This is a genomic window from Mobiluncus curtisii subsp. curtisii ATCC 35241 (assembly GCF_000146285.1).
Taxonomy (GTDB): domain Bacteria; phylum Actinomycetota; class Actinomycetes; order Actinomycetales; family Actinomycetaceae; genus Mobiluncus; species Mobiluncus curtisii.
Window position 1 is genome coordinate 785,271 of record NZ_GL385912.1, and the last position, 115,343, is coordinate 900,613.

Annotated in this window: 95 protein-coding genes and 1 pseudogene; 31 read left to right on the top strand and 65 right to left on the bottom strand. The window is 57.7% G+C overall.

From position 1 onward, the window contains the following. Positions 1-227: 227 nt before the first annotated feature. From HMPREF0574_RS03530 to HMPREF0574_RS03550, 5 genes are all read right to left on the bottom strand, one after another. The gene (locus HMPREF0574_RS03530; RefSeq protein WP_004007313.1) at positions 228-2,417 is read right to left on the bottom strand and encodes a cell wall-binding repeat-containing protein; all 2,190 of its coding nucleotides are present in this window, start codon (positions 2,415-2,417) and stop codon (positions 228-230) included. A 462-nt stretch (positions 2,418-2,879) separates the two neighbouring features. Beyond that, complete coding sequence (locus tag HMPREF0574_RS03535) at positions 2,880-3,779, bottom strand: endonuclease domain-containing protein (protein WP_236585828.1); 900 nt, start codon at positions 3,777-3,779, stop codon at positions 2,880-2,882. 279 nt (positions 3,780-4,058) lie between these two features. Then, positions 4,059-6,281: a 1,4-alpha-glucan branching protein GlgB gene (gene glgB, locus HMPREF0574_RS03540; protein WP_004007316.1), complete on the bottom strand. Its 2,223-nt coding sequence runs from the start codon at positions 6,279-6,281 to the stop codon at positions 4,059-4,061. Between the two features lie 40 nt (positions 6,282-6,321). After that, positions 6,322-8,811 carry a maltotransferase domain-containing protein gene (locus HMPREF0574_RS03545; RefSeq protein WP_004007317.1) on the bottom strand — a complete coding sequence of 830 codons (2,490 nt, stop codon included), beginning with the start codon at positions 8,809-8,811 and terminating at the stop codon, positions 6,322-6,324. A gap of 158 nt (positions 8,812-8,969) precedes the next feature. Next, positions 8,970-9,716 carry a VIT1/CCC1 transporter family protein gene (locus HMPREF0574_RS03550; protein ID WP_004007319.1) on the bottom strand — a complete coding sequence of 249 codons (747 nt, stop codon included), beginning with the start codon at positions 9,714-9,716 and terminating at the stop codon, positions 8,970-8,972. Between the two features lie 146 nt (positions 9,717-9,862). Between HMPREF0574_RS03550 and HMPREF0574_RS03555 the strand changes: the two genes are divergently transcribed. Further along, on the top strand, positions 9,863-10,114 hold the full coding sequence (locus tag HMPREF0574_RS03555) for a hypothetical protein (protein ID WP_036324879.1): 252 nt from the start codon (positions 9,863-9,865) through the stop codon (positions 10,112-10,114). Positions 10,115-10,203: 89 nt separating this feature from the next. Then, positions 10,204-11,151: a tetratricopeptide repeat protein gene (locus HMPREF0574_RS03560; protein ID WP_004007321.1), complete on the top strand. Its 948-nt coding sequence runs from the start codon at positions 10,204-10,206 to the stop codon at positions 11,149-11,151. Here HMPREF0574_RS03560 and HMPREF0574_RS03565 read toward each other — a convergent pair. The 3 genes from HMPREF0574_RS03565 to HMPREF0574_RS03575 all read right to left on the bottom strand — a co-directional run bounded on the left by HMPREF0574_RS03565 (position 11,135) and on the right by HMPREF0574_RS03575 (position 16,247). Then, positions 11,135-11,875, bottom strand: a complete 741-nt coding sequence (locus HMPREF0574_RS03565) for a TetR/AcrR family transcriptional regulator (RefSeq protein WP_004007322.1) — start codon at positions 11,873-11,875, stop codon at positions 11,135-11,137. The genes HMPREF0574_RS03560 and HMPREF0574_RS03565 overlap by 17 nt on opposite strands. Before the next feature lie 311 nt (positions 11,876-12,186). After that, positions 12,187-14,808, bottom strand: coding sequence for an alpha-glucan family phosphorylase (glgP, locus tag HMPREF0574_RS03570; protein WP_201625882.1), 2,622 nt, complete (start codon positions 14,806-14,808; stop codon positions 12,187-12,189). Positions 14,809-14,915: 107 nt separating this feature from the next. Then, positions 14,916-16,247, bottom strand: coding sequence for a DivIVA domain-containing protein (locus HMPREF0574_RS03575; RefSeq protein ID WP_004007325.1), 1,332 nt, complete (start codon positions 16,245-16,247; stop codon positions 14,916-14,918). 202 nt (positions 16,248-16,449) lie between these two features. On the opposite strand from HMPREF0574_RS03575, the gene HMPREF0574_RS03580 reads away from it, so the two are divergent. Both HMPREF0574_RS03580 and HMPREF0574_RS03585 read left to right on the top strand, forming a co-directional pair. After that, positions 16,450-17,436, top strand: a complete 987-nt coding sequence (locus HMPREF0574_RS03580; RefSeq protein ID WP_004007326.1) for a hypothetical protein — start codon at positions 16,450-16,452, stop codon at positions 17,434-17,436. Beyond that, entirely contained in the window at positions 17,426-18,412 is a 987-nt protein-coding gene (locus HMPREF0574_RS03585; RefSeq protein ID WP_004007327.1) for a hypothetical protein, read from the top strand. The genes HMPREF0574_RS03580 and HMPREF0574_RS03585 overlap by 11 nt, the downstream gene beginning before the upstream one ends. A gap of 98 nt (positions 18,413-18,510) precedes the next feature. Here HMPREF0574_RS03585 and HMPREF0574_RS03590 read toward each other — a convergent pair whose 3' ends face one another. Continuing rightward, the gene (locus tag HMPREF0574_RS03590) at positions 18,511-19,287 is read right to left on the bottom strand and encodes an alpha/beta fold hydrolase (protein WP_004007328.1); all 777 of its coding nucleotides are present in this window, start codon (positions 19,285-19,287) and stop codon (positions 18,511-18,513) included. Positions 19,288-19,463: 176 nt separating this feature from the next. Here HMPREF0574_RS03590 and HMPREF0574_RS03595 point away from each other — a divergent pair, with 176 nt between their 5' ends. Next, complete coding sequence (locus tag HMPREF0574_RS03595; RefSeq protein ID WP_004007329.1) at positions 19,464-20,750, top strand: N-acetylglucosamine-6-phosphate deacetylase; 1,287 nt, start codon at positions 19,464-19,466, stop codon at positions 20,748-20,750. 11 nt (positions 20,751-20,761) lie between these two features. Beyond that, positions 20,762-21,064, top strand: a complete 303-nt coding sequence (locus tag HMPREF0574_RS09420; RefSeq protein ID WP_004007330.1) for a hypothetical protein — start codon at positions 20,762-20,764, stop codon at positions 21,062-21,064. 128 nt (positions 21,065-21,192) lie between these two features. On the opposite strand, the gene nucS is transcribed toward HMPREF0574_RS09420, so the two are convergent. The 22 genes and pseudogenes from nucS to HMPREF0574_RS03710 form a co-directional block, all read right to left on the bottom strand. Then, positions 21,193-21,885 (bottom strand): endonuclease NucS, encoded by a 693-nt coding sequence (gene nucS / locus HMPREF0574_RS03600; RefSeq protein ID WP_004007331.1) that lies wholly within the window; start codon positions 21,883-21,885, stop codon positions 21,193-21,195. 36 nt (positions 21,886-21,921) lie between these two features. After that, positions 21,922-22,359 carry a DUF2550 domain-containing protein gene (locus HMPREF0574_RS03605; RefSeq protein ID WP_236585827.1) on the bottom strand — a complete coding sequence of 146 codons (438 nt, stop codon included), beginning with the start codon at positions 22,357-22,359 and terminating at the stop codon, positions 21,922-21,924. 180 nt (positions 22,360-22,539) lie between these two features. Continuing rightward, positions 22,540-22,848 (bottom strand): F0F1 ATP synthase subunit epsilon, encoded by a 309-nt coding sequence (locus HMPREF0574_RS03610; protein ID WP_004007333.1) that lies wholly within the window; start codon positions 22,846-22,848, stop codon positions 22,540-22,542. A gap of 6 nt (positions 22,849-22,854) precedes the next feature. Next, on the bottom strand, positions 22,855-24,300 hold the full coding sequence (atpD, locus tag HMPREF0574_RS03615) for a F0F1 ATP synthase subunit beta (protein ID WP_004007334.1): 1,446 nt from the start codon (positions 24,298-24,300) through the stop codon (positions 22,855-22,857). A gap of 33 nt (positions 24,301-24,333) precedes the next feature. Next, positions 24,334-25,266: a F0F1 ATP synthase subunit gamma gene (locus tag HMPREF0574_RS03620; RefSeq protein WP_004007335.1), complete on the bottom strand. Its 933-nt coding sequence runs from the start codon at positions 25,264-25,266 to the stop codon at positions 24,334-24,336. Positions 25,267-25,336: 70 nt separating this feature from the next. Further along, positions 25,337-26,959: a F0F1 ATP synthase subunit alpha gene (gene atpA / locus HMPREF0574_RS03625; protein WP_036324882.1), complete on the bottom strand. Its 1,623-nt coding sequence runs from the start codon at positions 26,957-26,959 to the stop codon at positions 25,337-25,339. Between the two features lie 62 nt (positions 26,960-27,021). Next, positions 27,022-27,843: a F0F1 ATP synthase subunit delta gene (locus HMPREF0574_RS03630; protein WP_115255766.1), complete on the bottom strand. Its 822-nt coding sequence runs from the start codon at positions 27,841-27,843 to the stop codon at positions 27,022-27,024. A gap of 24 nt (positions 27,844-27,867) precedes the next feature. Further along, on the bottom strand, positions 27,868-28,416 hold the full coding sequence (locus tag HMPREF0574_RS03635; protein WP_004007338.1) for a F0F1 ATP synthase subunit B: 549 nt from the start codon (positions 28,414-28,416) through the stop codon (positions 27,868-27,870). 9 nt (positions 28,417-28,425) lie between these two features. Beyond that, the gene (gene atpE, locus HMPREF0574_RS03640; protein ID WP_004007339.1) at positions 28,426-28,641 is read right to left on the bottom strand and encodes an ATP synthase F0 subunit C; all 216 of its coding nucleotides are present in this window, start codon (positions 28,639-28,641) and stop codon (positions 28,426-28,428) included. A 61-nt stretch (positions 28,642-28,702) separates the two neighbouring features. Continuing rightward, positions 28,703-29,527, bottom strand: coding sequence for a F0F1 ATP synthase subunit A (gene atpB / locus HMPREF0574_RS03645; protein ID WP_004007340.1), 825 nt, complete (start codon positions 29,525-29,527; stop codon positions 28,703-28,705). A gap of 109 nt (positions 29,528-29,636) precedes the next feature. Continuing rightward, positions 29,637-30,140 carry a Cg1360 family ATP-synthase-associated protein gene (locus HMPREF0574_RS03650; RefSeq protein WP_004007341.1) on the bottom strand — a complete coding sequence of 168 codons (504 nt, stop codon included), beginning with the start codon at positions 30,138-30,140 and terminating at the stop codon, positions 29,637-29,639. Next, a complete protein-coding gene (locus HMPREF0574_RS03655; protein WP_004007342.1) occupies positions 30,137-31,321 on the bottom strand; it encodes an MraY family glycosyltransferase in 1,185 nt (394 codons plus the stop codon). Before HMPREF0574_RS03655 ends, HMPREF0574_RS03650 begins: the two co-directional genes overlap by 4 nt. A 130-nt stretch (positions 31,322-31,451) precedes the next feature. After that, on the bottom strand, positions 31,452-32,099 hold the full coding sequence (locus tag HMPREF0574_RS03660) for an L-threonylcarbamoyladenylate synthase (protein ID WP_004007343.1): 648 nt from the start codon (positions 32,097-32,099) through the stop codon (positions 31,452-31,454). Positions 32,100-32,278: 179 nt separating this feature from the next. Then, positions 32,279-32,767, bottom strand: coding sequence for a response regulator (locus tag HMPREF0574_RS03665; RefSeq protein ID WP_004007344.1), 489 nt, complete (start codon positions 32,765-32,767; stop codon positions 32,279-32,281). A 126-nt stretch (positions 32,768-32,893) separates the two neighbouring features. Then, a complete protein-coding gene (locus HMPREF0574_RS03670; protein WP_004007345.1) occupies positions 32,894-34,432 on the bottom strand; it encodes an ATP-binding protein in 1,539 nt (512 codons plus the stop codon). 84 nt (positions 34,433-34,516) lie between these two features. Next, positions 34,517-35,887, bottom strand: coding sequence for an ABC transporter permease (locus HMPREF0574_RS03675; protein WP_004007346.1), 1,371 nt, complete (start codon positions 35,885-35,887; stop codon positions 34,517-34,519). Next, positions 35,884-36,690 carry an ABC transporter ATP-binding protein gene (locus tag HMPREF0574_RS03680; RefSeq protein WP_004007347.1) on the bottom strand — a complete coding sequence of 269 codons (807 nt, stop codon included), beginning with the start codon at positions 36,688-36,690 and terminating at the stop codon, positions 35,884-35,886. Before HMPREF0574_RS03680 ends, HMPREF0574_RS03675 begins: the two co-directional genes overlap by 4 nt. Next, entirely contained in the window at positions 36,687-38,774 is a 2,088-nt protein-coding gene (locus HMPREF0574_RS03685; RefSeq protein ID WP_004007348.1) for an efflux RND transporter periplasmic adaptor subunit, read from the bottom strand. The genes HMPREF0574_RS03680 and HMPREF0574_RS03685 overlap by 4 nt, the downstream gene beginning before the upstream one ends. Before the next feature lie 230 nt (positions 38,775-39,004). Further along, positions 39,005-39,877, bottom strand: coding sequence for a N5-glutamine methyltransferase family protein (locus HMPREF0574_RS03690; protein ID WP_004007350.1), 873 nt, complete (start codon positions 39,875-39,877; stop codon positions 39,005-39,007). A gap of 126 nt (positions 39,878-40,003) precedes the next feature. Then, on the bottom strand, positions 40,004-41,107 hold the full coding sequence (gene prfA, locus HMPREF0574_RS03695; RefSeq protein WP_004007351.1) for a peptide chain release factor 1: 1,104 nt from the start codon (positions 41,105-41,107) through the stop codon (positions 40,004-40,006). A 195-nt stretch (positions 41,108-41,302) separates the two neighbouring features. Further along, positions 41,303-41,503 (bottom strand): annotated as a pseudogene (gene rpmE / locus HMPREF0574_RS03700) (50S ribosomal protein L31); the annotation flags it as partial. Positions 41,504-42,193: 690 nt separating this feature from the next. Beyond that, positions 42,194-42,889, bottom strand: a complete 696-nt coding sequence (locus HMPREF0574_RS03710) for a hypothetical protein (RefSeq protein ID WP_004007354.1) — start codon at positions 42,887-42,889, stop codon at positions 42,194-42,196. Positions 42,890-43,180: 291 nt separating this feature from the next. Here HMPREF0574_RS03710 and HMPREF0574_RS03715 point away from each other — a divergent pair, with 291 nt between their 5' ends. Together HMPREF0574_RS03715 and HMPREF0574_RS03720 are read left to right on the top strand one after the other, a co-directional pair. Continuing rightward, positions 43,181-44,659, top strand: a complete 1,479-nt coding sequence (locus HMPREF0574_RS03715; protein ID WP_236585826.1) for a L,D-transpeptidase — start codon at positions 43,181-43,183, stop codon at positions 44,657-44,659. 20 nt (positions 44,660-44,679) lie between these two features. Beyond that, positions 44,680-45,669, top strand: a complete 990-nt coding sequence (locus HMPREF0574_RS03720) for a L,D-transpeptidase (protein ID WP_004007356.1) — start codon at positions 44,680-44,682, stop codon at positions 45,667-45,669. Positions 45,670-45,682: 13 nt separating this feature from the next. Here HMPREF0574_RS03720 and HMPREF0574_RS03725 read toward each other — a convergent pair whose 3' ends face one another. Further along, complete coding sequence (locus tag HMPREF0574_RS03725; RefSeq protein WP_370446373.1) at positions 45,683-46,564, bottom strand: stage II sporulation protein M; 882 nt, start codon at positions 46,562-46,564, stop codon at positions 45,683-45,685. Between the two features lie 120 nt (positions 46,565-46,684). On the opposite strand from HMPREF0574_RS03725, the gene HMPREF0574_RS03730 reads away from it, so the two are divergent. Next, the gene (locus tag HMPREF0574_RS03730; RefSeq protein WP_004007358.1) at positions 46,685-47,542 is read left to right on the top strand and encodes an RDD family protein; all 858 of its coding nucleotides are present in this window, start codon (positions 46,685-46,687) and stop codon (positions 47,540-47,542) included. A 28-nt stretch (positions 47,543-47,570) separates the two neighbouring features. Here the strand turns inward: HMPREF0574_RS03730 and HMPREF0574_RS03735 are convergent, their stop codons facing one another. The 4 genes from HMPREF0574_RS03735 to manA form a co-directional block, all read right to left on the bottom strand. Further along, complete coding sequence (locus HMPREF0574_RS03735; protein ID WP_004007359.1) at positions 47,571-49,232, bottom strand: DUF5719 family protein; 1,662 nt, start codon at positions 49,230-49,232, stop codon at positions 47,571-47,573. Further along, positions 49,229-52,561, bottom strand: a complete 3,333-nt coding sequence (locus tag HMPREF0574_RS03740; RefSeq protein WP_004007360.1) for a glycosyltransferase family 2 protein — start codon at positions 52,559-52,561, stop codon at positions 49,229-49,231. The genes HMPREF0574_RS03735 and HMPREF0574_RS03740 overlap by 4 nt, the downstream gene beginning before the upstream one ends. Positions 52,562-52,591: 30 nt before the next feature. Next, the gene (locus HMPREF0574_RS03745) at positions 52,592-52,885 is read right to left on the bottom strand and encodes a WhiB family transcriptional regulator (RefSeq protein WP_004007361.1); all 294 of its coding nucleotides are present in this window, start codon (positions 52,883-52,885) and stop codon (positions 52,592-52,594) included. 257 nt (positions 52,886-53,142) lie between these two features. Next, a complete protein-coding gene (manA, locus tag HMPREF0574_RS03750; RefSeq protein ID WP_004007362.1) occupies positions 53,143-54,354 on the bottom strand; it encodes a mannose-6-phosphate isomerase, class I in 1,212 nt (403 codons plus the stop codon). 96 nt (positions 54,355-54,450) lie between these two features. On the opposite strand from manA, the gene rfbA reads away from it, so the two are divergent. Further along, complete coding sequence (gene rfbA, locus HMPREF0574_RS03755) at positions 54,451-55,314, top strand: glucose-1-phosphate thymidylyltransferase RfbA (protein ID WP_004007363.1); 864 nt, start codon at positions 54,451-54,453, stop codon at positions 55,312-55,314. A 32-nt stretch (positions 55,315-55,346) separates the two neighbouring features. On the opposite strand, the gene rfbD is transcribed toward rfbA, so the two are convergent. After that, positions 55,347-56,210, bottom strand: coding sequence for a dTDP-4-dehydrorhamnose reductase (gene rfbD, locus HMPREF0574_RS03760; RefSeq protein ID WP_004007364.1), 864 nt, complete (start codon positions 56,208-56,210; stop codon positions 55,347-55,349). Positions 56,211-56,340: 130 nt separating this feature from the next. On the opposite strand from rfbD, the gene HMPREF0574_RS03765 reads away from it, so the two are divergent. Then, the gene (locus tag HMPREF0574_RS03765) at positions 56,341-57,387 is read left to right on the top strand and encodes a glycosyltransferase (protein WP_236585825.1); all 1,047 of its coding nucleotides are present in this window, start codon (positions 56,341-56,343) and stop codon (positions 57,385-57,387) included. Here HMPREF0574_RS03765 and HMPREF0574_RS03770 read toward each other — a convergent pair. The 9 genes from HMPREF0574_RS03770 to HMPREF0574_RS03810 all read right to left on the bottom strand — a co-directional run bounded on the left by HMPREF0574_RS03770 (position 57,355) and on the right by HMPREF0574_RS03810 (position 68,941). After that, entirely contained in the window at positions 57,355-58,629 is a 1,275-nt protein-coding gene (locus HMPREF0574_RS03770; protein WP_236585824.1) for a lipopolysaccharide biosynthesis protein, read from the bottom strand. The genes HMPREF0574_RS03765 and HMPREF0574_RS03770 overlap by 33 nt on opposite strands. Positions 58,630-58,631: 2 nt before the next feature. Beyond that, entirely contained in the window at positions 58,632-59,726 is a 1,095-nt protein-coding gene (locus HMPREF0574_RS03775) for a glycosyltransferase (RefSeq protein WP_004007367.1), read from the bottom strand. After that, the gene (locus HMPREF0574_RS03780; protein WP_004007368.1) at positions 59,719-61,446 is read right to left on the bottom strand and encodes a DUF2142 domain-containing protein; all 1,728 of its coding nucleotides are present in this window, start codon (positions 61,444-61,446) and stop codon (positions 59,719-59,721) included. The genes HMPREF0574_RS03775 and HMPREF0574_RS03780 overlap by 8 nt, the downstream gene beginning before the upstream one ends. Further along, a complete protein-coding gene (locus tag HMPREF0574_RS03785) occupies positions 61,443-62,528 on the bottom strand; it encodes a UDP-N-acetylglucosamine 2-epimerase (RefSeq protein ID WP_004007369.1) in 1,086 nt (361 codons plus the stop codon). The genes HMPREF0574_RS03780 and HMPREF0574_RS03785 overlap by 4 nt, the downstream gene beginning before the upstream one ends. After that, positions 62,525-62,959: a DUF2304 domain-containing protein gene (locus tag HMPREF0574_RS03790; protein ID WP_004007370.1), complete on the bottom strand. Its 435-nt coding sequence runs from the start codon at positions 62,957-62,959 to the stop codon at positions 62,525-62,527. The genes HMPREF0574_RS03785 and HMPREF0574_RS03790 overlap by 4 nt, the downstream gene beginning before the upstream one ends. Further along, positions 62,959-63,720, bottom strand: coding sequence for a glycosyltransferase family 2 protein (locus HMPREF0574_RS03795; protein WP_004007371.1), 762 nt, complete (start codon positions 63,718-63,720; stop codon positions 62,959-62,961). The genes HMPREF0574_RS03790 and HMPREF0574_RS03795 overlap by 1 nt, the downstream gene beginning before the upstream one ends. 30 nt (positions 63,721-63,750) lie before the next feature. After that, entirely contained in the window at positions 63,751-64,743 is a 993-nt protein-coding gene (gene rfbB / locus HMPREF0574_RS03800; protein WP_004007372.1) for a dTDP-glucose 4,6-dehydratase, read from the bottom strand. A gap of 78 nt (positions 64,744-64,821) precedes the next feature. Continuing rightward, the gene (locus HMPREF0574_RS03805) at positions 64,822-66,390 is read right to left on the bottom strand and encodes a DUF2142 domain-containing protein (protein ID WP_004007373.1); all 1,569 of its coding nucleotides are present in this window, start codon (positions 66,388-66,390) and stop codon (positions 64,822-64,824) included. Positions 66,391-66,586: 196 nt separating this feature from the next. After that, the gene (locus tag HMPREF0574_RS03810) at positions 66,587-68,941 is read right to left on the bottom strand and encodes a cell wall-binding repeat-containing protein (protein WP_004007374.1); all 2,355 of its coding nucleotides are present in this window, start codon (positions 68,939-68,941) and stop codon (positions 66,587-66,589) included. Positions 68,942-69,139: 198 nt separating this feature from the next. Between HMPREF0574_RS03810 and HMPREF0574_RS03815 the strand changes: the two genes are divergently transcribed. The 4 genes from HMPREF0574_RS03815 to HMPREF0574_RS03830 all read left to right on the top strand — a co-directional run bounded on the left by HMPREF0574_RS03815 (position 69,140) and on the right by HMPREF0574_RS03830 (position 74,506). After that, complete coding sequence (locus HMPREF0574_RS03815) at positions 69,140-70,000, top strand: ABC transporter permease (RefSeq protein ID WP_004007375.1); 861 nt, start codon at positions 69,140-69,142, stop codon at positions 69,998-70,000. Then, positions 69,997-71,241 (top strand): ABC transporter ATP-binding protein, encoded by a 1,245-nt coding sequence (locus HMPREF0574_RS03820; protein WP_004007376.1) that lies wholly within the window; start codon positions 69,997-69,999, stop codon positions 71,239-71,241. Before HMPREF0574_RS03815 ends, HMPREF0574_RS03820 begins: the two co-directional genes overlap by 4 nt. Further along, on the top strand, positions 71,238-72,308 hold the full coding sequence (locus HMPREF0574_RS03825; protein ID WP_004007377.1) for a rhamnan synthesis F family protein: 1,071 nt from the start codon (positions 71,238-71,240) through the stop codon (positions 72,306-72,308). Before HMPREF0574_RS03820 ends, HMPREF0574_RS03825 begins: the two co-directional genes overlap by 4 nt. A 68-nt stretch (positions 72,309-72,376) precedes the next feature. After that, positions 72,377-74,506, top strand: coding sequence for a glycoside hydrolase family 99-like domain-containing protein (locus HMPREF0574_RS03830; protein WP_236585823.1), 2,130 nt, complete (start codon positions 72,377-72,379; stop codon positions 74,504-74,506). Between the two features lie 105 nt (positions 74,507-74,611). On the opposite strand, the gene HMPREF0574_RS03835 is transcribed toward HMPREF0574_RS03830, so the two are convergent. The 3 genes from HMPREF0574_RS03835 to HMPREF0574_RS03845 form a co-directional block, all read right to left on the bottom strand. Beyond that, complete coding sequence (locus HMPREF0574_RS03835) at positions 74,612-75,229, bottom strand: dTDP-4-dehydrorhamnose 3,5-epimerase family protein (protein ID WP_004007379.1); 618 nt, start codon at positions 75,227-75,229, stop codon at positions 74,612-74,614. Between the two features lie 85 nt (positions 75,230-75,314). Further along, positions 75,315-76,484, bottom strand: a complete 1,170-nt coding sequence (locus HMPREF0574_RS03840) for a glycosyltransferase family 4 protein (RefSeq protein WP_236585822.1) — start codon at positions 76,482-76,484, stop codon at positions 75,315-75,317. Positions 76,485-76,575: 91 nt separating this feature from the next. After that, positions 76,576-78,729: a DUF6541 family protein gene (locus HMPREF0574_RS03845; protein ID WP_004007381.1), complete on the bottom strand. Its 2,154-nt coding sequence runs from the start codon at positions 78,727-78,729 to the stop codon at positions 76,576-76,578. Between the two features lie 121 nt (positions 78,730-78,850). On the opposite strand from HMPREF0574_RS03845, the gene wecC reads away from it, so the two are divergent. From wecC to HMPREF0574_RS03870, 5 genes are all read left to right on the top strand, one after another. After that, complete coding sequence (gene wecC / locus HMPREF0574_RS03850) at positions 78,851-80,083, top strand: UDP-N-acetyl-D-mannosamine dehydrogenase (protein WP_004007382.1); 1,233 nt, start codon at positions 78,851-78,853, stop codon at positions 80,081-80,083. A gap of 121 nt (positions 80,084-80,204) precedes the next feature. After that, positions 80,205-81,338, top strand: a complete 1,134-nt coding sequence (gene wecB / locus HMPREF0574_RS03855) for a non-hydrolyzing UDP-N-acetylglucosamine 2-epimerase (protein ID WP_004007383.1) — start codon at positions 80,205-80,207, stop codon at positions 81,336-81,338. 38 nt (positions 81,339-81,376) lie between these two features. Further along, positions 81,377-82,498, top strand: coding sequence for a glycosyltransferase family protein (locus HMPREF0574_RS03860; RefSeq protein ID WP_036325057.1), 1,122 nt, complete (start codon positions 81,377-81,379; stop codon positions 82,496-82,498). Positions 82,499-82,517: 19 nt separating this feature from the next. After that, positions 82,518-83,834, top strand: a complete 1,317-nt coding sequence (locus HMPREF0574_RS03865; protein WP_004007385.1) for a lipopolysaccharide biosynthesis protein — start codon at positions 82,518-82,520, stop codon at positions 83,832-83,834. Further along, positions 83,821-84,882 (top strand): glycosyltransferase, encoded by a 1,062-nt coding sequence (locus HMPREF0574_RS03870; protein ID WP_169303842.1) that lies wholly within the window; start codon positions 83,821-83,823, stop codon positions 84,880-84,882. Before HMPREF0574_RS03865 ends, HMPREF0574_RS03870 begins: the two co-directional genes overlap by 14 nt. Before the next feature lie 58 nt (positions 84,883-84,940). On the opposite strand, the gene HMPREF0574_RS03875 is transcribed toward HMPREF0574_RS03870, so the two are convergent. Further along, positions 84,941-86,023 (bottom strand): glycosyltransferase family 4 protein, encoded by a 1,083-nt coding sequence (locus HMPREF0574_RS03875; RefSeq protein ID WP_004007387.1) that lies wholly within the window; start codon positions 86,021-86,023, stop codon positions 84,941-84,943. 144 nt (positions 86,024-86,167) lie between these two features. On the opposite strand from HMPREF0574_RS03875, the gene HMPREF0574_RS03880 reads away from it, so the two are divergent. After that, positions 86,168-87,160, top strand: coding sequence for a glycosyltransferase family protein (locus HMPREF0574_RS03880; RefSeq protein ID WP_004007388.1), 993 nt, complete (start codon positions 86,168-86,170; stop codon positions 87,158-87,160). 40 nt (positions 87,161-87,200) lie between these two features. Here the strand turns inward: HMPREF0574_RS03880 and HMPREF0574_RS03885 are convergent, their stop codons facing one another. The 7 genes from HMPREF0574_RS03885 to HMPREF0574_RS03915 all read right to left on the bottom strand — a co-directional run bounded on the left by HMPREF0574_RS03885 (position 87,201) and on the right by HMPREF0574_RS03915 (position 96,750). Then, positions 87,201-88,565 (bottom strand): nucleotide sugar dehydrogenase, encoded by a 1,365-nt coding sequence (locus HMPREF0574_RS03885; RefSeq protein WP_004007389.1) that lies wholly within the window; start codon positions 88,563-88,565, stop codon positions 87,201-87,203. 168 nt (positions 88,566-88,733) lie between these two features. After that, complete coding sequence (gene wecB, locus HMPREF0574_RS03890; protein ID WP_004007390.1) at positions 88,734-89,810, bottom strand: non-hydrolyzing UDP-N-acetylglucosamine 2-epimerase; 1,077 nt, start codon at positions 89,808-89,810, stop codon at positions 88,734-88,736. A 76-nt stretch (positions 89,811-89,886) separates the two neighbouring features. Continuing rightward, on the bottom strand, positions 89,887-91,089 hold the full coding sequence (locus tag HMPREF0574_RS03895) for a glycosyltransferase (RefSeq protein ID WP_236585820.1): 1,203 nt from the start codon (positions 91,087-91,089) through the stop codon (positions 89,887-89,889). 179 nt (positions 91,090-91,268) lie between these two features. Then, positions 91,269-92,255 carry a Gfo/Idh/MocA family protein gene (locus tag HMPREF0574_RS03900; protein ID WP_004007392.1) on the bottom strand — a complete coding sequence of 329 codons (987 nt, stop codon included), beginning with the start codon at positions 92,253-92,255 and terminating at the stop codon, positions 91,269-91,271. A 266-nt stretch (positions 92,256-92,521) separates the two neighbouring features. Then, positions 92,522-93,622 (bottom strand): DegT/DnrJ/EryC1/StrS family aminotransferase, encoded by a 1,101-nt coding sequence (locus HMPREF0574_RS03905; protein ID WP_004007393.1) that lies wholly within the window; start codon positions 93,620-93,622, stop codon positions 92,522-92,524. A gap of 32 nt (positions 93,623-93,654) precedes the next feature. Then, a complete protein-coding gene (locus HMPREF0574_RS03910; protein ID WP_004007394.1) occupies positions 93,655-94,287 on the bottom strand; it encodes an acyltransferase in 633 nt (210 codons plus the stop codon). Positions 94,288-94,431: 144 nt separating this feature from the next. Then, a complete protein-coding gene (locus tag HMPREF0574_RS03915; RefSeq protein ID WP_004007395.1) occupies positions 94,432-96,750 on the bottom strand; it encodes a cell wall-binding repeat-containing protein in 2,319 nt (772 codons plus the stop codon). Positions 96,751-96,970: 220 nt separating this feature from the next. On the opposite strand from HMPREF0574_RS03915, the gene HMPREF0574_RS03920 reads away from it, so the two are divergent. Together HMPREF0574_RS03920 and HMPREF0574_RS03925 are read left to right on the top strand one after the other, a co-directional pair. After that, positions 96,971-97,705 carry a glycosyltransferase family 2 protein gene (locus HMPREF0574_RS03920; protein ID WP_004007397.1) on the top strand — a complete coding sequence of 245 codons (735 nt, stop codon included), beginning with the start codon at positions 96,971-96,973 and terminating at the stop codon, positions 97,703-97,705. Between the two features lies 1 nt (position 97,706). Next, positions 97,707-98,159, top strand: coding sequence for a DUF2304 domain-containing protein (locus HMPREF0574_RS03925; RefSeq protein ID WP_004007398.1), 453 nt, complete (start codon positions 97,707-97,709; stop codon positions 98,157-98,159). On the opposite strand, the gene HMPREF0574_RS03930 is transcribed toward HMPREF0574_RS03925, so the two are convergent. Next, positions 98,113-99,039 (bottom strand): glycosyltransferase family 2 protein, encoded by a 927-nt coding sequence (locus HMPREF0574_RS03930; protein WP_004007399.1) that lies wholly within the window; start codon positions 99,037-99,039, stop codon positions 98,113-98,115. The genes HMPREF0574_RS03925 and HMPREF0574_RS03930 overlap by 47 nt on opposite strands. Positions 99,040-99,135: 96 nt before the next feature. Here HMPREF0574_RS03930 and HMPREF0574_RS03935 point away from each other — a divergent pair, with 96 nt between their 5' ends. The 4 genes from HMPREF0574_RS03935 to HMPREF0574_RS03950 all read left to right on the top strand — a co-directional run bounded on the left by HMPREF0574_RS03935 (position 99,136) and on the right by HMPREF0574_RS03950 (position 104,019). Next, positions 99,136-100,593: an LCP family protein gene (locus tag HMPREF0574_RS03935; protein WP_004007400.1), complete on the top strand. Its 1,458-nt coding sequence runs from the start codon at positions 99,136-99,138 to the stop codon at positions 100,591-100,593. After that, positions 100,590-101,921, top strand: coding sequence for an LCP family protein (locus HMPREF0574_RS03940; RefSeq protein WP_004007401.1), 1,332 nt, complete (start codon positions 100,590-100,592; stop codon positions 101,919-101,921). Before HMPREF0574_RS03935 ends, HMPREF0574_RS03940 begins: the two co-directional genes overlap by 4 nt. Before the next feature lie 408 nt (positions 101,922-102,329). Then, complete coding sequence (purE, locus tag HMPREF0574_RS03945) at positions 102,330-102,863, top strand: 5-(carboxyamino)imidazole ribonucleotide mutase (protein ID WP_004007402.1); 534 nt, start codon at positions 102,330-102,332, stop codon at positions 102,861-102,863. A 1-nt stretch (position 102,864) separates the two neighbouring features. Further along, the gene (locus HMPREF0574_RS03950) at positions 102,865-104,019 is read left to right on the top strand and encodes a 5-(carboxyamino)imidazole ribonucleotide synthase (protein WP_004007403.1); all 1,155 of its coding nucleotides are present in this window, start codon (positions 102,865-102,867) and stop codon (positions 104,017-104,019) included. Between the two features lie 74 nt (positions 104,020-104,093). Here the strand turns inward: HMPREF0574_RS03950 and HMPREF0574_RS03955 are convergent, their stop codons facing one another. From HMPREF0574_RS03955 to HMPREF0574_RS03970, 4 genes are all read right to left on the bottom strand, one after another. Next, positions 104,094-104,933, bottom strand: coding sequence for a hypothetical protein (locus HMPREF0574_RS03955; RefSeq protein ID WP_004007404.1), 840 nt, complete (start codon positions 104,931-104,933; stop codon positions 104,094-104,096). After that, the gene (locus HMPREF0574_RS03960; protein WP_004007405.1) at positions 104,923-105,657 is read right to left on the bottom strand and encodes an ABC transporter ATP-binding protein; all 735 of its coding nucleotides are present in this window, start codon (positions 105,655-105,657) and stop codon (positions 104,923-104,925) included. The genes HMPREF0574_RS03955 and HMPREF0574_RS03960 overlap by 11 nt, the downstream gene beginning before the upstream one ends. Further along, positions 105,650-106,012, bottom strand: a complete 363-nt coding sequence (locus HMPREF0574_RS03965) for a GntR family transcriptional regulator (protein WP_004007406.1) — start codon at positions 106,010-106,012, stop codon at positions 105,650-105,652. Before HMPREF0574_RS03965 ends, HMPREF0574_RS03960 begins: the two co-directional genes overlap by 8 nt. 116 nt (positions 106,013-106,128) lie before the next feature. Further along, positions 106,129-106,803 (bottom strand): Maf family protein, encoded by a 675-nt coding sequence (locus HMPREF0574_RS03970; protein WP_004007407.1) that lies wholly within the window; start codon positions 106,801-106,803, stop codon positions 106,129-106,131. Positions 106,804-107,126: 323 nt separating this feature from the next. On the opposite strand from HMPREF0574_RS03970, the gene HMPREF0574_RS03975 reads away from it, so the two are divergent. The 4 genes from HMPREF0574_RS03975 to brnQ all read left to right on the top strand — a co-directional run bounded on the left by HMPREF0574_RS03975 (position 107,127) and on the right by brnQ (position 112,105). Continuing rightward, a complete protein-coding gene (locus HMPREF0574_RS03975; RefSeq protein ID WP_004007408.1) occupies positions 107,127-107,804 on the top strand; it encodes a response regulator transcription factor in 678 nt (225 codons plus the stop codon). A 3-nt stretch (positions 107,805-107,807) separates the two neighbouring features. Further along, on the top strand, positions 107,808-109,127 hold the full coding sequence (locus tag HMPREF0574_RS03980) for a HAMP domain-containing sensor histidine kinase (protein WP_004007409.1): 1,320 nt from the start codon (positions 107,808-107,810) through the stop codon (positions 109,125-109,127). Positions 109,128-109,189: 62 nt separating this feature from the next. Continuing rightward, on the top strand, positions 109,190-110,374 hold the full coding sequence (locus HMPREF0574_RS03985; RefSeq protein WP_004007410.1) for a site-specific DNA-methyltransferase: 1,185 nt from the start codon (positions 109,190-109,192) through the stop codon (positions 110,372-110,374). A 282-nt stretch (positions 110,375-110,656) separates the two neighbouring features. Continuing rightward, positions 110,657-112,105, top strand: coding sequence for a branched-chain amino acid transport system II carrier protein (gene brnQ, locus HMPREF0574_RS03990; protein WP_004007411.1), 1,449 nt, complete (start codon positions 110,657-110,659; stop codon positions 112,103-112,105). 72 nt (positions 112,106-112,177) lie between these two features. Here brnQ and HMPREF0574_RS03995 read toward each other — a convergent pair whose 3' ends face one another. From HMPREF0574_RS03995 to rplJ, 3 genes are all read right to left on the bottom strand, one after another. Further along, entirely contained in the window at positions 112,178-113,872 is a 1,695-nt protein-coding gene (locus HMPREF0574_RS03995; protein ID WP_004007412.1) for a methyl-accepting chemotaxis protein, read from the bottom strand. 218 nt (positions 113,873-114,090) lie between these two features. After that, complete coding sequence (gene rplL, locus HMPREF0574_RS04000) at positions 114,091-114,480, bottom strand: 50S ribosomal protein L7/L12 (RefSeq protein ID WP_004007413.1); 390 nt, start codon at positions 114,478-114,480, stop codon at positions 114,091-114,093. A gap of 107 nt (positions 114,481-114,587) precedes the next feature. Further along, positions 114,588-115,109 (bottom strand): 50S ribosomal protein L10, encoded by a 522-nt coding sequence (gene rplJ / locus HMPREF0574_RS04005; RefSeq protein ID WP_004007414.1) that lies wholly within the window; start codon positions 115,107-115,109, stop codon positions 114,588-114,590. Between the last annotated feature and the right edge of the window lie 234 nt (positions 115,110-115,343).

Sequence of the window (115,343 nt, forward strand, 5' to 3'; positions counted from 1 at the left end):
TGACCAGCCCGGCAAAGAGTTTTTACAGCCCTAGACGACCGGAAAAGCTAAATACGTGGTAGCGGGTGACCCAGCCAGACCACTGTTTTATTGGTCATGCGCGTGTGCGGGCTGTTCACGGGTCAAGGCGCGGTTCTACAAACAACTGTGCCCCAGGACCGTGAGGTCCCGGAGCACAGCGTTTATCTAGTTTTCAGTCAGTATTCAGAACGAATCCTGGTTTGAGACTACTTGACCTCGGTCCAAGTGGAGTAGGTCTCGGTAATGACCTCGCCAGAAGAGTTCTTAGCGGTAACCTTCACACGGACATAGGAAGTCGGGCTAGGAACAGCAGCGAAGATAATCTTGACCTTGCCATCCTGGTCTACAGTAGTGGTAGCAGACTGCACGGTAGCACCACCCAAAGTGCTGGTAGCAGCCAGCAAATCACCGGTGCCGGCATTGCCGGTACGACCGTACCACTCGATGCTCAGGGTAGAACCGTTAGGCATATCCTTCGTGGTGACAGCAATCTCAGCTACCTTGGTGGCAGATGTATCCCAGGTTCCGAAAGAAACCTTGCCGGAAGCAGCGGTGGCCGGGGCGAGCTTCTCCAGCTCGGCAGCACCGTTCTCGTCAGAGATAACACCAGTACCACCAATGAAAGTCACGTTCTTACGCACGTAATCCACGGCCTTGTCCCAAGCCAGAGCCTGCTCACCAGTCACGGAAGGAACAGAATCCTTGTTGACCAACAACACCGGGCCAGGACGTTTCGAGTTATCAATGTAACCAGCGACAGCCGCGTCAGCGAAAGACATGCCGTTAGCAAAGTAGATACGAGTCGGATCAGACTTTTCGCCCTTCTCACCATAAACGTGATTAGCAATCTTTACAGCAGTCTCGAAACGATCCGCACCACCAAGACGATTCACGTTGTAGTTCACAGCGCCACCATGAATCAGCTTGTCCAGAGCCTCAGAAGCCTTAGTCTTAGCCTTAATCGCAGCAGTATTAGCCTTACCAGCAGCAGCCGCATCAGCCTGCAACTTAGCAACCTGAGCCTTCAAAGCAGAATCCAACACTTTAGTCTGACCAGCGATGTCGGTCTTCAAATTAGCAGGATCCAAACCGATAGAAGTCACGAACTCCATACCAGTAGTCTTAGCAGTCACATCCGGGAACACATTCTGAACATCAGTCAAAGTAGGAACAGAACCCAAGCCCTTCTTGCCGTTAGTACCGTCGTTGATGACCTCATCCAACAAAGCATCAGCACTAGCGTTGATAATACCGGTAGCGGCGACCAGCTTGCCCTTCAAGGTGCCAGCTGTGACGTCAGTCTTAGCGTCATCAGCGACCTCCTGAGCGGCCGCGACAGCCTTGGTGGTACCCAGGTAGGCGGTGGCTTCAGCGCCGGACTCGAGCTTCTCCGTCGGGGAAGCATCAGCAATCGCGTTAGCGTAAGTCTCTTTCGTCGCCTGACCATTAGCATCATTCTTCAAATACCATGATTTGCCATTGACGTTGGGGTTGGCGGCTAGGGCAGCGTCGACCTTCGGCCAGGTCGCAGCAATCTTAGCTTTCGTAGTGGGGGTAGCACTGAGAGCGTCAGTGAACTGGTCCTGGGTTGCGCCGTTGACCTTGACCCAGCCATTCACAGCCAAATCAGCCTTAGCGGAAGCCTCGACAGCAGCCTTGTTATCCTCCAAGAAAGAATCAATCAGAATGGTCTGAGACACAGCCGCACTCTTCAAGACCGCATCAGACACAGCACCAGTACCACCCAAAGCGTACAGGGAAGCGCCACCACCAATCTTGTTCAAAGCCTTAGCAGTAGCAGCCGGCAGTTTGTCAGCACCATCAGTCAGCAAAATCACACCATCTTTCAGCTGACCGCCAACCAAGGCATCAACCAAAGTCTGGCCATTAGCCAAGTACACACGATTCACCGACACGCCCTGCTTCTTAGCAGCCTCCGCAATCTTAGCGGCAGTCTCGAAACGATCCGCACCAGCGATACGCTCAGTCGTGGCGGTACCAGCCACAGCCTTCAAAGCCTCATCAGACACGGCACCGGTACCACCCAAAGCGATAACCTTGCCAGCATTGAGCTTCTTAATCGCGTCAGCAACCTTAGACTGCACTGCCTTATCGCCGTTCACCAGCAACATCGGGCCATTCTTCAACACGCCACCAGCGATAGCATCCACCAAGGAAGCACCGTTAGAAACGTAAACCGTAGCAGCGGACGGATTCTCACCATTCTTGTCAGCCCAGCCCTTCAAGGCAACCTGAATAGCGGTATCGTAACGATCCGGACCCGCCCAACGATTAGCCGAAATATCAGCCGGAGCAGCCATCGCGGGAGCGACGCCCATGCCAGCAACCAGCGCCAACGAAGCAGCACCAATCACAAACTTCTTCTTCAAATTCATCTTCAAATAAACCCTTCTTCTGGGTAATAAAGGGTGGAATTTTTTAAACCACCCAGGTGATCCAGGACGGAAGCACCCAGGAAAAGTTTACACCACCCAAGTGTTCTGTCAATACTGCGAAAGACCCAGAGTCGCGAATTCTCGCGGTTTATAGGACCTCACGCTTCCGAGGACTTCCCCGGAACCAAGGAACCCAGCGCACCCCGTGGCTATCAGCTTAAAGGGACACAGGAACCTTGCTAACAACCTCTATATGTAAAGGCTCGAGACATTCTTACACAACACCGAGAAATATAGGTGTGATTTAGGTCACAGCTAGACCTAGAGCGGTTGTCTCTCCGACACGAACGACCGATTTCAACGCACTCCCACCCAGAACCTCGGGCAGCAAATGACCATTACCTGCGGCTTTACCGACAGCCCGGCGTACAATCACCCGTTTTCCCCGGCGAAATCGGTCGTTCATGCACCGCACCGGACCAGATAGCGCTGTATCGGGTCTAAGAATCGACCGCTTATCACATCGTTATACGTAAAACGCATGGTGTCGAAACCACGCAGCAACGCTTCACGAGATCGAGCGCGATCCTTATCAAACTCAGCACGACCGCAGTGATATTCATAGCCATCAAATTCCACGATGAGATTACCGATTAAAAAATCCACCTCACCTATACCTTTTAAAGTCACCCCGGTTTTAACTTCCGCGTAGAGCTGCTCTCGGAGCTGTAAACGCCCCACAGTTTCCAGTGGCGACCGGGCTGCCGCATCGCAATCCTCTAGGGCTGCCTGAATCGCTGAGCGGCGAAGGTGAGCGACGGCATTATCCAGTATTTCTCGATTTACCAGGCGTTTGTTTAAAACTGAATCCAGTATCACCACTCTCTCCATGTGGGTGTGCACACACTGCAAGGCTCGAAGAGTCGCGTTCAGCGGGCTGGCTAAATACGGACTGGAATAGCAATCATCTGCGTAAGCATAACCTTGACAGCCTCCTGGGAAGGTCTGCCGGAATCCACTTTTCGCGGAATGCAACCATTTCTCGCGATGCAACAGGAACTTGCCGGAATGGCGACTGTGATAGTCCTTGCTCACCGCCAAGTGAATACGTTCGGGGTTCTTCCAAAGAGCTACCCCCATCATCTCTAATGCGCTCACACAAGTCAGACAGCCTCGGTGAACGAAGGCAGCGACCACCCGAGAATCAACAGAGGGTAGAAATAGTGTGCTGCGTCCTTGACGCAATACCAGTTCCGACTCTAAGGCACGTCTGACTTTCTGCCTGCTGGTGGCTTTGATTGCTGCTCCCATAGTGGCTACCCCACCCTGGTCTTCCAGATACTCCTGCACAGTGTCATTCATGCATTTGATGATGTTATACATCTTTAGCTTATGCAAGCTTTGATTTGTCACTTGTGGATAACTCGTATTTTGGACAGATTATTGCTTGCACGAACGACCGATTTCAACGCACCCCCGACCAGAACTTCGAGTAGCAAATGACCATCACCTGCGGCTTTACCTACACCCCGGCGTACATACACCCGAATTCCCCGGCGAAATCGGTCACTCGTGCACCTGCCTCATTGACTATGGCGCAAAATCCCAGGAGCGCCCTCTGGGGCGCGCGCTGCAACGCCCCTAACGCGGGCGGTACGGGTTGTCCTCGGCGGGGCGCAAAATCACGACACCCAGCGGGGGAATCCGCAAAGATACCGAGCAGGGGCGGTTATTCCACGGAATCTCCTCAGCGGTGACCTGACCCAGGTTACCCACGCCGGAGCCGCCGTAAACTTCAGCGTCCGTGTTTAGCACCTCGTCCCACTGACCAGCGAACGGCAGTCCGACCCGGAACGGATCATGAGGATTGCCACTAAAGTTCGCCACCACTGCCAGCAAGTGACCCGATTCAATCCCTAAAGGATCCGATTCCGCCACGGACCGGCGCAGATACGTAATCAAGTTATGGTCAGCATCGCTGGGCTCAATCCACTCAAACCCGCGATAGTCATCACACCACAGCGCCGGGTTGGACGCATACAGGTGGTTCAAATCGGTGACCAGTTGACGAATCCCCTGATGCTCGGGAATGTCCAGGTGCCACCAATCCAAGGATGCCCCCGAATTCCATTCCGCGCCCTGACCAAACTCGGAGCCCATGAAGATGAGCTGCTTGCCCGGATGCGTCCACTGGTAAGCAAATAGCAGGCGCAATCCTGCCAACTGGCGCCAATAATCGCCGGGCATCTTGGACAGCAACGAGCCTTTGCCGTGCACGACCTCATCGTGGGACAGCGGCAGCACAAAGTTCTCTGAAAAGGCGTAGACCAGGCTAAACGTCAGCTCGTTGTGATGCCACTTGCGGTTGACCGGGTCCTCTGCCAAGTAGCGCAAGGTGTCATTCATCCAGCCCATGTTCCACTTGAAACCAAAACCCAGCCCCCCCTCGGAAGTCGGTTGGGTGACGCCGGGCCAGGCGGTCGATTCTTCGGCAATCATGACCGTGCCGGGGCAGACCCGGTAGCAGGTCGCGGTGACTTCTTGCAGCAGGGCGATAGCCTCGAGGTTTTCCCGTCCACCGTACTGGTTCGGGTGCCACTGACCTTCTTTACGGGAATAATCCAGATAGAGCATCGACGCCACCGCGTCCACCCGCAGACCGTCAATGTGGAACTCTTCCATCCAGTACAGGGCGTTAGCGACCAGGAAGTTCTTCACTTCACGCCGACCGTAGTTGAATACCAATGTCCCCCAGTCCGGGTGCTGACCGCGCTGCGGATCGGGGTCCTCGTACAGAGCCGTGCCATCGAACCCCGCCAGCGCCCAGTCATCCTTGGGGAAATGCGCCGGAACCCAGTCCAAAATCACCCCAATCCCGTTTTGGTGCAACGCATCCACCAGGTAACGGAAGTCGTCAGGCGTCCCAAACCGGGCGGTCGGAGCATAGTATGACGTGCATTGATACCCCCAAGACGGCCCGTAGGGGTGTTCCGCCACGGGCATGAACTCCACGTGGGTGAAACCCATTTCCTTAACGTAAGGCACCAGGTGTTCCGCCAGGTCACGGTAGCCATAGCCTTCTCTCCACGAGCCGATATGGCATTCGTAGATGCTCATAGGCTGGGTATGAATCGGATGGGTGTCCACGTTCGTGGCGCGCTGTTCCATCCACTCCGCATCGTTCCAAGTGTGGAACTGGTCAGTGACCACCGAGGCGGTGGCGGGAGGAATCTCCGTAGCGCGCGCCATCGGGTCAGCCTTTTGACGCCAGTTCCCGTCGGGACCTTTAATGTCGTACTTGTAGCGCGCGCCTATCTCGACACCGGGAATGAACAGCTCCCATACCCCGGATGCCCCGAGGCTGCGCATCGCGCACCCCGACCCGTCCCAAAAGTTGAAGTCCCCCACGACCTTTACGGCTTGTGCGTTCGGCGCCCACACCGCGAAAGCCACGCCTTTCACGACCCCCAGCGGACCCTGGTACTCCTTTAAATGAGCACCCAAAACGTCCCACAGACGCTCGTGACGCCCTTCTGAAATCAGGTAAGTGTCCATTTCACCCAAGGTCGGCAGGAAACGGTAGGGGTCGTCCCCCAAGACTTCCTGATCACCGTAGGTGACTTTCACCCGGTAGTCCTCGACTTCGGCGTGCGGGATGACTGCCACCCACACCCCGTCCTGTTCATGTTCCGCGGGGAAGTCACCGTGTTCGGTGACGATGGTGACGCTTTGCGCCATGTGACGCACGGTGCGGATGGTGACATCCTCGCCGTCCGAGTGTGGTCCCAGCACCGAGTGCGGAGAGTAGTAGTTCGCGTAGGCGACCTGGTTCAAAAGTTCCGGGGAAACGGTGATTTTAGCCATGAGGTAATTCTGTCACATTTTGCTGTGCTAGTGTTTGGGTTCACTGTGGAATGGGGCTGAAACTGAAAATATGACCGGGACCGGTAGAGGGATTGAGCTGCACAAAATTATCCGTCCCCCAGGTATATTCACCGCCAGTCAGCTCATCATGCACCACAAACAAGCGTTGCCCCTCACCGGGCGCGGCGACCTCCGGGAACTCCTCCGGGCGCAACCCTAGTGACGGCAAATCCAGGTGCACCCAGCCGGACTGAGTGTGATGCGGATCCAGGTTCACGACGACCAGCACCGTGTCCGCCCGACCGGTCGGGGAATGCGCCGCGTCAATATGCTTGGAAAAAGCAATGATGGCGTCGTTCTCGATAGCGTGGAACTTGATGTTACGCAGCTGCAACAGTGCGGGATGCGCGGAGCGAGCCGCGTTCAAGGTGCGCAACAGGGAGGCGATGCCGTACTTGTCACGCGCCGCCCAGTCATAGACTTTCACCTCATATTTCGGGTTGTCGATGGATTCCTCGACGCCCGGACGCTGCACATGCTCGCAAAACTCGTAGCTGCCCCCGAGGATTCCCCAGGTCGGAGCGGCGGTGGCAGCCAGCAGCGCACGCGCTTTAAACGCTCCCACCCCAGCCGTCATATAGTCGGTCAAAATGTCCGGGGTCATGGGGAACAGCGCCGGGCGCAGCACGTGCGCCGTTTCATAAGCCAGTTCCTCGAAGTACTCGGTCAGCTCCGCCTTTGTGTTGCGCCACGTAAAGTACGTGTAAGACAGGTGGAACCCCGCTTTTGCCAGCCCGCGCATCATCGCCGGAGCGGTGAACGCCTCCGCGAGCATCACCACTTCGGGGTGGGTTTGGTGCAAGTCAGCCGCCAAGCGCTGCCAGAACCGCACCGGCTTAGTGTGTGGATTATCCATGCGGAAAATCGTGACCCCATGGTCAATCCAAAACTCGATTACCCGCCGGATTTCGGCATACAGCCCGTCCGGGTCATTATCAAAGTTCAGCGGATAAATGTCTTGGTATTTCTTGGGGGGATTTTCGGCGTAAGCAATCGAGCCGTCAGCCCGAGCCGAAAACCATTCGGGGTGAGCCTTTACCCACGGGTGGTCCGGAGAGCACTGCAGGGCAAAATCCAGCGCAACCTCCAGGTGGTTGCGCTGCGCCTCCGCGACAAACTCGTCAAACGCCGCAATTCCGCCCAAAGCCGGGTCGACCGCATCATGGCCCCCATGCTCGTTACCAATCGCCCACGGCGAGCCGGGATCGTGAGGTCCTGCCACCAGGGCGTTGTTGCGTCCCTTACGGAAAGCGTGCCCAATCGGGTGGATGGGCGTGAGATAGATAACATCAAAACCGTCGGCAGCCACCTCGGGCAAGATTTCCGCTGCCGTGCGCAAGGTCCCCGGCACAATTCGACCATCCGACCCGTAATATGCCCCGATGGAGCGCGGGAAGATTTCGTACCACGCTCCTGCCACGGAACGTGCCCGGTCCACCCGCAGCGGGCACAGTTTCGTGCGCGTCGCCAAATCCCGCAGCGGATTCTCTGCAAAAATGTTCGCGACCAGCTCGTTTGTGGCAGCCGAGAGACGCACCTGGGGGCGACGCTTTTGCTCACGCAAGCCCGCAATCGCGCCTTGCAGCACTGCCACGTCAGCCGGGGGCAGTGGTTCAGCGGGAGACGCGGTGTCACGAGCCGAACCGTGGGCGGGTTTCGCTTCGCCGGCAATCGCGCGTTCCAGCAGGCGGGCGCCTTCCTCCAGGGTCAGCTCCACGTCAATGCCCGCCGGAATTTTCACATTGGCGTCATGCACCCAGGTTCCATAAGCGTCAATCCACGACTCGACCGCGAAAGCGTAACGTCCCACGGTGTCGGGCTGGAGCCAAGCTTCAAATTGGTTTTCACCAGCGCCGATTTCATACATACGAGCGCGATCCACGATTTCCCAAGCGGTTGGGTCGTCCGGGTCAGGAGCGCCCGCGGGGCTGCCCGCCGGCGCATAAAGGTCATAGCCCTCTTCGCCGCGGCGTTTCGGATCAACGGGGCGCAACAGTACCGCGTCGGCGCCAAAGAGGGAATGCCCGTCTACAAACACGGTGGCGTGGACCGGGAACAGCTCACCGACCGCGGCTTTTGCCGGGAACAGCCCGTCCTCTACGGTGGGACGCAGCTCAGTGACGCTGATACGGTTTAGTTCCGCGTCAGCAGGCAGGTGGTAAAGGTTTGCGGAGGGTGCCGGAACCGCCGGGGTCGGGGTTGCGGTTTTTGCCGCAGTGGATTTTTCAGCGGTGGACTTTGCCGCCGCGGATTTTGCCGTCGCAGTCGGGGTTGATTTTGTGTTACGTCCCGCGGATTTTGCTGCCGGCTTGGCAGTGGTGGGGCGAGATTTGCGGGCGGCAGCCGGTTTACTGGGCTGGCTGGACGGGGGCTTTGCCGACGGCTTCGTCGACGGACGAGTGTTAGAAGTGGAATGGCGCCCCGGTTTCTTGGCGTCAGAATTGCCCGCAGAATTCGTCGTCTCGCTCACATCTGAAATTCTAAAGCAAAACCTGGGAAATTATGGTCGCTCCAGCAGGGGTACACGCGGCTTCCGGAAAGCCGGAGGCAGCGTCGATGCCCAACCAGCACACCCCCGCCGCGAGAAACTGAGACCACCCGGAAACCCGGCGCAACGCCCTTGTGAACCTAAACAGCAGCCCCCACGAAATGACCGACTCCGCCGGTGACAATCATCGCCAGGGCACCCCCGACCATGACCCGAATCACCGCCCGCAGCCGCGGAGCCTCGCCGCGCCATGCCGAAAGCCAGCCGACCAGCGCTAATGCCAGCATCACCAGGATGAAGGTGGCTTCGATTTTCCACGGACCATTGAGCAACAGAATCGCCAGTAGTGGTACCAGCGCGCCGACCATAAAGGAAACCGCCGAGGAAAAAGCCGCCGCCCAGGGCGAAGTGAATTCCTCAGAACTCAAGCCGTAATGGGCTTGGACGTGAGCCTCGACCGGATCGTGGGCAGAATACTCCTGAGCGACCAGGGTTGCGGTGGCGCGGGATAAACCCTTTTCGATGTAGTTTTCCACCAGACCCTGAAATTCCCGGTCCGGGTCCTGGGCAATCAGACGGCGTTCCTTTGCCACCACGGCTTTTTCCGTGTCGCGCTGGGTGGACACCGAGACGTATTCGCCTGCCGCCATCGACAATGCCCCCGCGACCACCGCCGCAATGCCAGCAGTCGCAATCGCCATCGTGTTTTCCGGGTTCGCTGCCGCCACACCCACGACCACGCCCGCGGTCGAGATAATACCGTCATTAGCTCCCAAGACTGCAGCTCGCAGCCGATTGAGACGCGAGGAAGTCACTGCCGACTGGTCGTGTTTTTCATCCACTTCGCACGACTGTTCGCTACGTTTGTGCGCCAAATGATTACTCATGATGCGTCACCCCCGTATCTCCGTCCAGTACTGTTTATCCGATTTCAAATTACGGGGGTTTTGGCGTTATTTCAACGAACCTAAGGCTTTCCTTGGTTAGGTGGGGCTACGCCGGGAGGGGTGGCACGCGGGGATTGGAGCGCCTGGTGAGGCGAGCAGAGCCAGGAGACAGCGCGAACAAATACGAGCACGGCGAGCGTGGCGGGCAAGGCGAGCAAGGCGAACGGGACGAACGTGGCGAACAAGGCGAACGGGACGGGCGGGACGATAACGTCAAGGGCGGAACCTCACTTGTGAAAAAATCTGGCGTTTCGAAGCGCATTTGCGGAAATCCAGCCAGCTGGAGTCAATACCCGGACAGTTTTAAGCGCTCCGCGATTTTCCCCGCTTGGACTTGATACCGTCGAGGCTTAACGGGTTAAATATCAACTAGACTGACTTGATTGATTGGTCACGCGGTCCGATTTAGGAAAGATGAGGCACAGACATGAACGTTCCCGCAGAACTGCACGATATTCCCGCTGGTCAAGATGGCGAAGCTGGTTCGGGCGGTTCCGGCACGCCGCAAACAATTCCGGGGCCGCTGGTGCGTGATGTCACTGATGAAACATTTTCCCAGCTGCTAGAGCTTTCCAAGACAGTTCCGTTCCTTTTGGACATGTGGGCGCCCTGGTGCGCTCCGTGCCGTCAGCTGGGACCCATTCTGGAAAAGGCGGTACAGCAGGCAGGCGGGCGCGTCGCTTTGGCAAAGGTCAACGTTGACGAAAGCCCCGCCATTGGTCAGGCATTCCGGGTGCAGAGCATTCCCGCCGTATTCTTGCTGATGAACGGGCAGCCCGCACCGTTGTTTAACGGCGCCTTGCCCGCTTCGTCCGTGCAGGAAGTCATCAACAAGGTCATTGCGTTGGCGCAAAAGGAAGGTGTCACGGGTCGCGTTGAGATTGACGGAGCCGAGACGGCTGGGCAAGCCGGCGCCAACGGAGTCACCGGGACTGCCACCCCGGCTCCGGACGCGCCGTCCGCGATGCCTGAGGAAATTGAAACCGCGCTGAAACTTCAAGCCCAGGGCGACTATGACCAGGCGATCGAGACGTTAGAGACTTATTTGAAAGCCAACCCCGGTGAATCTAGCAAGGTGAATCCGCTGCTGGCAAAAGTGCGGTTGCAAGCCCGCTCGGCAGAAGCCAAGCCTGCCACCGAGACAGCTGGTTCGACCGCAACCGGCGAAGTAGCAGCACAGCTTGAAGCCGCGGATGCCCAGATGAATGCGGGAGATGCCGCCGGGGCACTGTCCCGCTTGCTCGCAGTCGTGGCAGAAACCAGCGGCGAAGATCGCGACGCGGCACGAGCGCGATTGGTCGAGTACTTCGCGATTCTGGGCGATAATCCGCTGGTCCCGCAGATACGTTCGAAGCTGGCTACTTTGCTTTACTAGCCTTTTTTGCCGCGGGCTTGGCAGCAGCAGTCTTTCGCGAAGTTCGGCTCGCGGGCTTAGCAGCTGACTTAGCGGCAGGTTTCCGAGCAGGTTTAGTCGCTGGCTTAGCCGCCGGTTTGGCTGCGGGTTTAGCCGCAGATTTCCTGGTGTGAGACGTTTTTCCGGATGACCCGCTAGCTGCGGCAATAGCATTCGTGACCTCTGCCGACATAGTGCGCAAGCCCCGGGAAAGCGCTCCGGCATCATCAAAACCTGCTGCCAGCGTGAGCGTACCTTCCACCCCGGACAAGGTGCGTTCCGACAGTGAAGCCGCCAAGCCACGATCCACACCGAGGCTGAGCAGCGCTTTCGTCAGCGCGGCACGCCATGTGTTGAAATGCGCCTGCACTTCCGGCGCAAAATCACGAGCAGCAGCGTCATGAACAAGTTTGCCCCAAATGCTCTGTTTCTCGCCGTGGTCAAAAAACGCCAAGATTCCGGTGAACATCCCGGTGACATCCCCCGCTTCTAGCGGTGCCACCACGGCGGCTTGAAAGTCATGTTCCACTGCCACCAGGACTTCCCGCATCATCTGTGCTTTACCATCAGGAAACAGGTGATAGAGCGAGCCGCGTCCCAATCCGGTCGTTGCTGAAATCTCTGCCATGCCCGCACCGGTATAACCTCGCGCCTGAAACAGAGCCGCCAGTTTTCCTACTATCTCCACGCGATTTGGTTTCCCCACCGCCGGTCCTTTCCGTGAGCCAATCTATCTAATCGACAGTATGGCGAATTTTTGACCGTTCGTTCCATTGACGCGCCGGCTTGCCCAGTTTTCGCGAAAAATCCCTCGGCATCGGGGGTGTGCGGAGATTATAAGGTGGTATTTGGGCAGTAGCTGCCATTATTGGCAGCTACTGCCCTATTTTCACCTTATATTCACACCCCAGCGAGTATCCCCCAACAAACAGCGACTCGAACGCCCGCAGGCATAGAAAAGCCCGGTCGGCTGGGTTTCCCCAGCCGACCGGGCAAAATGCGGTCAATCTCGCAAGTTTAGTTACCGAAATAGAAGTGCGTCTCCGGATTATCGGCGGCGCGCTCCGCATTGGTCACCAGACCCAGCTCGGTGTAGCCCGCCATCAAGGGATGGGTCGGCACCACACGAACCTGGTATCCCAGCGGACCGGCATTGTTCAATCGAGTCTCCAGGCGGTAAGAAACCACACCGTTTTCAGCATGTTCTGCCTGCATCGCCAAGACCTCAAAACCGGACAGGTCATCGTTAGATGTCACACGCCCCAGCAACAACTGCACCTCCACGTCTTCAGGATGCAGATGCCCCAGTTGCACGTCAGCAAAGAACGAGGCGCTGTCCCCCACGGTGGCGACATCGCCGACCTTGGCGTCAACGTGTTTCACCGCGACCTGGTTCCAGCCCGAACGCACCCGCGCCTTGTAGGCTGCCAAATCGCGAGCTGCCTGGTGACCCGTGCCGTTCAGCACTCGACTGGACGCAGCAACCGGAGTGTAGAGGTTTTCCACATACTCGCTGACCATTCGCTGCGCCTGTACGCGCGGTCCCAAAGTCGCCAACGTGTGACGTATCATTTCCATCCAGTTGCGCGGAATCCCGTTTTCGTCTCGATCGTAGAAGCGCGGGGCGACCGTGTTCTCAATGAGGTTGTACAGACCTTCGGCCTCGATAGCGTCACGGCGCTCCGGGTCATCGACTCCGTCAGCAGTGGGGATGGCCCAGCCATTGCGACCGTCATACATTTCGTCCCACCAGCCGTCCAAGATGGACAGGTTCAAAGCACCGTTGATAGCGCACTTCATGCCGGAAGTCCCGGAGGCTTCCAGCGGGCGCAGCGGATTGTTGAGCCACACGTCCACGCCGGGCATCAGGGTTTGTGCCATGTCCATGTCATAGTTGGGCAGGAAAGCGATGCGGTCACGCACGTCGTACTGGTCAGCGAAAGCCACCAGACGCTGAATCAAGCTGACGCCCTGTTCGTCGTCCGGGTGGGATTTCCCTGCCACGATGATCTGTACCGGGCACTCTTTATTCGTCAAAATGGACGCCAAGCGTTCCGGATTGTTAATCATCAACGTCAGACGCTTGTAAGTCGGTACGCGACGAGCAAAACCAATGGTCAAGACGTCAGGATCGAGAATTCGGTTCGTCCAATCCAGCTCAGCAGGGGATGCCCCGCGTTCCAGCCAAGACTCACGCACCCGCCGACGCGCATCCAGCACCAGCTGTTCACGCAGTTCACGGCGCAAATTCCAGAGTTCCTCATCGCTGACGCCGCCTTCCTCCGGAGGACGCGCCCAGCGGTAGGTATTGACGTGTTCGCCGGGTTCCTGGTGCTTGCGCGCCAGCTGCGCCAAGCGACCATCGGTCCAGGTCGGACCGTGTACCCCGTTGGTGATAGAGGTGATGGGCACCTCTGAAACATCAAAACCGGGCCACAGCTGGTGGAACATGCTGCGTGAGACTTTGCCGTGCAGCTGCGCGACACCGTTTGCCATGCGCGCCATACGCAAGCCCAAAACCGCCATATTGAACACGTTGGGATCCCCGCCCTCGTACGTTTCCGCACCCAGAGCCAGCAGCTGATCGGTGGTCACGCCGGGAATCTCAATCGGCGCCAAGTAGCGTTGTACCAGGGACCGGTCAAAACGGTCGATACCGGCAGGAACCGGCGTATGGGTGGTGAACAGTGTGCCGGAACGTACCCCTTCAATAGCCGTGCCGAAATCGAGATGTTCCTCGCCGGTCATCAGCTCGCGGATACGTTCCACCGCCATGAATCCGGCGTGACCTTCGTTGCAGTGATACACCTCGGGAGTCGGCGCGCCGGTCAAACGGCTGTAGGTGCGCAGGGCTTTCACGCCACCCACGCCCAGCAGCAGTTCCTGTTCCATGCGGTGATCTTTCGACCCGCCATACAGACGGTCTGTAACCAGGCGGGCAGCCTCGTCATTCTTGACCACGTCAGAGTCCATCATCAGCAGGGCGATACGACCCACTTTCGCGACCCACACTTGTGCATACAAAGTACGGTGATCGGGCAGAGGCACGTCCACCAGCGCGGGGGTGCCGTCGTTTTCACGTAGCAGAGTCAGCGGCATGTTATCCGGGTCAATAACCGGGTAGGATTCACGCTGCCAGCCTTCGCGAGTCAGGGACTGGCGGAAGTAGCCCGCCTGGTACAGCAGACCCACGCCGATAATCGGGACGCCCAAGTCAGAAGCAGACTTCAAATGGTCGCCTGCCAGGATCCCCAGACCGCCGGAATACTGAGGCAACACAGCCGTTACCCCGAACTCGGCTGAGAAATACCCAATCGCGCTGGGCTTGTCAGCATTGTTGAACTCGGACTGGAACCATTGCGGCTTTTCCAGGTAATCACTCAAGTCGCGTTCCAATTCCGCGGCTCGGTTTACAACGTCCGGGTTTGCGGATAATTCGTCCAGCTTTTGCACTGAAATCGAACCAAGGAAAGCCGCCGGATCGTGACCGACTTCCTCCCAGACTTGCGGATCTAAGGACGCGAAGAAATCGCGGGAAGGCCGGTTCCAAGACCAGCGCAGATTTTGAGCCAAATTTCCAATTGGCTTCAAATTTTCGGGAAGAACGGATCGGACAGTAAATCTTCGTATAGCTTTCACAGTCCAATTCTACTGTGGGAGTCACCTATTTGCGAAAATCTTAACTCAAAATATAGTTTTGGCGACCCCTAAGGGCCGCCAAAACTTGGGGGTGTCATGAAAAAAGATTATTCGCTGGCTTCTTCCGGCAGAGCGTAAGCGTCCACGTCGGCGGGCAACTCGACCGGTTCGCGCGTCTCTTCTTCCTCTTCCAGAGCCTGCAAGCCAGAGATGGCATCGGCGGCGCGAGACCCCAACAGACCACGCATTTCGTCGAGGTAGGCGGCCACAGATTCGCGCTGACGTTCCAGCTTTTCGACCGTGCGCTGCGCGGCGGCACGCTCGGCTTGGGCTTCGGCACGAGCCGCTTCGCGCAACTGCTGCGCTTCGACTTCCGCGGCCGAGATGGTCGCTTCGGCAGTGCGGCGGGCGTCCTCTTGACGGCGACGCACCACAGCATCGGTATCGGTCAGCAGGCGCTCGGCACGCTGCAACGTCTCACCGAGGTGCTTCTCAGCGTCAGCAACCTGAGCCTTCGCGGTGGCGACCATCGCGGAGGTTTCGGCACGAGCCTGTTCGTGAGCCTGTGCATCGGCTTCACGAGCGGCGGCACGAGCGGAGGCAATCTCAGTTTCGGTGTCTTGACGAGCCTGTTCGGACTCGGCGCGCAGACGCTCGGCTTCGGCACGAGCGTTAGAGATAATCTTGTCGGCTTCGGCGCGGGTTTCCGCGAGCAGCTTTTCTGCCATCTGCTGAGCCTGTTCACGCACCTGGGTGGCTTCAGCAGTAGCGGTCTCGCGCAGCTCTTGAATCTCCGTCGCGGCTTCGTTGCGCAGGGCGGTGGTTTCCTGTTCAGCCTTTACCCGAGCCTCGACGTAATCTTTTTCGGCCTGGGCGCGCTGCAACTCGGTTTCACGGTCAGCCGTGGCCCGCAGGTCGTTGACCTGGGTGTTCACCTCGGCGCGCAAGGAGGCGGCTTCACGTTCCGCCGCGGCGACCAGTTCATCAGCGCGGTGCTGGGCGTTGGTAAGCACGGTTTCCGCTTCGGTTTCTGCCTGGGTGGTGCGTTCCTCAGCTTCACGGCGAGCCTCAGCCAGCATCGAAGCCGCTTCGGCTTCGGCGCGCTGGGTCAGGCGCTGCGTGTTAGAGCGGGTCTTTTCCAACAGGGATTCCGCGTCAGCATTCGCCTTATTGATGACGGTAGTGGACTGTTCCTCAGCCGACCGCAGCAGTTGTTCGATGCGCTCACCCAGACCGGTATAGCTGGACTTGTCGCTTTCCTTTAGACGACGCTGAGCTTCACCCAAATCCCCAGCCAGGGTGGCGTTACGCGCGTCGAGGGTTTCGACCTCACGGCGAGCCTCAGCCAAAGCCGTCATTAAAGTTTGAATCTGCAGGTCAACCTGAACGCGGTCGTATCCGCGCATCACGATTGGAAAATCTGTCTGCTCTTCGGTCACTTGTGAGTCCTCCTAAAGACGTCAACCAACGGGCAAATTAACCTGCCCCGCCAAACTTAGTATAACGATACCCTAAGTCTATAACGAAACAACCCCTGATTAACTATTTACACGAACCTTTATGACATGGCTAAGTCGCTGTGCGTCGCCATTCTCGGTAAAGTTAAATGGTAGCCCGGTTTCAAATTTTTCGAGGAGACTCATGTCATCGAATCGCACTGCCCGTTATCTCAGCATTGCCCTGCTGTTTCTCTCGCTTTTGGTGGCTTTCGCCGGGATCTCTCGCCTGACTTTCCTGCGCCCCAGCGCGAATGTGGCGTTTCAGAGTGAACCGACTCGGGCAGCAGTCGTCCTGACGGGGAAAAATTTGCTGGAATCTACGGGAGATAAAGTCACGATTCGTGCCACCGGTCCCGCAAAACAAGAAGTCTTTTTAGGAATCGCCCTGACTGCCGACGCCCAGGCTTTCGCCAAGTCCGTCGACCACTTAGAACTCACCGATTTCAAAGCCGATAACCAACTGGCTTCCCGAAGCATTAAAGCGAAAAAAACTGATTCTGCTCCTGGCGAACAAACTTTGCCCGATGGCTTTCAACAATTAGCTACCCCCGCACAAAGCGACACCGCAGACCTAACATCCTTAGACATTTGGAAACAAAGCGCTCGCGGCACCGGGAAAGCCTCCCTGACCTGGCAGCTCAGCGATAACCGCTGGAGCGCGGTGGCTTTTTTGGTGAATCCTCCTGACAAACCAGACAAATCCGACAAATCTAGCAAAGCTGCCCACACCCCCAAAGCGGCAGGACCGCAGCTGGAGCTGAAGTGGAAACTGAAGCACGAACCCTCCAGTTTCTGGGGAATTCTGCTGGTCATTGTGGGAATTATCGGCGCGGGAGCCATCGGAACTTTCCTGACGCTGCTGGTGCTGTCCGAACGACGTTCGCGCGCCAAACGCTTAGATACTTTGGAAAAGGATCAGGCACGCCAGATTGCCAGTCAGGTCACTTCCGCGGTCACCGGCGACGCCCCCACAGATACCGGCGTGATTCCGGCAGTCCATCCCACCCGGCGTTCCCTGCGGATGGCGGAAGAAGCCGAAAATCGAACTCGGCGTGCCAAAAAAACGCGGCGTCGCGCGGAAAAAGAGGAACCGAAAGACGCCGAGACGGAGGACACTCATGAAGAATAAACTGACCGCCCTGCTGACCGCTGGTGCAACCGCGCTCGCCCTGACCGCTTGTTCCTACACCCCCACCCTGGTGACCTCCCCGAAAGCCGGCAATGAGCCGCCCGCCTTGGACCAGCAGCGCATCACAAAAATCACCACGGAGGCAAACGCCGCCGCCACCGCCGCAGACGGCGCAAAAGACCAACAGCAACTCACCAGCCGCTTCGTCAACCCGGCTCTGCGGATGCGCAACGGGGAATACATGATGACCAACGCGACCCGCGGCGCGAACCTGGGGTCACTCCCCCTGGCAAATCCCCAGGTCGCAGTGGTGCAGCAGGATTCAGACTGGCCGCGTTACGCCTTTACAGTTTCGCCCTCAGCGGAGGGACAGCCCCTGTACGTGTTCGGTCTGGTCCAATCCTCACCGCGCACTAACTACGCCGTGTGGGGCTACACAAAGCTGTTTCCCAAAGCGAGTTTCCCCGCGACATTCAAGCCTGAAGTCGGCTCGCCACGCCCCGCGGCGAAATCCAAAGATTTTGCGATGGCGCCCGGAACCTTGGCGCGGACTTACGCCGGCTACCTGAACGACCCCAACAGCACCAAAGACGTTTTTGACACCGAAAATGATTCTTTCGCGGCAACTTTCGCCAAACGACGCGCGGACTATGCCACTATCTCTCAGCAAAACCGCGGTTTGGAATTCAGCATGGCCGCCCGACCTGCCACCGACGGATTCATCTCGCTGGGCACCACGGACGGTGGAGCCCTGGTCATGGCAACTCTCAACTACGACTTGACCATGAAATCCCCACGGAAACTCCAGCTTTCTGCCCTAGCTCAGGCCTACACCGGAAAAACGACCGCTGCTTCGACCCTAACTGAGACGCACACGGTGGTGGCGCTGTTTAACCTGCCAAACAAAGCCAGCCAGAACCAGAAAGTTACGGTCTTGGGCGCCTCCGATGCCGTCACGGCGATGACCGCGGACTAAGGCGTCGCGCTAGCCTTTCAGGGTAGGTTCCCAAGCAGCCTTCACCAGGGCGTTCGTTCACAAGGGCGGTGCCGCGGGCGGGTGCGTTTGGGGACGGTTTACATGCACTGGGGATAGAGCGCCATCAAACGACGTGAGACGGCGCCAGGATTTTCAATCGGCACCAGGTGTGAAGTCTCGTGGACTTCGACGACTTCCGTGCGGGCAGCCTGTGCCGTCGCGGCGGCGCACTCCGGGGAAATGACCGGGTCTTCCTCGCCGCGCATGACCAAGACCGGCTTGTCAAAACTTTCCAACAGCGCAATCCGATCCGGACGGGCCGCCATCGCCCGCTGTGCCCAAGAAATTCCCTCGTTAGAGGCTTCCTCAGACCACTGCACTGCCTGGGAGATGACTTCGGGACGCGACCGGCGAGTCGAAGCGGTGAACTGAGATTCAATCTGGGGGGTCAGCAGGCTCGCGCGGTCCCCTGCCAGCATGGTGATGAGGTTTTCAAAACGATCGGCTTTTTCACTGACTGTATCCGCGTCTGCCCGCGTACCAATCAGACCCAGACCAGCCACCACGTCAGGGTGGCGCTCCAAAATTGCCAAAGCCACACAGCCCCCCAGCGAATTGCCCACCGGAATGATGCGCTCGATGCCGAACTTGCCCAAGTTTGCCACGATTTCATCCGCAAATACATCCAGCGAGGGGGTGTCCATCATCGGAGGAGTTTGACCAAATCCGGGCGCGTCCACCATCAGCAGCGGCACCCCACCCAAACGATCCGCAGTCGGCAGCCACATCTGGTGATCCATCGGGAAAGCGTGCAGCAGCACCACCGTCGGACCAATCGGTCCGGGGATAATGTCGCGGGCAATCATGTTCAACATGGTTTTATCTTAAAGGATTTCCTCTGATACCGGGTAAACCCGAATGGTTTTGCCCCACCTGCCAACTCCGCCAACAGCAACCCACCGGCACTCACCGGAGTCGCTCCCGCTGGCGACAGACAGGACACGGGGTCACATATTACTTTGAAACAACGCAAAAATGCGATAATCGGAACATGAGTGAACCTTTTGCAGTACGCGGACGCATCGTCACGCCGTCTTCCATAATTGTTGATGGAGCCGTCATCGTCGACGGGGAATCTATAGTGTGGATGGGAGAAGCGCCCCAGGCGCAAGCAGCAGGTTACGGTGCTGAGGTGGTGGCAGCGCCTTCCCCAACAGACGGACGCTACATATTGCCCGGACTGGTCGATACGCACTGCCACGGAGGTGGCGGCAGCGCCTTTCCTACTGCCACCACGGTCGAAGCCATGATGACTGCCGTGTGGGAACATCGGGTTCACGGCACCACCACCCTGGTTGGTTCACTCTCTACGGCCTCCCCGGAAGACCTGCGTCGCCAGGGACAGATGCTGGCAGACCTGTGTGACGCCGGGGAACTGGACGGAATCCACTTTGAAGGTCCGTTCCTCGCCTCGGGACGGCTGGGCGTGACCGGGATGTTGCCCGGAGACTCCCCCGCCGATGCCATTCCGGGGGAAGGGCTCACCGCCCAGGAACGCGAGGACCGGGCTCGTGCCGTCCTCGGTTCGCAAGATTTCGCGCAAGTACAGCCACCAAACCCCGCGCTGACCCGTGAGCTGATGATTACCACCCGCGGACACACGGTGTCGATGACGCTGGCACCCGAAGGCAAACGCGCCATCGGTTCCGGCTCAGTGGCAGAAGTTTTAATCGAAAATGGGGCGGTCCCCGCTTTTGGACACACGGTCGCCTCGGCTGAGTTTATCCGCGGGGCTGCGGCGTGGACCCGAGAAAAGCTGGGGCTGACTCCCGCGGAAAAACTGCGCTGTCCTCGCTACGTAGTCACGCACTTCTTTAATGGGATGCAGCCTTTCCATCATCGCCATCCCGGTCCGGTGTTGGAGCTGCTGGCAGATGCCGCCGGAGGGGGCTGCATTCTGGAGCTGATTGCGGACGGGCAACACGTCGATCCCAGCGCCGTACGCAATGTGTTTGAGCTGGTCGGACGCGATTCGGTGGTGTTTGTCAGCAACGCTACCGCCGACACCGGCATGCCCTTTAGCGAACCAGACTCCGCCGAGGGCGAGCCCAACCTGCACTTGGTAGACATCGTGCGCCGGGCGTGGAAAGGCGCGGGAATCCCGCTGACCGACGCGGTGTACTGTGCTTCCGTGCAGGGAGCCCGCATTTTGGGACAGACCAACATCGGTGAAATTACCCCTGGTAAACGCGCGGATTTGCTGGTCACGGACGAGAACCTCTATCCGCTGGCAGTGTATCGTCGCGGCGCACTGGTGGCTTCCGTACCAAAGAACTAATCGGATCAGCAGTGCCCAGTCAGCGAAAATCCAAACGTCGCGGTCAGCCCTATCGTCCCTTGGACATGCAGCGTCTCGCCAGTGTCCCCCGAGTCGTGACGCGTGCCGGGCAGGAATACCACGTCCAGCGTCTCAGTGGCAGTGCCGGTCAGAAGTCATACGTCTGCCCCGGTTGTGGGCACCCGGTCGACGCCACTAGTCCGCACATTGTGGCGTGGCCGCTGACCGCTCCTTTTGGGGTGGACACGGGTGTGGGGGCGCGCCGCCACTGGCACACTTACTGTTGGGGCTCCGGCACCACCGGGGGATATTGAAGCCCCCGTGGCGCCGACACTCCGGTCAGGCTCGTGCAATCACGTCGTCCTCTGGCACAAGTGGGGGGCGTCGCGAATTGCGGGAATCTTTCGGGGGGCGGCAGCATCAGAGGCAGGTTCCCCAAGGTTTAAAACAGCCGATTCTCGGCATCAAAATCCAAGCCGCGCATGTCATCGTAATCCAGCAAGACGCAGCGAATCCCCCGGTCTGTAGCCAGCGTACGCGCCTGAGGTTTAATCTCTTGGGCAGCAAAAATCCCGGTAATTCCCTCCAGGTCAGCCTGTCGCCCCAGCAAATCCAGGTAGCGAGTCAACTGTTCCACCCCATCAATTTCGCCGCGACGTTTCACCTCTACCGCCACCGGACGCCCTTGTGCATCACGAACCAGCAGGTCAACCGGACCAATAGGAGTCGGCCATTCCCGGCGCACCAAAGTCCAGCCCTCGCCCAACCGCACCGCGACCTGTTCTGCCAGCAGCTTTTGCAGATGCGCCTCGACCCCGTCCTTTTCCAGCCCCGGATCGACCCCCAAATCGCAGACGATGTCTTGATACACCGTCGAGATATTAATCAGCAGGGCGTCCGCGGATTTGGCTTGCACCCGCCACGTCTGCGGACCCTGCGGGGAATCGGGGTCTTCCAGCTCAATGTGCAGCTGGCAGGGTGGACTCATCCAATTCAGGGGCTTGTAAGAACCGCCGTCGCTGTGAATCAACACAGAACCGTCGGCTTTGACCATCAACAGGCGTTTCGCCGCTGCCAAATGCGCGTCCAAACGCCCCGAGTAATTGACTTCACAATCCGCTATGACCAGGCGCATACAGCAAGCCTAACCGAAGCGCGCGAACCAGGAAACTCAGTAAACCATCTGGGTGCGCGGCGGAGCAGATTCTTTCCAGCTAACCAAGCCGGAATAATCATGTTCATTCATCGCCAGCCAAAAATCGTCCGGCTCGGAAAATCCCTGACGCGGCGCGCGGCAATGCAAAATAGCCAGGGCAAAGTCTGACCCCGGCTCTGTGTCTATCGCTGCTTCTAAAATCTCAAAATCCGCGCGTTCCCAACGGCGATTTGAGCCCCAACGCAGGGAAATAACCCGATACCACTTCAGGAAATCCTCGGAATAATGGCACACCCCAGCCCGCCACGGATCACCGGCATGAGCCCGCCACGCCACATTAAAAGAGCCATTATTTTGAGCTTTAAAACGCAAGCGCGCCAGGAAATAAATCGCCAGCGCGCATATCAGGAACAGCATCAGGAGCAGTCCAGTCAGCATAAAACTGGTCGACATACCCATGAGCTCCTCCTCACATTAAGTGCCAAAACATCCAAACCTAATCAGGTCAATTTGCAAATGGCGGGCGTCTCGAAAGACGAACCCGCCACTGCCATCTCCGAGAAATCCCCGGAGAAAGCGAATAGCCTTATGGGACATCATATCCCAATCAGACTCATTCGTGTAAGTTGTGCATTATCCTGCCATTGCAGGGGTCGATTCCGCAGAGCTGTCAGCCAAGTTGCGTTCCAGCACCACGGTTACGGTGTCATTATCCACCGAGGCAAACCCAGCTTCGACCGGGAATTCATGCGAACCCGCTTTTCCGGTCGAGCCCGGTGCGTCCACGCGTACCTGACCTGCCCGCAGCACGACCAACAGCGGCTGGTGACCTGGCAAAACCCCCAGGTCACCGTCTGCGGCAGGCATGATGACCTGGGACGCTTCTCCCTGATACAGGGTGCGCGAGCGGTCTACCACCGCCACTTTCAGCGTGTCTGCCATGGTTTATCACATATCCTTTTGCAGTTTCGCCCAGGCCGCTTCGAGATCCTCGATGCCACCAATGTTAAAGAACGCCTGTTCCGGAATATGGTCATACTTGCCTTCGCAAATCCGCTTGAACGCCTCGATGGTCTCGCTCATCGGCACGGTCGAGCCGGGCACGCCGGTGAACTTTTCTGCCATGTAGGTGTTCTGGGACAAGAACTGCTCGATGCGTCGTGCGCGCGCCACAGTGACCTTGTCCTCTTCGGAGAGTTCGTCCACACCGAGGATAGCGATAATGTCTTGCAGTTCCTTGTTCTTTTGCAGAATCTGTTTGACCTGGGTCGCGACCTCGTAGTGTTCCTTGCCGACATAGCGCGGATCAAGGATACGCGAGGTCGACGCCAGCGGGTCCACCGCCGGGTACAGACCACGCGACGCGATGTCACGAGACAGGTTCGTGGTCGCGTCCAGGTGCGCGAACGTGGTCGCCGGGGCCGGGTCGGTGTAGTCGTCAGCCGGCACGTAGATGGCCTGCAGCGAGGTAATCGAGTGACCTCCCGCAGAGGTAATGCGCTCTTGGAGCTGACCCATTTCGTCTGCCAGGTTCGGCTGGTAGCCCACGGCGGAAGGCATCCGACCCAGCAGAGTAGATACCTCGGAACCGGCCTGGGTGAAACGGAAAATGTTGTCGATAAACAGCAGCACGTCCTGGTTTTGCACGTCACGGAAGTACTCCGCCATCGTCAAGCCAGACAGTGCCACGCGCAGACGCGTCCCCGGCGGCTCGTCCATCTGACCGAACACCATCGCGGTCTTGTCCAAGACGCCCGCGTCAGCCATCTCGTGAATCAAGTCGTTACCCTCACGAGTACGCTCGCCCACGCCGGCGAACACGGACACACCGCCGTGATCCTGAGCCACACGCTGAATCATCTCTTGAATCAACACGGTCTTGCCCACGCCAGCGCCACCGAACAGACCAATCTTGCCACCCTGCACGTATGGGGTCAGCAGGTCGATTACCTTAATGCCGGTCTCGAACATTTGAGTCTTGGACTCCAACTTGTCGAAAGCCGGAGGGGTGCGGTGGATGGACCAGCGATCCTTGACCTCCAGGGTTTCGCCTTCTTTCAGGTTCAAGCATTCGCCAATCACGTTAAAGACGTGCCCCTTGGTGATGTCGCCCACCGGCACCGAAATCGGAGCGCCGGTATCCACGACCTTGGCTCCACGCACCAAACCGTCAGTAGGCTTCAGGGCGATGGAGCGGACGATGTTATCGCCCAAGTGCTGAGCCACCTCCATCGTCATGGTCTGGGTCTGTCCAGCTTCGGTGCTGCCCATGCCCGTGTACTCCACAGTCAAAGCGTTGTACATCTCAGGCAGTTGATCCGGGGGGAACTCCACGTCCACGACCGGGCCAATAACCCGGGAGATACGACCGGTTCCTGGGGTTTTCTCACTCATTTTCGTTTCCTCTAATCGGCGTTTGGTAATCGGTTATTTCTTAGAATCTTGGAGCGCATCAGCACCGGACACAATTTCCGTAATCTCGGTGGTGATGTCGGCCTGACGGGCCTTGTTCATGTCCAAAGTCAAGGTGTTAATCAGGTTGGATGCGTTATCGGTCGCGGCGTGCATAGCGTTTTGACGGCTGGCAAGCTCAGCAGCAGCAGCGTGCAGCAAGGCGGTACGAATCCGCGATTCTACATACAGCGGCATGACCGTCTCGAGGACTTCCTCGGCGCTGGGCTCAAAGTCATACAGGGGCATGACGGATTTGTCGGTCCCCTCGCCCAACCCCATGCCATCAATCTGGATAGCTTCGTCGGGGTCGATGACCTTAATCGGCAGCATCTTGCGCACCTGAGGCACTTGGGAAACCATCGAACGGAACTTGGTGTACACCATGTACAGCTCGGACACGCCACCCGCCTCGGGCGACTTGAGGAACGCCGCCAGAAGCGTCTTGGCGATTTCCATCGTCCGTTCCTCCGTCGGCTTGTCCGAGTCCCCGGTCCATGCCCGGCGCACTTCCATGCCACGGAAGTTGAAGTAGGACAAGCCGCGGCGACCCGAGACATAGATCACCGGGTCTTTGCCTTCCTCACGCAAACGCTCCAACAGGCGCTCCGTCTCCCGCAGGATAGACGCGGAATAAGCCCCTGCCATGCCACGGTCGGAAGTGACCGCTAGAACTGCCACCCGATTGGTGTCGGTGCGTTCGGTAATCAGCGGATGATCGAGTTTGGCGTGGGCAGACACCGCCGCGACTGCTGCTGCGATAGCCGAGTCATAAGTGGTAATTGATTCCGCCCCGGCACGAGCCTTGCCGACACGGGAGGCGGCAATCATCTCCATAGCCCGGAAAATCTTTTGCAGAGTCTCAGTAGACCTGATTCTCTGCTTGAGAGCCCTTTGCGAACCTGACACTTTGCCCTTCCCTTACGTTCTGTTCGGTTACTTCGTTGCTAATCTAGTTGCTCCCGTAGGAACATCCCTATTAGCGCTTGGCAACTATCTGTTCCTCGGATTGCTCTGCCTCAGCATCGCCTGCAGCGGCATCCAAGTCCGCCTGGGGAACCAGGTCGTAAGACTTGCGGAAATCCTTGACGGCAGTTTCCAAACGCGCCACCAGTTCATCCGGCCACGCACCCTTTTCCCGAATTTCAGCCAGGATGGTGCCTTCGTTACGCAGGTAATCCAACCAGTCCTTTTCGAACTGAAGCACCTTGTCGGTAGCGATGTCGTCCAGGTAACCGTTGGTGCCCGCCCAGATAGAGCAGACCTGTTCCTCGACGGGATAAGGCGTGTACTGGGGCTGCTTGAGCAGCTCCATCAGCCGCTCACCGCGGGTCAGCTGCTTGCGAGTCGTGGCGTCCAAGTCAGAAGCCAGCATGGCGAAAGCCGCCATCGAACGGTACTGCGCCAAGGTCAGCTTCAAGGTACCAGCGACCTTTTTCATAGCCTTAATCTGGGCGTCGCCACCCACACGGGACACCGAGATACCTACGTCCACCGCTGGACGCTGGTTCGCGTTGAACAGGTCGGACTGGAGGAAAATCTGACCGTCGGTGATGGAAATCACGTTGGTCGGAATGTAAGCGGACACGTCGTTCGCCTTCGTTTCGATAATCGGCAGACCGGTCATCGAACCGCCACCCAACTCGTCGGACAGCTTCGCACAGCGTTCCAGCAAACGAGAGTGCAAGTAGAACACGTCACCGGGGTAAGCCTCGCGCCCCGGCGGACGGCGCAGCAACAGCGACACCGCACGGTAGGCCTCAGCTTGCTTGGACAGGTCATCAAACACAATCAACACGTGCTTGCCCTGGTACATCCAATGCTGACCGATAGCCGAACCGGTGTAGGGAGCCAGGTACTTGAAACCTGCCGCATCCGAAGCGGGAGATGCCACGATGGTGGTGTACTCCATCGCCCCAGCGTCTTCCAGCGCGCCCTTGACAGAAGCAATCGTGGAGCCTTTTTGACCGACCGCCACGTAGATGCAACGCACCTGCTTGTTGGGGTCGCCCGACTTCCAGTTATCGCGCTGGTTCAAAATCGTGTCGATGGCGATGGCGGTCTTGCCGGTCTGGCGGTCGCCAATAATCAACTCACGCTGCCCACGCCCAATCGGAATCATGGAGTCGATGGCTTTCAGACCGGTCTGGAGCGGCTCAAACACGGAACGGCGCATCATCACGCCGGGAGCCTGCAATTCCAGCGCACGGCGCTCACCCAAGTCCTTGATTTCACCCAGACCATCAATCGGGTTGCCCAGCGGGTCAACCACGCGACCCAGGTAACCATCACCCACCGGCACGGAGAGCACGTCACCCGTACGGTAGACTTCTTGACCTTCCTCAATCCCCGTGAAATCACCCAGGACGATAGCGCCAATCTCGCGTTCGTCCAGGTTCATTGCCAGACCCAGGGTGCCGTCTTGGAAGCGCAGCAGCTCGTTGGCCATAGTGCCGGGCAAGCCCTCGATGTGGGCAATGCCGTCAGCAGTTTCGGTCACGTAGCCGATTTCCTCCGCAGTTGCGGCAGATGGTTCATACGCATCCACAAACTTGTCCAGGGCGTTCTTAATGTCCTGGGGACTTATTGATAGCTCAGCCATCAGCATTCCTTCTGTTGTCGTTCCATAGGGCGTAGCCCTATCGGTCATATTTTCGTTTCGTTCTAGCTTGCCAGCTTGCGCCGGAACTGCTCGGCGCGAGACTTGACCGCGCCATCCATCACCGTGTCACCCTGCACAATCTTGATGCCACCCACCAGCTTCGGGTCTACCACTACGTTGACCTCGACCTGTTCGCCGGTACGAGTGGACAGCAACTGAATGAGCCGGGACTTTTGGGTGTCGCTCAACGGCGTAGCGGTGTAAACCGTCGCTATCCCCCGCTGCCGCAACCGCGCTGCCGAATCCAGCAAAGCCCGCAGGTCAGCAGTGAGCCGACCGGGAGCCGCTTTGGCAATCACCGCGTTTACCAGGCGTAATGCCAGAGGCTTGACCCCCTCACCGACCAGAGAGTTGAAAGTCTCCAGACGCTGATCCAGGGAAGCGCGATGATTGTCAGTCAAGAAGTTACGCAAATCACGGTTCTGGGATACCACCTGGCTCATCGCAAAGATGTCGCGTTCGACATCTTCAAGCTGACCATCATCCTGGGCAGTTTTCAGCAACACGTGGTTTGCCAGCAACCGGCAGGCCTCTTGCAAGTCAAGCTCGCTGGACCAGCGTCCAGCAGCGAGTGCCAGCACTCCTTCCAGAGCCGGGTCCGAAAGTTTCGAACCCAAGATGGTGCGAGCCAGTTCTTGCTTGTCAGCAGCGGTACGCGCCGGGTCAGACAGGTTACGTACCAGGCGGATATTGTTTTCCAGCAGTTCAGACAGGGCAAAGTATTCCTCGGCGACCGCGGGACCAGTCTTGGTCGTGGCTTTTCCCAAGGTCTTATCGACAGCCATGACCATAGCGGCCAAGGTCCTTACCGACGAGGCTCTCATTGACTTCCCTTACTTTCTCTATCTTTAAGCCACCGGCTGAGCTTCGAGTTCGTCGAGGAAACGATCCACGACGCGAGAGCTCAGGGCTTCATCCTTCAGCTGTTCGCCCACAATCTTTTCCGCGAGCTGGGTAGCCAAATCGCCCACATCCTGACGCAGGGAGGCTTCCGCTGCCGCCCGCTCAGCAGCAATCTGGCGCTGAGCTTGCTCGATGATGCGCTTGGCTTCTTGATCAGCACGTTCCGTAGCACGGGACACGATGTCCTCCGCTTGCGCATTGGCTTTGTTGCGAATCTGGGCGGCTTCTTCCTTTGCGTCACGCAGTTCGGATTCAATCCGCTGCGCCGCAGCTGCCGAGTCCGCCTGTGCCTTTGCCGTAGCGTCCAAACCCTCTTGGAGCTTGTCAGCGCGTTCCTGCACCAGCCCGTCGTACTTCGGCAGAGCGACCTTCACAACCACCACCAAGATGACCAGGAAGATAATTGCCGACCAAACGATGTCGTAAGTCTCTGGCAGCATAGGGTTCGGGGTATCGCCCGCCTTAGCTACTAGTGATACCAAAGTGCCTAACATACGTGCTCCTTACCGGAACAGGAAGCCCGTTACCAAACCAATCAAAGCCAAGGCTTCGACGAAGGCGATACCGATGAACATGTTAGTGGTGAGCTTTCCGGACAGTTCCGGCTGGCGGGCAATAGCGTCCTGAGTGTGACCAATCAGAATGCCCAAGCCAATGCCAGGTCCAATGGCGGCCAGACCATAGCCGATGGTTGCGAGAACAAGTGCACTTCCAGTCATGTTTTCTTTCCTTATTTGTTGTTATTCTCATGCCGGTTGGCGTGAGAAGCCTATTGTTTTTCTAATGTGCGTGTACGGAGAGGTTCACATACACCGCGGTCAGAATCGCGAAAATGTACGCCTGTAGGAAAGCCACCAGGATTTCAAACAGGGTAAACGCGAAAGCTGCCGCAAAAGTCAGAATCCCTATCGGGGATAGCGCCGAGAGATGCGCAAAGAGGAAATAGTTCGTGGCGCTCAGAGTCAAAGCTAGCAAGAAGTGACCGGCAATCATGTTTGCCAACAAACGGACGAACAGAGTAAACGGGCGAATGATAAAGGTGGAAATCGCCTCAATTGGGGTCAGCAGGAGATACAGCGGCCACGGTACGCCCGGCGGGAATAGCGAGGACTTAAAGAAATGACCCACACCGGTCTCGCGAATTCCGGCATAAATGAAAACAAACCAGGCAAACACTGCCAACAGCAGCGGAAAGCCCGGTTTTGCGGAACCCGCCAGGTTAAAGCCAGGAATAATACCCGAAATGTTCATGAACAGCACCGAGAAGAATACGGTCGTGATAATCGGGGTGTATTTACGCCCGATTTCCTTACCGATGACTTCCTCAGCAATGCTCTCTTGGCAGAATTTAAAGCCAAACTCCAGCATGTACTGGGCACGTCCCGGAATGAGCTTGGCTCGCGTGGCATACAGCACCAGGCACAACACCAGCAGCAGGGTCATGATGAGACGAATCATCATGACGCGGTCAATAGTAAAAGGCGTTCCGGCGAAAGCAACTACCGGGGGGAACAAGTCCATAATGGTGGGGGCATGGAACGAGTCATCTGTAGTGGGAACCAAATTCGGCACCAATGCCGACATGAGCGTCAACTGCACTCCCATTGTTCTCCTTTGAGTCCTAATTCACGAGTTCGCCTAATAACGTTACCACGAAAATCAGCCGTGATTAACCCACCTCTTAACAAGATGTGGCGAAAAACACACTTTTGTTCTATCGAGATGGGTTTTCCTCGACCGTTTCAGATTGTGACGAGGTCACGACCGAGTCCAACAGGGGCACCCGCGCTTTGGTCAGCGCCACCGGGAAGACGATGGCTTGCACCAAAATCATTGCTAGCAGGGTGAAAAAGATGGTTTCAGCATCCAGCCCCGGCAATTTCCGCGCCACCCCCACAGCCACCAAAATGACAACTACTTTTAAGACGAAATCTCCGCCCATGCCTGCCATCATCAAGTCGGGATGATTCAGCGTAAACAGGTGTGTGGCAAACGTCACCGCCACCAGACCCGCGCCTACGACGGCACATAAACCAATGGAACGCAGCCCCGCCGCCCCCACCAGCCGCGCGGCTAAGCCCGCCGCGACCAGCAACACTGCCACCACCGCTAGGGAAATCGCAAGCAATGAAAACTTCACTGCCCGGCGCGTTCCCGCCCCCACCGAAGCCGCGTGAAAAGCGTCCGTTGGTACTGACAAAGGAGTCGTTTCGTTCACGACTTTACGCTATCAGAAAGGGCGGAGTCATGGTACAGGGCGTGTTCCGGACCGTGGGGCTGACGATATTTCGGGTTGAACCAGCGGTGTACGCCTTCGCGCCAAGCGGGCAGAATCTCAATTGTCGCCACCATCGACAGCAAGGACGCCACCAACATGACCACCAACACGTAGCGCATCCGGAGCAGAGTCAGAGACGCTGCCCCCAGGGAAAACACTGCCGTCCACAGATACATGACCAGCACGGCGCGCACTCGCGAGCGCCCGGCGTGGGAGAGGCGATGGTGCAGGTGACCAGCATCGGCTTGGAAGGGCGACTGGTGATGATACAGCCGCCGTATCACTGCGGTGACCATATCAATTATCGGGATTGCCAACACTGCCAGGGGCAAAACTATGGGCAGGAAGGACGGAAAAGCCTGGCGGAAATAAACTACTGCCGGGTCAATCTGACCGGTGACAATGATGGCAGAAGCCACGGTCAGTAAGCCCAGCAGCATCGCGCCGGTATCGCCCATAAATATGGAGGCGGGGGAAAAGTTGTGCGCCAAAAATCCCAGGCAGATTCCTGCCAGCGCCGCTGCCACCGTCGAAGCCAAAGAGGCATACGACGCAGCACCGAGCGTGCGCGTCAAAGTATAGGAATAGATGAACAAGCCGGTGGCGCTAATTGCCATCATGCCGGAGGCTAAGCCGTCCAAGCCATCTACGAAGTTCACTGCGTTGATTGCAGCCACCACTACCAGCACTGTGACCAGCAGAGACAATCGGGACGAACCAATCGTCAAGCCAAAAATCGGGAAAGACGTCAGCTGGATGCCCAACCAGGACATCAATCCTGCCACCAGGATTTGCCCTGCCAGCTTCGTGTACCAATCCAAATCCCAGATGTCGTCGATGACACCCAAAATCACAATCAGGACGACTCCCACTGCCAAACCTTTGATGTTATGAAAGCTAGCTGCGTCTGCCAAGAATGGAGTATGCGAAGCGATAGCTAACGCCGTGAGGAAACCCGCGCCCATGGCTACACCGCCCAGACGCGGGGTGGGAAATTCGTGGACGTCACGTTCCCGCACCGGCGCTAAAGTCCCGGTAGCCAGGGCAAACTGGCGTACCAGCGGAACCGTCAGGTACGTCACCGCGACCGCAACCAGGAATATCAACAGGTAAAACTTCATACGGGCTTTAGTTTAGCGGGTTAGTGGCGCGGGATTCGTGTTTGTTTTAAATAAAAGGTGGGATATGGGCTGCAGCTGCCATTATTGGCAGCTACTGCCCATATCCCACTATATAAACGCAGGGGAGCCATCAGACCAGGGCGGCGAGGATGTCAGACAGCGGAATATCGCCCTGACGCAGCAAGCGCGGGGAATCCTGTGTCAAACGGACAATGGTGGATGGATGCCCAGAGGGAGACACGCCAGCATCCACGTAAACGCTGACCCGTTCCCCAAAATAGTTCGTGGCGGCGGCAATATCGGTAGCGGGAGGTCGCGTATGCAGGTTGGCAGACGTAACCGCCAGCGGACCGGTATAACGCAGTATTTCGAGGGCACGAGGGTGGTCGGGCTGGCGCAACGCAATCGTCCCGTGAGTCTGACCCAGGTCCCAGCCCAAAGCTGGGTTGGCAGTCACGATTATGGTCAAAGCACCGGGCCAAAAGCGCTCTGCGAGCAAGCGGGCGGCGCGCCGCTGACTCGCGCTAGCCTGCGGTTCCGGCGCCATTAAATCCTCCAGTGCTGCCGGACCGGAAACCAACACCGGCGGAGGAAAATCCTCGCCCCGACCTTTGGCATTTTGCAAACGCGACACCGCCACGGGCGCGAACGGCACCGAAGCTATTCCATAAACCGTATCGGTCGGCATGACCAGCAGCTCGTCACGTTTCACCGCTGCGTCAATCACTGCCAAGTCAGTCTGGGTAATGGGACCGGTCAGAGCATCAATTATTTTCATAGAGCCGATTTTAGTCCCCCGGTCGACCAAGCTGACACCACCGGAACAGACACTCCCACCACCCTTGTGACCGAGGCACCAAAACAAATACCCGGAGCAGCTCCGCAGTAGCGCGCAATAAGCCAAAGCGCCCGAAGCGCTAACCTATTGCGCTGTCACCCCACGTGCTCAGCAATCGGCTATTCCGGGCGGTTGAGCCATTTGGTTAACTCCGTTGCCCGCGCCGACTCCAGGGCTGAGAGATAGGGCACCGGATCAATGCCCGCCAACTCTACGTAATCAGTCAACATGGTGCGCACCACGTCTTGCAGCTCCTCGGGTTTCCACGGTTTCGCCACGTACTGATCGAGCCCAGCTTCGTTCACCGCGCGCACGGTGTCAGCCAGGTCAGCCTGACCGGTCACCAGGACTTTGCGAGTCAACTGGGTGCGTTCGTCAGACATCATCTGGCCCATGAACTCGATACCGGTCGTGCCGGGCAACCGATGATCGCACAGCGCCAACGCCAGGGCATCACCATCGTCAGAGATTTCGTCGATAACCTCCCAGGCATCGGGCACATCCTCCGCCGGCTCAATGCGTAAAGTGTCCGCAAATCCCAGCAGGTCACGAGTCACGGCGGCACGAACTTCCGGTTCGTCTTCAAGAATTAGGATGGCGAGTTTCATGGTTTCTCCTTCATTGGGGATGCTCCTATTCTTTCATCCCGTCGTGAAGTTTGGACAAATTTGCCCTAAACGTCAGAAAACGAGCACTGACGAGCCACGCAAACCTGCCCGACTTGGCTGGTGAATCTAAAGCGAGACGGGAGTCCCCGCGATTGGCAATTCCACGGTGGCCAGGGTGCCCCTCGTGTGGGAGACGTTTTCCAGGCGGATGGTCCCGCCGTGATTTTCCACAATCGAGCGGCACAACCCCAGACCGATGCCCATTCCAAACCGCACTTCGCCGCCCTTGGTGGAAAAATGCGGCTCAAAAATGTGTTCGATGACGTCAGCCGCGATACCCGATCCGGTGTCGCGGAAGGTCACGACGATTTGGTCGCCGCGGGCTCTGGTCGCGATGGTCAGCTGACCAATCATTCCCGCCAGTTCGTCTCGATTGGTGGGGCGCTTGCCGACCGCGTCGCTGGCGGCTGAAGCCTCGCCGGACATGGCCTCTACCGCGTTCGTAATCAGGTTCGTCCACACTTCGTCGAGCTGACCGGGATGGCAAGAAATCCGCGGCAGGTCGCCATAGTCCACGCTGAGGTCGATTTTGTCTAAGCGATGCGACAACAGGCGCAGCGTGTCCTGCAGCCCGGAGTTGATGTCGACGTTTTGTACCGGATCCCCATCGGGACGGGCATAAGAGCGCAGCGAGGCGACCAGGTCAATGATGCGTCCCGAGGCGGTACGCAGGTTGCGCAGACTGGTGCCGATGGCAGCCGCTTGTTCCAAAGCTCCCAGATCCGCGTCCGGGTCGGCCTGCAGGTCTCTGGCGAGGTTGCGCGCCAAGTCGGTGCTGTAGACTCCCGCCACGGACAGGCGTTCCACCAGGCTCGCGTCTCCGAGGATTGCCAACAGCTCGCGTTTTCGCGCCCGCGTTTCCTTGGTGGACAAGAACGGGGCATCCTCCGCATTTTCCAGGGACTCCAGAGCCAAGTCGCGCCAAGTCGAGTCCGGGCAGGTCGACAGCAACATGCGTATATCCTCATGAATGTAATCTGCGGCGCGGCGAATCGCTGCCACCGGATTATTGAGTTCGTGCGCCACTCCCGCCGCCAACTCGCCCAGTGAGGCAAACCGGGCTTGGGCAGCCATTTCCTCCCTGGTTTCGCGGAGTATTTCCAGGGCTTTTGCCAAATTTGCCCGCTGCACTGCCAGTTGGTCTGCCAGCACTGCCGACTCAATGTGGAGGTTTTCTGCCCGCCGCAACCGGCGGTCATAAGTGCGCATAAACAGGGCTGCCACCAGCAGCGACACTCGTGAGTCCCCAGCGATAATCATGTTCATTTCATCGAGAGTCAGTTCGATTCCCACGACTTCTTCGGTCACCACGGCGGTAAAGAACGCGCCGATTTCTTCCCCGGAGGATAGCATCCCGATGATACGTCCGGTCGAAGCGTGGTGCATCAGTAAGTCCCCGCTCGCCGAGGAACGTTCCAGCGCGATACTGCCCGATAGCGCCAGGATAATGCTGCGAACTGGCTGACCTTCCTCAGTCAGATGCGCCCCCACCGGGAACGTAATCCGCTCCTGGGGTCCCAAGATAGTCTCGGCACGACGCACAATCTCGGCGATGATTTCTTCATCGTCCTGTTCGAGGTCAAACACAAAGCGTCTTTCGTACATGCCACTATCATGCCGGAATTTTTCCCGCACACAGGTAGGTTTACGAGCCGAGGATTGTTTTGGATCAGGTCGACGAGACTCCGACTACTCGTAACGCAGCGCCTCGATAGGGTCGAGTTTGGCAGCTTTGGACGCTGGATAGTAACCGAAGAAAATCCCGATACCAAGCGAGAACGCCAGCGAGAACAGCACTCCACCCAGGGGTGGAATCGCGGGATTACCCATCGCGTTAGCTCCCAAATATCCCGCGAGACCACCAAACGCCACTCCGAGAAGACCTCCCAACAGACACACCATCATGGCTTCAACCAGGAACTGTAGCCGGATATTCCACTGGGTCGCCCCCAGGGCTTTGCGAATGCCTATCTCCCTGGTACGTTCAGTGACCGACACCAGCATGATGTTCATCACCCCAATACCGCCGACCAGCAAACTCAGACCCGCAATCACCGACAGCCCCATAGCGATAGTGGAAAAGACGTTCTTAACCTGGTCCATCATTGAATCCATAGAATCAATTTGCACTCCATACTCGGAGTCAGCCCAGGTTTTATCCAAGAACTCCTGCAAATCGTGTTTCAAAGCCTTCGCATCAGTACCGGGAACCGGGCGCACGGTCGCCCAGTTAAAACCGGGTTCTTTGGTGCCGGTAACTTCCTCTTCCAGGGTGTAGGGGATATAAAAGGTCGTTCCACTCGACCCTCCGCCCCCGCCGAGGAGGGCAGCGGCAGCCCCTTTCATTTGTACCTGCCGGACGACCCCGATGACTTGGAAAGTCGTTTGGGACTCGTCGCTGTCGAACTCGAAACTCTGACCCACGGCGTTTTGCGCCGCTCCCCCGAACAGTTTTTTCGCTATTTCGTCAGTGACGACTGCCACCGTGTCCGCACTGTCCACTTCGCTGTCTTCAAAACCGCGACCGGCGACCAGTTCCATGTTTGACCCGATGAGGAAATCTTGGTTGGTGGTTTGCACATCCGCGTCCACGTCTCCGCCTGTGCCCGTAGCGGTGCCGTAGCCACCCGCCCCTTGCACGCTGATACCTTTGATTTGGTCGGAAAACTCCTCACGGATCTGGTCCAGGATTTCCGGAGTCAGATATTGGTCGTCGCCGTCGCTATCCGCACCAGCCGAGCTGGTACCGTCATTCCCGGACATGTCCTCATCCTCTTCATCAGGCTCTGCGGGCATGCTGCCGTCATCTTCCGTACCAGGCGAATCTTCGTGAGATTTATTCTTGGCGATGTTTTCTTTGGTATCCACCGAGAGGTACATATCCTGCCCTCCCAGAGAACCCAACGAGTCCGTCACCGCGCTGGTCACCCCGCGAGAGATAGTGAGAATCGCCACCACGGAAGCAATCCCGATGATGATACCCAGCAGAGTCAGAATGGCTCGCATCTTGTTCGCCCACAGTCCCGCCAGGGCCAGGCGCACGTTTTCTCCGAAAGTCATTGAGCGCCTCCTTTGGTCGACACACCCTCGCCCAGCACGCCGTCCACCATGGTAAAGATGCGCTGAGTTTGCTCGGCAAGCTCGGGGTTGTGGGTAATCAACACGATGGTTTTACCCTGCTCGCGGTGCAGCCGGTGGAACAGGTCCATGACCATCAAACCTGTGGCGGTGTCCAAAGCACCGGTCGGCTCATCTGCCAAAATAATGTCCGGGTCATTGGCCATCGCGCGCGCAATCGCCACCCGCTGCTTTTGCCCGCCGGACAACTCGCTGGGCTGATGGTGAATCCGTTCGCTCATGCCGACCAGTTCCAACAGTTTCAGCGCCCGTTCACGCCGCTGAGCACGCCCTACTCCGGCATACATCATGGGCAGTTCTACGTTCTTTAACGCATCGGTACGTCCCACCAGGTTAAAGTTTTGAAACACGAACCCGATGGAAAGCGAGCGTATCAACGCGGCTTCGTTATCGTCAGCTTCGGAAATATCCACGTCTCCCAACAGGTAACGGCCCGAAGTGGGTCGATCCAGCAGTCCGATAATGTTCATCAGGGTGGACTTGCCCGAACCGGAGGACCCCACGATGGACACAAACTCTCCCGGATAAATTGCCAGGTTTACACCCTTCAACACAGTTAGCTCGTGGTCGGTACCCAGAAAGAACCCCTTGTAAATGTCGCTCAACTGGATGACCGGCTGCGGTGCTACCGCCCCCGACTGACCGCCACCCTGCGGAGCGAGCGCGGGAGGGGACGCTGGTGCAATAACCTGACCCTCAGCATGACCTACCGGCAGGCTCATCATCCCATCGCTCCATCTGTCTGCTCCATTGTCTGTGGAGTGTCGACATAGTGACCAGTCTCTCCAATCAAGTCGAGATAGTTCATGGCGTTATCCAGCACGGATGTGCCGTCTTTGATGCCTTTACCCTTGATCGCTGCCATGCCGTTGCCTTCCACCAGGACTTCCACCTGGACTTCACGAATCTTCGGCTGTTCCGAGTCAGGGTTTTCGACCACCAGCACAGACTTTGGACCATCATCAGCAGACATCCCCGGTCCCGTCATTCCTCCGGAAACGGAACCCTCGGGAGAGTGCGAGTCCTGACCGTCTACCGGGGTGGCAGAATCAATGAGGGCACCTTTTGGCACGGTCAAAGCGTTCTTTTGCCCGGCGATAATCGCCTTAACCTTGGCAGTAGAACCCAGGCGCAAGCCCTGTAAATCGCCCGTCACCGTAATCTGCACCGGGAACATAACCGAGGTATTTCCACTCCCGCTCCCGCTGTTAACACCCTGGTCAGCACCCGGACCGGACGGCGCAGCGGTCTGGTCGACGGCTGCCGGAGAGATAAATGCCACGGTCCCCGTGAATTCCTTGTCTCCGGTGGCGGGGGTGGTAAAAGTGACCTGGTTACCCACGTTGAGCTTGGCGACCCCAGATTCTTTAATCTGGGTTTCAATGACCATATTTTGATCGTCTTCCACCGTCATCAGGGAGCCTTCCGGCGCGGCACCGACCTTGGCAGTTACGGAGGTCACAATGCCTGCCATCGGGGACGTCACGTGCGCCGAGCTAATGTCTGCCCGCAGCTTTTGGATGGCGCTCTGACCTTCTGCCATACCCGAGCCGGCAGTGGCTTGTGCCGCCCGCAATGCCCGCAGATTTGAGTTCACTTCCTGGGCGGCATGGATTTTGGCAGAGTCCAGGGCGACTTTGGCGTCAGAGACGCCGGTTTGCGCCTTGGCTACCGCATCGCCCGCATCGGCGATTTGGGAGTCAATCTGGCGCAGCGCAGCGCGGAATTGGCGCCGTGCCATGCCCAAGTTTTCGCTAGCGTGATTGGCGGCTTGCTTGGCTTGAGCCTGCTGGGACCACGCGTTCTTGACAGCTTTCTCGGTAGCATCGGCGTTTTGATCCTTAGCGTTGACCTCCGACATCAGTTCAGCGATGCGTTGCTTGGTCGCCTCGATTAGCTCGGCGAGCTTATTCGGATCAGCTTTCAGTGTCGGGTCCTTCTTAATTCGCTCTAGTTCTTTCCTCGCCAGTGCTAAATCGTCCTTAGCGGAGTCCCTTTCAATAGCCGCAATATCGCGCTGTGTTTTCGCATCTGCCACCGCGGCTCCCGCCCGGTTCGCTTCCATTCTGGCGTTTTCAGCTTCTTGATTGGCAGAACGCAAAGCATTTTCCTGGTCCAGCAAAGCTTGCAGAGTGCGGTTATCCTTTTCCTGCTTCATCTGGTCATAAGCGCGGGATGCTTTCACATATTCGTTCTGCGCTTCGTGCAGGGCGGTCTGTGCCCCGCGAATATCCTGGTTCAAGCCCTGATCCAAGGCACTTTTGGCGTTTTGGTAATTTTGCGCAGCCTCATCAATGCTGTTTTGCTGGGTGACGCGACTCTCGTTCAGCTGGGACTGCTGACTGGACAGCTGGGACATGGCCTCAGAGCTGTCCAGCTGCGCTAAAAACTGCCCCCGGCTCACGCGATCCCCTGGCTTTACGTTCAGTGTCTGCACTTTCGAGTTCAACGACGAAAACAGGGTCATGCTCTTGGCGCTTTTCAGCGTGCCGGTCATGCTGAGGCTCTTGGTCACGTCGTCTTTCGTAACGGTAGCGACGTCCCCGCGATAAACGGCAGTCGGGTCGTACTTGGGCGCCCCTATCCCCAGCAACGGCGGAACGACCAGCCCGGCGACAACCAAGACTGCCACCACGCTCACCCCGATAATGATTTTCTTTTTCTTGCTCGATTTTTTCTTGCCGAATTTCAGCTTTTTCTTGTCCTTGAGCAGGGATTTCGAGGACTTTGCCGAACCCTCTCCCGCCACGGCAGTGACAGAGGTGACAGTCGGGTCATCGACGGGAGTGATCACAGGTTCGTCGCTCACAATAACTCCTTATTATCAAAAACGCTTTTGAAAAACTATAAACTCCGGGGGACGATTTCGTCCTGTCAAAAGCGTCGTTACCAGGAAAATCAGTCCGAAGTAGGAGACTTTACCAGTGCCCGGATACGCCGCTCTCAACCCTCAGGAGGAGACAGTCCCAGATTATCCCGGCTCCCCGTCAGCTTGCAATCAGGGATATCCCTGATTTAACCCTGACCAGCCCTCAGCCTTCACGCCATAGCTTGCAAGAAACGAGGGCGTCCTGCCAGGTCACACCGGGTTTGCGCGCCCCTGAGTCCGAGTGCTTCGGCAGCTTTCACCAAGGCTTCACCTTGCGACTCGGCGTGTTCCATCACGATGGTGGCTCCCGGCAGTGCGACCGCGGCGGCGGCAGCCAAAAATGCCCGCGGGCGTTCCAAACCGTCAGTGCCCCCGCCATAGAGTGCCAACTGCGGGTCTTGGGCGGCTTCGGGTTGCGTGACCGGGTCGACCACGTAGGGCGGGTTAGTGGCGATAACGTGGAATTGTGGTGGGATTTCGGCACACACAAGGGCGTTGCGCAGCGTTTGCGGGTCGGTAGCGTCAGCGTGTAGGACTCGCGCCGCCACTCCGGTAAACCGGGCGTTTTCCGCCGTCAATTCCACCGCCGCTTCTGACACATCCACGCTGGTCAGCACCGACTGGGGGACCTCGGAAGCAATAGACAATCCCAGAGCCCCCGAACCGCAGCCGAGGTCCAGCACCCGCGGAGCGACCCCTTGCCGCACCCAATCCGCCGCCGCGTCGATGGCCCCTTGTGCGACCCACTCCGTCTCGGGACGCACCACAAACACTCCGGGGCGGGCGCGCAGAGTCAGGTGGCGAAAGTACATTATCCCCATAACGTGCTGCAACGGGACTCTGGTGGCGCGCTGTCCGACCAGCTCAAAGAACCGTTGCCAGGTAGCCCCGTCCAGGCGCTCGCCGTAGCCGGGTCGGTGACCCAAGACGTGCTCCAGCAGTAGGCGCGCTTCACCGGGAGCATTGTTGATTCCGGCCTCGCTCAACACGAAAGCCGCGTCATTGAGCGCCGACCGCGCTGCCGCTTGCTGGGGTATCTGCATCGAATTCCTTCCGCCGTCTGGGAAATACACACCTATGCGGCGAATCCACGGGCGTCAAACCTGCTGTTTCGCCTGGATTGCCAGGTCTGACAGACCGGCGCTATGGGGAGGTTTGAGCCGGGGTGGTTAGTGGGCGGACTTGCCCACTGCCGCCAGGCGGGCGGCTTCGTCGGCATCAATAGCGGATTGGATGACCGGAGCCAGGTCGCCGTTGAGCACCTGGTCCAGGTTGTAAGCCTTGTAGCCGGTGCGGTGGTCAGCGATGCGGTTTTCCGGGAAGTTGTAGGTGCGGATTCGCTCGGAGCGGTCCACGGTGCGGACCTGGGAGGCGCGCGCCTCAGCCGCTTCAGCCTCGCGCTTCTCTGCCTCCAACTGCATCAGGCGGGAACGCAGCACCCGCATCCCCGCTTCTTTGTTTTGCAGCTGGGACTTTTCGTTTTGCATCGACACCACGATTCCGGTGGGCAGGTGGGTGATGCGCACCGCCGAGTCGGTGGTGTTCACGGACTGACCCCCCGGTCCTGAGGAACGGTACACGTCAATGCGCAGGTCATTAGGGTCAATCTCGATGTCTCCGGTTTCCTCAGCCTCCGGCATGACCAGCACGCCTGCTGCCGAAGTGTGGATGCGCCCCTGGGACTCGGTGACCGGCACGCGCTGGACCCGGTGCACCCCGCCCTCGTACTTCAGGTGTGCCCACACGCCTTCCTCCGGGGAGGGGTTGCCTTTCGCTTTGAACGCAATCGAAGCGTCTTTGACTCCACCAAGGTCGGATTCAGTCAAGCCCAGCACCTGTACCGCCCAGCCCATCTTTTCGGCGTAATGCTGGTACATCCGCATCAAATCACCAGCAAACAGGGCAGATTCCTCGCCGCCCTCACCGGCTTTGATTTCCATAATCACGTCACGGGCATCGTCAGGATCCCGCGGGGTCAGAGCCTCAATCAAATCAGCGTTGGCTTGCTCAAAAGCGGCTTCAAGACCGGGGATTTCCGCCGCAAAGTCCGGGTCCTCGCCTGCCATTTCGCGCCCGGCTTCCAAGTCGTCACGCGCCTGCAACCAGCTCTGCACCACGGTGTTGACACGGCTCAGTTCCGCGTAACGGCGACCGACCTTGCGGGCATGAGCCTGGTTGGAGTGCAGGTCCGGGTCGCTCATCTGCACCTCAAGCTGGTGATACTCCTCCAGCAGGGCTTCCACACCGGCAAATTCTTCAGGAAAGTCGCTCATTTCGGACCTTTCAGTTCGCTTTCAAAATCGAGGTGAGTACGGGGAAAATACCAGGGAAGTCCCTGGCAAATAAAAGACACCGGTCGGTAAAATGTACCGACCGGTGTCAAAGTTTTGCTATTCCGCTGCAGCGGCAGAAGCCTTTGCGGCGTCTTTCTTAGCTTTATCTGCAGCTTTCTTCTTGGCATCGTTAAACTTGGCGTAGCGAGCCTCGAAGCGAGCCACACGACCACCGGTGTCAAGAATCTTTTGCTTGCCGGTATAGAACGGGTGGCAAGCCGAGCACACATCCACACGCATCTGACCGGAAGTCAGGGTGGAGTGAGTGGTAAAGCTGTTTCCGCAGGTGCAGGTGACCTCGGTCAATACGTATTCGGGGTGGATTCCCTGTTTCATGATTACTCCTTGGGTATAAAGGCTCCGGGTCCCGCGGCGGAGGCTTAGGGTGAACCGGAAAAACCAAGGGTCTATTATGCCACAATCCACAAAGTCACACCAACTAGCGCTACCGAGACTGTGCAGCAACACCCGCTGGTTAGCCAGAATCCCTAGATAGCGTCGTTGACCGTAATTGCAGGAACACGTCGGACAGTAAGCCAATAGTGAGCCATTTGGGTCAGGAAAACCACGACAGCAAGCAGTGTGATTACCCATCCAGTGAACATCTCTAGGTTTGTCCCTGCCGAACAGAGAAGGCAAATGAATCCGATCCATTTGCCCAGTTGATCACGAAAACGCACTAACATCACCAGTAGCAGGACAAAAGCTGCCAATAAACTGCTGAGAGTAACTACTGTAGCCGGTAGAAACTCTATGTCAGGACGTATTTGAAAATGTGTCAGCATGATTCCGCAAGCAATCAGATAAAGTCCTACCATTGCCGTGAGTACAAATACCGGAACTGCACCCCGAAAGGGTGAAGACGGAACACGCCACGCAAAGGGCAAAACCAAAAGTATTCCTAGCAAATACACTAGGGAAACCCCTGAATGTGCGAAAACTGAGGGCAGTGAAGCGTTCGAGAAGAACGGGGTGGGAATGACACTGCAAACGATTAGCGCCAATCCAACCAGAGCAAAAGCAGTCCTAGCGCGCATAATGACTCGTTTCTGCGTGTACCGTATCAACTATGCAGCCTCGCAAATCATGCGAAAAACCAGCTGAATAACTGCCGTTGGGATTAGAAGTAGCCGAATTGCTCATGTTGTAGGTTTTACCCCTGCAGGTAACAAAGTCAGTTTTAAAATCCGCGACTGCACTAATTCGCGCGTTCCTACCAACAGTGTCTCCAATCGAGGTAAAACGTGCATTATTCACAACATGGTTCCAGGATAATGGCGCGGTTGCGTTGGCGTATCCGGGAGCACTGAAATAACTCATACTCCCGTTCCAGCACATCAAGCTGTTCATTTTCAGACTTGAAATAACTAAGCCAACGGGATCCTTCAAATAATGGTTGGTGTAGAGCGTCTTACACTGGTAGCCCGACCGGGTACTGCTGGTCAGCTGCGTCTTAGCGGGTAGGTTTTCAAAGCTGCTGGTAAAGTTCGAAACCCTGCAAGAAGCATCAATATCATATGCGAGCTTTACGACTCTGTCATTTCTATCGTTTCGAACCACCTCATTGACACGGAAAGACTCGCAATTACCCTCGTTCCAAATTTTCAGAGTTGCTCCTGTGAGGGAATCCGTGACCTCGCGGTACTCAGCGGCTTGTGCTGGCAAAGTGGCTGCTAAGCCCAAAGCTAAAATGCTCACCACTCCATAAATCAGGGATTTCATAAAATTTCCCCCTAAACGTTGAATGGCTTAAAAACGCGCTGAACGAGACACGCCGCCGACCTCCTGCGCTATTTCATTGTAGCGCGATTCTCCGTTGAAAACTAGGGTTAATTATTTGATTAAGTATGCCCAGCGACCATCCACTTACAGTCAGTCAGATGACAGACTGTAAGTGATCCCAGTGAAATAAATAGCGCAGATCATCCACTTGAAACGTCAAAGTGCTCAGACAATCATTCACTTGGGGAACAACAGGTTTCAGCTATGATTAACGAGGATGGAGAGGTGGCAATGACAGCAGACAATTTGAACCCCACTTTAGAGATTCGTGGTGTTGTCAAGCAAAAACGTCGCTGGCCTGTGATTACCAGCATCACCGTGGGGGTTCTCGCCCTTGCCCTGGCAGGTGGCAGCTGGGCGTATGCCACGCACTATGCAAACTTGGTCCTGCCCCACACGATGCTGGGAAAGCATGATGTCGGAGGCCAGACCCCCAACGCATTGAAACGTAGCTTGACCGACAACTGCCAAAATCTGCGCGTCACCTTTAGCGGAGACATTCCCCAAAAATCCTTGAGTCTGGGACAGATGGGTTTGGACTGCGACGTTCCCGGCACCGCCGCTGTCGTGATGAAAGCCAACCACAACCTGGGCGAAGTCTTGGCGTCCACCGTCAAAGAACGCCAGGTCACCCCCCTTTTCACCCTTGATAAAGTCGTCGCCACCCAGGCCGCTCGTGCCCTGACCGCTGGACGACCCGACACCGTCGCTGACCCGCATCTGGGATTTAACAGTGAACGCGGCACTTTTGAGGTGCAGGCGGGCAGCGCTGGGCAAGGCGTCGACCCGAAAATCGTCATCGCCGCCGCTCAAAAAACCTGGAAGACCCAGATGAAACAAACCCTCAAGGTGAAACTGACCAAAGTTTCCCCCATCGCCCCGGATGCACAGCTGAAAACTTGGGCAAAGACCGGAAACGAACTGATTGCCCCGAAAGTAAACCTGATTGGTCGCAAAGTCGGGCATGTCATTCCCCCGGCAGACAAAGCCCAATGGGTCGAAGTCACCGAGAACGGACCGGTCATCAGCGAAAAGAAAGTGCTGGATTGGCTAAAAACGTTTACCGACGAAAAAATCGACGTGAACCATGGTCCCGGCGAACGCACCATGACGAAAGATGGCTACCTGTTGACCCTGACCAAAATGGCTCTGGACTCCAAGAAAGTCTCGAACAATGAGACCATCGCCGCCGAAATCACCGCCGCCCTGAAAGCCGGACAAAACTATCGCGGCGTTTTTGAAATGGCAGTCCAGGAAGGCAAATTTCACGACACGGTCGTGGACGAAAACCTGCCCCGCCCGCCCTACAAAGCCAAGCCGGGGGAAAAGTTCATCAGTATCGACCTGACCAACCACACCGTAGCGGCTTGGGAAGGCGACAAAGTTGTGTGGGGACCCGTCGAAGCAGTCCACGGATCGCTGCCATCCCCGACCTATCCCGGAATTTTTCACGTCCAAACCAAACTGGTGAACGCCCACATGAAAAACGATAACGCCTGGGACGGCGCTTATGACACGTGGAGCCCCTGGACCATGTATTATCACGGCGACTACGCCGTACACGGCACCAATACTCGCTGGAATTGGGTGCAGACGAACTACGGTGGGTCACACGGCTGCGTAAACTTAAAGCCCGCCAATGCCAAAGAGCTGTTCAACTGGGCTCGAGTGGGAACTCCGGTGGTCATCCACAGGGCTGGGGTCCTCTAGGTATTCGAAAGGTTCCATGGATGCCCTTCCCGTATCATCCGACGCATTTGACGCCGCAGCATCGGCGTGGGTCGCTCACATCCCACCCCGGCTCACTCGCGCTCGGGGCAGCGTTGCTGCTGGTGTTCGGAGCGAGCTGGCTGACATTTAGCCACCCGCCGGTGTGGAGCCCGGAGCAGTCTGCCCAAATCAGCGCTGCGCGCCAGGCAGCATGTCAGCGCAGCGTCACTTTGCGTCTGGGGAGCAAAAGCTTTTTAGCTAAGCCCGACCAGGTTTGCTCCTGGCTGCAGCCGGTACCGCAACCCACCAAACAGCTCAGTCCTCAGCCGCTGCCCAAGCCCCAGTTCAACGTCAACGCGATTACTCAATGGGTACACTCCTGCACCTCCCAAGTCGAAAAAACCGCCGTAAACGGAAAACGACAGGTGGACAGTGCGGGTCGCCTGGTGAGCCTGCTGAAAGATCCGGTCAATGGGGCGACGGTAGACCACCCGAACAGCCTGGTTACCCAGATTAAAACAGCCCTGCACAGCAGCACCGGCAACGTGAAAGTCGCCGGAAAGCTGTCTCCCCGCCACGCCGGTTTCGATGACACCGTGGTGGCAGATCCGCCGCTGACCTACCACCCCCAACCCAATGAGAAATGGGTTGACGTCAACCTGACCACCCACACTTTGGCAGCCTACGAAGGCGATAAGCTGGTCATGGGACCAGTCCCGGTCGTTCACGGACACCGGCTCGCCCCCACCGTGCAGGGCGTGTTCAAGATTTATTCACGAGTTCCGTTCCAAGACATGACCGGGATCGGGTTTGACGGACCGTATTCCGAGCCGGCGAACTATATCCAGTATTTTCACAAGGGGTTCGCCCTCCACCCCGCACCGTGGCGCACCAGTTTCGTCTATACTCCCGATACCGGTTCGCACGGCTGCGTCAATATGCGTCCCGACGATGCCAAGTGGATGTGGGATTGGGCGGACACCAACACCACGGTGGTGACGCACCCGTAAGTCCGCCGGTCCGCTACGCGACGTAACCAGCAGCTGATTCGTCCAAATCCCCAGTCAAACCGGCGCGCTGCGCGCGTCGACCGAAAACCACAATCCACGCCACGAGGACCGCATAAACCACCAATGCCACCGCTATCTTTACCGGTGTCAACAATGCAGACGGCGTCAAGAACGCTTCTTCTAGCCCCGAAATCCCCAGCAGGATAATCAGCCCGGCTGCCACCGGTCCGAACTGGCGACCTGCCCGCGCCAAGGACACCATGCGTGGATCCTCACCGGGCACAAACAACGCCCAAAACAGCCGCAGCGCCGCGGCGCAAGACAACACGATACAAGACAGTTCCAGCAACCCGTGAGGGGTGATAAGCCCGAAGAAAATCCCCAAATCACCGTACTTTGCCATGATGGCTCCTGCCACCCCCACATTGGCGAAGTTCATCAACAACTGGTAGACCGGATAGGCACCGGTAAAGAACATAGCCACCATCATCACGGCAATCGTCGCGTTATTGGTCCACACTTGGGCAGCAAAATCCGGGGCAGGATAGTTTGAATAATAGGCTTTGAAAGAATCTTCGGCATATTGGCGCATCTCAATCTCGGTTTGCTGCGCCAGCAGAATCTCGGGATGGGTATAGATCCAAAAGCCCGTAAACACCGCGGTAATCAGCGATAACGCCAGCAGCGCCAGGAAAACCGGTCCAATTCGATACAGCGCCAGGGGCAGAGTCACGGTAAAGAACCCGCCCACGGACTCCCGAAACGTCCGGCGCGTCCCCCCGATACGCCCTCGTGCCGTGGACACCAGATTCGTCAAATCCAACACGACATCCGGGTCAGTCGGTACGGAAGTGATAGTCGCCAAATCCGCACTAGCGCGGTGATATAGCCCCATCAGTTCGTCGATTTCTGCCCCGCTCAGACGGGGTTTGCGGTTTAACGCCGCCAGGCGTTTCCAGTCCTCAGTCCGCCCTGCGGTATACGCATCGATGTCCATGCTGCTAATTTATACTCAATGGAACAATTTAGCGGAACGAAAATCCGACCCGACGTGGTCATCACCGGTGAAGCCATCGCCCTGCTGGTGCAGCCGGCGTCACTATTTTTGCGCGTCGCGGCAGCTATTGTCGATGCCATCGTCGTGATTTTAGGGATGATTATTACTTACGAAATCCTGTTCCTGATTATGGAGCTGCGCGGTGACGGCGACGAGATTCCATTTTTTTCCAACGAGGCACAAGTCGCCGCGTTCATCTCGATAGTCACGGCGGTATGGCTGTTTTTGGTGCCGATGCTGGTTGAGACGCTGACCCGCGGCAAATCGCTGGGACGTTTCATCGTGGGGACGCGCATAGTTCGTGATGACGGAGGTCCCATCACTTTGCGCCATGCTTTCGTGCGCACCCTGATTGGCTTGGGCGAGCTATGGATGACGATGGGTGCCGGGGCGATTATTGCGGCATGGACGAACCGGAGAGGCAAACGCATCGGGGATATTTTCGCCGGAACTTACGCCGTTTCCGAGGCGTCCGGAGTGACCCGTAGACCGCTGCTGATGGCTCCGGAGCTGGCAGATTGGGCAGGGGACGCCAACGTCGGAGAGCTTGACGGGGTCACCACCGTAGCAGCACGCCGGTTTTTGCAAAGCGCCACCAAGATGGACCCAATCCACCGTCAGCGCACCGCCCAAGCGCTCGCCACCGCCCTGGTGAACAGGGTGTATCCACCACCGCCCCCCGGAACTGACCCAGAGCGCTTCATCGCCGCGGTCCTGGTGCTGCGCCGGGACGCCGAGTATCGCACGAACGCTGCGATTCAGGCACGTTTGGAACAGAGACTTTCCGCGGTGTCTGGCTCGCGATACGGGATTTAGCGTCTCGCCCTCGCTTTTAAACCACTGCTCAGCTGGTGAGATGGACATAGATTTGGCTGGACACAGCCAGGTCGGGAATCGGCTCTAGGGCATCAATCCCATCACCGTCACCCAAGTTCGTGGTGACCAGCTGGGTTACATACAAATCCGGGGCTTCTACCAGCTGCGGAGTTTCTTCCTTGAGGGGCATCACCGCCGTGGTCATCGCGTTGACGACATGGGTGGTTTCCGCAATCCGATATTCCTGAGGTTTGTTGGTGAGATTTGTGACCAGCAGCTGCCGCTGGGTTGCGGCGGGTCCCATCACCACTCCTCCGCCGGTAGACAGCGCGGGCAGCCACGCCACATCGCGCACAAATTTGTCCGGGTCCGTGGGAGAAACCGAGCCTTGCCGATAGATGACCGCTCCTGCCACCACGGGCTGAGTGGCGTTGACAACCACCGCATAGTTGCCCGGCTGCAAGCCACCCAGCGTGAAATCCAGCACCGCGCCGGGATCCAAATCCAGGTCTTTGCCTCCCGGCAGCGGGAAACGACCGTTTTCGTTGACGACTTCAATGCTGGCTCGTGCCGTATCCGCACCAGGATTTAACAGGCGCACCGCGCCAAGACTCCCGTCCATCGCCACGCCCGGAATGACCTGGGTGGTGTGCGGCAGGGTCGAGGCGTGTACCAGGGAGACTCCCCCCGCCGTCAAGCCCAGCAAACTGTGCGTCTGCAGTGAAGACGCCAGACCGGCTCCGTTTGCGGTGACTCGCACCACCAGACGCTGGCTCCCTCCCACCTGGGATTCCAGGGGAATGGCTTGCAGCTGATGTGCAGGCACGTTGATTTTGTCCCCGCGGGGAAAATCGAGTTTCCCGGTGTCTCCCCAGACTTCGACCTTGGCATCCACCGGATTGGCGGAGGGGTTCATCAGCTGCAACACGCTCGATTCCCCGACCTCGCTCGAACCGCCGACCAGCCAGGATTCCAACTGTGCCGGTTGACAGGACGCACTGGCCAAACCACGATAGTCACCCGAAGACACCGACTGTTCGATGTCAGCCGCCGCCAGGGCAACTTTGCCATCCCACGGTTGCGCCGTGAGGAAACCGCTGACCGGAGTGGAAAAACTGCCGTACAGCATCGCCGATTTCGGGGTCAGCACGAGGTCGTTGCGGGGATTCTCCGGGGGCGGGGCGACTTCTTCGGGGTCATTTTTTGAGGCGTGCGCGGTCCCGGCATGATGCGACTTAGTTTGGTTCGGGGTCGTTTCTGCCGGAGTCGGAGTGGCGGGCTGCGGGGCGCGTCCCAGCGAGCCCAGGGGCTGGTAGACAGCCTTTTCCGGAACCCTATCAGTGCGAGCCAAAACGGTGGAGGTCATCGACCCCGCGATTTTGGGCGGGGTCAACGGCTTGCCCTCCCCATCGACCGCTGCCGGATTCACCGTAGGCGGCACCTGAGGACAAGCCAAGGTAATCTGACCGGGAGGAACCGGGACCGGCTCGCCATAGTGCGGCTTCTGAGCAGCTGCCGGTCGAGTCAAACCAATGGCGACCACCAGCCCGGCCACGGTCACGACCAGCAGGGTGGCGAGGAACCAACGTACCCGCTCCCACCGGCTGACCGTCGCGTAACGGGAGTCCGCCGATTTCACTTCTGGGGACTCCGCCTCTGGCAGCGTATCCTCAACCGTTTCGAGTTTCACAATCTCACCTCCGACACCCGACGCAGCGGTAGGGCTGCTGCCAGGGCAATCAGCAGGGACACCAGCAGCACCGCACCCCACAGCTGGTGGGGAAGATAAGCGTAGGTGATGGTCACGGTGCCGGAGCTGGGGGGCAGCTGATAGAGCGCATTCCACTGACCCGTTTCTACCGGGTCGATAATTTTGCCGTTAAACCGCACGGTAAAGCTGCTATCAGCACGTTCGCTCAACGCCAGCAGGCGTCCCGCCGGTCCCTCCGGGACACGAGCTTTCCCGCCACGCACGTTGAGAGCCTGCGCCTTGACTTCACCAGTCGGCCAGGACGGGTGTCCCCCCTTCCACTGGGCAGGAGCAATCCGAGCCAGGCTCGCCGTGGCGGAATCAGCCAGACGCCACACCGTGCCAGCCTCCGTGGTGGTAATCCGTTCCAGTGGCGCTGCCGAATCCAACGTGTTGACCAGGGCAGTGGTCGCGGCATCACGACTGGGGGGCACGATAATGAAGTTCACGTTCAACTGGGCGAGCTGTTCGCCCAGCTTCGGAGTGGAACCCCCCAGCACCGCTGCCACCGTGGTCTGTAGCACCGCGTCAGCCGCATCGGGGGTACGGGACCCGGTCACGTTACGGTAATTTTTTAGTTTCAGATAGGGGGAAGCTTCAAAAGTCGTGTCTCGCCAGTCCCGCCACAGACTCGCCGTCACCAGGGTGGATTGGTGCGGGGCGCTGGCGACCTCCAGGTTCAGCGCCCGCAGGTGGCGCGGGGAAGACTGCCCTTGCGCGACCGTAGCGGGAAGGCTCGCCTCCCGGAACGTTTTCAGGGCGTTAAAGCCGGAATCGGCAGGAGCCGCAAACTGGTTTACCAACACCGGGGTGGCACCCAAGACCGGAATCAACAGCGCGGCTGCCACCACGGCTTTAGCGCTGCGATTGCTCCAGTTGGCAATCTCTACCGGCATTGTCAGCTCGAGACGCCCCATCGAGAACAGGGCGGACGTAATCAATCCCGCGTGAAACACCGCCAGCCCCGGTCCGCCCCACGCGCATACGGCGTCAGCTCCCGAAACGGAAACCGGGGTGGAACTCGCCAGCCACGCCGTCACCACGCCCCCCAGCGCAAACAGCAGACTCCAGTGCGCCCCGGTGGAACGACCCGGAATAATCACCCCCACCACCACGGTGAGCAGCAACAACCCCATGGGCAGGAAAGCGAGAATTTGCCAGCCCGGCAGGGCAATGGGCAGGGCTGTCGCCGCCACATCAAGCGGCCACGCCGTGAGCAAATCCCACCAGTTCGGCATAGAGACGGGCAGCGGCACCGACAGACTGGACAGCCACAGCGACCATTGGGCAGGCGAACTCACCGTGCGCATCGCTGTGGGCAAAGCCAGCAGCACCGCGGGAGACAACACGATCAGAGCATGAACGGCTTTCAGCCGTAAACGGGCAGGAATGCGGCTAAAAGTAGAAGCTCTCGTCTCCGCTTGCGCACCGACATAAAGCGGGTTAGCGACTCCTTTCAGCATCGCCAGCCCCACCAGCAGCACCACGGGAATGACCATAATCACGGACGCACTCACTGTCAGGAACCCGGTGAGGGCAGCAATACCAACCTGAATAATCGCGGCAGAATGCACGCTGACGGTGACCGGTTCGATTTCTCCCATCACGGTGCGAGTCACGGGCATCCCCGTGCCCCGCGCTAGTGAACCAACGAAAAGGGGCACGCTCACTGCCAAAATCCACACCGGCAACTGCCCCAGACCCATACTGACCAGCAGGTTCGGACTGAGAATCCAGGACAAGGCAGCGAGGGCACGCAACGTGCGAGAGTCCGTGAGGACTCCGCTAGCCCACCACGCGCTCAGCCAGGCGAGAGGCAGGGTCGCAAACAACAGGACTGCCAGCACCACCGCCCCTTTTATTCCGACCAGACCGGCAACCTGTCCCAGGCTCGCCACTTCCAGCCCTAGGGGATCCGTTGCCCCGACTGTTGAGCCATAGCCCAAACCGGCAGGAATCCACCCGGAAATCAGGTCATTCCAAAAGTCCCGGTTGCTGGCCGGCAGGTTCGCCAATGCTCCCCCAGACACGCCGCCGATGGCAAAGCGCCAGCCCACCAGTGCTACCAGAATCAGAGCGGCAGCGACGCTCCACACGAGGGTGCGATCCAAGGATTTTTCGGTATAAAAATTACGTCGTGCGACCCCGTCCGGAATCTGGGGACGGCGCTGATCCTTCGCGACGCGCCGGGCAGTCGTTTTGGCTTGGCGGATTTGGGACGACTTCGCTTGGAGGGGTCGCAGGGTGCGGGGGCTAATCTTGCTTTGTCGTGCCCGTCGCAATCGGGATTGCCACGCTGCAAAAGGTCGGAACACCGTTACCAGGGTGGATTTTAGTTCTCCTGCCGCCAGTTTTGGCTCTTTCGTGATGATTCGCCAGAGCACCCGCAGTGCGCCGAGTACCAAAACTGCCAGGGGGAGGAAGATAAACTGCCACCAGGGCGCTGCCACCATCCAGTTGTGCAGCTGGGCGGTGCGCCGGGCAGCAAAGGAACGCTTCGGATTCGGTTCCAGCTTGCCGTTGGCATCCGCATCGCGCCCGGTGGGGTCAAAGCTGCGGGCAGAACGCGCGGGACGTCCTCCATCGGGACCGCGCAGCCCAAAGTAGCCTGCCATCTTGTGATAAACCACGGCGTGCGGCGCCACCATGACCCGATACCCCGCCAGGCGAACCCGCCGGGAAAACTCCAGACCATCACCGAAAGGTCCTAAGTGCGGGTCGAAACCGTCCAGACGGCGAAATGTGTCCCAGTCCACCAGCATTCCCGCCGTGCCCACTGCCAGCACGTCTCCGCGACCGTCGTATTGACCCTGATCGACTTCGCCGGTGTCCATTTCTTGCAGACGGCGCCCGGAGCGAGTCGCGTGGATGCCGACCTCGACGATTTGATTGGCTTTGTCCCACAGTCGCTGTTTCGCCCCCACCACTTTGATGGCAGAGTCAGATTCCAGGACTTTCAGCTGTTCAGCCAGGCAGGTGGGAGCGGGGGCGGAGTCATCGTGCAAAATCCACAGGGCGTGGGGTTGTCCCGGCGGGGGCGTCGGAAAATCGGGTTGCGCGGTAGCTTGCCGCAGCGCTTCGCCCAAGTTGGGGACTCCCGGCGTTTTCAGGACTTTTGTGCCGGAACGATGCGCGACCCCGGAGCTGGAAACGTCGATGACGAACACGTCGCGCGGCGCCAAGGTTTGTCGCGAAACCGCCAAAAGGGTCGCTGCCAAATAGGGCGTCTCCCCAGAAGTGACGATAAGGGCGGTAACTGCAGTGCGCACAGAGTTAAGGATATTACTTCCCTATTGGAGTCAGGACACGCGACGCTTCAAACGACGGCGTTCCCGCTCAGACAAGCCACCCCAGATCCCAAAGCGCTCGTCGTTTTCCAGCGCATATTGCAGGCATTCAGCCTTTACTGGGCAGCAGGAGCAGACGTTCTTCGCTTCCCGTGTCGAACCGCCCTTTTCCGGGAAAAAGGCTTCTGGATCGGTTTGAGCACACAGCGCCTGAGCTTGCCAAGCGAGTGGTCCGTTGAGAATTTCGTCAATCTCTGGGGCTGTATCAGCGAAATCGAGATCGCCTTCACCAAACAGATTCCACAAGGACCCTTCACCTCATTCGCTCGGACAACTTCTGTAGACTCGGCACCGCGTCTCAGAGGGGCCAAGAACCGTTACCTCTAAGTTACACGCGTGTGATTCCAGAGTTCAAGTGGGTTCAGGCTCAGAGTTTGGCTCCAGCACGCGAAAATCCACCAACCGCACAGCTTGAGCGCAAATGTGAGATATATCACATACGCTCGACACGCCCCTGGAACGTTTGCCACAAAAGCAGGTTTGAGAATAATTACCTACTCGTCTCAAGGAATATCGGTCTGGAGCACTACCCCAGTTCCAGCAGCATAGACCGGAACCTTATCTGCCCGGACAAACACAACCTCTCCCGGGTGCAACACCAGACCGGCAGTCGCCCCATCACGCATGGTCGGAGTACCTTCCAAACACAGAATCAGGCGCCCCCCGTGACCGGGCAACGCCAATTCCCGCCCGTCCAGGCGGGTCACCGAAAACTCGAAATCATCCACCGGAGCATAGAACACCTGAGTCGACTCCGTCACCCACTCGGGAGCGATGCGCACCGGCGGGGCAGCGACATAATCCAGACAGTTCAACAGCTCCTGACAATCCACGTGCTTTTCAGTCAGCCCTGCCCGCAACACATTGTCCGAACTGGCCATCACTTCCACCCCCAGCCCGGACAGATAGGCGTGAATCCCACCGGGGGGCGTAAACAGCACCTCTCCCGGTCGCAACGTCACCGGGTTCAGCATCGCTGCCACGATTGCCCCCGCATCCCCCGGATAGGAACGTGCCAAACCCATCACGGTCCGGTCCACGCGCACGGACGGCGAGGTTCCCGCCTGCAGACGATCCGTCATCGCCGCCACCGTGGCCTCGACCTGCGCCGCTTGTGGGGTCGTATGGGGAGACAAGAGTCGATCCACCACCGTGCGGATGCCTTGGGGGGACGTATTGACCCGCAGCATGGACACGATTTGCACCGCTAGCTCGGTGTCTAAGTCAGCAAAAATCTCGATAATGCGCCGAGGTGCCCGAAACCCTGCCAGCGCCTCGAACTTCGTAATCGCATAGATGAGTTCGGGTTTATAGTTGGGGTCTTTGTACAGCCGCTGCGGAGAATCCAGCGGGATTCCCGCCAAATCCTCAGCTTTGTAGCGTGCCTCGGCACGGGATTTGTCCGGATGGACCTGCAGGGACAACGGGCGTTTCGGGGCGATGAACTTCATCAGGTAGGGCAGGCGCGGTCCGAAACGCTCCACCACCGAAGCCCCCAACGTACCGACCGGATCAGCCGCAATCCAGTCCTCCAGGGTCAAAGGGTCCTCCTCTACCTGACCGGACTCATCAAGCAAAACCGAAGGCGATAGCTGGTGAGCACCGAACCACACTTCTGCCAGCGTCTGACCGGGCGTACCAATGCCAAAGCGCTCCTGAATAGCACTATCTGACCCCCAAGCGTAGCGTTTCTCAATCCCTCCGATGCGTTCCACGGTGTTTCCCCTTTCACTGGTCTGGGATTAATTTTAGGGAGGTTTTCGCCGTTCATAAGTCATTTCGGGAGGCTTTTGGTTGATAGGCTTAGTTTCATGCGTGGAATTATTTTGGCCGGCGGATCCGGCACTCGTTTGCATCCCATCACTCTGGGCACTTCGAAACAGCTGGTGCCGGTCTATGACAAGCCGATGGTGTATTACCCTTTGACGACTTTGATTCTGGCAGGAATTCAAGACGTCCTGGTCATTACCACCCCGCACGATGCCCCGTCTTTCCATCGTCTGCTCGGTGACGGTTCTCAGTTTGGGATTCACCTGGAATATCAGGTGCAAGAGGTGCCCAATGGGCTGGCTCAAGCGTTCGTGTTGGGGGCGGATTTCATCGGTTCGCAAGAAGCCGCCCTGGTGCTGGGGGACAACATTTTCTATGGTCCGGGCATGGGCGACCAGCTGCAACGCTTCAAGGGGATTGACGGCGGGGCTGTATTTGCCTACCACGTCCACAACCCCAAGGCTTACGGGGTGGTGGAGTTCGACGAAAACTTCCGCGCGATTTCTATTGAAGAAAAACCCGCGCAGCCCAAGTCAAACTATGCGGTGCCGGGGCTGTATTTCTATGACAACGACGTGGTGGAGATCGCTCGGAACCTACAGCCCAGCGCCCGCGGGGAATACGAGATTACAGACGTCAATAGGGTGTACCTCGAAGCCGGAAAACTGCAGGTCGAGGTCCTGCCGCGCGGCACGGCTTGGCTGGACACCGGGACTTTTGACTCCCTGGCGGACGCAACCGCATTCGTGCGAACCGTGGAAAAGCGGCAAGACCTGAAAGTGGGCTGTCCCGAAGAAGCCGCATGGCGCCGCGGATTTTTGAGCGACGCGGAGCTGGTCAAACGCGCCGAGCCGCTGCGGAAATCCGGCTACGGGGATTACCTGCTGGGGCTGCTGGAGGCATAGTGCCCCCGCGTTGACGCCCCGCAACGCGGGGTTCAATCCAAGTAATCAGCCAAAATCTCTTTAGCTGCTACTTCCCAGCGTTCCTCCCAGGGACCGATTGGCTCCAATCCCAGGTCACGGATAGTTTTGTGCGCCAAAACGGAGAAAGCCGGGCGCGGGGCCGGGCGCGGGAAATCAGCGGTGGTGACCGGCGCGACCATCGACGGATCCTTGCCCAGGGAACGTACGATAGCCTGCGTGAAACCATGCCAGTTCGTCTTGCCCTGAGCTGTCCCGTGATAAATTCCGCTGGGCGCTTTCGCTGAAATCAGGCGCCAAATCAAATCTGCGAGGTCACGAGTCCAGGTCGGTTGGCCATACTGATCTGCCACCACTGTCAGTCGGTCATGTTCCCCCGCTAAACGCGCCATCGTCTTGGGGAAACAATTGCCCTTGGCGCCATACAGCCAGGCAGTACGCACAATCAGGTAATCCTCGCTGAGGGAACGCAGCGCCCATTCTCCCGCCAGCTTGGTCCGTCCATAGGCTCCTGCCGGTTTCGGTAGAGCGTACTCTTCGCAAGGCGTCTCTCGGTCTGCCGGTTCATCAAACACATAGTCGGTAGAAATATGCACCAGGCGTGCCCCGATTTCCCGGCACTGCGCCGCCAGATACTGCACCGCGGTCGCGTTGATATCAAAGGCCGCGCGTTCTTGTTCCTCAGCCTTATCAACCGCGGTAAAAGCGGCGGTGTTAACCACCACGTCAGCCTCCACCACGTGTTCTTTGACGGAAGACTGCACCGTCAAGTCGATTTCCGGACGGTCATAAGTGCGCACGTCCTCCCCCTGGGATTGCAACATCTCGACCAAATCCTGACCGAGCATTCCGTTTGCTCCCACAACTATCCACCGCATTTTGTTTCCCTTCCATTGATTCGCCTGAGTATCAGGACTGTTTTGGGACGCTTTCGCGAGCCAAACCTACCGGGTCTTGTTCCGTGTTCATCATACCCGGCTTTTTCGGCGGGCTTTTATAATGGTAGAGATGAGTACCCAGATTTGGCGCCGCGACCTCACCCCGCTCCCTTCCCACCCGACCTTGGGGGTGGCCATGACGACCTGTAACGGTTCCCGTTTTGTCGCCACGCAGGTACGCTCCATTTTGAATCAAAAACTTCCTATCGACGAGCTCACCATCGGGGACGACGATTCTGGTGACAACACCGTAGAGATTGTGCAGAGCCTGGTGGATGATTTTAATCGTCAACATCCCGCCCATCCGATTCGTCTCAACTGGCGCTTACACCGTCCCCGGATAGGAATTCGCGACAACTTTTCTGACGCAATCAGTGCCACCACGACTGATGTCGTGTTTCTCTCCGATCAGGACGATGAATGGGGTCCCGAAAAGACCACGGTACTAACCGCCGCTTTGCGCGACGCGGAGCTGGTGCATTCCGATGCGGTCTTGACCGGCTCCGACGGACGACCCCTGGGGAATCCGCAACGTCCCAAGACCCTGTTGCACGAACTAAAAGCCTCGCCGTCAGAACTGCAGCACTTGACCGAGGGAGATGCGTTTTCCGTACTTTTGAAACGTAATCTCATCACCGGGGCAACGGTGGCGCTGCGGGGAGAATTCGCCCGCGAAAATATGCCGACCCCACCGGGGCTGCTGCATGATGAATGGTTGGCAATGATGGCGGCATTAGACGGACGGTTACGCCTGGTGCAGACTTCTGTGCAACGCCCACTAACGTACTACCGCCAACACGGAGGGAACGCAGTCGGGGCTCGCAAGATTACCTTGCGAGACCGTTGGAAACAGCTCACCGCGGGAAATGAATCGGATAACCAGCGTCGACTGACCCGCGCGTGTTCCTTGGCTCAAGCTGCCGACACACGTCAGCTGGGCACGCCCTCGCAACGCCACGACCTGGTGAAAGCATTGGCGCACCAACAAAGCCGCAGTGACCTGCCCCACCATCGGTTAGCCCGGATTCCCGGCATCACTGCTGAAGCCATCCGGGGCAACTACAGCCGGTACTCTCGCGGCTGGCTAACCATGATTCGCGACCTGCTCTCTGCCTAGACGCCCCAGCGCGAAGCGAAGCAACAAAGCAGAGAGAAGGTATCCCAGCAGCGAAGCCGCCACGAAACCGGCAGTGCCTCGAGAAAGCGCCACACCGGGAGTCACCCACAGTGCCGCTACGGTTCCAGCCAAGGTCACTGCCCAGGTCAGCACGGCATAGAGATATTTTTGTAATGAAACAAAAACTGCGGCTTGGAGCAAAGCTGCCCCCAAGACCACCGTCGCCGCGAGGATGACCGCCACCAGCCAGCCGGGAGCCACGTAAGCGGGACCGAACAACAGGGCTACTGCCCACGGACCCAACCACCAGCCCAGAGCAAAACTTGTGAGGGCTACCGACACGGTCGCGAAAAAGACCTTTCCCAGCAGGGTATAGAGTTCTGCAGCGCGCCCCGCCGCGAGTATCCGGGTAGTTTCAGGAATTACCAGCGCTTGGATCGGGGACAGCAGCACCAGCGGGATACGGCACAGCGTCACCACTGCAAAAAATACGGCAAGACCGCGTGAGCTGCCTAGTAAGCCGGTCACCAAAGCCGGGTACCCGGTCAAAATAGCAGCCAAAAGGGCGTTTGCCGCCCCCAATGTCAGCACCCGTCCCGCTACGGTCCGCCACGGTTCTCGTGAGTCTGGGGCAAATGGATGCACCCGTAAGCGCCCCAGAGCCACTATCCAACCATAGGAGCCCAAGGCGGTCGCGACTAATGCCCACAGCAGAGAAGGGGCGGTCAGCCAAATCACGAAAGGCAACAGTCCCAGCAGGCGCAGCACCGGTTCAGCCACCAATATCACCGCGTAGATGCCTTCCCTCCGACTCCCCAAAGCCAGACCTCGCATCGAAAATTGCGCCACAAAACCTAGATAAGCAAAAGCCAACACCGCCAGCGTAATCCAGTGAAAAGAACTGGTGCGAGACTCCGAAGTATCACTCCCAAACAAAACCGCCCCTCCGGGGGTGACCCCGACAAGCAGCAACACCATCCAAGCAAATCCGAGAGCCACGAAGTTGAGCTGCCATATCGAAACCGGAGGGTTCTGCCCGCGAGAGTGGGCTAGGGCGGTCTGACGCGCAGTTTCCTGTTCTACCAGGGATAGCGCCGACCCCCCGGCGAAAAGGACTCCCCACAAAGCGATAAACGCAGCGTTTTCATCAGGAGGAAGCCACCGTGCCACCCATGCCAACAGCAAGATTCCGAGCAGGCTGGCTGCTATCAGCGCCACCCCAATTATTCCCACTCGTTTCACGGTTATTCTCCCTGCGAAACCGTGGGGTCGAAGGATTGCGGTGAAAATGCAGCGGTTTCCTCGGGGCGCGATTGTTTTCGGTAGCCGGCACGGCATCCCAATGCCAAACCCCTCAAAAATCCGCTTCCGAAAATGATTCCGAACGGGAGAGTCAAAGCACCCACCGCACAGGCTTCGCCCTTGGTTCCCCCACAAGCCTTCACGGCACCTCCCGCCGCGGCACTACCAGCTAATGCCAGCCCTGCCACCACACGAGGATGCCAGTGCATCAGCGCAAATCCAGCCAGGGCAGCACTTCCCGCCCCCGCAAGGATTCCCAGTAAGCCAAACCAAGGCACACTCCCCAAATAAGAATCCACAAAAGTGGTGCCGCGGTAAAAGCATTGCTTCGACCACTTTCGGGGTGTGTCTTTGCCGAAATAATCACAGCTCACTGCCGGATCGAGACTGATACCCGGCACAGCGGCCAAGGAACGCAGTAAACCGGTGTCATCCGAAACAAGTTTGGGGTTGTCAAAGCTGGAGGAGAATTCCCCAACCGCTGCTAAGAGCCGTTCCCGCGGCGCAAAGAAAGCACCGGTGCCTTTGGGATAACTATTAAAGTTTGCGGAATTGATAGTGACGGGACGGGGGTTCTTCCAGTATTGCCGCCACCAGACCTTTGTCAGTCCAGACCAAAACGCTGCCCAAGGACTGGTGGTGTTAGCCAGCTGAACATGAAAATTCCAGACCTCCCGAACCTGATGAGAGGCTTCACTGGCGAGCAGTTCCTGTCTGAGTCGGCGCAGCGCATCCGCGGCAAGGTTCACTCGGGCATCAAGGAGCAGGACATAACGGGTTCGCGCCGCGGCAAGCCCCCGGGAACGCGCCAAGAAACGCCCACTGTTTGGTTGACGCAGCAAGAAAATCTCGCCCTGCTGCGCCAAGACATCGAGTTTGGCAGCATCCGCCGGACCGGATCCGTCATCAACCACGATGAGACGAGTTTTAATCCCCGCGTGGGCAGCAGCAATTTGCAGATGAGCGGCTGCATCGGAAACATGGTCGCCTTCGTTAAATACCGGCATAACTACGTCTAGCTCAGTAAAGTCAGGCATGGGATACCTCAAGTTCACCAGAGTTTGTTTCGGTAAGAGTGTCCCGGTGCGCGGGCGAAACGTGAACCAACCACAAGGTAGCGAAAACCGCGAAGATAAAGGTCAGCGCGCCGATAATCCAGGTCTGGAGAGGTAGCGGGGCGGGAAAATCCCACCACCATGAGATTTTACTATTGAGATTCACTCCACCTTTCCAGGTTTCGCCGCGAACGTAACGTCCTACCACCGCAAAGAGGGATTGCAGATTTGCCCAGCACATAAAGAGCAGCACAAAAATTTCATAGCGCAGAGTACTGGTCACGAATTTGTGGGCAGGTTGGTCCGGCTCCGCGCAGACCGGCGGTAACAGCCAAATCACCATCACGATGACCAGCAGCGGAAGCATGTATCGGGGCTGGTAGCGGTTGATGTCGACGTAGTTTTGCAAAAACATCACCACGAAAGGTACTCCCAACAATGCACCCAAACTGAAAAAGATGCCCCAGAATTTTCGTGCCGTGAACGTGGACAAGCCCAGAGAAATCAGCACTCCCACCGCGATGGCAGAAGCAAAAACTCCTTCTGGGCGCAGGTTGACGTCAAACCATCCCGGCCCCCATCCGGCACCCCACAAACCGAAAAAGAATCGGGGCAGCGACATGGTCAAACCAAACAATTTCCCCAAAAGACCAGGCATTTCGCGATCATTATCGCCGGAATCGCTCAGGGCTTCGTTCTGTCCGGAGGTTGCGGTGACTATCAGACCGAGCACCGAAGCAATGGTTGAAAAGATTAGCAGCCAACGGCGGCGTGGGCAGCGCGGAATCAGCATCCAGATGCTCAACGACACAACAAAAATATAAAACGCGGCATCAGCGCGCGACGCCATTGCCATCAGGCACCCCAGGGCAGAAAGCACCACTAAGACTATTTGCCGCCACCGCAGCGACACGGGAAGACGCGCGGGCGTTGTGGCGGGAAAAACTTCGCGGCGCGGCTCGCTGAATGCCGCGGCGTGAAGCCCCAGCCCGAATCCCGCGACTCCTATCAGAGCCCAGGAGGAGGGATTATTTGAGGCGATTAAATAAATCCCCATCGGGACCCACGACCCCACCAAAGCAAGGAAATACCACGGTCGGAATCGCGGTGGAGCCAGTAACAATATGGCCCCGAGCAGCAGCACCGCCAAAGCCACGTTGCACATCCGCATTGCCACCACGGAAACCTCCACGTTTTTTCCCACCAGGAGATGCTGTAGCTGGTAGTAACCCCAGGGATAGTCGCCACGATCAACACGATTGGTAAATGCCGTCTCGCCGTCAAAGTCTTCGCTGCAAGCCGCTGAAACCTTTGACTTCGTCACAAAACAGGTCAACTGGGTGAAACGGGCGGGAACCTTCACCGCGGGTTTGCCGTCGATGGTCTTTGTGGCACATCCGGAACTTTCCACCGGTCGTGGACACCAGATACTAGCGAGGTGATAATCGTCGTCCGGAGAACCTCCCGGCGGGGAGGCTAATGACCAAGCGAAACCGGTGAGCAGAAACCCTCCCACGGCTATCAACACCAGCACCGCGCGCAGCCACAGTGGAGCCGCAACAGCCCAGTGTCCGATTTGGGCAAACTTTCTCCGCATGCCCCCTATGGGTTTTTCGGTAGCGGGGGTGGCACCAATCTGTACTGTTCCAGAACATGTTGGCGCCGGCTCGACACGGTCGGCGGGGAGGTTCGATTCGCTCATGCTTTCTCCGTCAGGGTGTCCGCGATGATTCGCGATGGATGATAAGCCTCCACCAGTGAATCAAACTGATATTCTCTCCAATGAGTTAGGAAATCATCCAAAATTGTTAAATCCATCTTGGTCAACACCACATTACGACCTAAGCCTTGTTGCCTTTCGGTGTGCGCCCGGTGCACCGCGGTCGGAACTCCCAGTACCGCGCATTCTTCTTGCAGTCCGCCGGAATCCGTGATGACTAAAGCTGCGCGGGTCAAAATCGCCATGAAGTTTATGTAGCGTTCTTTCTCTAAAACTGTGATGTTACCGTTCAAGATAGAGGTCAGACCATATTTCTTAAGCAGCACCCGTTCGGATTGTCCCAGCATCAGCACCACGGGCATATCCTCCGCGAGACGCTCGACTCTGCGCAATATCGTCGTATAGTCGTTCTGATTTTGCACCAGTTCGAAACGATGCAGGGTAACGAGTGCAAAATGTTCAGGTAAATCTTGCCGCGGGGTGGTGTGATTAATCGCGTAACGCAACGCATCAACTACCGTATTTGCTTTCGTCACGATAATCCGCGATCCCCGCGTCACAGAACTCGCGAGGTTATCCCTTTCCAGCTCTGTAGGGGCGAAATGCAGCTGCGCTAAGCGACCAACGATACGCCGGTTAATTTCTTCTGGGAAAGGATTAAACAAGGCTCCGCTGCGCAGCCCCGCTTCTACATGAGCGACCCGGCAACCCCACAGTCGTCCCATTAGCGCGCCGATAACAGTCGTGAAGGTATCACCATGTACCACCACAATCCCTCGGTCACACCGCCTGCGAAATTCCGGAAAGAAACGCACAAAAGTCCCAGCAATGCGGGCTAACCACGGGATGACTTGACCGGTCCTCGCCACGGTTTGACGATGCGAGGACGGCACAAAGTGCGCGTCTTCCGGAGGCAGTCCAAAGTCTTGCAGGACCTCGGAGGCGCCTTCGACATGCTGGTCAGTGGCCCACAGTTGGTATTCCACCCCTCGTTCCCGCAGTTCACGCAAGATGGGGGCGATTTTTATGTATTCGGCGGTAGTACCTGCAATAAAAGTAATCATTGTGATTTGTTCTCCTTTGCGTCCTCATCCGGAGCGAAATCGGTCGCATCAGCCCCTGCTCGCGGATGTCTGGTAACGCCGGTTTTCCGTTCCAAGACTTCAATCCGCTGTTTTAATAAAGCAACTTCTTCCACCAGATGCCTTTTTTCGGCGTCACTGCGGCTCAAATCCACCGAAAACTGTAAAGTCATCAGCAGTAAAACGACCCCAGAGAGGAAAAACCCCAAGTTCAGGGGCACTACCACACCGAGACTCTTTGCCACCCACGTCAAGACACCGGGGAAAATGGACACAACCAATACCGCTACGCCAACCAAAAACCACCATACGGAATATTTTTCTTTCATCCCCGAATTGCGCAGCGCCAAGATAATCATCAGGAACACCAGGAGAGAAAAAACCACCCCGATTAGGTACGTGCCACCCATCATCACTTTCCTCCCTTTCGCCGGGACAATGCTACCAACAATGCCAAACCAGCCCGGAGCAGGTACACCGCGGAAGCTACCGGACTGTGGGAAGGCTCTCCCCCCAGGCGCGGGCGCATCTCCACCGGCACTTGCATGATGCGCAGTCCCGCTTTTGCCGCAATAACCAGAGCTTCGATGGTGTCCCCGAGATACTGGGCGGGGAGTTCCCGCGCAAAGAGTTCCATGCCCCGGCGATTGACCAGTTTAAATCCTGAAGTCGTATCCGTGAGTTTTGTCCCGCACACCCGGGAGAGCACTATTGCTAACAGACGCATCGCTAAACGCCGGGGTCCGCGTGCCTGATAGTCTCCGCGACCGGCAAAACGAGCGCCGATGACGATGTCAGCGCCCTGTTCTTGACAGGCTGTCAACAGGTTTTCCACATACAGTGGATCGTGCTGTCCATCGCCATCAATCTGAATCGCATAATCATAGTCATGTTCCACCGCGTAACGATAACCGGCTCGCATCGCTCCGCCAACCCCCAGATTTAAGGGCAAATCGAGCAGCTCCACCGGTGGACCATAATTGCGTACTATGCCGGGAGTGGCATCTGTGGAGCCATCATTGACCACCAAAATGTCGGCGCCCAAATCTGCCGCTACCACTTGGTCCAAGACCACCGGCAAGGTCACCGATTCATTCCAGGCAGGAATGATAATCAGGGTTCTCGCGGCTTGCAGCCCTGTCCCGGTTTGCTGCTCATCTGCATTTGCGTCCAAGGGTGCTCTCAGTCATTTTGTACGGAGTGTTCAATGACCTTGCTGAGCATATTTGGCCTCAGTTTCGGCCTTGGCTCCTCGCCACCAGTCCTCGTGGGTGGTGTACCACTCGATGGTGTCGCGCAACCCCTCATCGAACGAGGTGAACCGCGGGGTCCAGCCAGTTTCCTCGCACAGCTTCGTGTTGTCAATCGCGTAGCGTCGATCGTGACCGGGACGGTCCTTCACATGGTCAAAATCATCCTCGGGGAATCCCATCATGCGGTTCAGGGCTTGCACGACTTCCAGGTTGTTCTTTTCACCATTAGCACCAATCAGGTAGGTTTCACCCAACCGACCTTGGTTAATAATCGCCCACACGGCAGTATTGTGATCCAACACGTGAATCCAATCCCGGACATTCAACCCATCTCCATACAGGCGCGGGCGCACCCCGTCGATACGGTTCGTAATCATGCGCGGAATGAACTTTTCCACATGCTGATAGGGTCCATAGTTGTTTGAGCAGTTTGAAATGGTCGCCTCCACCCCGAACGAACGCACCCAGGCACGCACCAACATGTCGGACCCCGCTTTTGAAGCTGAGTAGGGTGAGGACGGCAGGTAGGGAGTTTCCGGCGTGAACTTGTGGGGGTCGTCTAGCGCCAGGTCGCCATAGACTTCATCGGTCGAGATGTGGTGCAGGCGCACGTGGTGGCGTCGGCAGGCTTCGAGAATGTGGAAGGTACCCACCAGGTTGGAGTAAATAAACGGCGAGGGATCCACCAGCGAGTTGTCGTTGTGGGACTCGGCAGCAAAGTGAACCACCAGGTCAGCATCCTTCACAAGGGAGTCCACCAGGTCACGGTCGGCCAGGTCACCGACCACCAGGTTCACTCGGTCCAGTCCTTCAATGGAGGCAGGATTGCCGGCATAGCCCAGCTTATCCAGCACCGTCACGGTGGCATCCGGGTAATCCTCTACAGTAGTGTGGACAAAGTTAGCGCCAATAAAACCGGCTCCGCCGGTGACTAAAACATGCATTCTCAGTTCCTTCTTTCGTCTCTCTACGTTTCTCAGCCTACCGTGGTACTGGAGAGATTTTAACCACTCTCGCCGCTGTTATTCCGTTCTGAGGTCCTTTTCAGCGCTTTCCGGCTGGTTTTGTCTCGATTCTCGCAAAATGATTACTGCCCAGATTCCAAAGGTTAGCACTTCCATGACCAACCAGAAATGGGGACCCGGCACTCCCTTCCACCACCAGGTCGATTCCCCCGGGAGGTACTGCGTGCCACGCCAATAGCGCATCGCCACCGCATAGAGCGCGACAGACGCAGACACGGTCGTCCCCAATCCGATTACCCACCGCTGCACAGAAACCATCAGGGCAGAGCGATTGAACGGATAAAGCCACACCCCCACAATTAGTGTGAGCAAAGGCAACAGGTACCGCGGTTGAACATAAACACCGACGGTAGCGTGTTTTTCAAACAACAAGAGTAACGGCATCGCCACATAAAACAGCAGCAATACCAACGCAATCAGGTTAGTTCGCCGCGACGCCTGACACAGCGCTAAAAATAGCACCCCGGAACAGACAGCGAAACCCAAGAACGGCACCACTCGAGGCAGGTCGATTTCCAGAGCACCCAGAGGCCACAGCCCGAAAACGCCCAGGAAATAATCTGGGATGTTGAGCAGATTCATGAAGATATCGTGACGGCTCTGTCTCTCCGCTGCATCGCGTCCCAATACCGCCGCAAAAAAATCCCCCAGCACGGTTGAGTGCAGGAAACGAGCGGACACGGCAATAATCACCAGCAAAAACACCACCAGGGAAACCGCCACCCCGCTGATGGTGCCTGCCCCCCGGAATCGGCGACGTAACGCCGAAAAATCCAATCCCCAAGCTAATGCCGCAAGGAGAGCCAAACCACAAAAGACGACGGAGTCCCAGCGGGCCCCAGAACCGTACATAAAAGACACCACCGCCAGAATCACCAAACCTGCCCGGCGCTTCACACTCGCTGAGTCCCGTTCCATAGCTCCGCAAATCGCAAAGAATACCAATACCGGAGCCAGCGTCGCCCAGGAACTGGGGTTGAGGGAAGACAGCAGGGACAATCCCAAGGGAACTTGGGTGACCAAAACGGTCAGCCACAGGTTACGGCGCCGGTTCCTCCCCAAAAGACCAGCAACCGCTCCGGTCAGTACCGCTGCCAAGGCTGCATTGACCAGGCGGGTCAACATGGTGGTCAAGACGAGGTTTTTCCCGGCATACAAGCTGTGGAATCTGTAATAAAACGACGGATAGGCACCCTCGGAATTCCAACGCTTCGTCCGGTGCATCTCAGCGTTGCCGGATTTCAGTGCAGACTCGACGCAGGCTGCAGAATCGGTGGGTGTTTTAATGTAGCAGTTCACCGCTTCAGTATTCGTGGGCACTTCCACAATGCGCGCATCGGTCGCGGAGTGACGGCAGATTCCCCCACGGTTCTGCGCAGAACACAGGATGGAATTCAAGTGAAAGTCTGCATCGGGCGTGCCTCCCACCGGAGCAGCCACCGCCCACGGCACCAGAATCAGGAAAAACAGCAGCGGTAGAATTAGCAATTCGCCCCAGCACCGCCACCGCACAGACTGCGCAAACTGCGCAAACCGCGCCGCGGGATGGGAAACTTCGGACCTCAAAGTGTCTCCTTAAATGCGGTAAAGATAGCTTATTCATTGTAAGGGAAAGCTGCAGCAGGATGGGGCTTACGGTCAATCGAGTCCGCCAGGTACCGCAAGTTAATCAACATTCAGAGATTTTTTGGTGTCGGCTGGCGCGATTAGGGGTAAAAAGCAGTGGTGGGGACTTTGCAGTCCCCACCACAGACAGTTGCGATTAGTTGCAATCGTAAATACGCGGATCTCGCGGTACGTACGGATTGCTTCCTAAACCGGGAACTTGCCAGCCGGTGCAGCGCGCCCCGAACACTTGATCGTTGCCCAGCTGACCGTCGGGATTGTAGCCCCAGCACCGCGCGCCACCGTCACCGGTAATGGCGCAGGCGTGCGCCCACCCTACTGAAATGGCTTTCACATGGGTGTCTATCGAGCCTACGATACCAATCCGCACCGAAGAGTCATCGTTATCTTTAGCTGACTGACTCCTGCCGACCTGACCCGCATCGTTGAGCCCCCAGCAATAGACTCTGGAATTCGGCCCAATAGCACATGAGCTGTTACGTCCCAAGCTAAACCCTTTGATACTGCCCCAACCGGAAGCGGTATAAGACTGCGCGTGACGATGCACCGGGAATTGTCCATTTGTCGGTGCCATCGTCGCCGGATTAATGTCTTCAAAGAACTGCTCGCGAGAGTTGTATCCCCAGCAATGCATGGAATTCCCCATTTTGGCGCAAGCATAGTACGACCCGGTTTCCAGTTCAGTCGCCCCGTGTACCGAGGTCACCTGTCGAGGGGTCAGTGAATCTGCATAGGAGACGTTGGCTAGCCAGGGATAGCCTTTCCCAGCCACCTGGTTATTCGTGCCCTGACCCCAGTCATGACGGAACGTCCCCCAACAGTACACGTCACCATTGTTGGTCAGCGCACAAGAATAGGTTTCTCCAGTCACGACTTTCTTTGCAGCTTGAGGTATTCCAGAAACCGCTAGAGGCGTGGGTGATGAGGTCTTGTTGCCATTACCCAGCTGACCCCACTTATTGTCGCCCCAGCAATAGACCGTGCCGTTCGCGACTGCGCAGGAATGTCCCGTCCCGGTGGGAATCCAGTCCGCCCTGTCTTTACGGATAGACCAAGGACCATTGGTTTCTCCCGCCGCGGCAATGGAGGTCACTCCCGTGAGCGACGGCACCAGAGCGGGGGTGGTCCGGGAGTTGGTGTCCCCTTGTCCCAGTTGACCGGTAACGTTGGACCCCCAGCAGAAGGCATGACCGGCGGCATCATAGGCACAGCTGTGGGTCAGACCCGAAGAAACTTCCGCCACATTGGTCAATGTCGACACCAGAGCCGGTTTGCCCACGTTCGCATTGTGACCGGTAAAGGAGTGATACGTTTCCGGCAGCGGATCGGTGGCTAGGTTAAAGCCATAATTCGGCGAGGCGTTGCCAATTCCAATCTGACCGAAACGGTTTGAACCCCAGCAGTACAGGTTTCCTGATTCGGCAACGGCGCAGGTGTGGTCACCGCCCGCACTAATCTGGCGCAGTTTCTTGGGATCGCCTTGTCCGGTCGCAGGTTTGCTGTCAGGTTTAGCCCGCCCCTCTGCCAGACGTTTTGCGTCTTGCAAAGCTGCTGTCGGCACGGAGCCTTCTCCGCCCAATGCCACGATTTGCTGGGGTCGAGTGCTAGATAGATACTGAGCGACAGCTTGCGGAATGGTATTGCTGTGCGCCACCAGCAGCACCGGACCATCGGTGAGGCATCCTGCCACGACCGCATCCGCGAAAATATCCCCACGGGTCAGGTAAACCCGAGAGACCTGATTGGGATTACTGACCTTCGCGATTTCTACAGAAGTGGCGTAACGATTATTTCCTTGCAATGCCGAAACTATCCCGTAGTGAGAGTTTTGGAAGTTGTTAAACGTGGCAGCTCCGCCCAAACGCACCGGGCTACCGCCCAAACGCTCAATTTCTGCCTTTACCGCCTTGGCATCAGCGCCGTCGGTACGGGGAGCTAGAAGAATTGCGGCTCCGGGAACGGTTCCTCCCGCTACTGCATCCGGAGAGCCGGTCCCGTCAGGTCCTAACCCGTCTGCCAAGAGAACTTTACTGGGCTTCGCGGCGGGGAAGGCTCGTTTAGTAATTTCTATAGCTGTCAAGAAGCGGGTTTTGCCGGCTAGTCTCTCGGTCTTTCGACCTTGCGCGGCGGAATCCAGCACTGCTTTCGAGATTGAGCCTTCGCCGCCCAAAGCCACGACGCTCTCAGGGTTCATGCGCGCTACCGCTTGACGAACCTCCACCGGGGCAGTGCCTGATCTCGGAACCAGCAGTGTCGGACCGTCCGTTAATGCTCCGGCGGCGAGGGCATCTGCAAAGACATCCTGACGTGCCAAATACACGTGCTTGGCAGTGCTTGGGAAGCAATGCAAGCCCACGTTAACTGCGGTACTGATTCGGTTAGCTCCAGCGATTCGTTCGGTGACGCTATTGGCAGCCCAAGCCGGAGCAGCTAGTGCTGCCGCGCAGGCAAATGCGCTGAAATAGACGACAACGTCCCGCAACTTTCTCATATTTCCTCCAGAAATTAAGATTGAGGGTTCTGATTTGATTTAAATCGCATTCTAAAGTAGTCCTGCATACACAGAGGGCGGTTTGATAAAACTCAGATATTTTTCAAGAAGACCTCAGGAGGGATGTCTAATCAGACTTTTGCCAGCAGCTAAGCGTTTCCGATATACTTTCTCGATGTCTCATTTCAAGGCATCTCGATGGCTTTTGGAGGATTGCTAAGCATGAGCTCAGGCAAGACCGAGTTTAACGATGTCCGCGACACTAATCTGATTTCTCGCCGCTGGAACCTTATTAGAGCTTTTGGGACACGCGATTTGAAAGCGCGCTACAAGGGATCTTTTCTGGGCTGGGCGTGGTCTTTGCTGGTTCCTTTAGCCACGCTAGGCATCTACACAGTGGTGTTTAGTGTGATTTTTCGTGGCGCTCCTCCGCCAATGGGAAATGGTCAAACTATTTTCGTTCTCTGGCTGTTTGCGGGTCTGACCACGTGGACATTTTTTTCATCATCGATAAACGGAGGCATGGCAGCTCTGACCAGCTCCGGCGGAATGCTCCAAAAAGTGTATTTCCCCGCTTATGCCCCCGTCATGGGAGCGGGCTTAGCTGTCGGCGTGCAGTCGCTGATAGAAATCGGGATTTATGTCCTGGTGATGATTGTCCTGGGAAATATGAGTTGGACCTGGCTGTTGGTGCCGCTATGGATGATATTGTTCATCGCGGCCTGCCAAGCCTTCGCGGTGATTGTTGCGGTGCTCAACATTTACTATCGTGATTTGGCTCACCTCATCGCTATTGCTTTGCAGTTGCTGTTTTACGCGACGCCGATTATCTATCCCCTCTCCATGGTCAATGCCTCCTGGAAAGGGATCAGCTTAGCGTTCATAATCAAGCTGAATCCCCTCACCGAGTACATCGAGCTGTATCGTAATCTGGTTTACTCGTTGAATCCGGGTTCCCTCGGTCAGTGGGCGGTCTGCGTCGGTACTGCCATCGTGATGATGCTGCTAGCGTGGTGGGTATTAAGCAGAAAAGGTCGCGATCTGGGAGAGAGAATTTGAGCGATATTGCGGTTTCAGTAGAACACGTCACGAAAGAATTCGTCCTCCAAAACGAACGTCGTGATTCCCTCAAGGAACGCCTGGTAAAGGGGCGGTCTAAAGGCGGGAAAACTTTCCGAGCGTTAGATGATGTTTCTTTCCAGATTCCCAAAGGCTCGACTTTCGGACTGATAGGGCACAACGGTTCAGGCAAATCCACCATGCTCAAGTTGCTGGCAGGCGTGTATCGTCCCACCTCTGGAAGCGTCATGGTCAACGGGAAAGTGTCGGCTTTGCTGGAGCTGGGAGCGGGCTTTCACGGAGACTTGACGGGGCGTGAAAATATCTTTCTCAACGGCGCGATTCTGGGCTTAACCCATAAAGAAATCGAACACTCGATTGACGAAATCATCGAGTTTGCGGACATTGGTCAATTTATTGACGAGCCGGTAAAGGTCTATTCTTCCGGAATGTATGTCCGGCTCGGATTCGCCGTGGCGGTGACTTTAGATCCCCAAATCCTGATTGTGGATGAAATCATTGCGGTTGGGGACGAAGAATTCCAACGTAAATGCTTTGACCATTTGTATCAGCTTCGCAAGAAGGGCTGCACCATAGCTTTCGTTACCCATTCTTTGGGCTTGGCTCAGGATTTGTGCGACGAAGCAATCTGGCTCGATCACGGTAAGACTCAAAAATTAGGTAAGACCAGAGAAGTCATTGACAGCTATCTCAACGCGGTCAATTCTGCGGAAGCTGAAAAAGCCTCCGCGCAGAAACAGGACGTTTTAGCTCCCGTTCCACGCCAAGGATCCGGCGAAGTACGGATGTCCAAAGTCGAAATTATTGACGAAGCCGGGAAATCAGTGCCTTTTGCGGTGTTTGGCAAACCGCTAACGCTGCGGATTTGGGCTCATGCGGTAGAACCGGTCTCCGACGTGGAGGTCGGTCTGGCTTTCGTCCACCAAGATGGGATGACCTTGGCAGGACCAAATTCGGGAATGCAAAAGGTGAAGTATTCTTTCCCAATCGGTGATTCTTTCGTAGATTTTCACTGGTCGTCGCTGATGATTCAACCCGGCACCTACGGCGTATCCACTTCCTTTATTGATTCTGGACATCCCTATGATTATTCCGACCGGGAGTTCGACATCACTATCCGCAGCGAAAGCGCCATCCCCGATCCGGGTCTGGTTCGCCTCAACGGACAGTGGAGCCGCGAGATTAACGATTCTTTAGCCGGAAAGGATGCAGAGTCATGAATGATTCCGAGAACCCAGATTTGCGCGAAGAAAACAGGCTGCTGCGCGTGGCACTCGAACAGACAAAGCTAGATTTGGCGCGTGCCGGCGAGCAGGTTGAAAAACTCCAAGATGAACTGCAGCACCAGCGGATGTTCGCAGCCACAGCGATTGGTCAAGTGCAAGAAATGCGGGCTTCAAAATCCTGGCGCATCACCGCACCGCTGCGAGCTTTATCTCGTAAATCCCACGGAGCGAAGCAGCGAAAGCAAGATTCGGGACCAACTATTGTGCAATCCGGTAGAGACCAAATCACCGTGGAACGCGGAGACGAAACAGCCTTGACGACTGCCGAAAAAGTTGCGTTGGTCGCCTCTTGGAGTAAAGAGTGCACGGCGAGCAAGTCCGTTTCTGTCTATCTTCAAGAACTCGCGAAAAACGGCTACGCAACCGTCCTGATTTCTACTTGCGAAGCTCCCGGAAAATTGCAGTTCCCCCACGGAATTCCGCAGCAAACGATAGTGTTGCGTCGCCCCAATGTGGGATACGATTTCGGCTCGTGGGCGCTAGCGCTGGATCGCTACCCACAAGTGCGTCAGGCTGCGCACGTCTTGATTACGAACGATTCCATGATTGGACCTTTCGAGTCACTCCAAGATTTACTACGCCTGACCGAAGAGCCCGGACCTGACGTCACTGCCGCAACGCTTTCCTACCAGGTCAGCGGTCATTTCCAATCTTTCTTCGTGTGTTTTCACAATGGTATTTTAGATGCTGAGCCGTGGCGACGCTTTTTTGATTCCATCCAGGAAAAGAGCGACAAGATGAGCGTGGTGCTCTCTTACGAGTTGGGGATGCATGACGTTTGTGTCAAAAATGGTTTTTCCCATAAGGAACTGTTCCTTCCCACCGACTTGAACTCCGGAGGTGGCAACCCCACCTTAGTGTCGTGGTCAGCTTTGGTAGAGAAAGGTTTTCCTTTTATCAAGCGGACGATTTATACAGATCCGTCAACTGCCCCCGGTGGAGAATCCCTCAAGGAATTCGTACATTACCGTTACAACGAGGATTTAGAAGATTGGGTTTGAGATTCGCCGCCGATAACCTTTGGTAACCATCTCGAAAGCGAAACTACCGGAACAGAAAGAAGTCTAGAGTGCGTTTAAAGTTTCCCACCCCCGCTAGAGTTCGTCGAACCTTGGCACGCTACCGGCAGGCTGCACGGGTACGCGTATATAACGCCATGGAGGACGGGCGACTCAGCCAACTCTGGAACAAAAAACACGCCCCGGTCGACTATTTAGACTGGGTAGCACGTGGCGCAGGACGACGCGATTCTGGGCACCCGGATGCCTGGCGGGTGGACTCACAGTTCGATTTTGAGACTGACTGCCGCCTGGCGGTAGTCATGCATGTCTACTATCCAGACTTGGTCACAGAAATCGTGCAACGACTGAGTAATATCCCCGTCGAGTTTGACATGTTTATCACCAATGCCAGCGGCGCGGATTTACCGCTGCTCCCCCAGCAGATTCACGAACGTCTGCCCCTGTTAAAACACCTGGTAGTGGTCCCGGTCGAGAATCATGGTCGGGATATTTTCCCACTGGTTCAGCTGGTAAATTTCGGGGCTTTGGATCCCTACCAGTTAATTTTGAAAGTCCACACCAAGAAATCCGCTTGGCGGGAGAACCACCCCGATCTGGAAGGTTCCGGAGCCCAGTGGAAGGACGAATTCTTAGACGCACTGCTGGGAAGCAAAGATTCCGTAGAAAAAATCATGAGCGCATTTGGCGCTGACCCCTGGCTGGGATTGGTGACCGCTCCCGGTAACATCGTGGGACCCCAATTTTGGGGCGGAGATCAGGCACTGACTGCCGAGCTGCTGCGCCGGCTGGAAATGCAGTTGAAGCCTTCTAAACTCAAATTTGCCGCCGGTTCAATGTACTGGGTCCGTGGCTTCGTGATTCAAGGATTACGGTCATTGGGTCTTTCTGCCACAGATTTCGAGACAGAGGCAGGGCAGATTGACGCCACGACCGCTCACGCCCTGGAGAGAGCTATCGGAATTCTCACGACCGAGGCCGGATTGAAACTGCGCGAGACTAACCAGCTCGCTCTCCCGATGGATAAATCCGGTAACGACCACGTGGTCCCAGGCACTGACCACTATCTTGAGCAATCTTGGCAGCGGTTCAACCCGACCTCACAGATTCAGCCCATTGCTCGGTTTATCCCGTTTTATCTGCCACAATTCCACCCCACTATCGAGAATAACCGCTGGTGGGGAGCCGGTTTCACGGAATGGACGAACGTCACCGCTGCCAAACCCGTTTATCAAGGTCACGACCAGCCAAAATTGCCTTCTGATTTGGGATTTTACGATCTCAGATTGGACGAGGTTCGAATCGCTCAGGCAGAGCTGGCCGCCCGCCACGGAATCAACGGTTTCATGTATTACTACTATTGGTTCGCTGGCAAACGCTTGCTAAATCTGCCGGTGGAACGCCTGCACAGCGCCGACCCCGCAACGGTCAATATGCCCTTCTGCCTCATGTGGGCCAACGAAAACTGGACCCGCAGTTGGGACGGACGCAACAAAGATATTCTGATTGGACAACGTTACGATGACGTTCCAGCCGAAAAATTTATTGACGATGTGGTGGAGTTCCTGCGCGATTCACGCTACATGCGCGTCGCAGGCAAAGCCATCCTAGCTATCTACCGTCCCGCCCAAATTCCTAACTTTACCGACGTGGTGAAGCACTGGCGGGAACGTGCTCGTGAGCTCGGCATCGGCGAACTGTGGTTATTGAGTGTGGACGTAGCTACCGAGTTCGATGGATTGGGAGCCTCCGTGTCCGAACTCGGTCTGGACGGTTCTCTAGGTTTTCCTCCACACAACCTGCCCTGGGAGGGAGCACCCGCCGGAAGCGTGAAAATGCGCCGGAAAATGCGCGGTTCGGTGCTGTCCTACCCCGCATTGGTTCAGGTAGCAACCGAAAAATTACGCCGCCTGCCCAGGGAATTATCCCCCGGAGTTATGGTTAACTTTGATAACACCGCCAGACGCCAATGGAAACCCGATGTCTGGTATGGTGCCAATCCTTATTTGTTCCGCCGCTGGCTAGCTGCTGCAGCACGCTCTGTACTGGATCGACCAGCACCGGAACGCATCGTGTTTATCAATGCTTGGAATGAGTGGGCAGAAGGCGCGATTCTCGAGCCCACCCAAAGGTTCGGTAAGACCTATCTACAAGCAGTTCGCGACGTCGCCTTCGGGTAACCACCGCGAGGGGCAACTCGACCTAAATCGTGAGCAACCAGCCCACCGGGTCGACCACGCTCTGTCCGCGAACGCCGGCTAGGTGTAGAGACTCGATTGACCAGCCTAGCGCCCCAGCGACGCCACGTAGTCCAAAGTCGCCTGATAGTCCGGCAGCAGGTCCTGTTCACGAGCCTCGACCAGGCTCGGCGCGGCGGTGTCCTTTTCCGAAAGAATGACCTCCAGCGGTCGACCCGCCAAGTCGTGGTCGGGCCACTTGAGCGCCACCTCGGGATCGACCGGGGAAACCCCGTGTTCGCGCCCTGGATTGTAGCCCTCCGAACACAGGTAAACCACGGTGGAGTCATCCTCCAACGCGACGAAACAGTGCCCCAAGCCTTCTGAAAGATAGATAGCCCGGCGATGCTCACCCTCCAGCAGTACCGAGTCCCACTGACCAAAAGTGGGGGAACCCACGCGAATATCGACCGCAAAATCCAACACGGCACCGCGCGGACACATCACATATTTAGCCTGGCTGGGCGGCACTTCCGCGAAATGAATCCCGCGCACCACCCCGGCTTTGGAAATGGAACAGTTCGCCTGCACCAGGTTCAGCGGATGCCCCACGACCTCGGCAAACTCACCCATCTTGTACATTTCCATGAACGCCCCGCGCTCATCGGGGAACTGTTTAGGGGTAATCTCCCAAGCGCCAGCAATTTTTAGTTCGCGGTATTCCATCGCGTATTTCCTCCCTGTTCCGTGGCTGTTTCAGCCATCAATAGTTTAGTGGGTTTTTCCTCACGTGCAGAGCGAGGTCGGTCGGTCAGCGGGCAAATCCGCTGGCTGCCATCGTTTCGGCGTAGACCTCGTCGTATTCCGCAGCGATTGCGGACGGCGAATAGCGGTCCCCTTCCGTTTCGGCAATCTCGCGGGGTTCTATCGCGGCGGTCGCCGCCTGCAACTCCTGGCACGCCTGGGCCCAAACCTTCGAGTTCTTTTCCGACACGATGCGCACGAACCGCTCGGTATCCGCGCCAATCCACTGCAAATCGCGGGCGCCTTCGCCCAGCACCAGGGGGCGACCCGCCAGGAGCGCCTGGAGGGCAGGCACGTAAAAGTTTTCTTCCTTGGTGGGACCAATGAACAAATCCGCAGCGTTGAGGGCTGCCGTCACGCCGACCTCGGCAGCAGAGACGAAACGCACATACTCCTCGAGTTTCAGTTCTTTAATCTTTTCCTGGCTCCGAATCTTCGCGACGCCTTCACCGACCCAGGTCAGGGTCGCGTCCACCCCGGCGGCGCGCAGCGTTTTCACGGTGCGAATCGCCACTTCTGGCTGATGTTTCGCGTTGACCGCACCGACCGAAACCAAGCGCAGCTGACCTGCCACGCGCGGACGTGGGGCAAACTCACTATTAGCAGGAGCGGGGCTTGGCACCCCTGCCAGCTGCGGCACCGGGGGATAGAGCGGGGAAGGCACGATATAGGGCACCGCGGCGGTATAGGAGGCGAAGCGTCGGGCAGCAATATTCTCGAGCATTTTCACTGCCGGGGCGGTCAATCCGTCAGGTCGCAGCAAGATTTCCTCCACCGGCAAGACTTCCTGAGGCCAATCCATCGGGCTGGTCAGCTGCCACGGCTCGGTATGCACCCAGGCACAAGCCAGCTGTTCGTTCTCCCGCTCGGGCAACCCAAACGGAATCAGGGAACGCTGGTTCATGGTGTGAATAATGTCGAAACCGGGAGCTAGGGCGTACACAATCTGAGCAGCCCGTTCGAAGTCCTCCGGGGCACGCATTGTGTTCGGAAAGCCCCGCACATCCACGTTGGCGTCGGCGTAGTGGCTTTCCTCACCACCAGCCGCTTCGGAACGCAAATGCACCACCGTCACCTGGTGATTCATCCCGATAGCCTGGGCATTCATACGCACGAACACGCCGGAATTGGGTGATTCAATCGTGGGATATTCCGTAGTAACAATGGCAACCTTCATACTGTCCATTATGTCTCAATAGTGCGGTCAGGTTGCTGATTCTGGTTGATGGACTTGTATCGACTGCACCAGGGCGGGGGCACGGATTCGTTCAGCGCACGTGTCCGGGACAGGTGTCATAGTTGACACGGTACAGACGCTGACCGGTGAATTCGCCGCTCCTGGTGCCCACCGTGTTTTCCGCGATTTTTTGCAGCATTTGCGAGGGCGGACGAAAGATAGCGTTCGGTTCATTCCAAAACCAAATGTAGATGCCGTACCGCGAGCCAGCCGCCTGGGTGTCGTTGTCCGAGTAGTAGTGCGTCACCCCTTGTGCTTTCAGATAGTCACATGTTTTGGCGGAAATCTGACCGTCATAGAGGTCTTTCGTAACCGCTAGGGCTCGTCCCGTGGGATAGTTCAAAGCGGGACGCGCCACATGGACCCCACCCAAAATCCACCAAAACGGGGTGCCAATCTGCGGAGCACCCCAAATGACGGCATCGCGGGGCAAAGTCGGAGCCACCCGCTCAATAAACGCCTGTTCGGAAGCGGTGACCATCGTGCCGCGGACGATCACCGCCGGATCGTAGGAACCGTCAATCACCGTGAGACGTCCCCCCAAGGTGCCTCCGCACCCGCTAAGCAACACCACCGCAGCTAGTGCCCACGAAAACCACCGGTAGCTCCGCGGGCGAGCCCGCTCACGTGACCAGCCGACCAGCCGTTCCAAGCCGCGGGACAGGGCCAGTGACCCCAGTGGATAGACACACATCAACACCAGCGGGGCAATCCGACCGGACTGCAGGTACCAGGGTGCGGTGAGGAAGTATCCCGGCCACACCGGACCGGCTGCCAACAGGAAAAACGCTACGCTCATGACCAGCCCGCCTACCAGCCACAACAAACGACGCTGACGCACTAGCCAGACGCTAGCCACCACCGCTGCCACCGTATAAATCGCGCCTCCCAGCCCGAACCCCACAAAGAACGGTCCTTTCGGATAGTCCATCAGCAAACGCCAGGTCAGGTCCCAAGTGTGGTTGTGCGAGTTGGCAAATTTCGACATGGAAACCAGTCGGGGCACCAGCGCCAGCCAAAACCCGCCCCCCAGCAACACTGCAACCGAGAGGGGCACAAACAGTTTTACCCCTCGTGACACCTGCCAGCCGCGCCACCTGCGCCACCCCAGCACCAGCACCGGCACGAACATCAGCAGCACCAGATTGAACACTGCTGCCGGGTGGGTGCAGCCCAGACCTGCCAGCCCCACCAGCCACCCCAGGCTCATCCACGGGGCAAGCTGGGAGGACAGCAGGTTGCGGCGGAAGTTTTCGCGGACTTTTCGCGTGAGTCGCCGTACCGTTGACGGGGCAGAAGGTGCCCGACCGGGCGTGTCCGGGGACGTCCCGGCAGTCTCGTGGCGGGGATATTTCACCGGGGTGGGACGCAACCGATAGATGGCGACGGCAAAAATCACCATGCCTGGGGTCGCCAGGAGCGAGAAGGTGTAGGGCGGGGTCGCCAGGTTCGCCACATAGTTGGCGGTTAGGGTCGAGCTGGTGGCAGTACCCAAGGCAGTTAGAGCCGCGATGGTGCGGCTCGCCGCACCCGCACCTTTCCAAGCAGTCAGCGTCAAGAGGGCAAACAGCCCCAGCAGGGCAGGCCACAGCACCAACACCGCCGTCATGGCACCCACGTAAGCCTGTAGCGGGGAACCGGGTAGCAGCGCCACCAGGTTGTGAAAGATATTGGGATAATATGCCCCGACCCCTTCGTTCATAGGGGCTAACGTGATCCAGGGACTAGCCGATGCAAGCTCGCGCGTATAGCGAATTCCGGACAGGTGAAACACCACGTCCCAGGTTTGGGGAATCCGGGTCGCGACGCGAGTCGACACCAGATAAGGCAATGCCGACAGTACGGCACAGCCGGCAAACACCGCCCACAATCCCCCGGAAACGCCACTGGAAGGAACCCGGGGCCACGCCGCTCGTGACCCCGGACGCAGTGTCCACAGCCGACCCACCACGAAAGGCAGACAAATCACTCCCAGCAGGGGCAACGCCAGCCACGCCCGCCACGGCAACTGCAGCCCGATAGCAATCCAGGTCGCTCCTGCCCACATGCCCAAACTCACCGCCGGGGCGGCTACGACGCGCAGAGCTCCGTGAATCCCTAAACCCCACAGCACTGTCAGCCCCGGCACCAGCAGATAAACCAGGGCTACCAGCGTCGCACCAGTCAGCAACAGGGAGTTAATCAACGTCAGCGATTCCTTTCGGAGGATAATTTAATTCTAGCTGAGAGCGAGTCTCGAAGCTTTGCCAAGATTCTGAAAAGGTCCCTGACGACGACTATGATTTAGGGGACGAAAGGGAAGGCATATGGTTGCAAAAACGGTACAGGTCGTCGGATTGGGGTATATCGGACTGCCAACAGCGGTGGCTTTGGCAGGAGCCGGCATCACCATCAAAGGCATGGACGTGAATCCCACCCATGTGGATTCAGTCAACGCCGGAAAAGTACCGTTTTTAGAGCCCGGCTTGGATGAAGCCCTGCAAAAGGTTCATGCGCAGGGCTTGATTTCGGCTTCCACTCACGCCAGCGCGGCTGAGGCTTATATCGTTTCCGTGCCCACGCCTTTTAAAGGCAATCACGAAGCAGATTTAACTTATGTGATGGCGGCTGCCGACGAGATTTCTCCCTACGTGTCCAAGGGTGTTCTGGTCATTTTGGAATCGACGTCCCCGCCGGGAACGACCGAGGCTATGGCGGATCGGATTACCGCGAACCGACCGGAGCTGCGCGGTCAGCTGCTGTTTGCGCATGCCCCTGAGCGGGTGCTGCCGGGTCGGATTATGGTGGAGATTTTTGATAACGATCGCATTGTGGGTGGTTTGACTCCCGAAGCCGGAGACGCGGCACGGGAACTGTACGCCACGTTCTGCCGCGGTCAGATACGGGTCACCGACGCGAAAACAGCCGAGATGTCGAAGCTGGCGGAAAACTCTTTCCGGGACGTGAACATTGCTTACGCCAACGAGTTGGCCAAGATTTGTGAACGTCTAGGCATCGATGTGTGGGAACTCATCGAGCTGGCTAATCTGCATCCGCGGGTCAATATCCTCCGGCCCGGTCCCGGTGTGGGCGGGCATTGCATCGCGGTCGACCCGTGGTTTATCGTTGACGCGGCTCCCGAACTGGCGCGCCTCATCCGTACCGCCCGCGAGGTAAACGACTCACGTCCCGACGACGTCATTACCCAGGTTCGTTCCACTTTAGCCACGCTGCGAGGGAAAACCGACGAGCCGGTGAAAATTGCGGCTCTCGGCTTAGCCTTCAAACCCGATGTGGACGATTTGCGCACGTCTCCGGCAATTACTGTCGCGGCGAAACTTGCGGAACTTCCGGGCGTTACCGTCTTGGTCGCGGAACCCAACGTCTCGACCCTGCCTACCGCATTGAGCGATAAGCCCAACCTGAAACTGGTAGACCTGAACCAGGCTTTACGTGAAGCCGACCTGGTGGTTGGCTTGGTCGCGCACAAACAATTCAAGGCACTCGACCCAGCTGCAGTTACTCAGCCCGTGATTGATACCTGCGGAATTTGGCGCTAGCAGCGACGTGTCACCGCTACGTCAACGCGTCCACCGCACCCGTCACGGACGCCCTTGGGCAATGACCGCCTTTCTGCCCCTCACTTTTGTCTAAAATGGAACCGTGAGTAAACCGTGCGTATTGGTAATTTATGGCACCCGGCCGGAAGCCATCAAAGTCGCTCCCGTGGTGTTAGCTTTACAGGACTCTCAGCTGGATGTTAAAACCCTGACCACGGGGCAGCATCCCGAAATGGTTGCCCAGGTCAACAGCATTTTTGGGATTACCCCTGACTTTGCAATCGACGTGATGCGTCCCGGACAATCGCTCAATATGCTGGCTGCCCGAGTGCTGCAAGGCTTGGACACGAAATTGGCAGAAATCCGGCCCGACGCCATCATGGTAGAGGGGGACACGACCACGGTAATGGCGGCTGCCCTGGCTGCTTTCAACCTGCATATCCCGGTGGTGCATTTGGAGGCCGGGCTGCGTTCGGGCAACATCAACCTGCCCTTCCCGGAGGAGGCTAATCGCCGCCTGGCGGGGCAAGTCGCGGCGCTACACCTAGCGCCCACCCCGAAATCCCGGGACAACCTGCTGCGCGAAAACGTCGATCCCCGCCTGATTGCCGTCACCGGTAACAGCGTCATCGATGCCCTGCACTACGTGGTCGATACGGGTCAAGCTGGCGAGGGATTGTCCCCCGAGTTTGACGCCGCCTTGACACGTCCCGGACTGAAAGTACTGGTCACCGCGCACCGACGGGAGTCTTGGGGACAACCGCTACGCGAGATGGCTCGTGCGCTCGCGCAGTCCGCCACCGACCATCCGGAAGTACATTTCCTGCTGCCTGCCCACGCCAACCCCGCTGTGCGCGAAGTGCTGACCGAGATTTTGGGCAGCATTCCCAACGTGACCATTGGCGACCCTCAACCTTACGCCGCGTTCTGCGGACTGTTAAAGGGCTGCGACCTGGTGCTGACCGATTCCGGCGGGATTCAAGAGGAGGCTCCGGCGCTGGGCAAACCGGTTCTGGTGATGCGCGACACGACCGAACGTCCCGAAGCCATCGCCGCGGGAACCGCCCGCCTGGTGGGGACCACTTATGAGTCCGTCCACTCTGCTCTGGAAGGAATGCTGATTTCTCCAGAAGCCCGCGAGGTGATGGCCCACGCCGTGAATCCTTACGGGGACGGTCGCTCCGCCGCGCGGGTAGTGGCAGCTCTTGAACAGCTGCTGGGGGTCGGAACACGTCTCCCGGACTTCGAAGCCTGAGAATCCAACGATAGAATACCCCTGTGGCTAAATTGAAGATGCTGATTGTGTCCTACTCCCGACTGGTGTCTGACGCGCGGATTTTGAAACAAATTAACCTGTTCAAAGACGCTTACGAGCTGACCACCTGCGGCTACGGACCTGCCCCGGAAGGTGTGGCTCAGCATTATGAAATCCCCGGTGAAGGCACGTATTGGCAGCGCAACCGGCTGGCCACCATCTTGCACCTGTACACCTGGGCATATTGGTCCTCCCCAGCCTCCGCGTGGTGTCGACGCAACCTGCCACAGGGATATTTCGATGTGACTTTCGCGGACGATATTGATTCCATCGGGGTGGGGCTGTGGACGAAACCAAAACTTGGTATCCATGCTGACCTGCACGAATACTCGCCGCGGGAAAAGGAAGACGTCCCCAGGTGGCGAATGTTTGTGAAGCCCTACATGGAATGGCAGGTGCGTCATTTTGTGAAACGGGCTGACTCGTGTTCCACCACGGCTACGTTCTTTGCCTCTGAATATGAAAAAAACTTTGGCATTACACCGACGTTGGTCGTCAATGCCACCCCGTTCCATGATTTGCAGCCCACCGAGACTCCTGAAAACGATCCGATACGTTTAGTTCACGCCGGGACTTGCCGACCGGACCGCTTTGCGGAAGTCATGATTGATGCGGTTGCTAGTTTGCAAGATAGATATACCTTGGATCTGTATCTGGTCAACAACAACTCCAGCTACTTTACGCAGTTAAGCGAGAAATGCCGCGAGATACCCAACGTAAATCTGTATCCCGGCGTGCCTTACGATAAACTCATCGACACGTTGCACCGCTACGACCTCGGTTTTCACAACCTTCCCCCGGTGAACTTCAATAACCGTTACGCTTTGCCGAACAAGTTTTTTGACTTCATCCAGGCACGTATCGGAATGGTCATCGGTCCGACCCCGGAAATGGTCTCCCGCCTCGATGAGTACCAGCTGGGTCGGGTCGCCGCTGATTTCACGACAGAAGCGTTACGGGAGGCACTGGACAAAACCACTCCCGCAGAAGTCGCAGCGTGGAAACAAAATGCCCACCGCCACGCCCATGAACTGTCTAGTGAAAATGTCGTGGGGCTGTGGAAAGACGCTGTTGACCGCATCGTGGCAGCAAAGGGTTAACCCGGACGGAAATTAGCTGATGGACACCAACAATCGTCTGCGAGCTTGGCTGCGGAAACAAGCCGAGGCGCATCCCGTTTTGTCCAATATCAGCATCTTGGCGACGGGAACTGCCGCCAGCCAAGCCGTTGCCATCATTGTTTCGATATTCACTGCCAGAATTTTCACCCCGGAAGCATTCGGAGAATTTGCGCTCTTTTCCTCCATTTCCAGTATCTTCGTGGTCATCGCCACCCTACGTTATGACGTGGCAATCGTGCTGCCGGATACGGATGACGAAGCTCGCCAACTGGCCCGTCTCGCCACCCGCGCGAACCTGGTCGTATCGGTTTTAGCGACAATCCTGGCTTTTGTCACGCGACCAGTCGTGTTACAGGTGTGGGGTTCAGAAACATTGGCCACCTGGCTGCCGCTGGTGGGACTGGCGATTTTTTGTTCCGCCCAAGTCGCGATTTGGCAGTATTGGTACAACCGCCAGCGACAGTACCGCGTCATCGCGCTGAATCGCTTTGAGTCTGGCGTGGGTTCGTCTCTGGGACAGCTGGGATTTGGACTCGGAGGTATGCGCAGTTTCCTGGGGCTGATTTTCGGGAACTTCATTGGCTTGCTGTGGGCGCTGTTCAATCTGGGGCGCCAATCGGGAACCGTCTGGCATCCCGTGGCCCCCGATACCCCCCGGATGCGCGACATGGCACGCAAATACCGCAAAATGCCCCTGCTGAACCTCCCCAATGCGCTGGTGGATGCGGTGCGAACCAACGGTATTCAGATGTTGATTGGGGTCGCGGCGCTCGGTTCACTGGGCCAGTTTAACTTGGCTTGGCGAGTCCTGCAGGCCCCGATTGCCCTGTTGAACGGGGCGATCTCTCAGGTGTTCCTGGAACGCATGGCACGAGTGCAGCCGGGACAGCTGACCGGACTGGTGCGGGCGGTGATGAAACGCGCCTTCCTGTTCGGGGTGGGTCCTTTCGTACTGCTGTGGGTTGTGGCGCCGTGGCTGCTCCCCTTCGTGTTTGGTCCCCAGTGGGTGGAAGCTGGCTTGATTACCCGCGCATTGGTGCCATGGTTGGCGGTAAACTTGATAACTTCCCCGATTTCTGGGGTGTTCGTGGTGACCGGGCGGCAGGCCTGGATTTTATTGCACGCCATCTTGTTTACCGCGATTCCCCTGGGTTGGCTGGCGTTTTCCCCGCTGGATTTCCTGTCAACCCTGCAGATTTTGAGCCTGATGATGGCAGTGATGCTGCTGATTTTGCTGGTATTGGCGGACCTTGCCGCCCAAGCCTGGGACCGGAATAGTGGAGCAAAGGAGACCAAAAACAGTGACCAAGAATGATACCACCGTAGTTATCGCCTGCCACGACCCCAACCGCCCGATTCGACGCGCGGTCGCTTCAGTGTTACGTTCCAGCGGAGTAAATGTGCTGGTCGTAGCCCATAATACGGATTCAGAAGGGATGCGCACCGCCTTGGGCCCGCTGGCCTCCCGGGTGCGTGTGGAGCCGTTTACGGATGGTATCCCCTCCCCGGCGGGGCCATTCAATCACGGGTTAGCCATCGCAGACACCCGCTTCGTGTCAATCATGGGTTCCGACGATGTCCTGGAAACGGGGGCAGTCGATTATTGGCGTGCGCTGGCGAAACGTTGGGACGCTGCTATGGTGTTGACGCGACTGCACCGCGGAAAAGCCCGCCGTCCGATTCATGCCCCCGCAGTTCGCCCTTGGCTCTACGGGATAGCAGACTTTGCCAAAGATCGGCTCTATTATCGTTCCGCCCCGTTGGGGTTAATGCGTCGCGAACGCCTGGAGGAACTGGGACTACACATGACTCCTGACTTTCCGGTGGGTGAAGATATTGCTTTTTCGATGCGACTCTATTCTTCGTCTCCAGTGGTGGTGCAGCGTCGCGGACCCGGCTACCTGGTCGGCGAAGACGCGAAAACGCGGGTCACCACTACGTCTCGACCGGTAGATGTGGAGCTGCAACACATCACTGATTTGTTGTCTCGGTCTTGGGTGGCAGATTGGAGTGCAGAAATGCGCGCCGGGGTGGCAATCAAGACTCTGCGGATTCACGTTTTTGGACTGTTACTGAACCGAGAAATGGATTTTTGGACACCCGCCCAACGTGTCTCTCTGGCGGCGATTGCCCAATCTTTGTGCGATTTTGCCCCCGGTTGTGAGCGGGCTTTCTCACGAGCTGACACGGCTTTGTTGCATGCCATCTTAAACCCACAATCCCCCAATGAACAGCTGCTCCAGTTAGCTCAGGCTCGGAGTCGGTTCTTTACGCCCGCAGCCCTCGTTCCGGCGTATGCACAAGGGTGGTGCCACCGGGAGGGACCACTCCGTTTTGACGTGGCTAGTTTCCTGGTGCGCTAACTTTAGCTCGACGCAAACTAAGGGCACCACGCGACCTGACGCCCCGACCTTGTGCGGTCTACCAGCCCCGCCAGGAAGGCAGCCGCTCCAAAAGTGCGGGGTCCCCCGCCACGGCGGCCTCATAAACTTTCCGGTAGGACTCCCCGACGGTTTGGCTGGAAAAGGCTGCGCCGATACTGGCGGCAATAGTCTCGGCTCCAGGCGCGTCATCGGGGGTGGCAGTCAACAGTTCCGTCACCGCGTCCGCGTAGGCGGTCACGTCATGGGTGGCGATAGCCCGCCCCACAAAGTCGCGCATATACTCAGGGTGACCCCCTGCCGTGCCGACCACCACGGGACGACCGTTCAGTATCGCTTCGGCGCAAGACACAAAGAAATTATCGCCGTGAGTGGGACCAATAAACAGGTCTGCTGCCTGGAGTTCCGCCGAAACTCCGCCCTCCCCGGTATAGGGCAAAGGTCCGGTCAGTCGTAAAGGCAGACCGTGATTGGTCGCATAGTCACGCGCGGCTTCTTCCAAAGGTCCCTGACCCACCCAAGTCAGTTCCGCCCGACGCCCTCTGTGGCACAGTTCCTCCACGACTTGTAGCGCAAAAATAGGATCCTTGCGTTCCACCAGTCCCCCGACTGAAATCAGACGCCAGGGCTCTGGGGCAGGTAGTTTCCGCGGGGTAAGGTCAGGCACCGGCTCTACGACGCAGGGCACTTCTACCGTGGGGCGATGCCGATATTGGCGGATAGGCTGGGACAGATAGGGGCAAACGGTAGTGACAATGTCCGGAAGTTTCTCCAGCCGAAAAATGACTTTTCGAGCCTGTCGTAGCAGTGGGGTCAGTGAGTCAGGGTTCGTCAGCCCGGACCAGTGCTCAGTGTGTACCCACGGCACCTGAGGGCGCGCCAAAGCTGTAGGCAACAGGGTGGACATCGCCATCGAGTGAATCACGTCGGCGTCCCCCACGGAACTGCGCAGGTGACGTGAGGCTGACACTGCCGAAAGCGGGTTGAGTGGCTGGAACGCGATTCGCAGCCCCGCGATGCCTTCGTATTGGAAACGTTGCGGGGAACCTCGGTGATCCGCGTCCAAATGAACGACTCGCACTTGGTTCCCGGCAGCGGCAATCGCATGTAAATCCTTCACCACAAAAGCACCGCTGGAGGGACGCTTCTGATGAGGAAACCAGGTAGTTACAGCCAAAACACGCACCTGACCAGTCTACACTGACCCAGACTCACGGTGATATCTAAGTATCGAGCGCCGACTGGCTTTTCCCCCTAAAATAGGGGTATGAGCAGCGCTGATTCCCCTCGAGTCCTGCACTTCAATGATTGTGCTAACGTCGGGCAGTCCCTGGTCCGCGCTGCCCGGCAGCAGGGTTGGGATTGGGATTATCTGTCGCCCGCCTTGGTGCGTCCCCAGGTCAATCCCGGATCCGGTCTGTCACGACTGGCTTGGACCCCATATTTCTTCCGTCGCTGGTCCCACCTGCGACGAACGGATGTGGTGCACGTTCACTACGCCACTTCGGTACCGCTGATTCACCAGTCTCCCCTTCCGCAGCGTCCTTACTTTCTGCACCTGCACGGGAGTGACATTCGTCGCCGCTGGAAAGAAGCACCGTACCATGACCAGGTACAGCGTGCCATCGACGAAGCTCAGGCAGTTTTTTACACAAACCTGGACACCATCGAAGAAGCCACCACCGCACGTGGCGACGCGGAATATATGCCGGCTTTCGTCCAGACTGAGTTCCTGCCGAAGTGGCAGCTAGAGCACAATGCCCCGAAAATTATTTTCACCTCGCGCTGGGATGACGACAAAGGCATTGCAGAACAACTACAATTCGTGAGCGAACTGCGACGGGCTTTCCCCCAGATTCCCTTGGAAGGCTTGGATTGGGGCTACGGCGCCGCAGCGGCGAAGTCTCTGGGCGTGAAGCTGCAACCAAAAATGAAACATGCGGATTACTTGCAGTGGCTTGCCGGCGGGACCCTCGCTATCGGTCAAGCCAACCGCATTCTCGCTGTCTCTGAATTTGAGGCTATGGCTATCGGTTTGCCCTTGGCGGCGCTCGGTTCCCGGATTCCTCGCCCGGATGACGGCAGCACCCCTCCCGTTATCGAAGGAGACATGGAAACCGTTATGGCAGGAATTGCTCAGGCATTGCCAGATCCTCCGGCAATGGCTGCCGCTCTGGGGGGCAAAGACTGGGTGTATAGTCACCACCAGGCTTCGCCTTATGCTGTTCGCTTGGAGAAACTCTACCGCGACGCTATCTGAACTGACGCAGTCTGTACCAGAAACAAACAGGTTCGATTCTTTAAGCGTCAGTCGCCAGTTTGGCGCCAGCAAAAGCCGTGGTCGCGTCGCTGTCCGCGCTGGCACCACCGCCAACCCGCAGGTAGCGCGCGGTGGGGAAACGCGAAGGCGTGAGAATGCCGCGACCGTCAAAAATCACTTTCGCCCCGGGCAAGTCCGACTCGGACAGTTCCCGGTATTGGGCGTGATCAGCCTGCAGGATGGCGGCTTCGACCGGCTCGCCCAGGTGATAAGGCTCCCAGCCAAAGCCACGCAGCTCCTCGTCACTAAACATCGGGTCGTGCACCACCACGTGCGCCCCGCGCCGCGAAAGCTCCGCGACAGTGGTAAACACGCCGGAAAACGCGGTTTCTTTGACGCCGCCGCGATACGCCGCCCCCAGCACCACCACGGTTGCCCCGGACAGCGCCGTGCCCTGCTCAGCGAGGGCTTGTGCGAGACGTTCCACCACGTAACCCGGCATTTCCGAGTTTGCCACCCGGGCGGAACGCACCACGGTTGCGTCAGGGTCAGTCGAGAGATACAGGCGGGGATAGACCGGGATGCAGTGCCCACCCACAGCGATGCCGGGACGGTGAATGTGGGAATACGGCTGAGAGTTACAGGCGTTAATGACTTTCATCACGTCGATCCCGGCGCTATCAGCGAAACGCGCGAACTGGTTAGCCAGCCCGATGTTCACATCCCGATAGGTTGTTTCGGCCAGTTTCGCCATTTCGGCAGCTTCGGCGCTGCCCATATCCCACACGCCGTTGGGCTGAGGCAGGTCGGGGCGCTGGTCAAAATCCAACACCGCGCGATAGAACTCGAGACCGCGCCGAGTCCCTTCCGCGCTCAGCCCGCCCACCAATTTCGGGTAGCGACGCAGGTCAGCATACACTCTCCCGGTCAACACGCGTTCGGGGGAGAACACCATCCAAAAGTCCTGGCTCTCTCGCAGACCGGAGAGTTTTTCGAGCATCGGCTGGAAACGGCGCCGAGTCGTGCCCACCGGCAGGGTCGTTTCATAGCTGACCAGCGTGCCGGCGGTGAGATTTTCTCCAACGGAAGTCGTGGCGGCGTCCATAATCGCGAGGTCTGGCTCCCAGGTCTGGTCATTGACGAACAGTGGCACCACGATTACGACCGCGTCCGCGCCGGGAATTGCCTCAGCATAGTCCGTGGTGGCGTGCAGCTGCCCGGTCGGAACCAGCTTTGTCAGGTAATCACCCAGGTGAGCCTCACCCGGAAACGGCTCCACCCCACTGTTGATGGACTCAACCGTGCGCGGATTGATGTCTACCCCCACGACCTGATGACCCTTTGACGCGTATTGCGTCGCCAGCGGCAGACCAATCTTTCCCATTCCCACAACAGCGATTTTCACGGCGTTTCCTTTCCTTCGCGACACTTTCGCGATGTCTTCTGGGCGTCTGGGCGTGAACTTGGCGCCATCCGTCCACGGTTGATTTTACGCTAGACGAGTCCCCCGGCGGGCAAGAGTTCCTGCGCCGTGACCGGCAACCGAGCTGACAAACCGGGTCAAGGACGCAAATTAGCTCTGCGCAGCGTGCTCCCGCAGGACCTTCACGACCTCTTGCGCTGCGGCACCGGTTCCGTAGGGGGTGGCGGTGGTTGGCTCCGGCAGAGGTCGGGTTGCCGACTGGACCAGGGAAGATGGCTCCGCCAGTTCATTCCAACCCAGCTCAACCGTCTCTACCCACTCAGTTTGAGGTCGCACCGTGGTGGCAGGAACCCGCAGCAAGAACGCTTCCTTTTGCAGTCCGCCGGAATCCGTGACAATGTGGCGGGCTTGCAACGCTGCCGCTACCAGCTGCGGATATGCCAGCGGTTCGTGCAAGTGAATGGCTCCACGGGTCAGGTTCACGCCCGCCGCCTCCGCTTTGGCGCGCAAGCGTGGGTGGGCTAGCAGCACGACGGGGAACGGTAGGTCTGCGAGAGCCGCCACCACGGTCTCGAGACGGCTCGAATCGTCAGTATTTTCGGCTCGGTGAATGGTGGCAAGGGCGTATTGAGAGGGCGCCAAGCCGAGTTCGGCGGGAATCGGGTTCGCAATCTGCCCGGATTGCACCCGGTCGCGGATGGTGAACAACACGTCAGTCATCACGTCTCCCACCAGGACCGAGCGATTCTGCAAACCTTCCTCTGCCAGGTGGCGCATCGCGACCTGGGTGGGTGCCAGCAGTAAATCCGCGGCGTGGTCGGTTAGCACCCGGTTGATTTCTTCGGGCATGTCCCGGTTAAAGGAACGCAGCCCGGCCTCCAGGTGTGCGACCCGCTGGTGAATCTTTACCGCCGCTAATGCCCCCGCCAGTGTCGAGTTTGTGTCCCCGTAAACCAGCACCCAGTCCGGCTTGGCATCGGCAATGACCGGTTCCAACTCGACCAGCATTCGCCCGGTTTGCACCCCGTGACTGGCACTGCCCACGTTGAGATGTACGTCGGGACGCGGAATCTCCAGGTCTTGAAAAAACACTTCGGACAGCATCGGGTCGTAGTGCTGTCCGGTATGGACAATCAGGTGTTCCACTGCAGTCTGGGCACACGCCCTCGCAATCGGTGCCAGTTTCACAAACTGGGGGCGCGCCCCCACAATCGACATGATTTTCACGTCTCTAACTTACCAATCCCGGAGCATCTGTACCTAGGCATGACCCGCTGGCACCCCACGGACCTGACGCCGGAATCTAGTGACGTATCCGCGCCAAAACCACCCGTGCCGCGTTCTGACCGGTCAAACGCAACGAACGGTGCTCCTGCACCCATTTTCGCGTCTCACCAGACCGCAACCGCCCCTCTAGAACGCTGGTCAATGCCATTTTCAAAACGTCGGGGTCATAAGGCAGAGCCAAACCTAACTGGTTTTCGGTGATGTCCGCGGCGGCTGGACCCGCGCCGACGTAAATTACCGGAGTCCCGCAAGCCAGCCCTGCCAGCACCTTGGTCGGGTAGGCAAAATCGTAGCCCTGTCCAGGTTTGATACTGACCAGGCAAGCTCGCGCCTGACGCTGCCACGCCGCGGCCTGTTCCGCAGACACTTGATCAAACAGAATCCGACCCGGTTCTAGACGCGCGGCAATCTCGTGCATAGTAGCGAAAGAACTGCCCTGCCCCAGGAACAGCAGGCGGGCGCGGGGAAACTTCGGGGCAATTTCTGCAAACACCTCGGCAAAAATTTCTGCCCCCTGCCATTCCGAGGCAGTGCCGGCATAAACCAGCCAATCCGTCTGTGCGACCTCATCCGCGCTCAACCCAGCCACTGGCAGCGGGTCAGGACCTAGCTCGGTGAACACCTCGGTATCAATCCCATTTTCCACCACTGCCACCCGCCGGGCTCCCAGCTCCTGACAACGCGCTGCCACCTGGTCAGACACGGCGATGACCGTGGCGGCTCCACGCAGGGCGAAACGTTCCACCACCCGCAACGCCCGCACCACCCAGCCCGGAGCGCTCGTCTGCGCCGCATCTGACCAAATATCAGCCGCGTAATAGACGTAAGGACGGCGTTTCAAAGCTGCCAAAACTCGCAGCATCGCCCCCGTGGTCGGCGGCGGCTCGCTGACATAAACCCTGGGGCTAGGGGCGCAAAAGAGCCGGAAAAACGCGGGAATATCAAAACTCATATAGGGCAGGTAGCCGCGGATATACCCGGTTTCGTCGCGTTTAGCCTGGACTCGTTGGACGTGCAACAGGTCCCCCACGTCGGTTTGCGTTTCGACTTGCGCCCGCGCATCTCGGTCAGTGCCGGGGGCAGGAATAGTGGTCAGCACGCTTACGGCGGCACGTTGTTCTAGCAGGGCTTTCACCAGGGCTTCGAGCCGGAACGACGCCGCGGCCGGCTCCGGAGCAAAAATCCGGGACACCACGGTGACATCAGGACGTAGGCACATAGCTCTATTCTTTCCCAGTTTTGCGTTCATAAGGGCGGATTGGTTGCATTTTTCGGTTTGTCAGGGAGCTGGTCGGGCGTGAACCGAACTTGTTTCGCTCTGCCAGCCGTGGCACAGCGAAACATTTTGCAGATTTCTGACGGTGGGCAGTAGCGCCGCGACACGTTCGGCTCGCAGCTCTACAAGTCGACCGTTTGCCCCGTGTCTCGTGACTGGACCATCGCCTCCAATACCCTAAGGGTCTGCAGCGCGTCCGTGAGCGGCACGATTCGGCTGGAGTCCCCGTTCAGGGCAGCCACAAAATTCTCATGCTCGACCCGCAACGGTTCGCGCTGATCCAAGGCATATTGGGTTACTTCCCCCACACTGACCCCGCGAACGTTCGCCACCTGGTCCCATTCCACAGCCTTGGTGCCATTCTCATAGAACGTCAAAGTAGAGTTCATCGTGTCCGCGACCAGCGCGCCCTTTTCACCGGTCACGGTGGTCAGGCGCTCCTTGAAAGGACTGAACCAGTTAACGATGTGGTTCACCAGCACCCCGTTTTCCAGCACCCCGGTGGCAACCAGCAGGTCTTCATGTTCGCGGCCGGATTTACGAGCTGTCCGGGCAGACACGGATTGATAGCGAGCACCGGCAATCCACGCGGTCAAATCCACGTCATGGGTAGCCAGGTCCTTAATGACCCCCACGTCTGAAATTCGGGCAGGGAACGGACCTTGGCGTCGCGTGGCAATCTGGAACACTTCCCCGAGTTCGCCGGCAGCAACCCGCTTTTGCAGTTCGATTAACGCCGGGTTGCAGCGCTCAACATAACCGGCAGCACCCACCAGATTGGCTTGCTGGAAAGCGCCCACGATTTGCTCGCCTTCCTCGACCGTACGAGCCAGGGGCTTTTCGATGAGGGCCGGGACACCCGCGGCAGCCAGCTGCAACGCCACCTCCAGGTGAAAAGCCGTGGGCACCGCGACGACCGCTGCCTCGATACCGGCACCAATCAAAGCGGTCACGTCAGGCAGGACCTCAAGCTCTCCTGCCACACCGAACTTGTCCCCTGCCGGATCCGCCACGGCAACCAGGGTTTCGCCAGGGGTCTCACGGACGTTGCGGACATGGTGGCGACCCATACTCCCGATTCCGATTACTCCAACACGTATTTCCTTCATAACTTTCCTATCTGCTTTGAGTTCCGGCTAAAACGGTCCCCCGGACCGTTTCTAAACGCCTCCACACCACCACGCGGCGCCCCCATGCTAACGCACCGGCACCACGCCCCTACTCCCGATTCCGATTACACCAACACGTATTTCCTTCATAACTTCCCTATCTGCTTCGAGTTCCGGCTAAAACGGTCCCCCGGACCGTTTCTAAACGCCTCCACACCACCACGCGGCGCCCCCATGCTAACGCACCGGCGCCACGCTGTTGTTATCTAGGCACCGGCTTTCACCAGGGCGTTGACGGCGGTCACGATGCGCTCCAGATCCTCCTGATCCAGGGAAGGGTGTACCGGCAGAGACACGACTTCGCGGGCCGCCGCTTCGGTCTGGGGCAGGTCCAAGCCCGGCGCAAAGTGGCACAGGGACGGCAACCGGTGATTGGGAATCGGGTAGTACACACCGGAACCAATCTGGTACTCCTCGCGCAAAGCCTGGACAAACCCATCGCGATCGGCCTTGACCCGAATCGTGTACTGGTGGAACACGTGAGACGCTTCTGGAGCAATCGCCGGGACGGTCACCCCCTGCAGGTTCGCACTTAAGAAAGCGGCATTTTCCTGGCGTTTCGCCGTCCAACCCGCGACCTTTTTCAGCTGCTCACGTCCGATTGCGGCGTGAATGTTCGTCATGCGCAGGTTAAAGCCAATAACTTCGTTCTGGTACTGCTTTTCCATGCCCTGATTGCGGTACAGACGACATTTACGGGCATGTTCAGAGGATTCAGAAGTAATCATGCCACCTTCACCGGAGGTCATGTTCTTGGTGGGGTACATCGAAAACGCCCCGAAGGTCCCAAATGTCCCCACCTGTTGACCATTCCAGGTGGCTCCGTGAGCCTGGCAGGCATCCTCAAAAATCATGAGGTCGTGTTCGCGGGCAATCCGACCCAGCTCGGTCATATTAGCCGGGTGTCCATAGAGGTGTACCGGCAAAATCGCCTTAGTGTTCGGTGTAACTGCCGCTTCAACCGCTGCGGGGTCGAGACAGAAGTGTTCCGCTTCAATGTCAGCGAACACGGGCTTTGCCCCGGTCAGCGCCACCGAATTCGCCGTAGCGGCAAAGGTAAAGGACGGCACGATAACTTCGTCGCCCGCCCCGATTCCCGCCGCCAGCAGCCCACACAGCAGGGCGGAGGTTCCGGCGTTGACCGCCACCGTTTCGCGCCCCGCTCCCAGCTGGGAGGCGAAAACATGCTCGAACTCGGCCACGACGCTGCCCTGAGCCAGCATCCCGGTGCGCAGTACCGCATCCACTGCTTCGCGTTCTTCCGCGCCGATAATCGGCTTCGCGGCGGGGATGAATTCTTTACTCATATTGTCTCCTTGCTTGTGTTTCTCAGCCGTACTTAGGCTTGGTCCAAAGTCAGTATTCCGTCGGTTTCGGTATAGGTCTGTCCGGTGACGGGGCACTGCCAGCGCCCGGTCTTGCCCGCCACTGGTTGCAGGCGCACCCCAGCGCGTCCCACCCAGCCAATCTGGCGAGCCGGAACGCCGACCACCAGGGCGTAATCAGGGACGTCGCGGCTGACCACCGCGCCGGAACCGACTGTCGCCCACTGCCCCACGGTAACCGGGGCGATGCACACTGCCCGAGCCCCGATGGCGCAGCCGTGACGCAATGTCACCCCCACGGCTTCCCAATCCGTTGCGGATTTCAAAGTACCGTCTGGGTTGATGGCTCGGGGCCACTGGTCATTGGTCAAAACCGCGGCCGGTCCAACGAACACGCCGTCTTCCAGCATGGCTGGTTCATAGACCAAGGCATAGTTTTGAATTTTGCAGTTCGCGCCGACTTTCACGCCGGCATCAATGTAGGCTCCGCGTCCCACAATGCAGTTTTCCCCCAGCACCGCGTCTTCGCGGACCTGGGCGTAATCCCAAATCGAGCAGTCGGCACCGATTGAGGCCGACGGCGCGATTTGGGCGGTTTCAACGATACGACCCATAGCTGCCTTTCCGAGCAAATCAAACTCTTCCATCTTATCCCAACCGGGTCTTACGGAACCCGACGGAATGCGGTAAATCTCAGACCTCCCCGGTTTCACAGACCTCGACTCCGCCGATAGTTCGGGCGCAAAGAAACGGGGGCTCGGGATTATTCCCGAGCCCCCGCCAGTCAGAACTTATTTGGAACCGGCAGGCGCAGCCGGAGCCGGGATAGTGTCCAGGGTCATGAAAACTTGTTTCATTTGCTCCGCAGACACCGCGCCCGGACCACCCAAAGCGGTGGCAGCCCGCGCCTGGAGACGCACAATCTCAGCGGAAGTGGCTCCATCCAGAGAATTCCCCAGCGCGTTGGGCAACAGCAGAATCGGTCCGTCGCTGAGCACTCCTCCAGCTACGGCATCGACAGGGTTAGTGCCCGAAGCGAGATAGACATGTGCTGACCCATTGGGGAACTGATACTTGCTTATTTCACGAGCGGTCTGGTAACGGTCAGCCCCAAAAACCCGCTCGCTGGCTCGCTCGCCGGCAGCTTGCGACAAAACCGCGTCGGACACTGCGCCCGGACCACCCAAAGCCACTACTTTCGCCGGTTTAATCGCCGCAATCGTTTGGGTCACAACCGCCGGCAACTTGCCGTTGGTAGGAACCAAGATGACCGGCCCGGCAGTCAGTGAACCGGCAGCCAGCGCATCTACCCCTCGTGACATTTCCGCCAAGAAAACGGCACTGGCAGGTCGGGTTTCCGCAGCGTGACGAGCAATGAGGGCAGAAGTCTCCACCCGGTCGCGACCCCCGATTCGGTCAGTATCCACTCCTGCTGCCACAGTATTCAGCACCGCGTCACTGACCGCGCCGGTACCTCCCAAAGCGACCACCTTGGTAGCTTTCGCTTCTTTCACGTATTTCGCGACCGCGGCTTGGGCATCCCGCTTGTTCAGCACCAGCACAATCGGACCATCCGTGAGTGACCCTCCTGCCAGCGCGTCAGCGGTGTTCACCCCGTTGGCTACGTAAACCGTGCGCGCCCCCTGCGGGAAGGCATAACGTGCGATGGACAGGGCAGTCCCCACCCGGTCTGGTCCTGCCAAAAGCGTGGGGATACCCATGCCGGCTTGATTTCGCTGCGCTTGGCTGAGGCCGGGGGGAACGATGGGGTTTCCTGGCTCAGAAACGTAGTACGCCACCATTTGTCGCAGCGTAGGCAAGAATGCGTAGAAGGCGTTGCCCGGACAGGCGGTAGCCCCGACGTCACGGTGCCCGGAAACTACCGGAGCCAGAAAATCGTGTCCGTCTTTACGGATGTTGGTTCGCAGATTCAACGGATTCAAACCGGTGGGACGCAACTTGTAAGCCACGACGCGCGCCACCGTATCTACAGCCGCGTCCGAGGGGCGGTATTCCATGTAGTTGCCCAGCACGGAAATCCCGAAAGTCGTGCTGTTTACACCATAGGCGTGCCCGCCGACGATGTTGGAGGACCAGAAGTCACCCGCACGCCCTTGCCAAGCGCGACCAAAGTTATCCACCAGCACGTTGTAGCCGATGTCACCCCACTTCAGACTGATGGCGTGATAACGATAAATGGAACGCAGGATAGCCGGAACGTCACCGGGGGAATAGTTATTTCCCGTGGCGGTATGGTGCACTACTGCTCCGCGGACCGCGCCTGCCCGGAGTCTCCATCCCATCCAAGACTCGTTCGCTCCCCAGTCGGCTCGGGAATAAACCGTGGCGGGACGTCCCGTTGCGGGGACATTGGTCCAAGCGTTTCGCGCCGGGTCGGGAGGAATGACCTGTTTACCAGCATCATTAGTTTTGTTGGGCTTTTCCTTGCCCCCATCGGGACCGGTGGCGATGCCAGGTTTCACTCCGGCAGACACAAATGCGTTCGTGTCTCCCGTTTCCACGGTCGCATAAGCGTGGTCCTCGGCTCTGGTTTGGGAATCAATCACTTCTACGGTGGGCTGCAGTTTCGCCCCCCGCGGGACTACCACCGCGATTTGCGCTTTCGCGACGTTGGTCAAAATCCAGGGTTCCGTCACGTTCAGCTTGTCGTCTTTCGTGGAATCGAATTCGTCGCCGATGGTTTGCCACTCGCTCCAGGTTCCGGCTTGCAGATAACGCCCCATTACCACCAGGGGCTGCGGACCGCGAGGTGACCACCGGGCTGCTATCAGCGCCACGGGTGCCTGCACTTTCACAGTGGAGACGAGTTTGTCTGTCGGGCCAGTGTTGGCAGCAACCTCGTGGTGCGAGGACCGGAGCATACCCCGACTGTCAAACAAAGGTACCTCGCCTCGCTGGGAGGCTTGGAAAGCTGCCGTTTTCTGGTTTAGCTCCGAGTCACCCAGAGTGTCCAGAGTTGCGTGGCTCGCAAAATTAGAGCTGACTTTATCGGTGATACCGCTGTCCCGTTCCGCTGCCACTGCCACCGCTGCCGGACTCGCCAACAGACTCAATACTACTAAAGACCACATGATGCCGCGTTTGCGCATAAGTTCCTCCCATCGGTGCTGCAATTTAGCATGACTATTTTAATCATCTCTGTCCAGAGATTTTTACAAAAAATCCAAAATTATCTCACGGTTTGATATGCTTTGATGCTTAATTTTCACACCAGCAACAATAGTAACGCAGCTGCAGCTATCCACCGCAGCTCTCTCGGTTCCAAAATACGCTTTCACTGATTTCATCCTCAAATGACACAATATAAAGGTGCACGAAACAGGGAAGGACAACAGCCAAGCTGTGCCGCAGCCATCACCAAACCAGCCTGCGGCTCAAGAGGTCGCTTTAGTGATACCCATCTATAACGAGGGTCCCGTCATCACCGAGGTCTTGCAGGAAGCCCGACAGACTTTCCCGCACCTCATTTGTGTCGATGACGGTTCCACCGACAATTCCGCTGCCCTGGCTCGCGCCGCTGGCGCCACGGTCCTGACTCACGCTATCAACCTCGGTCAAGGGGCCGCCCTACAGACCGGAATCACTTACTATTTGCAAGCCACTGACCTCCCCTATGTCGCCACCTTCGACGCCGACGGTCAGCACCTCACTTCTGACGTCACCGAAATGTGGCAGCGCGCCAAAGCGGAGGACTTAGACATCATTTTTGGCTCCCGTTTCCTCTCTGACGTGCAAGAAATGGGACGAATCAAACGCATCGTCTTAAAAACCGCTGCCTGGGCTACCGCTCGCACGACCCACATGAACCTGACCGACGCACACAACGGGTTGCGGCTGCTCTCGCGCCGGGCTGCCAGCACCCTAAACCTGAAACAAAACCGCATGGCCCACGCTTCTGAAATCGTGGCACAACTGGGTAAAAGCGGGCTGCCGTGGGCGGAAATGCCAGTCCACATCCGCTACACCGACTATTCCAAAGCCAAGGGGCAGTCCCTGTGGAACTCAATAAACATCGTCATGGATTTGCTGATGGGGGTGCGTTAACGTGGACGTTTTCACAAGTGTGGCCGGGCTGGTTCCCGTCTCGGTTCCGACATTGCTGGCTGGAGTCGCCGCCGGTCAGTGGGGTATCAAGGTCGTCCTGCTCCTAGTGGTTGGGGTGGGGCTGGTTTACGTGTCTCGGCTGCAAGGCGCCCGCGACCTGGCAATGCGACGTATCTTGGCACTGCTGTTCGCGATTTTGGCAGCCGTGGCAATCATCTATCCGCCAGTGATTTCCGCAGTCGCTACGTTCCTCGGTGTCGGCAGAGGTACCGATTTACTGCTGTATCTGCTGGTCATAGTGGTGTTGGCAACCTGGCTGGTGCAGTGGCGTTACAACATCGCGGTGCAGGCGCGCCTGACTGAACTGACTCGGGCGTTGGCCCTGTCCGAGGCCCGTCACAACGACTCTAATGACGAGCCAAAACCCAATACCGCAGCCGCAGACCCCAGCTAATCAATCTCAGCAACGGCAACACAGAGGGACGACCCGCATAGAGCCGATTTAAGAAAATCCGCGCCGAATCGTGATGAGCCCGCAAGGCACGCAGGTTGCGTTTCGCTCCTGCCCCCAGCGTCTTGTCCCCTGTCGTGGCGCCCTGCTCGTGTATTGCTACGGCGTTGCCCACAAACAGCGCCCCGCGTCCCAGGAAACGCCGCGCCCGCCAAGCCAAGTCCATGTCCTCAAAGTACATAAAGTATGCCGGGTCAAAGCCACCCAGTTGTTCCCAATCCGCGCGGCGCAGCAGGATACACGCCCCACTCAGCCAATCAACCGCGACCGAGTCCGTCCCGCGCCAAGATGATCCCCAATACCGGCGAGTCCACGGGTTTCCCGGCCACACTCGTCCCAGCAGCGCGTGGCCAATCCCTATAGAAATATAGGGAAAAGACCGACCGGTCGGATAGCGCGTGCCGGTTTCGTCCACCAGCGCCGGACCGATTAGGGCAGCCTCGGGATGGGCTGCAGCAGCGGCAATCAGGGCATCCACAGCGCCGGGGGTCAGGCGCAAATCTGGGTTGGCGAACACCAGCCACGGCTCCGTTCCTCCGAAGTCAGAACCAAAATTGCTGCCTGCCCCGAATCCCGGATTGTTAGGCAAGGAACGGTATTCCGCCCCGAATTCTTGGCAAGCTGCCACCACCGCGGGGTCGGGAGCCTCTGAGTTATCCACCACGACGGCGTGAATCGACCGGGAAGATGCTGTCGCTAAGCTCTGCAGCAGCCCGCGAATTCCCTCCCCGCAGTGATAAGCGACCGTGACCAAGCGAATAGCCGAGTCACTGTCGCCAAATGCCGGAGTCGGGTTGGGGGGGGTGGCGGACACACTCGACACGTACTTTCCTTCCCGGGCGCACAAAATCTAGAAAAATCATCGGGTCTGGCACAGCCGTACCAGGAAATACCCGACACTTAAGTCTACAATGGCTTGGTGTCATCAAAGCACCACCCTATTGCCACGCACGCTGCCGCTCTGACCCGCCCGCGGCGGGGACTGCGCATTTTCAGCCTGGTGTTCATGTTCTTGGCAGTTTTTAGCCTGAGTTTCGCGGGCATGGTCAACGCAGATATTTCTTCTTGGACCAAAAAAGCCAACGTAAATAAATTTCTGGACCAGAATCGTCACGAAAAGAAAAATCCACGGGACAATTTCGCCAACCGTGACTTGAACGTGATGGTAATCGGGTCTGATCATCGAGCCCAGAAAGATTACGACGAAAACGGCAGGCTGGTTACCGGAATGCGTTCCGATACCACTATGGTGGCACATATTAGCGCGGATCGCACCCGGGTAGAGGTCATGTCGATTCCGCGTGACCTGATGGTAAAGCGACCGGCTTGTCTGCGCGCTGACGGAAAGACTGAACCCGCCAGCCCAGGTTATGTCCAGTTCAACTCCATTTTTGCGCTGCTGGGACAGGAAGAAGACGTAGCTGCCGCTACTGCCTGCACCATGAAAACAGTCGAACAGCTGACCGGGATTTTCCTAGATGAATTTGTGGTCGTTGACTTTGATGGCTTTGAAAATATGGTTGCCGCCTTGGGCGGGGTGCCGATTTGCCTGGATGAAAAGATGAAAGACAGCAAAGGCGCCATCGACTTGCCCGCCGGTTGCCACACTTTGGATCCCCAACAGGCACTCGGTTTTGCTCGAGCCCGCTACGGGGTGGGAGACGGCTCGGACATTTCCCGGATTGGTCGTCAGCAAAAGCTGGTCGGAGCCATGATGAAGGAAGCCAAGAGCCGCAATATGCTGACCGATTTGCCTTCGCTCTATGCGTTCCTCAAGGCAGGAATGAAATCCCTCACCACCTCTGAGAACTTCGGCAATGCTAAAAACCTGGGCGGATTGGCATTTTCCTTGGCTAAAATCAAACCTGATAACATCCGCTTTTATACTCTGCCGTTTGGGGAATACGCTCCGGATCGGGCACGCGTCGCCGTGGCATACAATGCCCCGAATATGTTCGATGCGTTGCGTTTAGACCAGCCGGTTCCCCCCGAGTTCCCCTACCAGGACATGAACGGGAACCTTCACCAGCCCAGCGAACAGACCGCGACATCCTCGCCTTCGCCGGATTCCGCCAGTTCCGGGGGTTCCGTTCCGGCACAAGGGAGTAGCACCGGTCGCGCGGGAGGGGCACCTTCGCGGGGGACGACCGCGACGAGCAGGGCAAACGGGACGAACTTTGCACACGCCGGGCAACCCGTGGGAGGCTCCGCGAGCAGCAACTCTGCCAGCAACGTTGAAACTCCGGCGCGCGGCGCCGATACTGCCCCCAATTCAAACTCGGTGAGTACCGGCGAGGTCGGAGGAAACTCCGCGCACAATGCACCTGCCGGGGAGGCATCCGGAGACAGCAGCATGGGGCAGGAATCCGCGCAATGACCTTGCCACCGTCTTTTCCGCCAGGCAGTTCCCAGTCTCACCCTCACCCCGACAACTCTCCCCAAATTCGGCACCAGGCAGCGAATCAGCCGACTTACCCGGCTTTTCCCAGCAACCCCAACGGGACCAACCGCCCCGATTTGCGCACTGCCGTGGTGGTAGGCAGTTCCGCCACACCTGCGACGCAACACCAGGGGCTGAGCTATACGGATTTGGCGCTACCAGCCTCTTATGCCCCCGGTTCCGCAGCGAACCACTACCCCGGCACCCCCGGCGTACGCCCCGCGGAGTCTTTCCAGCCCCAGCCCGCCCCCACAGTGCCCGGTTCGGAGTCCTATCTGTCCGCCGAGCCTCCCCATTCCGGCGCTATCCACACTCGTAGCTGGTCCAAACGTATCTTCCTCACCCTTTTGACCCTGCTTTTAGCGCTGGTTTTGGCGATTGTATTTTGGGGATTGTTCCTGAACAATCGAGTCAATACGAATATCGGTCGCACCGACGCCCTGAGTGGGACCGCCGACACGCCCGGCACGACTTGGCTCATCGCCGGTTCGGATTCTCGCGAGGGCACTGCCGAAGCCAGCCTCGGAGTGCAAGGTCAGCGTTCCGACACCATCATTTTGGTACACCAAGCCGCCAACGGCACCGCCATGATTGTTTCCCTGCCCCGCGACTCCTATGTCGAGATTCCGGGTCACGGTCATAACAAGCTCAATGCCGCATTTTCCGAGGGAGGTCCGGCGCTGCTGGTTTCCACCGTCGAAGGCTTGACCGGACTGACCGTTGACCATTATGTGCAAATCGGTTTCAACGGGGTCTCCCAGGTCGTCGACGGGGTCGGCGGGATTAACCTGTGCTGGGACCAGACATTTTCCGACCGGGTCTCCGGGCTCAGTTGGCAAGCCGGATGTCACGACGTAGACGGGACGACCGCCCTGCTATTTGCGCGGATGCGCTACGCCGACCCACTGGGTGACATCGGGCGCACCCAACGTCAACGCCTGGTCATCAGCTCTACCCTAAAGAAAGCGCTGAGCCCGGAAGTGCTGATTAATCCGGCCCGGCAAGTGGCACTGGCAGATGCGGGCGCGGCAGCGCTGACAGTTGACCGCTCCACTCAGACGATTGACATTGCTCGGCTCGCACTAGCGCTGCGGAAGGCTGGAGACGCCGGTCTGCAGGGAGTGCCACCCATTGCGTCTCTCGGTTACAACCCCGGTGGTGGTGTGGGGTCGACGGTGAAGCTGGACGAGAACCGCACCCCCGCCTTCTGGGAAGGGCTGCGTAACGGGACCCTCACCCCTGCCGACCTGACCCCGCAGTTCTAAATCTGCTGTTATTGCTCATTTAGACAGCCGACCGGGCGGGGCATCGCTCGCGGAGGTCTCGCGCGACTTGGGGGGTCACAGACCCCCCTCGGAAAATGCTTGCGGAGCATAGCATTTTCCTCACCCCCTAGTGTCGCCTGCGAGTACCTCCGCCTTCGCTCTCCCCGCCCAAAATCACAACCCTCTATCCACACCCGAATCCCAGCTAACAACACTCGGATAAACCCCTGCCCAAACCGCAATCCTCGCGACGCCCAGCCAGATTACGGCGCGAGCGACACCTCGCCCCCAAACCACAACCCTTGTGATGCCCAACCAGATTATGGCTCGCGCGGTAACCAACAGAGCGCGGGGACGAATGGCGCAATCTCCGCACCGGGCGGCAAACCGGCGGGGTAGAATGACATTATGAGCGATGCTGCAGAAACGCCCCTGGTGGGCTTGGTGATGGGTTCGGATTCCGATTGGGCGACGATGTCGGCTGCCGCGGAGGTGCTGCGCGACTTTGGAATTCCTTTCGAGGCTCGGGTGGTGTCAGCTCACCGGATGCCTATCGACATGCTGGAGTATGGGACTTCGGCGGAAAAGCGCGGTTTGCGAGTGATTATTGCCGGTGCGGGCGGGGCAGCGCACCTGCCGGGGATGCTGGCGGCAGCTACCGTGCTACCGGTCATTGGGGTGCCGGTACCGCTGAAACACTTGGAGGGCATGGATTCCCTGCTGTCTATCGTGCAAATGCCCTCCGGCGTGCCGGTCGCTACCGTTTCTATCGGCAACGCGAAGAACGCCGCTCTGCTGGCTGCCCGCATCTTGGGCGCCGGGGAAGGACCACAGGCGGAACAGATGCGCGAACGCATGTTGCAGTATCAAGCCCTGCTGCGTCAGATAGCTATCGACAAGGGCGAAGCCTTAAAGAACGTGATGGACACGGAGGAGAACTGAGTTGACCACCTATCATCCGCCCGTGGTGGCGTGTATCGGCGCTGGTCAGCTGGCTCGAATGCTGGCTACCGAAGCCGGTGAGCTGGGATTTTGCCTGCGAGTTTTAGCTGACTCCCCCTCGGATCCGGCTGCTTTCGTGTGCCCGGAGACGGTGGTGGGTTCTGCTGATGACCCCGCAGCGTTGCGCGAACTGCTGGACGGGGCTGACGTGGTGACTTTCGAGCACGAGTTGATTCCGGACACGGTTTTCGATGTCGCCGCCGCGACTGGTGTCCCGGCTCGACCGGCTCAATCCGCACTGCTCTATGCGAAAGACAAGCTGGCGATGCGTCAGCGTTTGGGAGAGCTGGGACTACCCATGCCCGCTTGGGCCAATGGGGCAGACTTGGATGCGGTCAAGGATGTGGGTCGACGCTGCGGTTGGCCGCTGGTGGCAAAAATTAGCCACGGCGGTTATGACGGACGTGGGGTGCGCCTGGTATCCAGTTTGGACGAGTTTAAGACCTGGCGAGAGGGCTTGGATGAGGGCATCGAATGTCTGGTCGAGCAGCGGGTTCCTTTCAGCAGCGAGCTGGCGGTGATGGCAGCACGTCGCGCTTCGGGGGAACTGCGCACCTATATCCCGATGCAAACTTGGCAGGAACAGGGACAATGTGCGGCTGTTTTGGAACCGGCTCAGATTCCGGTGGACATCATTGACCAAGCCGAGGAATTGGCGCGCCAGATTGGCGTGGAGCTCGATATTACCGGAGTCTATGCGGTTGAAATGTTCCTGGTGAAAACTCCCAATGGCAAATACCGCCTGTACATCAATGAGCTGGCGATGCGTCCGCATAACTCGGGGCACTGGACCCAAGACGGGTGCGTAACTTCCCAGTTCGAACAGCATTTGCGGGCGGTCTTAGACCTGCCGTTGGGCGATACTTCCCGCACTGCCCCCTACACCGCGATGGCTAATGTCTTGGGCAGCAAACTGGAGGACCCTGCCCAAGCCGTAACGAAAGTGATGGAGAATTATCCCGAAGCCAAGATTCACCTGTATCGCAAGAGTAACCGCCCGAAGCGCAAACTTGGTCACGTCAACGTCTGTGGCACCGACCCGGACCTGGAGCTTTCCTCCGCCCGTGCGGCCGCTAACCTGCTGATGGGCAAGTAACCAGCACCCCGACCTGGTGACCCTAAAAAGTTGTGGCGGTCCGGAATACCGAGCCGCCACTATGAAACACCCGACTAGCGCAACGACAGGTGTCGAGACAGCGAGTTGTGGGCAAACCAGTAGCCGATAATCAGCAGGGGGATCATGCTCAGCGTTCCCAGCGGAAGGAATATGCCAGTCCCCTCGTTAGTCCGCGAGAGAATAGAGCCGAAAAGCAGCTTTGCCTGGGCGTCACCTGCCAAACTCGTAATGTGCAACGTCACCGGCACCAGGAAAGTAAACAGAGCCAACACCGCTTCATAAACCACATAGATGAGAATGGCGCTGATGGTCACCGCTTTGTTGGTGGACAGGTAAGCGAATCCGAAACGATTGGCTAGGGCGGAAAAGCACACCACCCACAGCACAAACTGTGCAGCTGTCAGCAGCAAGGTCACGATTATGAAGACGATGAGAACTACGGGAGCGCCTTGCAGGAGTTTCCCGATGGCTTCCCAGGGCGCCACGAATTTGTCGCCAAAGCTTAGCTTGGCGCCTGCCGCCCCCGCCATCTGGGTAAAGATAACCCAAGTCAGCGCCAGGCAGCTCCAACAAATGCTGAGCAGAACCGCGATAAACAGCCACAGGGACTTCGTCCCCAGCACGATTCCCCCCGAGACGGGCAAGGTGTTTGTAAAGTAGCCGCGTTGCCCGTAGGTGGTCTGGTAGTAATACTTGGAACCCGTGATAAACACGAGGAAAGGAATGATGATTGACACCACGGTACCGAGGGTGGTCCCCGTTACCGACAGGAAACTTAGGTTAGTGAGGCTCAACAGCCCCGAGGCAAACACCACCGCCAAGCCAAGAACCAGATAAAGCAACAGTTGCCAGCCCATTTCCCTGGCTTCATACTTGAATAACTTAGCAAACATGGGAGTATTCCTTCCTAAAGATTTGATCCAGGGACATACCGTAGGCTTCCCGCAGCTCATCGGCTTCGCCCTGTTTGAACAGTTTGCCCGCGTGCAGGAATACGGCTTCGTCCAGCACCGGCTCAATGTCGGTAACCAGGTGGGTGGAAATAAACAGAGTCGCTTCGGGGTTCCACCCTTTCACAATGGTGTCCAGCAGGGCTTGGCGCGCCGCCGGGTCCACTCCCGAAATCGGCTCATCCAGCAGGTAAAGTCGGGCGGAGCGTGACATTATCAGCGCTAGCTGCAGTTTTTCACGCATCCCTTTGCTCATATGGTTGGTGGTTTGGCGGCGTTGTAGCCCCAGAAATTCCACCAGTTCCATGGCTTTTCTCGCATCAAAGTCCGCGAAATAATCCGCGTGCCGGTTGATAGCCGCTGCTACGCTGATTGATTCGGGCAGCCAGGCGGCATCAGGCAGGAAAGAGGTCATGGCTTTGGTTTTCGCCCCAATCTCGTGACCACCAATGCGGACTTGCCCGCTGGTGGGTTCCAGTACGCCTGCCAAGATTTTTAGCAGGGTGGTCTTGCCGGAGCCATTTTCACCCAGCAAACCGATGATTTTTCCGGCATTCAAGTTAAGGGTGAGCTGGTCCAGTGCCGGCTTTGTCACCCCGTTTACTTTGATACCCCAATAACGTTTGGTGAGGTTGGACACTTCCACCAAGGGTTGCATCTCAATCACGTCCTTTCCATTGACTATTCAACAGATCTTGGGCTTCGCCCAGGCTTAGTCCCAAAGTTTTCATGTCTGTTATGAAGTTGCGCACGGAGGTTTTCGCCAGATTCCTGCCAAGTTCCCGGACAGCCCGGATATCCTCGGTGACGAAACGCCCCAAGCCCCGGCGCGAAGCAACCAAGCCGGTGCGCTCCAGCTCGGTTAACGCCTTTTGCATAGTGTTGGGATTGACCCCGTACTCGGCGGATAAATCGCGCACAGAAGGAATCTGAGAACCCCGCTCCCACGCTCCGCTGGTGATGCGCCGTGAGAAGTCATCAAGTAACTGACGCCAAATGGGCGTTCCAGTATCAAAATCCATCAGCTTCTCCTTACCTAAACAAACGCGGTACCATGTTTGTGTACTACAACACTAATACACCATCACACAGCTGTCAAGGGGAAACTTTTTCCGGGGTAAATAGAGGGGGATTCAGCTTAGCCCCATAGAGAGGGCCAGAATATCCCCAGTTCGCCAGCCAGTTTTCGCAACAAGGGCAGAGAAATCCCGATGACATTGTGCGGATCACCCTCGATGCCACTAATGAATGCCCCGCCCAAACCGTCAATGGTAAACGAGCCAGCGACTTCCAGCGGTTCCCCGCTAGCCACGTAGGCGCGGACCTCTGCCTCGCTGAACTGCGCAAAATGCACCACGGTAGACTCGGTGCGCCCCACTTCTGCAACCGGTTCGGCTGCCTCGCTGCGCAAACGCATCACCCAATGCCCGGTGTGCAACACCCCCGAATCTCCCGACAGGGCACGCACCCGCGCGAGGGCAACCTCCGGATCGTGGGGTTTACCCAACACTTCGCCATGAAACTCCAGCATGGAGTCACAGCCCACCAATAAGGTATCCTCCCCCGGACACCGCGACGTCTCGAGTTCCCCCGCTACTGCCCGCGCTTTTGCCTGCGCCAAAGCCAAAACCTGCGCCGCGGGATCAGCCCCCCGGGCGCGCAGCTTGGTCAGCAAAGCGTCCTCGTCCACGCGAGAAACCTGCACCACCGGGCACAACCCCGCCCCCTGCAACACTTTGCGTCGCGCCGGCGAAGCGGAAGCCAACACCAAGCTCACCGCAGCAGTACCCCTTACAGAATCAGATCTTTCCATGCCTCTAGCTTAATCGCGCGGGTTTAGATCGCCGCAACCCAGCCAGCACCACAGCCGTTCCCGCAGTTCAGCCCTGATGCACCCAGCATCCACTACCGGCGGACATCGCACCGTTGGACGCACCGAAAATGCGGAAAACTACTGTTAAAATTAAGCGTTCCGTTGAATAGCGCAACGGGTCAAAAAAGGGTAAAGTTTTATGCGATGATGACTTAGAGTTTCCATAATCTCCCAGTTTATGAACACCCGCATTATTCCAGAGTGTCGGTCAAAGAAGAGAGAACAGAACCGGGAGGAATAAACACGAAAGCAGAGGAACAGGAATGACCAGAGTCCTTTTAGTCGAAGACGATCCCGCCATCGCGGAACCGCTGACTCGCGCTCTACAGCGGGAAGGCTACGAGGTCGGAGCGCACGTTACAGGCGGTTCTGCCCTGAAACAAGTCAATGACTCCGACATGGTGATTTTGGACTTGGGGCTGCCTGACATGGACGGTCTGGATGTGGCACGCACGATTCGCGCCCAAGGTATCACCATTCCGATTCTGATTCTGACCGCGCGTACCGGCGAAGTCGACATGGTGGTGGGCTTGGATGCTGGTGCGGACGATTATGTGACCAAGCCGTTCCGTCTGGGCGAGCTGCTGGCTCGCGTGCGGGCGCTGCTGCGGCGTTCTGGCGGGGAAATCACTGAGGAAAGTGACCTTTCCGCACAGGACGTGCGCATTGAGGTTTCCGCTCATCGTGCTTTCCAGGGGACACGGGAATTACAGCTGACCGCGAAAGAATTTGAACTGTTGCGAGTGCTGGTGCGCGAGGCTGGCGCGGTCGTGGAGCGGGAAGCCATCATGCGGGAAGTGTGGGGCGGGGACCCGTCGGGTTCCACCAAGACCCTGGACATGCACGTCTCGTGGCTGCGCCGCAAACTCGGTGATGACGCGAACAATCCGCATTACATCACCACGGTGCGCGGCATGGGCTTCCGCTTTGAAACTGCCTAGCCCTTGCGCAAGCAAATCCTGGTTTCTATCCTCAGCGCGGTAACAATTGCTGTGCTGCTGCTGGGTGTACCTTTGGCAGCTTTCGCCGTTAATCAGCTGTGGGACTCGGCACGCGCGGATGTTGACGCAGCAGCTAAACAGTATGCTCTGGCTCTGGATCGCACTTCCCTGACCGGGCACTACGTGACTGACGTCACCATAGCGAGCTGGCTGTGGCCGGGACGCGCTGCCGACACCAGGGTGGAAGTCACCACTCACGACGGGCGCGACCTAAGCTTCGGGACTCGCCCGGTGTTTCCGCTGGTCTCCCGAGTCGAGACTGCCACGGGTGCCACCTTGACGGTAATTTCTTCGTCAGACAACGCCCGTTCACGTTCCGTGGTGTTCGTTTTGGTGACTCTTTCCGGGGTGGCAGCATCAGTCTTTGTCGGCGCGTTTATCGCGATGCGGTCGTCCCGTCGGATTTCAGCACCGCTGATTTATCTGTCTGCCCAAGCCGAACAGCTCGGTTCTGGCGGGGTACGCCCGCGGGTGACCCCTTCCGGGATTGAAGAAATCGACCTGGTGCAAGACGAACTGGTTCGTGCCAGTGAAAATCTGGCAGGACGTATCGCCGCGGAACGCCAGTTCGCTTCGGATGTCTCCCACCAGCTGCGCACTCCGCTGACTGCCCTGTCTATGCGACTGGAAGAAATCCAGATGATCAGCAGCGAACCGGAGGTACAGCAAGAAGCCGAACAGTGCCTGGACCAGCTGGAACGCCTGACCGGCGTGATTGAAGACCTGAAACGTAACTCTCAGAACGCAGGCGGGGGCACCACCCAGGCGATTAACGTGGACGAATTCCTGGTACACCAGCAAAACGAGTGGGAAAACCAGTTCCGAGCGGCGGATCGCCCGCTGGTGTTCCGTAATGAAACGGACCGTCCCGCCCTGGCTACCCCCGGTTCACTCGGTCAGGTCATCGCCACCCTGCTGGAGAATTCGTTGAAATACGGGGCAGGCACGACTACCGTGCGCGCGAAGATGAGTGGCAACAAGAAGGGCATGTATTTCGAGGTCAGCGACGAGGGTCCGGGGGTGGATGACGAAATCGCCCCGGATATTTTTAAGAAGGGCGTTTCGGGACACGGTTCGACCGGGATTGGCTTGGCGCTGGCGAAGCAGCTCATTGAGGCGGACGGCGGGAAACTCGAACTCATTGTGCGCCGACCCCCGACGTTCCAGGCTTTTGTCGCCACCGTACCGGCATCTCTGGATCCGAACAAGGTGTTGCCCCAGGGTGCCATTATTTCCGTCTCCCATCCCAAGCGCCGATTCTGACTTTCCCGGTTTCTGCGGCGATTTTCCCCGGTAAAGGGCGTTTCCCTGGATAGGATTTTTTTGTGGATGATTTTCGGGAAGGTAACTGGCTGTTGCGTGCCGATGCCGCGGCCGGTTTGCGGGCGCTGCACCAGGCTGGGCAACGTGTGCAAATGATTTACATCGACCCGCCCTATAACACCGGAAACACTTTCGCCTACCACGATCGGCGCGCCAAGGACGAGTGGCTTGCGATGATGCACCCGCTGCTGGCGACAGCCCGCGAAATCCTCACCCCAGATGGTCTCATCTTTATCTCGATTGACTTTAACCAACTGTGTGAGCTGAAACTGGAGATGGATCGCACTTTTGGCACCGAAAACCTCATTGGTAACTTTGTATGGGTTTCTAACTTGAAAGGTCGCCAGCTGGGGGCAGGACCTGCCGGAACGCACGAGTACATCTTGACCTATGCCCGTGACGCGACGCAGGTCGGCAAGCTCCGCGGTCGCACCGAGCTTTTGCAAAAACTCATGCCTGCCGTGTACCACCTGCCCCAGCGCCAGGTAAAGCATGATGCGCGCGGGGAGTATGTCACCAAGAACGAGCTGTATAACACGAACTCAAAGTTCAACGAGGTCACTGCCCCTTCGATGGTGTTTGACATCCTCTATCATCCCCAGACCGGGGCGGTACGCACCAGTGAGGTCGGGGCGGCGGACCCCGAACTGGCTGCTGCCGGCTGGATTTGCGCTCACCCTCATCCAAATGCGAAACCGGGACTCAAGTACCACGCGTGGCGTTGGTCGCGGGCGAAAGTGGAACGAGATTACGCAGACCTGGAATTTCAGGTGCGCGGACGGGGAGCACATCGCCATCTAAAGATTTATACCAAAATCCGTAACTTTCACGAAACTGCCCTGAAAGACCTGGTTATCGGACCCTCAACAATTTCGGGACAGCGGGAACTACAGCGTCTGGGTCTGGGCGGATTGTTTGAAACTCCAAAGCCCACGAAGCTGCTACAAGTCCTCATCGAGGCCGCCACCAGCCCCGGCGATACGGTCCTGGATTTCTTCGCCGGCTCGGGCACTACCGGGCAGGCGGCACACACCGCGGGGCGACGGTTTGTGTTGATTCAACTGGAAGAGCCGTTCAGCTCGGCTAAATCCACCCCCGTTAGCGAGCATGGACTCGACACTATTGCTGACCTGACAGCCGCGCGGCTGCGAGCCGCCCACGTCCCTTTCCGAGAAACGACACTGTAACCATCCCCGACCATCCCCGCAGTGCTCACCGGCACCCTTGCGAATGCCCTTGTGAACGCCCTTATGAACATCCCCTCGGGCACAGCCTTCGGCGGTATCCCGCGGAACTCCGACCTGCCACGACCGTGTACTGCCACGATTCCCCCCGCCCCCGACCCGCCTTGGTGCAGAAACCCTGAAATATCTGTGAAAAACCGGGAAATACGTGGTAAATCCGACTTGTGCTAGGCTTGATTCCCAAGAAAGTCTAAATAGTTTGCCACCATTAAGGAAGGTCATAGTATGAATTCTCCCAGCCGTAAAGGCTTCGACACCTACCTTTTAATTTCCGGGTTTGCCCTGTTTGCCATGTTTTTCGGCGCGGGCAACTTGATTTTTCCCTTCCAAGTCGGCGTCAGCGGGGGCGCCAATGTAATTCCCGCAGTCATCGGCATTTTGCTGACAGGCGTGCTGTTCCCCGTGGCAGGGATGATGGCGGCGTCCACCGACGCTTACGGCGCGGGGCGAATTGCCGACCGCATCGGGCACATTCCGGGGCTGATTTTGACCGTCGCGGTATTCCTGTTTTGTGGAATGTGTTACGCGATGCCCCGCGTGGCTACCGTGTCTTGGGAGATGGCTATCCGCCCTTTGACCAGCTTGGGAACCCAGACCGGGGATAACGCCGCGAATCACGTCGGGCTGTTTATTTACTCGCTGATCTTCTTTGCCATCGTGTTGATTCTGTTGAACCGCCCCGATCGGATGCTGGACCGCATCGGACAGTACCTGACCCCGGCGCTGCTGATTTTGCTGCTGGTGATGATTGCCATCGCCATGTTTAAACTGCCCAGTGTCGAAACGATTCACCCCAATCCGTCCTATCAGGCTTCGCCCTTTACTGCCGGGTTGATTACCGGCTACGGCACGATGGACGCTCTAGCATCCCTGGTGTTCGGGGTGGTCATCATCACCCAGTTGCACGCTCACGGCTACAACGAAAAGCGTTCCGTGTTCCGGGCGACGACCTTTACTGCGGGTATTGCGGGAGCATCCCTGGCTATCGTTTACACGGGCTTGGCATTTGTGGGTACCCGCGTAGCGGATCAGGAGATTGCTAACCCGGCAGCCGGTCTGTCCTTGGCGGCGCAAATGATTTTCGGACCAATCGGACAAAGCCTGTTCTCGATTATCGTGTTCCTGGCATGCTTGACCACCGCTACCGGGCTGATGGGAGCTTCAACTCAGTACTTCTGCGATTTGCTCCCGAAGGTACACCGTTCCGCTATGCTGGCGATTCACGTGGTGATTTCCCTGCTGGTGGCTAATCTGGGTCTCGAGAACATCCTCGCCATCGTGGTGACGATTGGGTTGGCGACCTATCCTCCGGCAATCTGCCTGATTATGATCGCCCTGCTGGATTACACCATGAAACGCCAGCTGTTCTGGACCTACCGGCTCTCCGCCTGGGTAGCCACCCTAATCGGGATTTTTGAAGCCATCTCTACTTTCAAGCTCCCGGCTTGGGAGCACGTCACCGGCTGGCAGCAGGCTTTGCAAGATGTTTTGCATGTCCTTCCGCTGGGCGACGTGCAGATGGGCTGGCTGACCCCCGCTCTCGCTGGGGTCGCGGTCGGTATCGCCATTGACCTGCTGCACCCCATTGATGTGGCCAAATTGCCGATGTCCCAGACTCCGACCGGGATTCCCGACCGGGACTCAGAGAAAGACGACCTGCCTGTCGAAGGCTAAATCTAAATGTCTGTGTGGGGCTCTGCCGACCGGCAGAGCCCCACACATTTACCTAAATCAAACGGCGGTGAGTTAGAAACGGAACTTTTCCATCTCTGTTTGCAGACCTCTTGACTGGTTTGCCAGCTCTTTGGTCTGGTCTACCATTCGTCGCAAAGCTGCCGAGGAATTATCTGCACCGTGAGCCACCGAGGCAATATTTTCGGCAATCTGACCGGCACCAGCGGCCGCGTCCTGAACGGAACGTGACATTTCGTTGGTAGTGGCAGACTGTTCTTCCACCGCGGCAGCGATTGTGGTCTGGTAATCGTTGATGCTGGAAATAATCACTGAAATCCGCTCAATGGCACTGACCGCAGCCTCGGTATCCTGCTGGATTTGAGTGATTCGCGCACCAATATTTTCAGTAGCGGCCCCTGTTTGTGCCGCGAGATCTTTGACCTCCCCTGCCACCACGGCAAAGCCTTTACCGGCTTCGCCCGCGCGGGCAGCCTCAATGGTCGCGTTCAGGGCCAACAGGTTAGTTTGTTCGGCAATAGCCGTGATTTCACGGATGACCTCACCAACTTCCTTGCTAGATTCGCCCAGCTTTTCCACCACTTGACTGGTTTCTGCCGCAACCGCGGTAGCCTCACCTGCGACGCGCGCAGCATCGTTAGCATTGGCAGAAATTTCGCGTATGGAGGCACCCATTTCTTCTGCCCCGGCAGCAACGGTTTGAATTGACTGGGATACTTCATTCGCAGCGTTGCTAACCAATTCGGCTTCGGAACGCACTTGTACGGCTGCCGCCGCAGACTCATCAGCTTCCCGCGCCAAATCCATCGCGGTGGCATTGACATTGCCAGTCAAGCTCGCAGACTGGGTAATCAACTCGCCGATTTCAGTGACCGAGCGGTCCATTCCCTGGCAAATCGAACCCATTTCGTCGCGGGCTTCATAAGCGGTGCGTTGCGTGAGGTCACCGTGACCCATCGCCGCGACGACATCATTAACCAGCTGTAGCGGACGGCTTATGACCCGGTACAGCAATATCCCCAGTGCCAATCCGATTGCTAACGCCAGTGCCAACAATATGCCGATGATGATAATGGAACTGAGCCGGGTGTAGTCCACATCGGCCTTCCGCTCCCGCTCCAGCGCGGTAAAGCGTTCGGTGATGGTGTTATAGGCATCATAATAGGCTTGGCGCGCATTTTGATACGACTCACCCTGGAGACGCTGCGAGTAGAGAGCACGGTCGTCCACAAGGGCGGCTGATACCAGTTCGTCTTCCAATACCTTTTGCCAGTGGTCGATTGCGGCAAAGTATTCATCGAGTTCTGGCACAGTTTGCGCGATGGGGTTAGAAGTGATTTCCTGACGCATTTTTTCCACATCGGATTGTTTAGCCTTGAACGCTTCATGGAACTTATTCTTTTCGGCAGGAGTAGGTAAGCCTAAAGTTAGCAACACATCAGAACGGGTCGAAATCAGGGTGGCATCCATGGCTGCCATTGACCGCGAGAACTGGCTGACAGCCAGCAAGCGGTCCGCGTCATCGCCTAGGGTGTTGAGTTTCACAATAGAGTATCCCGAGAGCACTACCATCAGTGCCAACAAGGCAGCAATAACGGTGGTGAACTTGGCAGACAGCTTTAGATTCGAAAATAAGTTTCGCTGAATCTTTGTGCTTACCCTCTTTGCTGGCGCTTCAGAACTTCCTGATTCCATAGCGTAATTCCTATCGTTGATTGTTGGATTATTAGACTTTATTTTTCTTACCATCGGTCAGTTTTTATTGCGCGGCCCGTAATAAAGTCACGGCGCGAGCAATATCATGGCATAACCGATAGCTCATAATAACCCGACTGCAACGCTTTGCTATTTATTTCAAAAAATTAACCACATACATATAAAGCAAGCACTGCAATTCCGTGCAGTGCTTGCTTTATATGTACTATCAAATCACGGTTTTCGGAGTGCCGCGCACTCCGAAAATGTGACTACTTCAAGGTGACGGTAGCGCCGGCCTCTTCGAGTTCAGCCTTGGCCTTTTCAGCGTCTTCCTTCTTGGCACCTTCGAGGATGGCCTTGGGAGCGCCATCAACCAGGTCCTTGGCTTCCTTCAAGCCCAGACCGGTCAGAGCCTTGACAACCTTGATAACCGGAACCTTGGAGGCGCCAGCGTTCTCGAGCACGACGTCAAATTCGGTCTGCTCTTCGCCACCAGCAGCGTCGCCACCAGCAGCCGGAGCAGCAGCCACGGCTACAGCAGCCGGAGCAGCAGCGGTCACGTCAAAGACCTCTTCGAACTTCTTCACGAAGTCGGAGATCTCAATCAGGGTCATATCCTTGAACACGTCGATCAGTTCATCAACAGTCATTTTCGCCATTTTTGGCATCCTTTCGGTTTATCCACCTGGTGATTCCTGCACACCGGGCGTCGCTCTCGCTGATGCGAGCGCTTTTTTCTTTGAATCTAGGTCTAAAGTAAAGCGCCTTAGGCCGCGAGCTTTTCGCGGTAGGCGTCGATGGTACGAACCGTCTTGGAGGCCGAAGCCTGGAACAGCCCGGCAGCGCGAGTTTGCAGCGCCTTGAGCAATCCAGCGGACTTCGCCAGCAAAACTTCGCGGGATTCCAGGGAAGCGAGTTTCTTAACCGCATCGGTGTCGAGGATTTCCCCGTCCATGATGCCAGCCTTCAAAACCAGCGCCTTGTTTTCCTTCGCAAAGGTATCCAGAGCCTTAGCGACGCTAACGACATCGCCATCGGCAGGAACGAAAGCAATCGCGGTCGGTCCCACGAGGTATTCGTCGAGACCTTCCAGCCCAGCTTCCTTCATAGCCAGCTTCGCGAGCTTGTTCTTCGCTACGGAGTAACGCACGTCCGTACCGAGCGAGGTACGCAGCTCTTTCATCTGCTTTACGGTCAGACCACGGTATTCGGTCAAAATAACAGCGGCGGAGTCCTTCGCGGATGCCGCGAGAGACTGCACATCTGTGACTTTATCAGGCCTTGCCATGAGCCCTCCTTCCGTTTTTAGCCGGCTGCACGGGATTCGGGCAATAAAAAAGCCCCGCGCGCAAGAGCCGGGGCGTACAGATAGGGTTTCCGTCCGTTTTCTGGGTTTTATTGCCACAGAAGGTCGGTGGGTACCGTTCATGATTCGCTTATCGTTTCCTGCGCAGGCTCAGCTATCGCTGAATTATCCGTTCGGACCGGCGGTCTTAGGCTCGTTCAGGCTAGCACATTGCCC

Bases quoted from the DNA above. Each gene is read 5' to 3' on its own strand.
- HMPREF0574_RS03710 (WP_004007354.1), bottom strand. From the start codon at position 42,889: ATGAAATCCCTGATTTATGGAGTGGTGAGCATTTTAGCTTTGGGCTTA.
- HMPREF0574_RS03840 (WP_236585822.1), bottom strand. From the start codon at position 76,484: ATGAAGGTTGCCATTGTTACTACGGAATATCCCACGATTGAATCACCC.
- HMPREF0574_RS03970 (WP_004007407.1), bottom strand. From the start codon at position 106,803: ATGGAAAGATCTGATTCTGTAAGGGGTACTGCTGCGGTGAGCTTGGTG.
- HMPREF0574_RS03560 (WP_004007321.1), top strand. From the start codon at position 10,204: ATGAACGTTCCCGCAGAACTGCACGATATTCCCGCTGGTCAAGATGGC.
- HMPREF0574_RS03880 (WP_004007388.1), top strand. From the start codon at position 86,168: ATGAGCAGCGCTGATTCCCCTCGAGTCCTGCACTTCAATGATTGTGCT.
- HMPREF0574_RS03635 (WP_004007338.1), bottom strand. From the start codon at position 28,416: ATGTTAGGCACTTTGGTATCACTAGTAGCTAAGGCGGGCGATACCCCG.
- HMPREF0574_RS03900 (WP_004007392.1), bottom strand. From the start codon at position 92,255: ATGAAGGAAATACGTGTTGGAGTAATCGGAATCGGGAGTATGGGTCGC.
- brnQ (WP_004007411.1), top strand. From the start codon at position 110,657: ATGAATTCTCCCAGCCGTAAAGGCTTCGACACCTACCTTTTAATTTCC.
- HMPREF0574_RS03955 (WP_004007404.1), bottom strand. From the start codon at position 104,933: ATGTTTGCTAAGTTATTCAAGTATGAAGCCAGGGAAATGGGCTGGCAA.
- HMPREF0574_RS03595 (WP_004007329.1), top strand. From the start codon at position 19,464: ATGAGTGAACCTTTTGCAGTACGCGGACGCATCGTCACGCCGTCTTCC.
- wecC (WP_004007382.1), top strand. From the start codon at position 78,851: ATGGTTGCAAAAACGGTACAGGTCGTCGGATTGGGGTATATCGGACTG.
- HMPREF0574_RS03825 (WP_004007377.1), top strand. From the start codon at position 71,238: ATGAATGATTCCGAGAACCCAGATTTGCGCGAAGAAAACAGGCTGCTG.
- prfA (WP_004007351.1), bottom strand. From the start codon at position 41,107: ATGAGCGACTTTCCTGAAGAATTTGCCGGTGTGGAAGCCCTGCTGGAG.
- HMPREF0574_RS03590 (WP_004007328.1), bottom strand. From the start codon at position 19,287: ATGTTGAACATGATTGCCCGCGACATTATCCCCGGACCGATTGGTCCG.
- HMPREF0574_RS03940 (WP_004007401.1), top strand. From the start codon at position 100,590: ATGACCTTGCCACCGTCTTTTCCGCCAGGCAGTTCCCAGTCTCACCCT.
- HMPREF0574_RS03915 (WP_004007395.1), bottom strand. From the start codon at position 96,750: ATGCGCAAACGCGGCATCATGTGGTCTTTAGTAGTATTGAGTCTGTTG.
- HMPREF0574_RS03530 (WP_004007313.1), bottom strand. From the start codon at position 2,417: ATGAATTTGAAGAAGAAGTTTGTGATTGGTGCTGCTTCGTTGGCGCTG.
- HMPREF0574_RS03815 (WP_004007375.1), top strand. From the start codon at position 69,140: ATGGCTTTTGGAGGATTGCTAAGCATGAGCTCAGGCAAGACCGAGTTT.
- HMPREF0574_RS03730 (WP_004007358.1), top strand. From the start codon at position 46,685: ATGGAACAATTTAGCGGAACGAAAATCCGACCCGACGTGGTCATCACC.
- HMPREF0574_RS03865 (WP_004007385.1), top strand. From the start codon at position 82,518: ATGGACACCAACAATCGTCTGCGAGCTTGGCTGCGGAAACAAGCCGAG.
- rfbB (WP_004007372.1), bottom strand. From the start codon at position 64,743: ATGCATGTTTTAGTCACCGGCGGAGCCGGTTTTATTGGCGCTAACTTT.
- HMPREF0574_RS03715 (WP_236585826.1), top strand. From the start codon at position 43,181: ATGACAGCAGACAATTTGAACCCCACTTTAGAGATTCGTGGTGTTGTC.
- glgB (WP_004007316.1), bottom strand. From the start codon at position 6,281: ATGGCTAAAATCACCGTTTCCCCGGAACTTTTGAACCAGGTCGCCTAC.
- HMPREF0574_RS03670 (WP_004007345.1), bottom strand. From the start codon at position 34,432: ATGTACGAAAGACGCTTTGTGTTTGACCTCGAACAGGACGATGAAGAA.
- HMPREF0574_RS03860 (WP_036325057.1), top strand. From the start codon at position 81,377: ATGCTGATTGTGTCCTACTCCCGACTGGTGTCTGACGCGCGGATTTTG.
- HMPREF0574_RS03630 (WP_115255766.1), bottom strand. From the start codon at position 27,843: ATGAGAGCCTCGTCGGTAAGGACCTTGGCCGCTATGGTCATGGCTGTC.
- HMPREF0574_RS03965 (WP_004007406.1), bottom strand. From the start codon at position 106,012: ATGGATTTTGATACTGGAACGCCCATTTGGCGTCAGTTACTTGATGAC.
- HMPREF0574_RS03580 (WP_004007326.1), top strand. From the start codon at position 16,450: ATGTCATCGAATCGCACTGCCCGTTATCTCAGCATTGCCCTGCTGTTT.
- HMPREF0574_RS03785 (WP_004007369.1), bottom strand. From the start codon at position 62,528: ATGATTACTTTTATTGCAGGTACTACCGCCGAATACATAAAAATCGCC.
- HMPREF0574_RS03535 (WP_236585828.1), bottom strand. From the start codon at position 3,779: ATGAATGACACTGTGCAGGAGTATCTGGAAGACCAGGGTGGGGTAGCC.
- rplL (WP_004007413.1), bottom strand. From the start codon at position 114,480: ATGGCGAAAATGACTGTTGATGAACTGATCGACGTGTTCAAGGATATG.
- nucS (WP_004007331.1), bottom strand. From the start codon at position 21,885: ATGCGCCTGGTCATAGCGGATTGTGAAGTCAATTACTCGGGGCGTTTG.
- HMPREF0574_RS03905 (WP_004007393.1), bottom strand. From the start codon at position 93,622: ATGAGTAAAGAATTCATCCCCGCCGCGAAGCCGATTATCGGCGCGGAA.
- HMPREF0574_RS03605 (WP_236585827.1), bottom strand. From the start codon at position 22,359: ATGTCGACCAGTTTTATGCTGACTGGACTGCTCCTGATGCTGTTCCTG.
- HMPREF0574_RS03585 (WP_004007327.1), top strand. From the start codon at position 17,426: ATGAAGAATAAACTGACCGCCCTGCTGACCGCTGGTGCAACCGCGCTC.
- HMPREF0574_RS03910 (WP_004007394.1), bottom strand. From the start codon at position 94,287: ATGGAAGAGTTTGATTTGCTCGGAAAGGCAGCTATGGGTCGTATCGTT.
- HMPREF0574_RS03780 (WP_004007368.1), bottom strand. From the start codon at position 61,446: ATGAGCGAATCGAACCTCCCCGCCGACCGTGTCGAGCCGGCGCCAACA.
- HMPREF0574_RS03720 (WP_004007356.1), top strand. From the start codon at position 44,680: ATGCCCTTCCCGTATCATCCGACGCATTTGACGCCGCAGCATCGGCGT.
- atpA (WP_036324882.1), bottom strand. From the start codon at position 26,959: ATGGCTGAGCTATCAATAAGTCCCCAGGACATTAAGAACGCCCTGGAC.
- atpD (WP_004007334.1), bottom strand. From the start codon at position 24,300: ATGAGTGAGAAAACCCCAGGAACCGGTCGTATCTCCCGGGTTATTGGC.
- HMPREF0574_RS03810 (WP_004007374.1), bottom strand. From the start codon at position 68,941: ATGAGAAAGTTGCGGGACGTTGTCGTCTATTTCAGCGCATTTGCCTGC.
- HMPREF0574_RS03725 (WP_370446373.1), bottom strand. From the start codon at position 46,564: ATGGGGCTATATCACCGCGCTAGTGCGGATTTGGCGACTATCACTTCC.
- rfbD (WP_004007364.1), bottom strand. From the start codon at position 56,210: ATGCGGTGGATAGTTGTGGGAGCAAACGGAATGCTCGGTCAGGATTTG.
- HMPREF0574_RS03655 (WP_004007342.1), bottom strand. From the start codon at position 31,321: ATGAAGTTTTACCTGTTGATATTCCTGGTTGCGGTCGCGGTGACGTAC.
- rplJ (WP_004007414.1), bottom strand. From the start codon at position 115,109: ATGGCAAGGCCTGATAAAGTCACAGATGTGCAGTCTCTCGCGGCATCC.
- HMPREF0574_RS03610 (WP_004007333.1), bottom strand. From the start codon at position 22,848: ATGGCAGACACGCTGAAAGTGGCGGTGGTAGACCGCTCGCGCACCCTG.
- HMPREF0574_RS03660 (WP_004007343.1), bottom strand. From the start codon at position 32,099: ATGAAAATAATTGATGCTCTGACCGGTCCCATTACCCAGACTGACTTG.
- HMPREF0574_RS03775 (WP_004007367.1), bottom strand. From the start codon at position 59,726: ATGCCTGACTTTACTGAGCTAGACGTAGTTATGCCGGTATTTAACGAA.
- HMPREF0574_RS03765 (WP_236585825.1), top strand. From the start codon at position 56,341: ATGAGTACCCAGATTTGGCGCCGCGACCTCACCCCGCTCCCTTCCCAC.
- rfbA (WP_004007363.1), top strand. From the start codon at position 54,451: ATGCGTGGAATTATTTTGGCCGGCGGATCCGGCACTCGTTTGCATCCC.
- purE (WP_004007402.1), top strand. From the start codon at position 102,330: ATGAGCGATGCTGCAGAAACGCCCCTGGTGGGCTTGGTGATGGGTTCG.
- HMPREF0574_RS03690 (WP_004007350.1), bottom strand. From the start codon at position 39,877: ATGCAGATACCCCAGCAAGCGGCAGCGCGGTCGGCGCTCAATGACGCG.
- HMPREF0574_RS03665 (WP_004007344.1), bottom strand. From the start codon at position 32,767: ATGAAACTCGCCATCCTAATTCTTGAAGACGAACCGGAAGTTCGTGCC.
- HMPREF0574_RS03835 (WP_004007379.1), bottom strand. From the start codon at position 75,229: ATGGAATACCGCGAACTAAAAATTGCTGGCGCTTGGGAGATTACCCCT.
- HMPREF0574_RS03995 (WP_004007412.1), bottom strand. From the start codon at position 113,872: ATGGTAAGAAAAATAAAGTCTAATAATCCAACAATCAACGATAGGAAT.
- HMPREF0574_RS03975 (WP_004007408.1), top strand. From the start codon at position 107,127: ATGACCAGAGTCCTTTTAGTCGAAGACGATCCCGCCATCGCGGAACCG.
- HMPREF0574_RS03895 (WP_236585820.1), bottom strand. From the start codon at position 91,089: ATGTGCCTACGTCCTGATGTCACCGTGGTGTCCCGGATTTTTGCTCCG.
- atpB (WP_004007340.1), bottom strand. From the start codon at position 29,527: ATGGGAGTGCAGTTGACGCTCATGTCGGCATTGGTGCCGAATTTGGTT.
- HMPREF0574_RS03550 (WP_004007319.1), bottom strand. From the start codon at position 9,716: ATGAGTAATCATTTGGCGCACAAACGTAGCGAACAGTCGTGCGAAGTG.
- HMPREF0574_RS03680 (WP_004007347.1), bottom strand. From the start codon at position 36,690: ATGATGAGCCTGCCGGTAGGTCATGCTGAGGGTCAGGTTATTGCACCA.
- HMPREF0574_RS03675 (WP_004007346.1), bottom strand. From the start codon at position 35,887: ATGACTTTCGGAGAAAACGTGCGCCTGGCCCTGGCGGGACTGTGGGCG.
- atpE (WP_004007339.1), bottom strand. From the start codon at position 28,641: ATGACTGGAAGTGCACTTGTTCTCGCAACCATCGGCTATGGTCTGGCC.
- HMPREF0574_RS03790 (WP_004007370.1), bottom strand. From the start codon at position 62,959: ATGATGGGTGGCACGTACCTAATCGGGGTGGTTTTTTCTCTCCTGGTG.